Raw genomic sequence first — 115,343 nt, forward strand, 5'->3', positions numbered from 1 at the left:
CCGCGGTCGATCTTCCAGCCATTGGCATCGGCGTTTCTTGCGGCAAACTCGACGATGTTGGCGCTGACGAAATCATCGTCGTCGACGATCATGAAAAATCGGCTGTTCCGGGCAGAAAGCATAACCGTTAATATGCGGCCGCCCTTGTCGAGGCCGACGGCTTCATAGACCTGCCCGCGCCCAGCGTTATGCAGGTCGTATAGCTGGTTTGGAAGGTTCGCCCGGTTATACCGCGCGGTTTCCCTGGCCGGTCCGACCATCAGGCTGAACGCCGAGCCCGGCCTGGCGCTCGATGTTTCTCAACGTGATAACTTGGCGCAAGAAATCCCGTTTTGGCTGAGCGGGGCTTCCAAGCAGGACCGCTCCCTCCTCGACGTCGGAAATTACGCCCGCCTGTGCGCCGATCTGTACGGCGCGGCCGATGTTCAGGTGACCGGCAATTGCCGCTTGTCCGCCGATTTTCACGAAATCGCCCACGGTGGTGGAGCCAGCGATGCCCACCTGCGCAACGACGACGCATTGGCGGCCGAGAACAACGTTATGACCAATTTGAACGAGATTATCTATGCGAGTACCCGCCCCTATGACCGTGTCTCGCGCTGATCCGCGATCGATGGTGGTGTTTGCACCGACCTTGACATCATCTTCGATGACCACGAGCCCGAGCTGGGCCACGCCCAGAAAACCCTCTGCTGTCGCAGCAAAGCCGAAGCCTTCCTGGCCTATTCTGACGCCGGGAAAAAGCTCGACACGAGAGCCTATGATTGCATGGCTCACGGTAGTTTGAGCCCCAATCCTGCAATCTCGTCCGATGACGACGGCTCGACCAATCACAGATCCGGCGCCGATCACGCAGCCGGCGCCGATGACGACGCCGCTGCTGATGACGACATTCGGTCCCACCTCACAGGAGGGATCTATTGAAGCGCCTTCATCGATGATGGCGGATGGATGAACCCCTGGGGATACAAGCGATTCAGGATGAAAGAGTGCGCAAACACGCGCCCACGCAGCGTAAGGCTCAATAGTCACAATAGCCGCGGCAGAAGGCGGCAGATCGGATTGCAAATCCGGATGCACGATAATCGCGCCCGCCAGAGATTTGCCAAGGAAAGCCAGATAACGGCGGTTGTCCAGGAAGCTGATGTCGGAGGGACCAGCTGTCTGAAGAGTGGCCACACCGGTCAGCACGAGATCTTTTGAAATCGCCGAACCGCGCGCGCACGATACTACCGTCGCCAGATCGAAAGGCCCGCGTTTTTCAAAGAATCTCGAGTCAGCCATCATTATGATCTTTCCAGCAGGGTTAAAATATGCACCGGCATCAAAATCGATGCTGGTGTGAAGCCTCTACGTTTGAACTGCGGCTTTTCAATATTGAATCCTGTGACGAAATATTGCTCATGGACAGCGCATGCGAGAGAGCGCGAGCACAATGGGGCGGAGTCGCCTTAACAAACGTCACATTTCTTCCGGTGACATCGTCATCTTCAAAGGTATAAAATAGGGTTGAAGACTATCGATGGAGTCCACGGTGAACGTCTGCTCTTGCGAACACTCGTTCACGATTTCGATTTCACATTGCCTCCAAACCACCTGAACGAGCTGTCATCGACACGATATCATCAGCTTCGCTCGTTCGGTGGTGCCGGGTCTATCTCGACAGGATATGGGTGCAGTCGACGGGCACGGCGACAATCATGCTCGGCCTATGGGGCCCTGGCTCTACTTGTTCTTCAGAAGCCATATCTTGCCGGCCATGGTTATGGCGTACACGTCCTTTTCGGCATCGTCGTTAAAGTGGAGACGCTCAAGAAAGCCGGGCTCCCTCAACTCTTCCAATGTTTTGGCGCTTATGAATTTGATTTTCTGCGGTCGTTCTTTCCAACGATCGGTCTTTGCATATGTCACGGTTGGGTTCTGGTGCGTCCACTTCTTCGCAGACTGCGGATAAAGGTCTCCTTGCTGGGCAAGTTTCAACCCTGCGATCTGGGACGGTGTTAGTTCAATCATGGGTGCGAAATGTCTCCATCGCTATTACTCTCGGGCGCACTTACCACAAAAAAGTCGAGTGTTTCCCAAAAATGCGCGACCGGTGTTCGTATATCTGGTTGGTGCATAGTATCTCTGCGGAGCGACCAACTCAAGAAATGTCAGCTGTCGGTGCGCAATTGACCATATTCGTCGTGAATATGCGTCATTACCGATCGGCGTTTCGCAGGTCGCATGCGGTCCAAAACGATATTCGACTGTATGGGCCGATGGTTCAAGTTTCCTCAAGGCGAGAGCTTTGAACCGGACGAGGGTCGTGGCCTCGGATGGGCAAGCGCAGGATCATCATGACAGGGCAACTTCGTCGGGTAAACCGAACTGAGGCCGGTGCCCGGCGTCCAGCGCTGTAGGTGTCGTCTGCGGGAAATGTCGGGTAACGATCGGTTGCTTGTTTGGGTCAGCCATCACCGATGGGGGGCGCTGTGCCGGCCACCGCCGATTTCATCTCGCGATAGTGTTCCGTCAATCTCGCCAGGTCGAAGGCCCTGTTGAGTCCGCTTGCCTGCCCCACTCGGCATGCGTTCGAAGGCTGATAGCCATGTATGCCGCCTTTCCCGGAAAGGCCTTCCCTGGGGGAGTGGAGGAGAGAGCGACCCGATGCGCTAGACGTCCTCGCCAAGTTAACCGATAGACCGCCCGCCGACCCGCCGCAGCTGATGTCGGCGATCTGTCGCAGCGGATGACCACAGTGTCTTGCGCCGCACTAGCCTGATGAGCGCCGAGCGGCCTAGTCTTTCATCTTCATGGCGGCGCGCAGGGTATCGTTGATCCGGTCCTGCCAGCCAGCGCCGTCCGCCTGGAAATAAGCCAGGACTTCGCTGTCGAGCTTCAGGGAGACGAGCTCTTTGATATTCGGCAGCGGCCCCCGTTCGACCGCGGGAGCAGGCGCTTTTTTGACTGGCTTGAAGAGCGCCTCAGCCGCTTCGAGCGGATTGCCTGGCCGTCTTGGTGTACGCATGGATTCTACCTTGCTCTCTGGCGGCGGTCATTCGTGCCTGTCGCCATCGACCGACCTCTTGGTACGGCGAGTTGGATATTTCCTGGCCGACAGGTTTAGGAAACAATGCCGGCGAATTCTTTCATCGGTCAGCTGGTCAACTTTGGACCAATGTCGTTCTAGTGTTCGGGAAGCTCTTTGTGAAGTCCCTTGAATCGCATCGTTGAGATGAGGCGCTGGCAAACGATCTTGGCGTTGCTGTTTCGAAAGAACAATGCTCCGCCGGACGGCGGAGCAGAGATTGGGACAGTGAAACCTCGGCTTTTGACCGTGTCTTCCGGGAAGAAGCGACCGAGCGGGTTCCGGCAAAGGATTGCGGCAAGCCCGACTTTTCTACCTGTTGATCATCAATTCGTTCCCTTCGTTGTTATTGCCTGCGTTTGGCAGATTGGGCCGGTGCCGCATCGGGTTCGCCGAGCAAAGACTTGTCCGGATCGATAGCGGGAATGGCGGCGATGGGCGCTGCAGTAATTGCGATGACCGTGCTGTTCGTCGTAAACATTCTGCCTGCTTGTTTTTAGAGGAGGCACAGCATGGACCGATTCACCGGCGGTTGCCTGTGTGGCGACGTTCGAATTGTGGCGTCGGGACGCCCATACCGGGTCGGCGTCTGCCACTGTCTCGACTGCCGCAAGCATCACGGCGCCCTTTTTCACGCTTCCGCGATATTTCCTCAGGATTCGGTGACGATCGCAGGCGAAACACGCGACTACGCCGGGCGTTTTTTCTGTCCGCGCTGCGGCTCGCCCGTTTTCGCCCGCACTGCGGATGAAATCGAAGTGAACCTGGGATCCTTGGATGCCCCTGACCAGCTGAAACCAACCTACGAACTCTGGACCGTCCGTCGCGAATCCTGGTTGCCGCCGTTTCCGCTCACGAGACGATACGACCGCGATCGTGACGCCGCGAGTCGCTTCGAGGGGTAGGTCGCGCGACCGGTGCGAAGGCGCGGTTGCGAGGTGACAGAGATGCAGGCCTTGATCGACATCTCGAACCAGATGCTCGCGGACTTCGCCTTCGACATGGAAGGCGAAGTCCGCGGCGAGGCGACGAGCACAGGCCTGCCTCGGACGGCCTATGCCAGCGAGCATTTTGTCAGTCGCGGATTATAGCTGCGACGCGCTCACTCCTGTTAAGCGTATTAAACCGCAAAACCTTCGCGGACCATTTCCTCGCTTTTTGCCCGGAGCGCTTTCGCATGCTCGGAATCGAGCGCGTAGGATCTCACGCCTTCGCTCACCGGGTTGATCAGCCTCGCGGGCGTCGGCATCGGCACGCTCTATCGCCATTTCCCGTCCCGCGATGCCTCGATCGGTGATGTCTACCACAACGAGACCGAACAGCTCGCCAAAGCCGCATTTGAGTTGGCTGAAAGTCTTCCGCCGAAGGAGGCGCTGCGGCAATGGATGGCGGTATTCGTCGAATACATGGCGAGACTCTGGTGGCGCCGAGCAACCAGAGTGGACGTTATTCCTGCAGCTGACGACGGCCCGCTTCCAGCACCTTGCCAGGGTTCATCATGCCTGAGGGATCGAGACTGTGCTTGATCGCAAGCATGAGGTCCTGCTCGACCTCGCCGCGATATTTGAGCACCGCACCTGCCTTGAGCGTACCGAGCCCGTGTTCGGCTGAAACGGTTCCGCCGAAGCGCAGGGCGTTGTGGTTGATGATGCCGTGGATCTCATCCGATCTGGCCAGGAAATCCTCGGGCGAAACGTCCGCGGGCTGGATGATGCCGAAGTGGATGTTTCCGTCGCCGAGGTGGCCGAAAGCAATGATGCGGGCTCCCTTGACGGCCTCGGAAATCGCCGCAGAGCAGATCTCGAGGAAATCCGGTATCGACGAGATCGGAACAGCGATATCGCCCTGGATCGTCGGTCCCTCCATCATGTCGGCTTCGGCCAATCCTTCGCGCAGCGCCCAGAAACTTCTGCTTTGGCTGAGAGAAGCGGAAACGACGGCGTCGCTGACCAAGCCGGCCTCATAAGCCTCGGCAAGCACGGCCGTCATCCTTTCCTGGTGCGAGGCGGTTTCGTCGCTCGAGGAAAATTCGATCAGCACCTGCCATTCGCAAAGCCTTTCCAAGGGGAGCCGGCAGGCTGGGAAATGCTTGAGGACAAGTTCGAGGCCGGTTCCCGGCATGAGCTCGAAAGCGGTGACCTGCCCGCCGGTTCGCTGCTTGCAAAGCGCAAGCAAATCCAGCGCTGCCTTGACGGATGGCACGGCACACACCGCCGTCGCCACGGAGGCGGGCCTTGCAAAGAGTTTCAGCACGGCGCCCGTAATGATGCCGAGGGTGCCTTCGCTGCCGATGAACAGTTGCTTGAGATCATAGCCCATATTGTCCTTGCGAAGGCCGCGCATGCCGTTCCAGATGCGGCCATCCGCGAGAACCACTTCAAGCCCGAGAACCAGATCCCTTGTGTTTCCGTAGCGCAGGACATTGCTGCCGCCCGCATTGGAGGCGAGGTTGCCGCCGATCTGGCAATTCCCTTCGGAGGCAAGGCGCAGTGGGAAGAGACGTTCGTTTTTCTCTGCCTCCGCCTGGATCGAGGCGAGAAGGCATCCCGCATCGACAGTCATTGTATCGTTGACGGTGTCGACAGCCCGCACCTTGTTCATGCGGGCGAGATTGACCAGGATCTCGACACCCTTTCCACTCGGCACCGCGCCGCCAACCAGGGATGTATTTCCGCCTTGCGGCACGATCTTCAGCCCATATTCCCGGCAGATCGAGACGATAGCTGCGACTTCCTCCGTCCGTGCCGGCTTCAGCAGCAGGGGCGAACTGCCGCGCATCACGCCCGTCCAATCGACGACATGCGGTTCGAGAAGGCCGGGATGGGTGCTCCAACCGGAAGGCCCGACCGTCTCCTTCAGACGTTCAAGCGCTTCCGCAAGCCTGACAGGCGGTATCTGTTCTCCGGATACGCCCGCCTTCATGTCCCGCGTCATTGGAGAAAATCCTTTCATTTCCGGCGGGTGAGGTTCAGGCCCTCATCCTGTGGTTATCGGCCGCGCAGGGCGCGCGGGGCCGATGGGATGCGCTAAAGCTTCAGGGACGGGCTGAAGCGGATCAGGCTGAGGATTTCGAAGAGCATCTGTGCCGCAACATGGGCGGTGTTCGTTGTCGCGTCATATTGCGGCGCGACCTCCACCACATCGCCGCCGACGAAATCGATGCCCTTCAGTCCGTGGAGGATTGCCAGCACCTCGCGGCTGGTCAGGCCGCCGATTTCCGGCGTCCCTGTGCCGGGTGCGAAAGCCGGATCGAGACTGTCGACATCGAAGGAAAGATAGGTCGGGCCGTCTCCCACGACCGCGCGCGCTTTTTCGATGATGGCATCGATGCCCATCCGGCTAATGTCTTCGGCATGGATGACGGTCATTCCGGATTCGTAGGAGAACTCCCAGAGATACTCCGCCGCGCCACGGATACCGATCTGAATGGTGCGCGTGGGATCGAGAACTCCATCCAGCACCGCATTCCTGAACGGTCCGCCGTGATGGAACTTGGTGAGGTCATAGGCACCGCCCGTATCGCAATGCGCGTCGATATGGATCAGGCCGACAGGGCGCTCCTTGCCGACGGCCTTGAGGATCGGGTGCGTGATCGAATGATCGCCGCCGACCGCCAGCGGGATGACGCCGGCAGCAACGATCTGCCCGAAGCGACGTTCGATATCCTCATGGCTGAGCTCGAGGCGATAGCGGCTGCGGAATGGGACATCACCGATATCGGCGACCTTCGTTTCGAAGAGGGGCGCGCATTTCAGCACGTGATTGTAGGGTCCGACACGCTCGATGGCGCGCAGCGCCCGCGGCCCGAAACGAGAACCGGGGCGATTGGTGACACCGAGATCCATCGGAACCCCGATCAAGGCAATGTCGAGATCGCCGAAGTCTGGATTTTCGGCGTCAATCGGCCGGTAGGTGGCATCGAGGAGGGTCGGAATGCCGCTAAAGGGCGCAGCGCGAGTACCGCTTGCCGAAAAGATCTTGTTGGCCACGGCTTGGAATTCCGGATCATGGATGTTGCCACCATGCCCCTCGCCAAATTTTTCACGCAGCTGCTGCAGTTTTTCGTGGTCGAATGCCATGTCGTATCACCCCTCGTCTCAAACTGAAGAAGCTTTGCGCTCTTTTTCCAGCGTTTCAAAATGATCCGTGATCTGCGCTCCGGTCGCGATCCAGACGTCCTCCTTCGACTGCACGTGGCGCAGGAAGTCGCGCAATATGTGCCAGCGCATCGGCCGGCCGGAGACCTGCGGATGCAGGACAAGCGTCGTCACCCCGCCCCATGCATGGGTTGCCTCGAATTCCTCGATCCAGAGCGGGAGCACCGTGTCCCGCCCGAAAAGCGGCCGCGGACTGGTGCGGCTCGACATGCCGAAGTTCCAATCGTCAAAGGCGAAATTGACGGGGATCTCGACCAAGCCCGGCCGATCGCCTGCGGACCGATGCCGGTAGGGCAGGATGTCGTCGCGGAACGAGCTCGAATAGCGGATGCCGGATTTGGCAAGATAGGCCAGCAGTTCCGGGAAATTCTCGCCCGAAGGGGCACGGTAGCCGACAGGGCGGATGCCGAAAATCTTTTCCAGCGCCTCGAAGCCGCGATCGATCTCCTCGAACGTCTCGTCCAGTTTTTCGCGATCCGGCATCTTGTGCAGATAGCCGTGATGGCCGATCTCGTGTCCGGCTTTCAGAATGCCCTCGCAGAGCTCGGCATGGGCGAGCGCCGTCCATCCCGGCGTGAAGAAGGTCGCCTTCAGGGACAGTTCCTCCATCAGCTCAAGAATCTTGCCTATCCCGACGCGTGCATCATAGCCGCCGTGGGAGGTGGTGACCATGCGGTCGATATTGGACGGATTGTTGCCGATCCATGCGGTTTCCGCATCGACGTCAAAGCCGATGAACAGGGCGCTTCGGGCACCGTTCGGCCAGGTCATCGCCGGGGCCTTGTCAGCAGGGTTGAGCGGGCGCGGGGTCAGGTCATAGGTCACGGCTGTATCCTCAGCAAAAGACGGGGCGGTTGTCCGCGTTGCCCGCCAGCAGGGTTTCGAGCCTGCGGCAGTCATTCAGGTTTTCAAGGTCGGCGATCGCGGCCCAAAGCCGATCGGCCTGTTCCGGCTCCATGGCCATGGCCGTGAGCTCGCGAAACTTGGCGGCGACCGCGGCAGGCTGCATCGGTCTTTCGGCAGAGCCGGTGGCCCGCGGCACCATCCGCGAAGCGCTGGAACCATCTATGAAGATCAGCGTCACCACCGGTTCGTCGAGCGGCTGCATGCCATCATCCACAGTGAGGCGCACGCGATCCATGATGCTGCGGAGACGGGCGTCGGAGCGCCGCTCAGCCGAATAGGCCTGGAGCCCTGCCGTGTCGAAAACGCAGCGCGCGGCAAGGGCATAGGGCAGGCTCATCTGGGTCGGCGCCATCGCGCTGGTCTCCTTGGCACCGCACATGCCCATCAACATGGGACTTAATCGCAGCTCGATCGTCGTTATCTCGCTGGCCTGGCGGCCCGTTTCCTGCAAGAGGTCGTCCAGCGCATCCACGGCTGAGTGGGCACCGCGGCAGGAGGCGTAGGGTTTTAAAACAGCGCGTTTTACTTTCCAGCTTTCACCGAGCGCGTCGCTGAGCTTCTCCGCCTCGCAGGCCGATTTGTTGAAGGAGCGGAAAAAGCCGCCCCAGACGTCATCGAAGACCTTGGATGGTCCGGCAAAGCCCTCCGCGGCCAGCTGCGCGGCAAGCAGGCCGCCTTCGGCCGCACGGCCGGCATGAATTTTCTTGGCCTGCGAACCGTCGTGGATGAAAGCCCACAGACCGGACGAAAAGCTGGTCGCAAGGGTGATCGCATCGCGCGTGGTAGAGGCATCGAGGCCGCAGATATTGGCGACGGCTGCCGCCGCCGCAAGCGTGCCGCAGGTGCCGGTCGAGTGCCAGCCGAGGCTGTTGTGGCTGTCATATCCGCCGGCTGCTTCCAGAATCCGCCGACCGACATCGTAGCCGGCGACCACAGCCGCGATCAGTTCCTTGCCCGTTACGACGCGCGATTCTTCAGCAATGGCGGCCATGACGGCGGGCATGACGACGGCGCCCGAGTGATCGCATCCCCCGGCATCGTCAAGCTCAAAGGCATGCGCCGCAACACCGTTGATCAGAGCGGCGTCGCGGGCGGATACCCGGTCAGTGGTGCCCCAGAGCCTCGCATTTCCCTGCGTTCGGCCAAGACGCCTCGCGATCCGGAATTCGTTCGAGCGGCCGCCGGCGAGAGCGGCGGCAAATGTATCGGCAATATGGATTTTGGTCTTTTCGACGACATCGGCGGGAAGGGCCTCAAACCGGAGTGCCGAAATAAAGGATGCCAGTCTGTCGATCGGGGCGTCGCCAAGAACGCGGGACATGATTGTCTGCTCTCTCGTATTTGGGAATGATGGACCCGAATGAAGCTGCCTTCACCGGGTCATTGGTTTGCGGCCCCGGCGCTTTCACGCCGGAGCCGCGGACGCCAGGCGTCACTTTACGGCTTGAGCGTTGACGTAGATTCCGTCCAGCATCGCACCTTCGAGGCCGTATTTGGCGAAGATCGTCTTGTACTCGCCGCTGGCCATCAGCGCCTTCAGCGCGGCGGCATAGGCATCGCGGAGCTCGGTATCCTTCTTGGCAAAGCCGATGCCCTGATAGACGGCCGTAAAGGGCTCGCCGACAACGGTATAGGTGTCCTTCTCGAGGCTCAGCAGATAGGGAAGCGTTTCGGAACCCTGCACCGCGCCATCGACGCGACCTTGCTTCAGCTGGGCACGGGCGTCCGCCGAGCCTTCCGTACCGACAATCTTGACGGCCGGCAGTCCCTTGGCTTCGCAGTTGGCCGCACTCCACTTCGCCGTCTCATCCGGGAAGGAGGTGCGGCGGCTCATGCCGACGATCTTGCCGCAGAAGTCGGTCGGCTTCTTGAACTCGTCCTTGCGGGCAAAGGATGTGTAGAACTGCGCGCCGGATTTCATATAGTCGACGAAATCGAGCGTGTCGCGACGGGTGGGCAGGTCGCTCATGCCGCTATGGATGAGGTCGACGCGGCCGGTCGTCAGGGAAGAGACCATCTGTTCGAAGCCGATATCGGACCACTCCACCGTGGTGCCGAGTTGTTTGGCGAGCGCGAGGCCAAGATCGATGTCGAGGCCCATGAGTTTGTTGGTGGCCGGATCCTTGTATTCCATCGGCGGATAGTTCGCCTGGTTGGCGACGACGACCTTGCCGGCGGACTTGATTCTTTCCGGCAGGCCTTCGGCGTTGGCTGCGGTGGCAGCAACGCAAAGAGCTGCGAGCATGACGAGATGCCTGTTCATGTTGTTCCCCATTTTGACTCTGGTGCAAAGCCGGAGGGTTTCCTGTTCCGCCAGCTTCCTCTTCTCAACTGTGAACGGCTTTGATGAATTCCGCCGTTCTGGCGCTTTTCGGAGTGCTGAGAACCTCCGATGCCAAGCCTGTTTCGACCACTTTTCCCGCTTCCATAAAGGTGACGGTATTGGCCACATTGCGGGCAAAGCCCAATTCGTGGGTGACGACGATCATGGTCATTCCGGACGCTGCAAGATCCTTCATGACGTCGAGCACTTCCGAGACGAGTTCCGGGTCGAGCGCCGATGTGGGCTCGTCGAAGAGAATGAGATCCGGCTGCATGCCCATGGCGCGGGCGATGGCGACGCGCTGCTGCTGGCCGCCTGATAGTTCGGACGGATAATGGTTCGCCTTCTCGGCAAGACCGACGCGTTCCAGAAGGATGGAGGCTCGTTCGCGGGCCTGCTCCACGGACTGTCCGAGGACATGCACCGGTCCCTCGATGATGTTCTCGATCGCGGTCTTGTGCGGAAAGAGGTTGAAGCGCTGGAAGACCATGCCGATGCGACGGCGCTGACGGGAGATTTCCGCATCGCTGATCTGGTGCAGATTGTTGCCTTCGCGGCGATAGCCGATCAGCTCGTCATTGACCCAGATGGCGCCGCCATCCATCCGCTCCAAAAGGTTGATGCATCTCAGAAACGTGCTCTTGCCGGAGCCGGAGGGGCCGATGATACAGCTGACCTCGCCGCGCACGACCTCCATGCTGACTTTGTCGAGGGCGCAGAAGTCGCCGTAGTTCTTCGTGACGTCGACGGCCTTGACGAGAATATCCTGTTTCATGGTCGACCTCACATGGACGTTTTGATCGATTTCGAGCCGCGCCCGAAATAACGCTCGATATAGTGCTGGCCAACCGACAGGACGGAGACAACGGCGAGATACCAGAAGCTGGCAACGAGCAGCAGCTCGAGAACGCGGGTATTGGCAAAGTAGATGATCTGGGCGTTGTGGAGGATTTCGGAATACTGGATGACGCTTGCAAGCGATGTCAGCTTCACCATGCCGATCACTTCATTGCCGATCGGCGGGACCATCACGCGCATGGCCTGCGGCAGCACGATGCGGCGCAGCATCTTCATCTGCGTCATGCCGATGGTCCGGGCGGCCTCGTATTGGCCGCTATCGACTGAGAGCAGCCCGCTTCGGACGACCTCGGAGGTGTAGGCGCCCTGGGAAATGCCGAGGCCAAGCATGGCGGCGACGAAGGGCGTCATCACGTCAACGGTTCGGAATTCGATAAGGCCGTGGATGCCCATGGTCGGAAAGATCAGCGCCAGGTTGAACCACAGCATCAGCTGCAGCAGCGCCGGCGCGCCACGGAAGATCCAGACATAGCCGATGGCGATGTAGGAGAGCACCGGATTGCCGGAAATGCGCATGATAGCGATGAGGACGCCGAGCACGATGCCAACAGCCATGGCGGCTACGGTCATCAGCAGCGTATTCGTGAGACCGTCGAGAATGGCCGGCGCGAACAGAAACTCGCGAACGTAGCTCCATTCTATCTGGCCGACGCTGAAAGCACGCACCAGCCCCGCGAGCAGGACGAGGACGATGGCGGCGGCGACCATGCGGCCGATATGCCGCTTCGGCACCAGGCGCAGATGGGCGATCTCGTATTTGTCATCGGTGGGGGAAGGGCTGGCGCTTGCAACTGTCATCGGCTTCGAAGCTCCTGAGGGTCGTTCTCTCCATGCGTGGCTTTAGACACTCCGGCAAAGATGCGGCAGGCGGTGATTGCCGTTTTGAAGCGGGCAATCTGTTCGCGTACGCGAACCGGCGCAGTGGCGCCGTAACCGGTGCGGCTGGCAAGCGCCTTGTCGAGCGTGATGGCGGCAAGCATATCCTTGTTCAGCCGCGGATCGATCTTCGGCAGGTCGTCTTCGGTGAGCCCGGCAAGATCGTGGCCGCGTTCCTCGCAATAGCGAACGACCGCGCCGGTTATCTCATGCGCCTCGGCGAATGGCACGTTCTGGCCGACCAGCCAGTCGGCGACCTCGGTTGCGAGCGTGAAGCCCTTGGGAGCCTCCTCACGTAGCTTGTCGACATCGAATTCCAGTGTTGCCACCATGCCGGCAAAGGCTGGCAGGATCAGTTCGAGAACGTCGATCGTTTCGAACAGAGCGCGCTTGTCTTCGGCCAGGTCGCGATTATAGGCGAGCGGCATGGCCTTCATGGTGGCGAGGAAGCCCGTGATGTTGCCAATGAGAGTGCCGGACATGCCGCGCGTCAATTCGGCGATATCCGGGTTCTTCTTCTGCGGCATGATGGAGGAGCCGGTGGAATAGGAATCGTGCAGCCGCACCCAGCTGAACTGCTTGGAGCTCCAGATGCAGATTTCCTCCGCCAGCCGCGACAGGTCGACCGCGACCAGCGAGCAGATAAACAGAAACTCGGCGACATGGTCGCGGGCGGCGACGGCGTCGATCGAGTTTTCGCAGGCGGCCGAATAGCCGAGCTCAATGGCGGACAGGTCGGGACGGCAGGCGATGCCGGAGCCGGCAAGTGCCGCCGCGCCGAGCGGCGAGCGGTCGAAGCGACGGTCCCAATCTTCGAAGCGCTGCAGGTCGCGCAACAAGGACTGGGCGTGCGCCATCAGGTGGTGACCGAGGACGATCGGCTGGGCCGGCTGCAGATGGGTGAAGCCCGGCATGACAGTCTCGGCATGGTGCGAAGCCTGCTCAGTCAATGCTTCCTGGACCGAGATGATCTCCCGCGAGAGCTCGCGCGCCATGCGGCGCAGATAGAGGCGCGTGTTGTTGGCAGTCTGGTCGTTGCGGGACCGTCCGGCGCGAAGCTTCCCGCCGAGCGCGCCGAGGCGTGCCATCAGCAGGCGCTCCAGGAAGGTATGGACATCCTCGTCGCCCGCGATCGGTTGCTGATGACCGCCGGCGACATCCGTCTCGATGTCGTCAAGGGCAGCTCGGATCGCTGCGAATTCGCTTTCGTCGAGAACGCCGGCGCGCTTCAGTTCGGAAGCATGCGCGCGGGAGCCCGCGATATCCTCCCGGAAAAGGCGGAAATAGGACAGCGGCGCGCGTGACAGATTGGCCAAGGCCTCGGACGGTCCGGACTTGAAGCGCCCGCCCCATAGCTGCGTGGGCTCAGACATTGATGTCCCCTGTTTGTTTAAACTTTTGGCAATGCTCCTACGTGCTGATTTAATCGGCAAGCGAAGTTATTTCACTACGCTATGACAAAACCGACTAGCTCGAATTTCGTCAGTGGATTATTGAAATGGGCCGAGGAGATGTAGCCATGATCGGCGCTCCTGCGGAGAACTCATGGTATCGGGCCGACAGCACTTGCCTTCGATGACTGCCCTGCAGGTTCTGCTTGCCGTGGCGGAGAGGGGATCGACGAGTGCTGCCGCAGAGAGCACATCCCTGTCCCAGAGCGCCGTCAGCAAGCAGTTGCTCGCATTGGAGGACCTGATCGGCAGTCCGGTCTTCACTCGAACGCCGCGCGGCATGATCCCCACGGAGATCGGTCTGATTTACATCGAACACGCGCGCACCGCGCTGAAGGCGATGGAAGATGCGGCGTTGCGCGTGGCGCGTCTGAAGCCCGGCCCTGGTGTGCTGCGCCTGCAGGTTCTTCCGATTTTCGGCGATCGTTGGCTGCTGCCGCGTTTCGTTCAATTCGCTGAACAACATCCGGAAATAGACGTGCAGTTCACGACCTTCGTGTCACCCACGCAATCGGAGACGGCGGACGGCATATTCCGTTTTCTCATTACACCGAACAAGGGAGAGACTGCGCAATATCTGTTCGGGCACGAGGTTCTGATCGTCAGCGCGCCATCCTATTGGCAGAAGAATGGCATTCCGGGCACGATCGACGAACTGGCCGAGGGTGTCATGCTGGAACATCCGCAGACGCCGCTGCATTGGCAGCATTTCGCCGAAAGCCACGGAAAGCCCGATATCGCCGTCCATCACATCACGCGGTTCGGCTATTACACCATGGTGATCCGCGCGGCCCTTGCCGGACATGGGATGGCGTTGATACCGCGCGGCCTCATTCTCGATGAGTTGGAGACAGGTCGACTGATCAACCCCAATGGCTTCGGCTATCGAAGCGAATACGGATACTGGTTCGCGAAGCCGGAAGACATCTCCCCCGGCGCTTCGATGCGGACGTTTGAGGCATGGCTGATGGGGCAAGCCGAGAGCATGCGCGACTGAGACAGGGAGCAGCGTTGCAACAGGCTGGCGGTCAGATCGTCAGTTCTTCGAGCGCCTTTCCATCAAGGCGATAGAACAGCTTATCGGGTTTGCGCGTGCCGCCGAGCCCGTCGTAGAAATCGAGAAGCTTTGCGTTTTCAGGGTCGGCGGTCCAGTCGATGCGGGCAAGCCCCCGCTCTTGTGCCAGCTCGGCGAGCGCACGCATGAGGTCTCGGCCTAAGCCGCGGCTGCGTTGCGCGGCGCTTACGAAGAGTTCCTTCAGAAAGATGCCCGGTTTCAGGCCAGGTCCGGGATAGATCCCGGAGAAGGCGGCGAAGCCCAGGGTGGCGTCGTTCTCCTCCACGACCAGGATCTCGGCACCTTGTGGCATTGCCTTGAGCCCGGCAATGATTTCGGCCCGCGACGGACAGGGTACCTGATAATGCGCCTGCATTTCTTCCATGAGGGCAGCCAGCGCCGGCAGCGCTGGATCGTTCGTCAATAAAAGACGGATTTTGGTGGTCACGATTCGCTCCAAGCTAGGTTTCGGGTACCGGACAGACCGTGCGAGCGGAAAGCCTTCTTGTCGCCGAGCTTTAGGGGCCGGATGCCGAAGCCGTCAACATCTTCGATCTGGCAAAACAATCGCCGCCAATTCGCTGAGGAACGGTTTGCTCCGACAAATCGGTTGAGATCGTGACCGATATCGGTGTAGCAATCGGTCTCCAAGGAACCCATCGACATGCCATCCGCAATCCCCAATCCTTTCGTGACGCGGCTTTCGCCGCCGCCCATCCCCTCGGTTTTTGCATGGGCGCGCGACTATGCCGGCGCTCACGGTCCGCTGATCGATCTGTCGCAGGCCGTGCCTGGCTATCCCGCCCATCCCGAGATGCTGCGGCTCCTCGGTGAGGCGGCGGCATCGCAGGCCATGACGGGCTATGGGCCGATCGAGGGAGAAACGGTGCTGCGCGAAGCCTATGCGCGGCATGTGAGCGACATCTACGGCGCGTCGATCCAGGCTGCCAATATCCACATCACCTCCGGCTGCAATCAGGCCTTCATGTGTGCCGCCATCGCCCTTGCCGGTGCCGGTGATGCGATCGCACTCACAAATCCCTTCTATTTCAATCATGAGACGACCTTGTCCATGCTCGGCATCGAGCGCGTGCTTGTCGAGTGCGATGCGGCCGGCGGCTTCCTGCCGGATGTTGCCTCGGCCGAGCGGGCGCTTGCCGCCGGTGCCCGGGCGCTTGCGGTCGTCACGCCGAACAATCCGACCGGGGCCGTCTATCCGCCGTCATTGCTGCATGATCTTTTTACGCTTTGCCGGAAACATGGCGCCTGGCTCGTGCTTGATGAGACCTATCGAGACTTTCTTCCGGGCGATTATGGCCCGCCACATGCGCTGCTGTCGGAGCCGGGCTGGGAGGATACGCTCGTCCTGCTCTACAGTTTCTCGAAATCGTTCTGCATTCCCGGCCACAGGCTGGGGGCGGTGACGGCAGGGCCTAAGCTTTTGGGCGAGATCGCCAAGATCATGGACAATATGCAGATCTGCGCCCCGCGCTCCGCCCAGGTGGCCGTGGCTGCCGCCTTACCGGTGCTTGCGGATTGGCGGGCGGGAAACCGGCTGGAGATCGCGCGCCGGGCGGAGGCGCTGAAGGCCGTGGTGTCCGACCTGCCCGGTTGGGACATCGCCGCAATCGGCGCCTATTTCGCCTTCGTACGGCACCCCTTCGCTGACCAGTCTTCCGCTGAGGTGGCCGAGAGACTGGCAAAGCGGGCGGGTATCGTCAGCATACCCGGAAGCTATTTCGGCGTGGGACAGGAGCGCTATCTGCGTCTTGCCTTTGCCAATGCTGATGTCGCTTCGATCGGGCTGCTCGGGAGCCGGCTGCCGCTAGGCTGACGGGCTCTTCGCAAACCGGTTGGCCGGCATGGACAGCCCCAGGTTTTCACGAAGCGTCGAGCCTTCGTATTCTTCTCGGAACAGCCCGCGGCGGCGCAGCTCCGGCAGGACAAGCTTGACGAAATCGTCAAGGCTGGAGGGCAGGGTCGGGAACATCAGGATGAAGCCGTCCGCGGCGCGTGTCTCGAACCATTCCTCCATGAAGTCGGCAATCTGCGTCGGTGTGCCGGTAATGCCGTTGCCGGTATGCTTTTCCGCATAATGGCGGACAAGCTCGCCCACCGTGCGCCCGCTTTTGACGAAATCGACGAGCTCGTCGAACAGGGCGCGCGAGCCTTTCGGTGCCGCCGGAAGCCGGTCCATCGGGAAGGGTTGATCCAACGGCACGCCGTGCAGATCGGCCTCGAGGAATTCCGACAGCATCAGCCGGCCGACGTCCGGATGCATTTTGTCAATGAGATAATTGACCTTGGCTTCGGCTTCAGCCTGCGTTTCCCCGACATTGATGACCACGCCGGGCATGATCTTAAGGTCCTCCGGGTCGCGGCCATAGGCGGGCATCCGGCGTTTGACATTGGCATAGAAGTCGCGATTGCGGTCGATGTTGGAAGCAAGGCTGAAGACGATTTCGGCGGTGCGCGCCGCCATATCCATGCCGGGTTCCGATCCGCCGGCTTGTGCTATGACAGGCCGGCCCTGCGGCGTGCGGGCGATGTTGAGCGGCCCTCGCACCTGGAAATGCTTGCCCTTGTGGTTCAGCGTGTGATGCTTCGTCTTGTCGTAATAGACACCTGTTTCCCGGTCGAGAAGCAGGGCACCTTCCTCGAAACTATCCCACAGGCCGAACACCACATCGACGAATTCGTTGCCGCGCTCATAGCGCAGCGCGTGGGGATCCAGCCCTTCGCGGTTGAAATTATAGCCCGTCTCGTCGTGATCGGAGGTCACGACGTTCCAGCAGGCACGGCCGCCGCTCAAATGATCCACCGATGCGAAGAGGCGGGCGACGTTGTAGGGTTCGTAATAGCTCGTCGAGAGGGTGGCGACGAGGCCGAGATTTTTGGTGGTGACGGAGAGTGCTGCCAGGAGCGACACCGGCTCGAAACGGTTCATCTTGGTCGGGATGCGCGCGAGCGCATCCGGATCGCCGACGGCTGCGGCAGGCGAATCCGCCATGAACATGAAATCGAATTTGGCTTCTTCGGATCGTTTGGCGACGTCGAGGAGGTGGCTGAAATCATTGGCGCCGTGGACGTCACTGGCCGGATGAAGCCAGGAGGCCGGATGGAAGCCGAAGGTGTAGACAAAAGTGCCCAGCTTCATCTTGTCGGTGCGCGCCATGCCGTTCTCCTGATCGCCAAGCTTAAAGTCTGCGCAGATTATCGTCCTGCGATTTTTTTCATCAATATCGCGCCGCTGTCTTTCGTTTTAGTTTTTCTAAAAATCTACACCGGTGTGGACGGCGCGGATATGCGAGCCTGTTGACGCGAAATCGAAACAAGCCAGTCGCGAAATGCCGGGCCGAAGGGCTTCTGCAGCGCTGCCCTGTCCCAGGCGAGAAAATAGCTTTCGCGTAATGGGATGCGGATATCGACGGGAATGACGAGCGTCTGCGCTTCAAGCTCGTCTGCGATCATCGACATCTGAGCGAGGACGATGCCACGTTTGTTGACGGCCGCATCGATGGCGCTGCTCGATAGGGTAAAGGAAAGACCGGCGGTGGTCTCCTTGAGTGCCGCCCCTGTCTTCGCGGCGAATTCGCGCCAGCTCGGATAGGGCGTGAAATGGCGCTCCCATTCGACATGCAGGAGTGGGTATTCGAAAAGCCGCGCCGCGGAGGGCGCCTTGCCCTTGATCAGCGCCGGTGAGCAGGCCGGGACCACCCAATCGCGGAACAGCTCCGTATAGTGTTCGTGCTGCAGCACATCCGATCCATAACTGATGCGGAAATCGATGTCGTCGAAGCCCATGCGCGGTTCCTTGTCGCGGCCGACGATCCTGACATGGGCGTCCGGATGAAGGGCCTGCCAGTCGAAGATCCGGCGCCCGATCCACTTGTTGACGACGGAAGACAGGGCGCTGAGAACCAGGGCATTCTCATTGCGCGCCCGTTCCAGTATCTGCTCCGCAAGCGCGAATTGTTCGAAGCCCTTCGATATTTCCTGATGGTAGAGCCGCCCCCATGGGGTGAGCTCCACGGTACGGCCGTTACGCTCCAGCAGGGTCACTCCAAGAAAGCTCTCGATCTTGCGGATCTGCTGGCTGATCGCGCCGGGGGAAACCTTAAGCTCCAGGGCCGCGGCGCTCACGCCGCCGCAACGGCCGACGGCTTCGAAGGCCTGCAAGCCCTTGAGCGGAACTGTCCTGATAGCCTGTTTCTCGGTCAAGAGGCGCTTCTCCGCGGCAGTTGATCCCTGACGCCTCTCTCAGTCGGATGAAAGTCGCCGGCAAACTGGAAACGGTCGCCGGGATGAATGATCTCGACATAGGTGACCGTGCGGCTGTTCTGCCATGTCTGGCGGATGAGTGTAAGGCAGGCCTCGCCGCGCTCGGTCTCAAGCAGGCGTGCCGTGGCGGCATCGGCCGACACGGCGCGGATGACATGCCTCGCCTTCGACCAGGGTACCATGTTCAGCAGCCATTTGCCTGGAGGCACCGAGGCAAAGCCTTCGGTTCTGGCGGATGGCACCATGGCGAGCATGATGATGCGTCGTTCCAGCGCATTCGGCTTGCCGTCCACCGCATGCAGGCAGTGAAGCCGCAGGATTTCCGCTCCCGTCGGTTCGCCGAGCTGTGTTGCGGTGACAGCATCCAGCGTCTCGATTTTTCGCATCAGGATCCTGTAGCTGTGGTCATGCCCCGCCAACTCGGCTTCGGTTGAGATGTCCTGAATATCCATCACCGTTCGGTCGATCTGCCGCGCGGCGACGAAGGAACCGACCTTGCGGCGGCGTATGATCATGCCGCGCTCCGCCAAGGCCGACAGCGCCTTGTTCACGGTCATCCGAGAGCATTGATACTCTTGCACCAGTTCGTGTTCGAAGGGGATGCGATGACCGGGCGGCCAGGCGCCGCTCATGATCCTGGCTTCGATGTCTTCGAAAATTCTCCGATGAATTGAGACCAATGCTCACCTCGATCCAGCCATGACATTCAGTTGCTGCGAAAGCCGCTTTTGCTAGGTCCATTGCCGCTGTACGGCATAAATCTTGCGTCCAATGAGTTTAATGTTTGACAGTGTAGGCCAGCCTGTATCTATTTGTATAGACAAAAGCGGGTCATAGAAATCCGCTTGGCGGGACAACGCTTGGGGAACCTGGACCTTCCACCGGAAGGCCAAAAAACTGGAGAGAAAAACATGAGGATGAATTCGCTTCTGAAGGGGCTGGTCGGCGCCGCATTCTTGTTTGGCGCGACGATTTCCGCCCATGCGGCCGACACGCTTGCCGCCGTAAAGGCCGCCGGCACCTTGAAGGTCGGCACCGAGACGGCGTTCGCACCCTTCGATTTCATCGATGCAGGCGAACATGTCGGCCTGAACGTCGATCTCTTCGCTGAGATCGGCAAGGAACTCGGCGTGAAGATCGAATGGGTCACGCTGCCCTGGGATGGCGTCTTCCCGGCGCTCGAAGCCGGCAAGTTCGACGTCGTCGCAGGCCCGGCGACGATCACCAAGAAGCGCATGGAACGCTATCGCTTCACGCCGCCGCTCGCCGAGGCGACCATCGCAATCCTGAAAAAGGCTGGCGACAAGACGATCAACAAGCCGGAGGATATTGCCGGCAAGAAGATCGGCGTCGGCAAGGCGACCGCCCAGCTCGATCAGCTCAAGGAATTTTCCGAAACCCTGCCGACCAAGGTCGACATTCGCGAATATCCGGCCTTTACGGAGTCCTATGCAGACCTCGCGGCCGGCCGCATCGCCGGTGTCGCCAACTCGCTGCCGAATATCGCTTTCGTTGCCAAGCAGCGCGAAGGAACGTTCGAAGTCGTGCTGCCGCCCTTCGGCAAGAAATCCTATTTCGGCTTTATCGGCCTGAAGGATGCCGATCATGCGCCGCTGATGGATGCGATAGATGCTGCCATGCTGAAGATCAAGGCTGACGGCCGTATGGCGACGCTGCAGAAGAAGTGGTTCGGCGCGAGCTTCGACACCCCGGATTCCGTCAAGGACCCGGCATTCTGATCAGCCATCGGAAATCGGCCATGCCCGCGGCAATGTCGGGGCATGGCCGAGAAATGCGACCGCACCTTTCTGGCCGTCAAGCGGGCGAAATCTGAACCATGTCCATCAAGCTCTTCGAATTGCTCTTGCAGGCATCGATCTACACGGTGACGATTAGCGTCGTGTCGATCCTCATCGGCTTTGCGATCGCGATTCTTCTATCGGGAATGCTGCTGTCGGGGCGCGGTCTCTTTGTGCGACCTGCCCAGATTTTCATCAGCTTCTTTCGCGGCGTGCCACTGCTGGTGCAATTGCTGCTGATCTACAATCTGCTTCCGGGCATCGGCATCAATGTGCCGAGCATCGTCGCCGCGATCATCGGCCTGTCGCTCTGCACGGCAGCCTATCAGGCTGAGAATTTGCGCGGCGGCTTTGCCAGCGTGCCTCTCGGCCTTGTGGAGTCGGCGGAGATGGTCGGCCTGACGCCACGCCAGACCTTCCGCCGCATCAAGGTTCCGATCGCCCTGCGCCTCACATTTCCCGCTCTCGTCAACGAGGCGATTCTCATTCTGAAGGCATCGTCGTTGGTCTCAGTGGTCGGCATCGTCGAGCTGACCCGCATGGCACAGGATCTCGCCGGCAGCACCTTTCTGCCGCTGCAGCTCTTCGCATCCGCCGGCCTCATCTATCTCGTCATCAACTGGTTGGTGGCGCTTGCCGGCGGCCTGATCGAAAGCCGATTGCCCGGAGTGCCGCGATGACCTTCGACATCAATGTCATCATCGGACAGTGGCCGGCCATCGTCAGCGGCGCTGGCGTGACGATCATGATCTGGATACTGGGCACGATCGCCGCGGCCATCATCGGCTTCCTCATGGCAGTCGCCCGGCAATATGGCGGCATGTTGGTCGATAAGGCGCTGGGCGCTATCGTCGCTGTGCTGCGCGGCACGCCGTTTCTCATTCAGATCTTCCTGGTCTATTACGGCGGTCCCTTCGTCGGGCTTGATCTCGATCCCTTGCCTGCCGGATTGATCGGTATTTCGATCTATGGCGCGGCCTATTTCAGCGAAATCTTCCGCTCCGGCTTCCAGGCCGTGCCGAAGGGTCATATCGAGGCCGGCGAATGTGTCGGCCTGACGCGAGGGCAGATCGTCTGGCGCATTCTGTTGCCGGAAATGACGATGCTGGTGCTGCCGCCATCCGTGAACATGGTGGTCATCCTGATGAAGGAGACGGCGGTTCTATCCATCATTACGGTGCCGGAGCTGACTGCAACGTTGAGCGCGATCGGATCGCAGCAATATGCCTTCGTCGAAGCGCTTTCCGCGCTGGCGCTCTTCTATTGGGTGCTGGTCGAAGTCACCGGCTGGCTTGGCAATCTTGCCGAAACGAAACTTTCCAGATTCAGGTTTTTCAACGCATGAGCGTCCCCGCGATCGCAGTCAGCAATCTCGTCAAGACTTTCGGAGAGACCACGGTCCTTCATGGCATCGATCTTATCATCGAGCCGGGGCAGGTTTCCTGCCTCATCGGCCCATCCGGCTCTGGCAAGAGCACGCTTTTGCGCTGCATGGCTTTTCTGGAGGAGGCAACGCGCGGGACGATCGCCATCAACGGCGAGGTGCTCGGTTTCACCGAGGATTCGCAAGGACGGCGCGAGCGCATTTCGGCTGCCGCCAATCGTGCGATCCGCGCCCAGATCGGCATGGTGTTCCAGCAGTTCAATCTCTGGCCGCACATGACCGCGCTCGGCAATGTCAGCGAGGCGCTGAAGACGGTTCACAAGATGAGCCGGAAAGCGGCCGAGGATGCGGCGATGGCGCAACTCGTCAAGGTGGGTTTGGAAGCACGGGCAGGGCACTATCCCTCGCAGCTGTCGGGTGGACAGCAGCAGCGCGTGGCGATCGCCCGTGCCCTGGCGTTGAAGCCGAAGATCATGCTGTTCGACGAGCCGACCTCATCGCTCGATCCGGAGCTGACGGGCGAGGTCCTGAACGTCATGCGCGATCTGGCGGCCGAGGGCATGACCATGGTTGTCGTCTCGCACGAGATAGGTTTCGCGGCAACGGTCGGCCAGCAGATCATCTTCCTCGACCACGGCAAGGTATTGTTCACCGGGCCGCCGCAGGAAGTCTTCAAGAAGCCGAGAAATCCGCGTCTTGAACAGTTCCTCGATACCTATCTCGATCGTGGCGCCTCGATGCTGCTTTAATTTATCGGCGATCCCGCGGGCATCGGCCCAAATACGGAGCTAGGTTGCCTTATCAGGCAGTTCCGCGTGTCTTGGGATCACCACTCCAACTGTTCTCTCGCAAAGCTGATCAGGCTTTCGATATGAACCGCAACTGCAGACCGCGTTTGTTCAGCGTCCCCGCGTTCCAGCGCCTCGATGATGACGAGGTGCTCGGTTGAATCGGGCTTCAGCCGATCCTTCAGCCGGTCGATCTCGAACAGGCGTGTGGTGGCGCGCAGTTCGCGCAGTACTTTCGCCATGACCGCGTTGGCGCAGTGGTCGATGATCAGATTGTGCAGGTTGTCGTCGGAGACCCAGTGCGCATCGGTGTGATAGGCCGTTGCATCGAGAAGTTCATGGATCTCGCGCCTGACGGCGATCAACTGCCGGCGCGGAATATTGGGGATTGCCAGCACTGCGGCCTCGGGCTCGATCAGCAGGCGAAGCTTCAGGCTCTGTAGGTACTCTCCGATATCAACCCGGCGAACCACATAATTGCGGCCATCGCCTTTGCGCACCAATCCTTCGCCCTCGAGCCGCTGCAGGGCTTCCCGCAGAGGCGTCCGGGAAATGCCGAGGGCTTCGGCGAGCCTTGCTTCGACAATGACCTGCCCGCCTTTCAAGCGGCGATGGCGAATCATGTCGGACACGGCCTTGTAGGTCAGCGAGGCAAGATTGTGCTGCGTGCCCGCTGGCTGCATATCCGGCAAGATTGAAATATCTGTCACCTTTACCTCATTTCGCGTGTTGAGGGCGCGACCGTGCAACGACGCACTTTCTTCCAGTCGGCTGGTGTTACATATGATAGCCCAACTCGCAAACAACGAAAAAGGGGTCTCATGGACGATCGCTTGAACGACGCGGAAGATGAAAGCCTTGCGGAGGAGACCTATCGCCTGCTTCTAGCCGATATTCTTTCGGCCCGGCTCGCCGGCGGATCGGTGGTGCAGCAAAGGCGGCTTGCCACCAAGCACGCGGTATCGCGCTCGCCGATGCGGCACGCGCTCGGCCGCCTCGAGGGGGAGGGGCTGCTGGTCCGCAACGACAAGGGGGTGCTTTGCGTCCGGGTCATCACGCTGAAGGACTATCTCGACAGTCTGTCCATGCGAATGCTGCTGGAGCCGAGCGCGGCGGCGGCCGCCGCCCCTCATATGCCCGTGGAGGCGTTGACGTCGCTTTCCGCAATGCTCGATGCAATCGAAGCCGATCCGGACCCGGACCAGGAACTCGTCTGGCAGTTTGATGATGCTCTGCATATGTCCATCGCCAATGAGAGCGGCAATTCCTTCATGGCCGCCACGATCGGCGAGATGCGGCGCTATACAACGATCTTCGAAAGGCAGATGGCAGTGATCCGGGCAAAGCCCGGCATGGCCGAGCATCGGGCAATCCTCACGGCTTTGTCGGCGGGCGATCCCGAGGCGGCGCGGCAGGCAATGGCCCGTCATCTCGATGCGGTCCGACAAGGCGTTCTCACAAATTACTGACAGCTTTCGCGACAGCACTTGCATCGGCGGCTAAATTTTGTATAAAAGTGGGATCCCAGATGAATGCAACTTTGGGACACCAATAAAAACAACTCCAGAGGTCATCATGTTCCGAATTCAATTGTCCCGCGGCGTTCTTGCCGCCTCATTCCTAGCTCTGACGACATCGCTCGCTTTTGCCCAATCCTGCACGCCGAAGGTTGCAGCCGGCGAGTTGATCACGCCGGGCAAGCTCGTCATGTCGACCAATCCGACGCTGCCGCCCTTGCAGTTCATCGACTCCAGCGGCGACCTGAAGGGCATGCGCATCGAACTCGGCACCGAGATCGCCAAGCGCCTCTGCCTTCAGCCGGAATATATCCGCATCGAGTTCTCCGCGATGGTGCCTGGCCTGCAAGCCGGCCGCTGGGACATGATCAACACCGGCATCTTCTTCACCGAAGAGCGCGCCAAGATCATGCAGATGATCCCCTATGAAGACCAGGCGATCAGCGTGTCGATCGCGCCGAATTCCACCAAGAAGGTTGCCAGCAAGGACGACCTTGCCGGCATGACGATCGGCGTCGAAATCGGCGGCTTCGAGGAAACCAAGACGCGTTTGCTCGACAAGGAATTGCGCGATGCCGGCAAGCAGGGCTTGACGATCCAGACCTTCGACAATTTCGCGCTTGCTTATCAGGCTCTGCGTGCCGGGCAGGTCGACGGCGTCGTATCGATTGATGCCGTCGCCAAGGAATATGATGCGCGGGGCGACTTCAAGCGCGCTCTCAGCGGCCTCTATCCCGCGCCGGTCGCCGTCGCCTTCAAGAGCCCGGCCCTTGCCGATGCCGTATCGGCGACGCTCAAGGCAATGAAGGCCGACGGATCGTTGAAGGCGCTGTTCGACAAGTACGGATTGCCTATGGTGTCCGGTGATTATTCCGTGAAGGGCCCTGGCCGCTGATCGGCTTGATCGGTCCATCGGAATGGCGATGCGCGGGTCTGTCGCGCTCGCCTTGAGCAGAAAGCTACGTTCATGACGCTTTGGAGCTGGTCGGGTTTCTTCGGATACCTGTTTAATCCCTTCATTATCGGCGGGGTCTTCACGACCATATGGCTGACCGTCGTGTCGCTGACGGCGGGTCTTATCCTTGGATTTGCCCTTGCCCTGATGCGGCGATCACCCTTCCGGTCGGCCAAGATCCTCGCCAAGACCTATATCTGGCTGTTTCGCGGCACGCCGCTGCTCGTCCAGCTCATCGCAATCTACACGGCGCTGCCGCAGTTCGGCATTCGCTTCACCGTGGTGGAGGCGGCCTTGATCGGGCTTGCGCTCAACGAAGCCGCCTACCTTGCGGAAATCATCCGCGCCGGCATCGAGGCGGTTCCGGAAGGGCAGGCCCGGGCCGCGCGAGCACTCGGGATGACGGAACGGCAGATCATGCGCCACATCGTCATGCCGCAAGCCTTCAAGGTCATCATTCCGCCGCTTGGAAACTCCGTCAACGGCCTGCTGAAGACGACCTCCGTGACGTCGGTCATCTCCATGGAGGAGCTTCTGAGGCGAACCCAGGTTCTCATCCAGGAACGTTTCATGGTGCTGGAGCTCTTCGCGGTGGCGGCCATCTACTACCTCCTTCTGACCACGCTCTGGGATTTCTTCCAGAACCATATCGAGAAGCGTTTCGGTCAAGCCACCAACTCGCGGCTTTCCATCACTGAGAAGCGCTAGAACCAGGATATCTGACATGACTAGGAAGTTTCGCGGTGTCTATACCGTGATGATCACGCCGCTGGACGCGAATGGCGCCGTGGACCTTAAGGCGCTCGCCACCTTCACCGATTGGCAGGTGCGCGAGGGCATACATGGTCTCATCCCGCTCGGCTCGACCGGCGAGTTCCTGTCGCTGAGCGAAGAGGAACGCGACGGGGTCGCAAGGACGGTGATCGAAACCGTCGCCGGCCGCGTTCCGGTATTGATCGGGACCGGTGCGGAAGACACGCGCGAATGTGTTCGTCTGAGCCAAAAGGCGGAAACCATGGGCGCGGACGGCGTCATGATCATTCCGCCCTTCTATTCCACGCCGACGGATGACGAACTCGTTCATCACTACCGCACGGTTGCTTCTGCAATTTCCATTCCGATCATGGTCTACAACAACCCGGCGACAGCCAATGTCGATTTGAAGCCGGAGCTGGTGAAGCGCATAGCCGAGATTAGAGGTTGCGACTATATCAAGGAATCGACCCTCGAAGTAACGCGAGTGCGTGACATCATCCGTCTGGCGGGTGAGGATATGACCGTCTTCGGTGGTATCCTCGGTTTCGAATCCTTCGTGATGGGGGCTGAGGGCTGGGTGGCAGTTGCATCGAACGTCGCGCCGGGACCGATGGCTCGCATTTTCGAGCTCGTTGCGGATGAGAAGAAGATCGATGAGGCGCGCGCTCTTTACCTGAAGTGGCTGCCGATCATCCAAGCCGTGGGCGGGCAGGCCTATGTTGCGGGTTCGAAGTCGCTGCTGACGCATATGGGCTTTGCCGCCGGAACACCACGGCCGCCGCGCCTGCCTTTGCCGCCCGCACAGGATGAGGCCATGAAGAAGCTGGTTTCGGACTTCGGTCTGATATTTGGCGCCTGAGGATCGAGCAATGTCCGCCTCCCTTGCAATCTCGCAATCCGGATCGGAAACGCGCGTCGAGTTCTTCCTCGACGGCGCGGCTCTGTATGCCGAAAGCGGGATGACGATTGCCGCGGCAATCGAGGCGGGCGGGCGGCATGATTTTTCCCGCGGCCTCAAAGGCGAGGCGCGGGGTCTTTTCTGCGGCATGGGCGCGTGTCACGATTGCCTCGTCACTGTCGACGGCAAGGTCAGCCAGCGCGCCTGCATGACATCGGTCAAGGAAGGCATGCGGGTCGACCGGCCGTCCTCGAGGCCGGCGCTCGCGGCAGATGATTTTGCCGACCTCTGCGACGTGCCGGCGTCGATCGCCTGCACCGAGATGGATGTGTTGGTTATCGGCGCGGGACCGGCGGGCCTTGCCGTTGCCGAAGTCGCTTCAGTGGCCGGGGCGAGCGTGACGCTTGTCGACGAGCGCGCCATCGCCGGCGGGCAATATTTCAAGCAACCCTCGACATCGAAGGCGACATTGCGCCTTGCCGGCGACGAGCAGGCACGATCGGGAGCCGACCTGATCAATCGCGTGCAAGCTGCCGGCGTATCGACGCTGGCCAGTACGGTCGTCTGGGGTGCGGAGAATGACGAGAGCGGCGCAAGGATCGCCTGCTACGGTCCCCAAGGCGCTTTCTACTGCAAACCGCGAATGATCGTCATCGCGACGGGCGCCTACGAACGGCCGGCTGCCGTTCCCGGTTGGACACGGCCCGGCGTCATGACGGCAGGCGCAGCGCAGACGCTGCTCAGAAGCTATGGCACGGTGCCCGCCGGTCGGATCGTCATTGCCGGCAACGGGCCACTCAACATCCAGGTCGCCAACGAGATCCGCAAGGCGGGTGGCTCCGTGGTCGCTCTGGTGGAATCCGCTCCTGCGCCGTGGAAGCAGCCGCTGGCGGCGCTTAAGCTTCTTGCGGCTGACAGGGCGCTTGCACTGGGTGGTGTTCGGCAGCTAGCAGCCTTGCACGCCGCCGGCATTCCGATTCTGTGGGAAAGCAGCCTTGCGGCGATAGAGGGGACGGCCGGTGTCGAAGCGATCACCATCACTGGACCGAATGGTGAAGCGAGGCTTGAGGCAGATACCGTTCTCATCGGCGGCGATTTCGCTTCATCGAACGAGCTTTCCCGGCTGCTCGGTTGCGGCCATGAAGTCATCGATGGAAACCTTGCCGTCATCCGCAAGGACGATGGCGAGACGACGCTTCCGCATGTGCATGTGGTCGGGGAGGCCGCTCGTTTCGGCGGCGCGCATATCGCTCTGGCGCAAGGTCGGCTCGCCGGGATCGCCGTGGCGCGAAAGCTGGGTTTTGACGTCGCTGCCGATACCGAGGCTGAATGCAGGCTTGCGCGGCACAGGGCTTTTCAAGCCGCGCTCTGGACAGCTTTCAAACCGGCTCGTCCGGCGGCAGGCAATGCGCCGCCTGATCACACCGTCATCTGTCGCTGCGAAGGTGTGACCTATGGCACGCTGCGGGCGCTTGGCGAGCACAGCGCCAAGGATATTGCGACGCTGAAGCGGTTATCCCGTGCCGGGATGGGGCGCTGCCAGAGCCGCTATTGTGGGCACGCGATTGCCGTCGTCGCCGGAGAAACCCGCGCATCCGGCGAAACGCGCGGCTTTCTGGCGCCGCAAATGCCATTGCGGCCGGTGCCGCTCGCAGCACTCGCAGTTGAAAAGCCGGAATGGGGCGGCCATAAGCGGGCGCTGCTGCCGGAGAGACCTCCACTGGAAAGCCGCGAACCGCTGCCGTTGTCGCAAACGTCGACACTGGTGATCGGCGCGGGAATTGCCGGGCTGTCGACGGCCCTCTTTCTCGCCCGTGAAGGCGAGGAGGTCACGGTATTGGAGCGCGCCTTTCCGAACTCGCTGGCCTCGGGCGGCAATGCCGGCAGCCTTCATGCGCAGCTTCTGTCTTTCGATCACGGCGCTCGCGCCGAAGGCGGCGGTAGCGCGGCCGCGCAGACGCTGCCCTTGCAGCGCGATTCCATCGCCCTTTGGGCCGCCCTGCAGGATGAACTCGGTTGCGATTTCGAGATGAAGGTGACGGGCGGGTTGATGGTCGCCGAGTCCGAGGCGCATATGCGCTTCCTTGCCGAGAAAGTCGGTGTCGAGCAGCGGGCCGGCATTGATTGCCGGCTGATTGGCCAAGAAGAATTGCGGGCGCTGGAACCGGCCCTGTCGCCGGACTTTGTCGGCGCCGCCTATTGCGCGCAGGAAGGCAAGATCAATCCGCTGGTCGCCACACAGCACATCCTCGAAGCAGCGCGGGCGAAAGGTGCCCGCATCTTCGACCGATGTGAAGTCATCGGCATCGTGCCAAGTCCGGCCGGCTTCGATGTCGCCACGTCGCGCGGCGTCATCAGGGCAAAACGCATCGTCAATGCAGCCGGCGCCTTCTCGTCGCGCATCGGATCGATGCTTGGTCTCGATATTCCCGTCTTCGGCGCACCGCTGCAGATGGTGGTGACGGAGGCAGCAGCACCCCTGATCTCCTGCCTCGTCGCCCATGCCGATCGCCACCTGACCCTGAAGCAGGCGGCGAACGGCAACTTCATCATCGGCGGCGGCTGGACGGCCGGTCTCGATCCGGTGCATCAGCATCCAAGGCCGCTGCTTTCGAGCCTTGAGGGCAATCTTTGGGTTGCCCAGCATGTGGTCCCGGCGCTGCGCAAGCTTCATGTCATCCGCAGTTGGGCGGCGATGAACATCAATATCGACGGCGCGCCGATCCTCGGCGAGCATCCGTCGCGGCCCGGCTACTTCAGCGCTGTCACATCGAACGGCTACACGCTTGGCCCGATCGTCGGCCAGCTGACGGCACAGCTCGTCCTTGGCCGGGAGAGCGGCAGAGCGCTGCAACCGTTTTCCATCACTCGTTTCGCGAAAGGTTGCTCATGATCGAAATCAGTGGCGTCTCCAAATTCTACGGCAACTACGAAGTCCTGAAGAACTGCACCGTCAAGGTCGATCGTGGCGAGGTCGTCGTGGTTTGCGGCCCGTCCGGTTCCGGCAAGTCGACGCTGATCAAATGCGTGAACGGTCTGGAGCCTTTCCAGAAGGGCTCCATTCGCGTCCACGGGATCGAGGTGGGAGATCCGAAGACGGATCTGCCGAACCTGCGCACGCGCATCGGCATGGTCTTCCAGAATTTCGAGCTCTTCGCGCACCTGACCATCATCGACAATCTCATGCTGGCGCAGAAGATCGTGCTCGGGCGCAGCGAGACGATTGCGAAAACGAAAGCGATGCAGCTTCTCGATCGCGTCGAGCTTGCCGACCATGCCAATAAATATCCGAGCCAGCTTTCCGGCGGCCAGCAGCAGCGCGTGGCGATTGCGCGGGCGCTTGCCATGGATCCCCTGGCGATGCTCTTCGACGAGCCGACTTCGGCGCTCGATCCGGAGATGATCTCGGAAGTACTCGATGTCATGACCGGGCTTGCGAAAGACGGTATGACCATGATGGTCGTCACCCATGAAATGGGCTTTGCCCGCCGTGTCGCCACCCGCGTGATCTTCATCGACCAGGGCGAGATCGTCGAGGATCGCCCGAGCGAAGAATTCTTCGCCGGCAAGCACAATCCGAGAACCGAAGCTTTCCTCGGAAAGATCCTGCAGCACTGAGGAAGCAACCGCGTCCGATGCTTTCCGGGCCGATAAGCGACATTTCCAACTCAAAGAAAGAATTCCGATGAAATTGAAGATTACTGCCGGTCCTTTCGAATTCGATGCCGTGCTTGAAACCGCGAAAGCGCCCAAGACCTGCGAGGCCTTCCTCAAGCAGATGCCGTTCGAGGGCCAGATCGTCCATGTCCGCTGGTCGGGCGAGGGCGTCTGGATTCCTCTCGGCGATCTCGACTTCGGCGTTGGATACGAAAACCATACGAGCCATCCGGCACCGGGGCATATCATCCTCTATCCGGGCGGCATCAGCGAAACCGAAATCCTGCTTGCCTATGGCGGCGTCGATTTCTCGTCGAAAATGGGCCAGCTCGCCGGCAATCACTTCATCACGGTGACTTCCAACCTCGACAAGCTTGCTGAATTGGGTCGTCTGGTGCTTTGGGAAGGAGCGCAGCACATCAGGTTCGAACAAATTTCCGACTAGAGCAATACCAGGCCCCTAGGTCAGCGGAGGGATTAGGCCCAGACTCAAGCTTTCCTGGACGGAAAGAAGGCTCGGTCGGAACCGAGCCTTCCTCTCTTTTCTGATCGGAGGCCTATTTCAGATCAGATTGGATTAGAAACTGCGCTCAAAGCGGAGAATGCCGGCCCACTGGTCCTGATTGATCGAATCCCAGCTGGTGTAGGAGAGCTCCGGCTCGATGAGCAGGTTCCTGACCGGGTACCACTTGATGTTCGTGGTCGCTGCGAAGATCTTCGAGTCGGTGTAGGCGAGCTGGAGGTTCCACTTCAGCTTTTCGTTGATCGGAACGCCAACGCCGCCCCAAAGTGCCCAGTCGCCCCAGCCGCACAGCGCCGGACGACCAGCAGGGCAAGCGGTCCCGGTATTGGTGCCGGCATACTTGTTGAGCTTGTCGCCGTCGGTGTTCCAGCCACCCATCAAGAAGGCCGAGAAGACACCGAAGTCAGCATCGACACGAGCCTTGATGGCGCCTTCTTCGACGATCGAGTCGTAGCCGCCAACAACCTTGAAGCCCCATGCGCCAGACTTGAAGCCGGCACCGGCAACAACGTCGGGAGCGTAATGGTCGGAGCTGTCTTCGCCGTTAGCGCCGGTAGCAAACGGGCCAGAGTTGCTGTCTTCGACCGAGATCACGGCCGTGAAGCCGTTGCCTGCATCGTAGTTGTAGGTGATCTGGTTCAACTCGTACGGGCCGTCATAAACCACGTCGTCGTTGATGACGTCGCCGGCATAACCGGTGAAGACGTTGAACTGCGAGTCTTCCTTACCAACGGTGAAGCCACCGAGGCTGATGCTGGCATGCAGCAGGTTGGTGAACGTCGAGCCGCCGTCGTCCCAGTCCCAACGCAGCTCGGTGTTGGTCTTCAGCGGACCGTATTCGGTGTCCGTCGCGGTCTGCAGCTGCAGCTCAGCGCGGGTGTGCCAGAGCGTACCGAAACGGGCGTTCGGATCATACGCGCTGTACCACTGACCTTCGGTACGAACCTTGCCGCCAATCTTGAGGCAGGTTTCGGTGCCCGGGATGAAGAAGTAGCCGGCGCCGTAAGCATCGCAGATACGGACGTACTCAAGCTGCTCCGGCTCAGCAGCGACGACAGCGTCGGCCGCATGAGCGCCGGAAACTACTGCCAGTGAAGCAGCGGAGCCGAGAAGAAGGCTCTTGATATTCATTAGTTTCTCCAATCGCTTTGCCTGATCGGAACGACGCTGACGACCACCCGCTACGTTCATTGATCCGGCTGTTCCCCCTTGATTGGAAGCCGACGGCCCCCCGCGCATACGATAGAGAAGGAAATGCACGTGCCGAAATCCAATATTTCGGTCATGCTTTGTAATTTCTTCATATCAATAGGTAGTAGATGCGCAAATGCATCACGCAGAAACAAAATGTATAAACATAATATATGCTCGAATATTATAAGTATTAATAGAGAAATATTTGATAAATGTATGTAATCTGTGGATATACTACTATAAGCCTTAATTGGTATTCGCTCACCGTATTTCGTATGAATCAATCGCCCCTAAACCGTAACGTCAAATCGCATCAAGCATGCCGCAGAGCGACAGGGTTCAGCTTGGCGCGCGGCGAGCCTGGGAAGCGGGCGGGTTGGACGCCGAAGTCACCACAGCTTGTTCCATCATCGTCCCGCGAGCTTTCCCCCTGCAGGAAGCAACCACAGGGGGCGTGGCGCGGACGGATGTGAAGCGCCCCGACCGGACCGGGGCGCGGTGTTTCACTCTGCGAGCTCGAGCACGAGTTCGACTTCAACCGGCATGCCGAGGGGCAGGCTGGCCACTCCGAGGACGATCCGGCCCGACAGCATCTCCGTGCCGAAGACCTTGAGGAGGAGCTCGGATGCGCCATCGGCCACTTTCGGATGATCCCGGAAATCGCCTTCCGTCGCAATATAGACGCCGAGCTTGGCGATGCCTGCCACCTTGTCGAATGAACCAAGATATTCCTTGATGGCGGCAAGCGCGCTCAAGGTGGCGATCTCGGCCGCCTTGCGTCCGTCCTCTGCGGATAGTTCGCCGCCAACGCGTCCAACATATTGCGGCTTGCGGTCAACGACCGGGAGCATTCCGCTCAGGAATAGCAGCTTTCCAATCTTCACCGCCTCCACATAGGCGCCGAACGGCGTGGGAGGCGGAGGAAGCGCGATACCAAGATCCTTCAGCCGCTGTTCTGTGCCAGCGGCCGGCGCTTTGCCAGCGCTTACCATTTTCCCAAATGTGCGCCGCCGTCGACGTGCAGCACCTCCCCGGTTATACGCGGAGCCTCGGTCAGGAAGAGGACGGCGTCGGCGATCTCCTGGACGCTGGAAATGCTGTGCATCGGCGACAGCGTGTTAAGGAAATCCCTTGGATTGTCCTTGTGAAGCGGCGTGTCGACGACGCCGGGCGCTACCGTGTTCACACGAATTCCTTCCTTTGCGTATTCGAGGGCGATGTTCTTGGAGAGTGCCTCGATACCGCCCTTGGTGGCCATCGCGACGGAAGCGTTGACGCCGGCGATCGGGTGATCAACCAGAGGCGTGGTGATGCTGACGATACTGCCGCCGGTCTTCTGCATCAACATCTGGCGCACGACCAGTTGGGTCAGATGCAGAAAACCCTCCAGATTCGTCGAGGATAGTTTGCGGTAATCTTCCAGGGTGTAGTCGATGAACGGCTTGGTGAAGAAAATCCCGGCATTGTTGACCAGAGCGTCGATCGTCCCGAAGCGGGCGAGCGCGGTCTCGACGACGCGCTCGGCCGTGGCGGGATCGGCGATGTCGCCGTCGACGCGGGCCAGCCTGTCGGAGGCTTTGATCTCGTTGGTTTGACTGACGCGCCGCGATGTCGCGACAACATTATAGCCTCGGTCGAGGAAGGCATTGGCAAGGCCGGCACCAATGCCCTGCGAAGCACCGGTAATCACTACTGTTTTTTCTGTTTGCATTGTCGTTCTCCATTTCACGAAGTGACCTCACCGCCATGCATCGGCCCGGAGGGCCGGACCGATCGAGAGAGGATGAGGTGGTTGGTTTGCTCTCGTGGGAGAAATATGCCCACTTGGACTTTATACGATTAGATGGAAATATCTGGAATCAATTTTCCATATATGCAAAAATCAGAAGATGACTGATCTGAATGACATCGCTGTTTTCGTGAAAGTAGCGCAGCTCGAGAGCTTCAGCCGGGCCGCCCATGCGCTCGGCATGCCGGTCTCGACGGTGAGCCGCAGGGTAACAGCGCTCGAAGAGCAGCTGGGTGTGACGCTCCTCCAGCGCACGACACGCAAATTGAACCTCACCGCGCAGGGACGCGCCTATTTCAGTCAGTGCAGCGAGCCGCTCAACCACCTCTATGATGCCGAGCGGGTGCTCATTCACGCACAGAGAAAGCCGGAGGGACTGCTTCGGATTTCCGTGCCGGTGGTCCTGGGGCAGGAACCCTTCTACGATTTCATTTCTGCGTTTCTGAAAAACTATCCGCGCATCCAGGTCGATCTCTTCATCACCAATACGTTTCTCGATCTGATCGCCGAGAATGTCGATCTCGCCATCCGTTTCGGAGAATTGCAGGATTCGACGATCATAGCGCAGCGCGTCGGCAAGAGCGTCCGTTATGTGGTCGCGACGCCGACCTATCTGCAGGGTCGTGCCCTACCCACCAAACCCGAGGATTTGCGGGAGCATCAATGCGTCTTGTTGAATGGCCGCAACAATGAAACCGAATGGCATCTGGTCAACGGCCGAAAATCGGCGAAGGTGCAGGTTTCGGGACCGATCGCGAGCCGCGATTTCCAGTCGGTAAGCGCATTTACCTACAAGGGCCACGGCGTAGGCCTGTTGCCTTCGAATTATTGTGACGACCGGATCGAACGCGGCGAACTCATCCACCTCCTGCCGGATTGGTCCTCGCCCGAAATCTTCGTGCACGCGGTTTACCAGACGCGGCGCTTCCTGCCATCGAAGCTGCAAGTCTTTCTCGATGCGTTGAAGGCCTGGAAGAGCCCGCTCTGGATTCCGCTGCGGTGACCATGTTCCGATAGTCGGATTGATTGGCTCGAGCAGCAAGGCAGAGGATCGCTCAAGGGCCGCGCGCGCTCTCTTCTCCTGCAAAAAGCCTCAGCCAGGCTCCGGCATGGAACAGGCTCATCAGGAGATACATCGGCGCCATTCCGCCAAACAGCGAGCCGCCTTGCGCCGAGCAGATCATGTCGGCAGCGCCATCGCGGGCAGTCAGCAGCGCCATGGCGACGAAGGTTGGCGCGGCGGCCAGCTGAAGCCAGCGACCGATGCCCGCATATTGCAGCAGGCCGGCGGCACGCGCGCCGGCCCTTTCGTGGATTTCAGACAATCTGGACATCGGCTAGGCTCCATAGCGGTCGTGATGACGCCACCAGACACCGGTTTCGTTGCGGCCGAGCGGCGCCCGGTCGAGCCACTGATACATGCCCCAGAGGCCGTCTAGTCCGCGGGCATAGGACGAATAGGTGTGATAGATCTTGCCATCCTGCATCGCGAAGGCGCTGACACCCGGCCGGTCGCGCGTGTAAGTCGCGACATCCGTTCCTGTCATCGAGGCGATCTGCGCGACCGGGCCTTCGCTACCTCGCAACTCCCATTGCTGCACCGTCTTGCCCGCCAGCGGCTCGGGCATCGGCGGCTCGCGGCGGTAGTTGTATTCGATGTTGCCGTCACGCTGCTCCTCCGGCGTGAACCAGACGTTGAAATCGTGGTTGAAGTCGCTGTTGGCCGACGAGGCCCAGTCGAAGGTCCAGCCCATGCGGCGTTTGAATTCCTGCAGTTTCGCAAGCGGCGCCCGGGATACCGCGGAAAAGGCGACGTCATGGTTTTCAAGATGCACGGCAAAGCCGTTGAAGCCATCGGCGATCGACGAGCAGGATGGGCAGCCGGCCGTGTAGTCTGGTCCGAACATGAAGTGATAGACGAGAAGCTGGGAGCGCCCCTTGAAGAGCGCCGAGAGCGGAACCGTGCCATCCCCGGTTTCGAGCCGATAGTCCTTTTCCACCCTTACCCAGGGCAGCTGCTGGCGGCTCGCGGCAATTTCATCGCTGCGCCTCGTCAGCTCCTTTTCCTCTTCCAGCAGGGAAAGCCGCGCCGAAAGCCACTCCTTGCGCGTTCCTGTCCTGTGCATCGTCATGGTTGATCTCCTGTGTCTGCTAGGTTTGTCTATCCGGCGCGGCATCTTGCCGGCCGATGGGGAATAACTTACGGCTGGAAGCAGGACGGGTGGGAGTTACAAGTGTGACGGGATTTCGATGGACTCGCTGATCATCGCCGCCGCACAGGCGCTTGCGTCAGGCGATCCGCTGGGCGCGATGAAACGCGTGGCGCTGCGCGACGATGCACCGGCGCTGGCGCTTCGCGGCATTGCCATGGCGCAGCTCGGCGACCTAGTCCGCGCCAAGACGTTGCTGAAGAGCGCTGCGCGCGCCTTCGGCCCCCGCGAGGCGGTGGCCCGCGCCCGTTGCGTCGTAGCCGAGGCGGAGATTGCCCTCGTTTCGCGAGATCTCGGTTGGCCGGAAAAGACGCTGGAGACGGCGCGGGCCGTCCTCGACAAGCATGGCGACCGCATCAATGCCGCTCATGCCCGCAACCTGCAGATACGACGCCTGCTGCTTATCGGTCATCTCGACGAGGCCGAACGGATGCTCGCGAAACTTGATCCCTCGCCGCTACCGCCGGCCGCAAGGGCAAGCCATGAGCTTGCGGTTGCCGGTATCGCCATCCGCCGCCTTCGTACCGAGCAGGCCCGTGGTGCCCTGGCGCGAGCGGCGGAGGCAGCACGCAAGGCCGGCATTCCCGCGCTCACGATCGAAGTGCGCGACGCCGCGCGCGTTCTCGACGCACCGGCGGCCCGGCTGATCGTACACGGCAGGGAGCGCCTGCTTTCGCTCGGCGAGGTGGAGGCTCTGCTGTCCTCCGGAGCGCTGGTCGTCGACGCCTGCCGCAATGTCGTGCGCAGCGGCGGTGAAGTCGTGTCTTTGGCGAGTCGGCCGGTGCTGTTTACACTGGCGCGGGTGCTTGCCGAGGCTGCTCCCGCGGACGCGTCGCGCGCCGTGCTGCTTTCCCGCGCTTTCCACGCCCGCCATGCCGACGAATCCCACCGGGCACGGCTCAGGGTCGAGATCGGCAGGCTGCGCACTGCGTTGGAACCTTTTGCCGATATTGGCGCGACGACGCACGGCTTTGCGCTGACGCCGCATGGAAAACGCGATATCGTTGTGCTGGCGCCACCTGTCGAGGCGGAGCACGCCTCTCTGCTGGCGCTGCTCGCCGACGGCGAATCCTGGTCGAGTTCGGCGCTGGCGATCGCGCTGGCCACAAGTCCGCGCACGGTGCAGCGGGCGCTCGATGCACTGGCGGCCACCGGGCGGGTGCAAAGCATCGGCAATGGCCGCGCTTGTCGCTGGATGATGCCGCCGGTCGTCGGCTTCCCGACAACATTGTTACTCCCGGGACCACTGCCGAGCGACTAGGGTTGGAGCTGCCGAATTCAACAGATGCTGACCGGAGGATGGATACAATGAAAAAGTCTCAAGCTGAGGTCATTCGCGAATATGGCCCCTTCGAGAATGCGCCCCGCGTAAACGGCGTTACCTTCGACGGCCGGCATGTCTGGTTCGCCTCTGGCGAAAAGCTGCACGCCCTGGACCCAGAAAGCGGAGCGCAGGTGCGCTCGATCGACGTCGCCTCGCATGCGGGCACCGCTTTCGACGGGCGCTATCTCTACCAGATCGCCGAGGACCGGATTCACAAAATCGATCCCGAGAGCGGAAAGGTGCTCTCCACCATTCCCGCGCCCGGCAACGGCGGCGATTCGGGTCTCGCCTGGTGCGAGGGAAGCCTGTGGGTGGGCCAGCACCGCGGCCGCAAGATCCACGAAATCGACCCCGAAACCGGTGCTATCAGGCGCACCATCGAATCCAACCGTATCGTTACGGGTGTCACATGGGTCGATGGCGAGTTGTGGCACGGCACCTGGGACGGCGGCGAAAGCGACGTTCGCCGCATCGATCCGATGACGGGCGAAGTGCTGGAACGGCTGGAAATGCCTGAGGGCACCGGCGTCTCTGGCCTCGAATCCAACGGCGGCGACCTCTTTTTCGCCGGTGGCGGCGGCAGCGGTAAAGTGCGAGCGATCCGCCGCCCGCGTTGAGGGATATGCTGCGGCGTTTCTGCACATGCTTGCTTATTTGTATCGATGGCAAATTGGTCACGTTGGGCACACCGCTTCGTCTGCGTCTTTGAGCTGCCGTTAAGGGCGTCGATAGTCGTGGCGAACGCGCATCGCGCAGAGGCAACCCGCGCACGAAATGACAGTTGCAGAAATCGAACCAACACCTCGCCAATCCGCGCGCTCTTTCTTTCCCGTGCCGATCAGCTAACGAAGTCATTGTGTCTTCGTCAATCTGCGTGTCAGTGCGAGGGATCAAAGGGCGTTGCGATCGCAACCCGCGACTGCGCCACCTGGAAATCGGCCGGCAGCATCCGGTGATAGGCAAGCACGAGCTGGCAAGCGCTGCGCGCGTCGTGCCGCAGATCGTGATGAATCACGAAGGCAATGTCGCCAGCGGCCAGAAGCTTGATATTGTCTTGATCGAGATCGTGAGCCGCAAAGACCGTGCATTCGCGCCGGGCCTCGGTGAAGGCTTTCAATATGGCGCGATTGCCGCCGCCGATCGAGTAAACTGCGCGAATGTCCGGTTCCTGTTCCAGCGCATCGCGAACGAGCAGTTCTGTCGTGCGATCGACGCCGAAACCTTCGGAGATCCGCGCGACGGACAGCCAGGGAAATCGTTCGGCGAGCACATTGCGGAATCCCTGTTCGCGCTCGTCTTCGCCGGCAAAGAGCCTGCTCGACAGTGTCACCAGCACCCTGCCCGTCCGCCCTCCCGCCATGCGCCCGAGCAGATAGGCCGCCGTCGCACCCGCCACCCGGTTGTCCATGCCGACATAGCCAATCCGGGAGCTTGCCGGCAGATCGGTCACCAGCGTGACGACCGGAATTTTTGCCGCCATGAGCTGAGCAGCAAGCTCGGCAATCGCCGGCGTCGAAGCGGCCTTCAGGACGACACCATGGCTCCCGCGCCGGCGTATGGCGTGCAGGATGGACAGCAATTCCTGCTCGCTCATCGTCTCGGCGACGTGAAATCGTGCGGAAAACGAAGCGGGACGCATGCCGGGCAGCTCGGCCTCGAATGCTTCGCGTACCGCCGTGGAAAAGCGCTGAGGCGTGTCCATCACGACAACGATGACGAAGCGCCGCCCGGCGAGGCCCGATTGTAGATACTGCCGTTCCAGTTCGGAAATTGCCGCCGCGACCCGCGCTCGCGTGACGGCGCGAACGCCCGCTCGTTCATGCATCACCCGGTCGACGGTCGCCAGACTGAGGCCGGCCTGCAAGGCGATATCCTTCAGTGGAAAGCGTGATGTCACCGGTTTTCCCTTTGAGGTGTTTTTGAGGGCTTTTCTGCCTTTCTCATAGGCCGGGCGGATATTACGATCAATGCATAAGTCCAACACCACTTCGGGAGGAGATCACCATGGACACTCAGACGCTCGCCAGCCGGCGCAGCCGGAAAGTTTGGCTTTCGGCCGATTGCGGCAGCTTCGATCATTTCAGGACTTTGGTCGAAAAGACTGCTGACCCGGCAGACTGGCCCTTTGCCGACGGAATCGAGAAGAACATCCTCATCTATGATGGCGAGAAGGTCCGGAACGCCGCAGGAGATGAACATGATCGCCGCGTGCTGATGGCTGAATGGGTCGAAGCATTCACCTCCGGTCCCGGCATCATCGCCATCAAGAATGCCATGCCCGACGGTGCGGTTGTCGATCGTGCCACTGCCGTGTTCGATGCAATCGTCCGCGACGAGCGCGAGAAAGGCAAGGGCGCGGGCGACCACTTTGCCAAGCCCGGCGCCAATGACCGCATTTGGAACTCGCTTGAGAAGCACTGCCTGGCGGATCCGGAGAATTTCGCCCGCTACTATGCCTCCACCGCCGTCGCCATGGTATCGGAAGCCTGGCTGGGCGCCGGCTACCAGATGACCGCGCAGATGAACCGGGTCAATCCAGGCGGCACCGCGCAGAAGCCGCATCGCGACTACCACCTCGGCTTCATGACGCCCCAGCAGATGCAGGCCTATCCCGGACATATCCACGCCGTTTCGCCTCTGCTCACCCTGCAAGGAGCCGTCGCGCATTGCGACATGCCGCTCGAAAGCGGACCGACGCTGTTTCTGCCCTATTCTCAGACGTTCTTCGAAGGCTACATCGCCTTCGGCCGTCCGGAGTTCCAGGCGCACTTCGCGGAGCACCATGTGCAGCTGCCGCTGCAGAAGGGCGATGCCGTCTTCTTCAATCCAGCGGTCATGCATGGCGCCGGCAACAATGTCTCAAAGGACATCTACCGCATGGCAAATCTCCTGCAGGTGTCATCGGCATTCGGACGGGCAATGGAAAGCATCAATCGGAACCGGATGTCGGTCACAGTCTATCCTGCGTTGCTCGCCGCGCTTGAGGCAGGCGCGCTGAACCGCGCCGAGGCGGCCAATGTGATCGCATCGACGGCCGAAGGCTATGCCTTCCCCACCAATCTCGACGGCGATCCGCCGGTCGGAGGCCTTGCACCGAAAACGCAGGCTCAGATCATGGCCGAGGCGATCGACGCCAAGGTAGATGCTGGGCGCTTTGCGGAGCTGATCGCGGCTCACGCGGCACGCAGGGAGGCGTGAGGGTCCGATGAATCGTCTGGATGGAAAATTTGCCGTCGTCACCGGTGGCACGCAGGGGCTGGGTGCGGAAGTCGCACGTCTTTTTGCCGAGCGCGGCGCTGCGGGGATTACGATCTGCGGCCGCAGCACCGCCAAGGGCGAGGCCAAGGCACGGGAGATCGGTGACCGATATGGCACGCCGGTCGTCTTCGTCGCAGCCGATCTCGGCCGGGTTGAGGATTGCCGCAAGGTCATAGACACAGCGGCCGAGCGGTTCGGCCGGATCGACGCCCTGGTCAATGTTGCGGCGATTACCGATCGAGGCACTATTCTCGATACCGATCCGGAGCTGTTCGACCGGATCTTCGCAGTCAATGTGCGTGCGCCGTTCTTTCTGATGCAGGACGCGATCAAGAACATGATCGCCAATGGCATCGAGGGCACGATCGTCAACATCTCCTCGATGTCGTCGATGGCCGGGCAGCCCTTCATCAGCGCCTATTGCTCGTCCAAGGGTGCGCTCGACACGCTGACCCGCAACACTGCCTTCGCGCTGTTGAGAAACCGGATCAGGGTCAATGCGCTCAATATCGGCTGGATGGCAAGCGATGGTGAAGACCGCATCCAACGGGAGTATCATGGCGCCGACGACGACTGGTTGGCGAAGGCGGCTGCCAATCAACCATTCGGCCGGCTTGTCGAGCCGGCCGAGGTTGCTCGCGCCGTCGCCTATCTGTCTTCCGGGGAATCCGGTCTGATGACCGGCGCTACCATCAATCTGGATCAATCGATCTGGGGCGCCTATGAAGATACACCGCATCCGAGGGAGGCGATTTAAGGCAGGGCGGCTGGCGGGGGATGTTCCCGCACCGACGATGAGCAGCGGCGTCAATTGGCGCTGAGCCCGAGGCTTGCTTTGTACCGAACCCCCAGGAGGCGATCTACTTCGATACGCCTTCCATCCGATGTTCTGAAAAGGCGGGTTAGCGAAAACGAATTCGCCGCCCTCGACGCCTGTGAGAATCTTGATAAATATTCCCGCCGACTTCGAAGTACGGCGATTCACCACCTTCAGTTCCTGATTGAGCGCGGCAGCACGAAAGATCCGGTGGAACGATGGGAGGATATTGTCCCACATCCGGAGTAGTCTTGTGCATGGAAGCTTGCAGGTGTCCCCGGATATCCTTGTTAAGGCTTTGACACCATCTAATATGGAGGCGGAGGCGAATGCCGCAGCCTCCCGGAACTCTGAGAACGAAGGGCCCAGACGATGCAAAGAAACTACTACTCTTCCCTTGGCGGCCATCCGCCGCAAAGTGATCTCCTGACAGGAAGAGCTGTATTCACGGAGGCCTATGCGGTCATCCCAAAGGGGGTGATGCAGGACATCGTCACCAGCTTCCTGCCCTTCTGGAACGACACGCGCTGTTGGGTGATTGCCCGCCCGCTCTCCGGCTTCGCCGAAACCTTTTCCCAATATGTCATGGAAGTGGCGCCGGGCGGCGGTAGCGACCGCCCGGAGCAGGATCCTGAAGCCGAAGGCGTGCTCTTCGTCGTCGATGGCGAGGTTGAACTGACGCTGCCGGCCGGCAAGCACATTCTCCAGCCGGGCGGTTATGCCTTCCTGCCGCCGGGCCTGACGTGGTCGCTGCACAACCGCAGCACCGCCCATGCCCGCTTCCACTGGATCCGCAAGGCCTATGAGGCCGTCGAAGGGCTGGATCATCCCGAACTGCTTATCCTCGACGAGAAGGATATCACGCCGTCCACCATGCCCGGCACGGAAGGGCGCTGGGCGACGACCCGTTTCGTAGATCCTTCCGATCTCCGCCACGATATGCATGTAACGATCGTCACCCTCCAGCCCGGTGCCGTCATTCCCTTCGCGGAAACCCATGTCATGGAGCACGGCCTCTACGTGCTGGAAGGCAAGGCCGTCTATCGCCTGAACCAGGACTGGGTGGAAGTGGAAGCCGGCGACTTCATGTGGCTGCGCGCCTTCTGCCCGCAGGCTTGCTATGCCGGAGGCCCCGGCCCGTTCCGCTACCTGCTCTACAAGGACGTCAACCGCCACATGACGCTCCGCCCCTTCGGTTCGCGCCGTTAGGCTCGATGCTATCTTCAGCATCCCGCGCCCTTCCGGCGCGGGTTTTTGTTTGTTCAGCGGGTTGGCTGCATTGCCGAAATCTTCGCATTGCCGGCTGCCGGCTGTACCGCCGGTCCTTAGCCGGAGATGACGCTCCATTGAAACTTTGTTTGCCCCCATCATGCGGGGCGTTGTGTAACTATCCTGATCGCTTCGACTGGCCGGCCGTGCCTTGCGCTCGCTTCCAGCCTGGCGCGGGGAGGCAGTTCGAACGCCGTGTATGGTGGAGAGATCATGGATCTGCAAAAGATCAAAACGCTGATCGAATTCGTCGGTCGGTCGCGAATTTCCGAGCTGGTGGTGAGCCAGGACGGGACGACGGTGCGAATCTCGAACAGCATTTCCAGGCGGGCAGCCGCTGCGGACAATCCGGGTGTTGCGCGATAACAGCCTGTTCAGCCATCTGTCGTAACGGATGCCGTCTAGCCCGAAGGCGACAAGGCTGGCCAAACGGTGATCGCGCCTGTTTTCGGATTGCTGCATCGTTCGCCAAGCCCTGGTGCGCCGCCGTTCGTCGACGTGAAAGCGGGCTACATCGCGGCATACAAGGCCGGAAAGTCAGTGGTGGAAGTCAGCAATCTCGAAGCCGTTTTGAAGGCCAAGGGATTGGTGATCGAAAGTTGACAACGAAAGCGGCATAGGCTTCCGGCAGACGAGCCCGAGTAATCGTCTACGCTTACGATGATGCTCCGCATCGCCGATGCCGTTCTGATGAAAGTGCGCCTTCGCATAGATCCAGGCGCGCTTTCAGCCTCGCGCTTGAATATTCGGTAAGATCAAAGCGATATGGTCGTCACATCTTCTCGAATGAATTTCGCTCCCGGAAAGACGTCATGACCAATCGCCCGCTGGCCGTATTCGATATCGATGGCACTCTTTCCGACAGCGTCCCCCTTCACCAGACGGCGTTCCTCTCGGTCATGGAAGGCTTTTCCTTCCCTTCACTCAACCGGGATTGGGCGAGCTACACGCATCATACCGATACAGCCATCTTCGAAGAAGCGTGGTCCTCTGCTTACGGCAGGCGGCCATCGCTGGAGGAGCGCGCCCAGTTCCATATTCGGTTGGAAAGCGAATTCGAAGAGATTGGCCGGGGGCGGATCATTGCCGAAATTGCTGGTGCGGCCGCCTTTGTCGAACATCTGAGAAATGCGGGTTGGGCTGTTGCCTTCGCGACAGGTGGGCTGCGCAAAATGTCACGAAGAAAACTGACCGCGATCGGTGTCAAGTTTGCGGATGATTTGCTCGTGACCGCTTCCGAATATGTGACACGGGAAGAACTGGTCGTGCAGGCGATCGAAGCAGCTCGAATACATTACGCCTTCACCCCAGGCCGGGTTGTCTCGATCGGTGACGGAATTTGGGACCTGAAGACTGCCGCGGCCCTGGGGTTGCACTTCCTCGGCGTAGGAACAGGCTCAAAGGCGGAAATCCTCGCAAGCGCGGGCGCAACCGTGGTATCGGACTTTCGGGACAGAGCCGCAGCGACAGCCTCTTTGCAGCAATGTGGATTGGCGCAGTATTAAGGCCCCTTGGACGCGTCAGGCTCTCCCAAGGCGGCCCTCATAGGTCGTAACAATCATAAAGATCCGTCCGGAAGGGAAGCCGCAGGCTCTTGGTCGCGCCTGCTCGTCATTCATGCCGGTCGCTTTCGCGTGCGTTCAGCGCAGGCACGCCGAAAACAACCTAGACAAGTGTGATGTGATCGGGATCAAGGCCGTTTTGTTGATTCGTAGAACGTTCAGCAAAAATGCTATCATAACAGTACTTAAAACAAGCCACCCCATGAAGCGTTAAGTCATACTTTAAGGCGGCCCTGACCCACGTTGCTGCGGTGAAGCATAGAACTGCGGTGATCTGGAGCCACCCTTCAAGGATTCTACGTTTCTTGCTTTATTTATCTTGTGTAGTGAATATGGTAACCGACATATTGATTGCGTGGGAGCATTGATGGTGAAGTTCAACTTCGGTGAACCTCCGGCGGATGAAGCCGCTGCCGACATCTCGACCGAGTGCCAGCGCCAATTGCGGCCTCTCGTCGATAAAATTATCCAAGCAGCGGTTGCGGCCGGGTGGAATCAGAAAGATGTTCTTTTGGCCTTGGCGGACCTGGCATGGGATCTCTATGAGGACCGTCGCGGTGATCTGTAACCAGAGGCTCTTGCGGTGAGATAGGAAGCTCGATCTCAATCTGGAGAGCGATCGGCCGGCTGGCACCACGTCCAGGCACTATCGACGAAAGGTGCAAACAACCGATTCTTTCTTTTGCTTCACACACATTTCCGCCTTCACAATTAACTGTTCTGTCCTATCTAAACTCCGCGCGTTCAGCTGATTTTTGGCGGCGCTGTGCGGCAAGTGGGGTTGGGAAAAGAAGGGACGTCAAGCAACGCTTGGAGTCCTGCCTGCTGGTTCGTGCATAGATGATTTCGTTCGGGCGGGGCGATACAGAATGAGAGATACGCAAGAGCCTCGGGAGCGAGGCGCTTACGGTGATGTTGATCGTGGGCTGGCGGAACGATATGTCTTCGATATAATTCCGGAAAGCGCAGGTCCGAGAAAGGCCACCATGCGAGGGAGCGTGATACACTCCATTCGCAGCCCCGGATCGCAGAAGTTCCTGGCCAAGGAGCATTCTGTAGGAATTGTGCTGGCGCCCGCGCGCAAGTTGAGAGCCTCGCTCGGTAGCGACAAAATTACGGAGTACGATGCGCCGGTCGGCTGTATCGCCATTAATCCTGCGGGCGTCGATAGTAGCCTCTCCTGGTTGGCGACCAGAAAAAATCTCGTCGTAGCTATACCTCCCGAAGTGCTGTCCGAGTTAGCTCTTCATGAGTTCGATCTCGCCGATGTAGAGCTTGAGCCGCCTGCTTTCGGTACGGTCGATCTCTGGGCGCTCAATATAGCCCAGAGGGTCTCCGGCGAGCTGACTGAGAAAGCACGTCCGAATGAGCTCTATCTGGACTCGTTGGTGACGCTGTTCGGTATTCATCTGCTTCGCACTTATACAAGCCGCAAGAAGCAGTCTGCGTCACCCAAGGGCGGGCTCTCCGCCCATAGCGCTCGACGTGTTCAAGAATACCTCATGGAACATCTTACGCAAAAGGTACATATCGCCGAGCTCGCGTCGGTAGCGGGAATTTCACCGAATCACTTCATAGTGAGGTTCGCCAAGACGTTTGGAGTGCCGCCGCATCGCTACCTGATTAACCTGCGCTTGGATTTTGCGGAAAAACTGCTTGTCGATAGTGAGTTCGCGATTACCGAAGTCGCCTACATGGCCGGATTTTCGGATCAAAGCCATTTGGCCGCCACCATGAAGAAGTACAGGGGAAGAACGCCGACCGAGCTACGATTTTCAAGGTAATCGGTCCTGGCTCTGGTGGAATTCGCTATTTTGAGCAGGTCCGCTCATGGCTATATGGGCGCGACGCCATTCGTTCCGCCCGCGTCTACACTGAAAAATCATTCATCTGGTGGCGTGCTTGTGGTTCGTCGGCCGACGCTCGACACCGGTGCGCTATGGTCCAATGAAAAGCGGAGCAGGCCGAATTGAGTGTGGCAAAGCGGACACACTTACTGTTCGCCGAGTAAAGACCGGAATTTCTTATAAACAGTCCGTAGTTTTCTAAAATACCACCACCGCAAATATGGCCAAACTCGCTATGGTATTAATTCGGTGGGCTTATGGACATTCAATTCCCTGAATTTGAAATCTTTGCTCCGAAGATCGAGGTAGCCTGGACTGCCTTGCAAGATCGATATGCCAGCCGCCTGACCGGCGCGGAGGTCGATTATCTATTTGCCTGCCTCGTCTTCGGTTTGACCTCTCCGGCCTATGGGGAAGGGGAGCCGCTATTCCATTTCGATGTCTGCCGCGCCCTGGTGACGATGAAGCTCCCCCCTGATCGGGCCGAGGCTGCCTTGTATTCCGTTCCGGAGCTGACGCAGCCATGGGCCGATACTGTCCGTGAACAGCTCGAAAGTCAGGCCGCCAAAATGGGTCGCGCGCTTCTGCAAGCGCATAATTTCAACGACGATGCAGCCGCCGATGCGGGTTCACGCGTGCTTAGTCGTCCAGATAGCAGCGAGGAGAAAGCAGCATGAGCAAGTGCGTTGGGGAACATCTGCAGACCAAATCGCGTAACGGATTTGCACGAAGCTGGATTTCGGGCGGTGATGGCAATCGCATGGGTCGCCGCCGACTGATGGCGGTGCTGCGGATGGCATCTCGCGTGCTCGGCTTCAAGCGGAGCCGTCTGGGGCACGGGATGCTGGGTATTGGTGGAGCGGTGGCACTGGGTGCGATCGCATTCGGGGGCATTGCCACACCGGCTCTGGCGCAGTATGCCGCCGGCGGTGGAACCGCGACAGGCGGCAACTCCGTCGCCATCGGTAACAGTACCCAAGCGAATGGTGCGAACAGCGTGGCGTTGGGCACCTCTAATAGCGCAACGGGCGATGCTTCGATCGCCATCGGCTATTCGATGAGTGTCAATGGCCTCAATTCCATAGGCATAGGCGTCTTCGCGGGCGCGACCGGCGTCAACGCGCTCGCCATAGGCGGGAACGCCAAAGCTACTGCGGACGGAGCAAGCTCCATTGGCGTCAACTCGGTCGCAGCCGCTGGCGCGGCCGCCTTTGGCCTGAACGCGCGTGCCGACGGCACGAACTCGACGGCAATCGGCTATGTTACCCGGGCAACCGGGCTGCGCGCTACTGCGCTCGGGTTCGGGGCAACCGCGTCCGGACTGGATTCGATTGCCCAAGGTAATAGCGCTACCGCAAGCAACCAGAACTCCATAGCCATTGGCTTCGGAGCGACCGCGACTGCGATCAATGCCGTCAACCTTGGTAACCGAACTGTTGCGGGAATGGGCGCTCTTCAAGAGAGCTCCATCGCCATCGGCACGGATGTATTGGCCTCTCAAGTCGACGCCACCGCGATCGGCCGCCAAAGCCAGGCCACGGGCACGAGCGCCATTGCCCTCGGCAAGACAGCGGCCGCATCGGGAACCAACTCACTCGCCATCGGCCCGACCACCGTTGCGTCGGGAGCCTTCGGGGTTGCCTTGGGTAACCAGTCGCAGGCGCTCGCTGCCGGTGGGGCTGTCGCAATAGGTTCGGGCGCAATCGTTGCCGCCACCGGAACCTCGAGCGTCGCGCTCGGCAACAATGCAAATGCCGCAGGCGTTTCATCGGTTGCCGCGGGCGCTGGTGCCAGCGCGAGCGGAGATAATTCGACTGCCACAGGACCTACTGCTCTCGCCAGTGGCACGAACGCCTCCGCATACGGTTCTGGAACGAAGGCGACGGGCAACAATTCTCTCGCTGCCGGCGTCAGCGCCAACGCCGGTGGAATCGCCAGTACCGCACTCGGTATCGGCACCGTGGTTAGCGGCGACAACTCCGCAGCCGTGGGCTTCCAGGCCAGCGTAACGGGAGCGAATTCGTCCGCGATTGGTTCTGAAGCCAAGGCCGCTGGCAACCGTGCGTTCGCGGCGGGCCGTATCGCCAATGCCGGAGGGGATGACTCGACCGCCATTGGCACGTCGGCCGTCGCGACAGCAGCAGCTTCGACCGCGCTCGGTTCGGGCGCGGTGTCACAAGGCGTGAACGCGATCGCCATCGGCACCGCCGCCGGCTCGCTCAGCGACGATTCCGTTGCTATCGGCACGGGCGCGATCGCCGATGGCGGTCAGGCCGTCGCAATCGGCTACGGCAATTCCGCTTACGGCGACGGCGCGGTCGCGATCGGTGATCCAAGCTATGCCAGCGGCGCCGGCGCCTTCACCGGCGGCGCCAACAACATCGCCAACAGCGATGGAACGGCAAGTGCCAGCGCCGCCAACCAGGCGGCCGGCGCAGTCGCGATCGGTAACAACAACAAGGCGATCGGGCAGGGCTCCGTGGCGCTGGGCAATGGCTCCACCGCAGGCGCATCCGGTTTCGTCGGCAACATCGCATTGGGCAATGGCGCGACGGCGGCCGCGAGCTCCGGCGACGTGGCGCTCGGCTCGGGCTCGGTGACCGCGGTCGCGGTCGGTACGCCCAATGCAGTGATCAATGGCGTCACCTATTCGGGCTTCGCAGGTACCACGCCGGGCTCGACGATCAGCGTCGGCGCGGTCGGGGCGGAACGGACCATCACCAACGTCGCGGCCGGGCGGATCAACAACAGCTCGACCGATGCGATCAACGGCTCGCAGCTCTACAGCGTTGCCAATACGCTCTCGGGCCAGATCACCGCGAGTGCGACTCACGACTATAGCGTCAACAGCACGGCGCCGGGAACCGACACCAACTACAACAACGCCGGGGCCACCGGCGCCAACGCGCTTGCTGCTGGCGTCAGTGCGAGTGCCGCCGGCGCGAACGGTGTTGCGGTCGGCACCGGTGCCGCGGCACGGGCGTCATCCGACACGGCGCTCGGTTCGGGCGCGCTTGCCGCGTCGCTCAGCAATTCGCCGCAGACCGGGGCGGTTGCCATTGGTGCGGGGCAGGCCACGAATGATGGTGCCATCGCGATCGGCAACGCCTTTGGCGGCGGTCCGAAGGCATCCGGTCGTGATTCGATTGCTCTCGGCACCGCCGCGACCGCCGGCAACGCCGGCGATGTCGCGCTGGGTTCCGGCTCGGTGACCGCCGTAGCGGTCGGCACGGCCAGCACCGTGATCGGCACCACTACCTATAATTTCGCCGGTACGACACCCTCCTCGACAGTGAGTATCGGGGCGGTGGGCGCTGAGCGCACCATCACCAATGTTGCGGCGGGCCGCCTCAACAATGGTTCGACAGATGCGATCAACGGTTCGCAGCTCTTTGCCACCAACCAGCAGGTGACGCAGAACACAACCGACATTACGACCATCAACGGCAATCTGACCAATCTCGGCAATACGATCAACAATATCGCCGGTGACACATCGACGACCTATACGGATGCGAATGGTAAGGGCATCCGATATGTGCGCACCAATGACAGCACGCTTGCCGTCAGCGATTCCTCCGCTCAGGGCGTCGGCTCCACCGCGGTCGGATATAACGCTACCGCTGTAGCCGACAGTTCGCTCGCGCTTGGACGGGCCAGCCAGGCGACCATCGACGGTGGGGTCGCCCTCGGCTCCGGATCGATTTCCGATCGCACCCTGGCGCCGACCACTGGCCAGATCGCGGCCGGTCCCACGAACTTCATTCAATACAATACGACCGATAAAACACTTTTGGGCGCAGTATCGGTCGGCTCGAGCACGTCCTACAGGCAAATCATCAACGTCGCTGACGGCACCAACGCTCAGGATGCCGTCACGGTTCGACAGCTCCAAGGCGCCATCGCTTCGGTCGCAACGACGCCGAGCAAATACTTCCATGCGAACTCGGCCGCCGGCGATTCCCTCGCCGTCGGCGCCGAGTCGGTGGCGGTAGGCCCGACCACGGTGGTCAATGGGGACAACGGCATCGGTATCGGCAACGGTGCCATCGTTGATCAGGTGGCACCCGGCGGAACGGCAATCGGCCAGAACGCCCACGTCATGCTGGCTGACGGCGTGGCTCTCGGCACGAATTCGACCGCAGCGGGCATTCAATCGGTCGCGCTCGGCGCTGGTGCGCAAAGCAACAACATCAATAGCGTTGCGCTCGGCGCGCAATCGATAACCACCGTCGGCGCCGAGACGAACTACACGGCTTACGCTCTTGCGAGCCCGCAGACCTCGGTCGGCGAGGTATCGATCGGCTCGGCGGGAGCGGAGCGCAAGTTGACGAATCTTGCCGCCGGTTCGGCAAATACGGATGCGGTCAACGTCTCGCAGTTGCGAGGCGTCTCGCAGAATGTCGCCAATCTCTTCGGTGGCACCACAGTGGTCAATCCCGATGGCTCGATCACCGGTCCGACTTACAACGTCCAGGGCAACAGCTATTCGACCGTCTATGACGCCTTCGGCGCGGTCGACAGCACGCTGACCAACATCACCAATGGCGGCGGGATCAAGTATTTCCATGCCAATTCGACGCTGGCGGACTCTCAGGCCTCCGGCACTGATAGCGTCTCGATCGGCCCGGAAAGCGTCGCCAGCGGAACGAACAGCCTGGCGGCCGGACATGGAGCCACCGCCGTGGGACAGGGGGCTGTTGCCCTCGGCCAGGGCGCGCAGGCCAACAATGCCAGTGATGTGGCGTTGGGCTCCGGTTCCGTAACACAAGCGGCTGTCGGCACGTCCGGAACGACCATTCAAGGACAGCATTACGATTTTGCCGGGACCACGCCTGTCGGTACCGTCAGCGTTGGTGCTCAAGGCGCGGAGCGGACCATAACCAATGTCGCGGCAGGCCGCATTTCGGCTGACAGCACGGACGCCATAAACGGATCGCAGCTTTATGCCACCAATTCGGCGGTTGAAAGTCTGCAGACCGGTGTTGGAACTATCACCAAAAATGCCGTCACATATGACCTCAATCCCGACGGCAGCAAGAAGAACAGCATCACGCTGCAGGGTGGTGACGTGAATGCGCCGGTGGTCATCTCCAACGTCGGCAAGGGCGTCGCCCCCACGGATGCCGTGAATGTTGCCCAATTGGGCGATAGCGTCACTCAGGTCAAATCGTATGCGGACACCGCTGCCGCCAACACGTTGACTGCGGCCAACAACTATACGGACCAGAAATTCGGTCGGCTGAACCAGGAGCTTGGCGACGTACGCTCGGAGGCAAGGCAGGCGGCCGCGATAGGGCTTGCCGCGGCATCGCTTCGTTATGACGATCGTCCGGGCAAGGTAAGCGTGGCGGTCGGCGGCGGCCTGTGGCGGGGAGAAGGTGCCCTGGCCTTCGGCGCAGGCTACACCAGTGAAAACGGTCGAGTTCGAGGGAATTTGTCTGGTACGGCAGCCGGCGGGCAAGTCGGTATCGGCGCCGGTCTCAGCGTCACTTTGAATTGAGTCCCATATGGTCAAGGGAACGCTTTCCGGCGTTGTGGCTTTCGTCGCCTATCTGCTCCTGTTCGGTCCGCCCGCGGCCGGACAGGAGGCAGCCTCTTCCGACTATCGAATAAAGCCTTCCGAAGTCGTCGTGCCTCCGGAACTGAAGCTTGGTGACTATCAGAGGACCATTCGTCCGTTCGAAAACTGGACACTGATTTGCGACGAAAACCTGAAGATCCGCCAACGGGTTTGCAACGTTACCCAGATCATCGAGAACCAGGCAGGACAGGTTGCGTTCAGCTGGTCGCTTGCGGCCAACAAGACAGGCAATCCTTACATGATCTTGCGCACCGCCCCGGTTGCCGCGAGCAACGGCCTTGTCTCGCTGAGGTTCGAGGGACGCAAGGAACCGATACAAGTCCAACTCGAAGGATGCAACAAAGCGGTTTGCGTCGGCATGCTGCCGGTGGGGCCTGTACTGCGTGAACAGATTTCGAAAAACGCGGCGCCAATGATCTCCTATTTGACGACGGATGGGACGACGATCAGCGTGACCGCCACCCTCAAGGGCCTTTCCACAGCCGTTAAGGCGATAAATTGACGGATCCATATTCAATGAATCAGCAATCAATCCATGATCGAATAATGTCCCGAAACCAGAACGGCACTGAGAGCCAAAGCACGGTCAGCGACCAAGGGAAGCCGAGGCGCAACTGGCGGAAAGCAGTCATTTTCTCGCTGCTCGGAATTGCCGTTGTCGGTGCCGCCGCCGCCATCGTCATGCACTATGATGCGGTCGAGAACTTCATATCGCAGCCGGCTGTTGCGGCGACCAACGAAGTCAATCAAGCCCTGGCCGACACGCCGTTCCTGCAGCACGCCAAACAGGCGGGCTTGCAATCCTGCTCCACCGTCTTTCCCGCGCTCGGCGAATTGTTGACAAACGGCACCCAATACAATGTCCAGTCGGTCTGGAATAACGGGGCCGCCGACAAGCATGCGGTGCAGGCCCTCGTGGGCATGAACTATGCCACGCAGGGCTATAGCGGCCCGGCCGCGGGCATCGTCTTCGCCGCGCCGGTTGCATCCGGTTGCGAAGGCTCAATGGTCCGCGTGGCGCCGTTCACGGCCTCCTGCGCGGATATTTCGGCAAAGTTTTCCAACGGCAGCAAGCTCATCAACACTCTTGGACAGGTCGGCGTCTACGAACTTGGCAATAGCGGAGGCGACGCGATGCTCCTGCCGGCCGGAAACGGCTGCATCGTTATCTCCGTGGCGTCGGCCGCAGGGAAGCAAGGAGGTGCCAAATGAGATTCAGGTCCAGCATTGCGGCGATCGGCATGCTGCTCGCCTCCACAGGGCACCCGAGCGCGGCTGACCTCTCCACGGAGGCGGAGGTTCCCGTTCCGCCGCCCGAGCGCGGCATATGGGCCGCAATCGCCTACTCCACGCCAGACGAAAAGCACGGTTTCTTCTGGGGTGCCGACAAGCGACAGGAAGCCATGGATATCGCCCTCAAGCATTGCGAGCGGGACGGCGGTAGCAAGTGTGTCGTGGTCAGCGTGTTCCGCAATCACCGGCATTGGGATGACGACGACAACACTGGATTTCCGTATTATCACTGCGGCGTGCTCGCCATCGGCAAGCAGGAAAACAATCGCATCACGCCGTGGAGCGCAAATTCGGCACCGACGCGCCAAGAAGCCGAGGACCTTGCTCTCAAAGCATGCGGGCGCTCAGGGTCGCAATGCAAGGTTCGCGAGTGGGTGTGTACATGACCCGATCGTGACCAGGTGCGGCCACCGGGATGGAAGCCACGGAGGCCGTGCTTCGAGCGGTCGCGCGGACCTCAGCCCTTCGTCCTTCACCGCCCTATAGACCCAATCGAGGACGGTGTCCTCCTTGTAACAGAAAGACGTGCTCCCTTGCTCATCGCGACATCTACCCGACCCCACAGGACGATCGATAGCATGTCTCGTTCGGGGTTTGCCCTTCTTTGTTCGAGCCTCATATTCATGTTTGCTCCGGCAGCCTTTGCCCAGTCAGCTATGCCAAACGGCGCATCGACCGTGCAGGAGACCTACCAGGACTGGCGTGTTGCATGCAACCTGCGCGACAAGGCGCCGGCATGCGTGATTTCGCAGGATCAGACCCAGCAGAACGGTCAGAGGCTGCTTGCCGTCGAGATGCAGATGCGCCCCGATGGCAGTGCGATCGCAACGTTTCTCCTTCCGTTCGGCATCGTCCTCGACTCCGGCGTAACGCCGAATGTCGATGATCAGCCGCCTTTAAAGCCGATGCGTTTCCGCACCTGTTTGCCGACAGGATGCATTGCCTTGTTGGCGATCGATTCCGCGACACTTACAAAATTGCGGACGGGCTCGCGCCTAAACCTCAAGGTTACCGCCGATGCGGACAAGCCGCTGAGCTTTCAGGTGTCGCTACATGGGTTCTCGGCAGCCCTCGATCGCGTTGCCGCCTTGAGTCCCCGGTAGAAAATACCGGGGAGAGTCAAAGTTTAGCAGAGGTTTGATCCGTCTTGGAAGAATGCCATAAACTGCGGGATGCGACGGTCCATGGTATGAACCAAGGAGATCGGTCGGATATATAGCGTTCCTCTGACACGCTTCCTTAATGCGCAATCGTAAACAGCTCCATTGCATCGGCGAACCCTTTCAGCCGCTGCGGCCCGATCGGGACCGAGTCTCCAATGCGCGCTTTTTCGCGGAAGGAGAGAGACATCAAGAGCGCGTCGCCGCTTTCGCTGCAGATGCTTTGGATGCGGCTGACGACATTGACGTCGGGGCCGATCAGCGTGAAATCCAGCCGGTTGCCGGAGCCGACATTGCCGTAGCTGACTTCGCCGTAGTGCAGCGCGATGCCGACCTTGACGCGGATACCGTCATATTGGAAGTCGTCCACTTCATCGAGGATGGCTTTTGCGGCCACCAATGCGGCTTGGCAGGCTCCGAGCGGATCGATGCCCGGAAAGAAGGCGAGAACGGCATCGCCCATGAACTTCAGCACCTCGCCGCCTTCCCGGGTGATCGCGGGCACGACCTTGTCAAAATAAGCGTTCAGCAGTCCGAGGACGGTGCTGCCAGGGAGTTGATTGGACAATTCCGTGAAGCCGCGAAGGTCGCAGAGCAGAAGCGCTGCTTCCATGGATTCGATCTCGCCGCGGCGGATGTGTCCGGCAAGGATCCGGCTTGCCGTCATGGGGCCGATATAGGTGTCGAGCAGGCTAAGTTCGCACTGTCGCAGGACGCGCAGTTCGCTGGTGTTGCGCAGTGCCGGCAGGATGCGCTCGATCACCTGCTGTTCGGCAGATGTAAAGCCGCCGGGCCGCTTCGTGCCGAACGCCGCGCAGCTGATCGGCCCATCGGCGTTGCACAGCGGCGCTATCATCAGTTGTACCAGCCCGCGGCCGGAGAAGATGTCAATGTGCTGCCAGTGGCCATGCGGGCTCTCGCCTGGACCGACAATCAGTGGTTCGCGGGTCTCCAGCGCTTTCTGGAGCGGTGTATTGGCAAGCGCCAGGCGCATCCCGTGTTCGCGGTCGTGGATCTCGATCGGCTCGCCCGGTGCCCAGGCGATGGTGCGGCCGATGAATTCAGGGTGCAGCGTCATCAGGTGCAGTGTCAGTCGATCGACAGGAACGCCGAGCGCCTGCAAACGGCGTCCCAGCCCGGAGACGAGATCGGGCTCATCGAGAGCGTGGCACTCGTCGCCGGTCAGCCACTCGATGAGGCTCAGCGTCGCTGCGGTATTGGCGCCGGCGCGTGTGACCCTGGAATTTAGAATTGCGGTTTCGGGCATGTCTAGCAGCATGGTCATGACTATCTCCTCCTGTTTCAGGTGCGGCGCTCAGTGCGCGCCGGCACCGGAGAGGTGACCGGGTTTCTTGAGGAACAGGCTGGCAAGCAGGGCGACACCGAGTGCTACGCCGAGCAGGAAGAAAGTGTCGCTGAAGGCCATGATGTTGGCCTGTTTGCGCAGGCTGGAAGCGATAGCGACGACTGCCTTGTGGGTGGCAAGCGCCTGGTCGCTGATGCCATGGTTCATGAAATAGCCGGTGAGCCTGGCGACGCGGTCGCGGGTGGCGTCTTCGAAAACCGAGACCGAATTCGTCAGGATATTCGAGTGGAACTGCTCGCGTTTGGTCAGAAAGGTCTGCAGCGCCGCGATGCCGACTGCGCCGCCGAGATTGCGCATCATGTTGAAGAGCGCCGAGGCCGAGCCGGCATTCTCCTGTTCGATACCGGCGGTGGCGATCGCGGTGAGCGGGGTGAAGGCCAGCGCCTGGCCGACTGCGCGCACGATGTTCGGCCAGAAGAGCTGATCGCTGGCATAGTCGCCGGTCATGTAGACATTCATGAAGTTCGAAGCGGCAAAGAGCGCGAAGCCGACGAGGATCAACAGGCGGGCATCGAAGCGCTTCATCAGCCGCGGCACCAGCGGGATCAGGATCAACTGCGGAATGCCGGTCCAGGCAAGCACCATGCCGATCTGCTCGGAATTGTAGCCCTGGATGCGTGTGAGGTAGATCGGCAGGATGAAGACCGAACCATAAAGCGCGATGCCGAGCAGGAAATTGGCGACGATGCCGAAGCCGAAATTGCGACGTACCAGCAGGCGCAGATTGAGCAGCGGATGGGCGGCCCGGAGCTCGATGATGAGAAAGAGTGTCAGCGAGATAGCGGCGATGACGGACAGGCGCACGATGAACGGCGACCCAAACCAGTCGTCCTTGTTGCCTTCCTCAAGCACGGTCTGCAGCGCGGCAAGGCCGATCGCCATGGTGATGATACCCGGCCAATCGCCCTTGGCGAGCAGGGAAAGGTTCATCGGCGCACGGTCGAGCGACGCCCAGAGCATGCCGACCATCAGAACGCCGGGCACCAGATTGACGTAGAAGATATATTCCCAGCCCCAGTTTTCGGTGAGGTAGCCCCCGATAGTCGGGCCGATGGCCGGCGCGAAGGTCGCGGAAAGGGCGAAAAGGGCAAGGCCTATCGGCTGTTTGGGTTTCGGCAGCATCGTAATGATGATGGTGAACGCCATCGGGATCAGGACGCCGCCGGAGAAGCCTTGTATGGCACGCAGGACAATCATCTGCTGCAGATTTGCCGCAAAGGCGCAGGCGACCGAGAAGAGGAGGAAGAGGATGGCATTGGCCAGCAGATAGATGCGGACCGAAAAGACGCGGGCGAGCCAGGCACTGAGCGGAATGACGACGATCTCGGCGATCAGATAGGATGTCGAGATCCAGCCGCCATCATCCGTCCCAGCGCCGATAGCGCCCTGGATGTCGGCAAGCGAAGCATTGACGATCTGGATGTTCAGTACGGCCATGAAGGCGCCGAGCGTGGAGCCGATCACGGCGGTCCACATGCGCAGCGGGCTCATGGCGGGTCGGGCGACCGGGGCGGCTGCCGCGGCGGAATTGTTGTTTGCGGCGATCTGAAGAGTGGCCATGATGCTTCTCCTTCCGACTGATGCGGAAATAATCTCATGACGATGTTGAGATGATAATCGGCGAAGAATGGGAAGGATCATCCAGCGTGACTGGAAAATCCTTCGGCGTTGGCAGGCGCGGTTTGCGCGGCCTTGGTATCGATTTCCGGCTCGACCGACATGCCGGAGCGCAGCAGCCCTGCCGGGTGTTCGTCGTCGATGACGATCTTCACCGGGATGCGCTGGACGATCTTGGTGAAGTTGCCGGTGGCATTGTCCGGCGGCAGCAGCGAGAATTCCAGCCCGCTCGCCGGCGAGAGACTGTCGACGTGGCCCTTGATGGCGACGTCGGGGAAGCTGTCGACCTTGATCTCTACCGACTGGCCGGGACGCACATAGGTCAACTGCGTCTCCTTGAAATTGGCGATGACATAGACCGAATGCAGCGGGACGACCGCCATCAGCTGCGTGCCTGACGTGACGTACTGTCCCAGACGAATCGAGCGGGCGCCGACCGTGCCGTCGACGGCGGCGACAATGTTCGTATAGGAAAGGTTGAGCTCCGCCTGCTGGACCGCCGCGGCGGCGCGGTCGCGCTGGGCGGCGGCCTGGTCGCGCTGGGTCTGCAGTACCGGCACCTTGTTCTGAGCCGCAACCAGGGCGGCCTGATCACGCTCGACGGCGGCGGTAGCCTGGTCGCGGGTCGATTGCGTCTGTTCGACGCGCGATTGCGTGCCGGCGCCATTGCTGATCAGCCGGGCCGAGCGGGCGGCATCCGATTGCGCGAAATCGAGCGAGGCCTGCGAAGAGTCAACCGTCGCCTTCGCCTGGTTGATCAGCGATTGCTGCAGCGATATCTGCGCATCGATATTGGCGATCGCGGCCTCGGCGGCCTTGAGATCGGCCCTCGCCTGGGAAAGAGCGGCCTGGAAGTCACGGTCGTCGATGCGGGCAAGCACCTGGCCGGCCTTGACGGTGTCGTTGTCGTTGACGAGCACCTCCTTGATGTAGCCGGCGATCTTCGGGGCGATCGTGGTGTAATCGGCCTTCACATAGGCATCGTCGGTGGATTCGATGAAGCGGCCGACCGTCCAGTAGTGGTAGCCGAAGTCGGCACCGAAGGCGACGCCGGCCAGCAGTGCGGCGACAAGCACGCCGCGCTTGATGAGCTTGCGGCCGGTCTTGGGGGCCGTAGCAGCGGCAGAGGCGGGCGCCTCGGCAACCGGTGCATGCGGAGCCTCGGCGACGGGAGACTTTGCCACTTCGCCAGCCGGAGCGGCCTCGGCCTGGCTTGCGTTTCTGAACGCCTCGTTGCGGGGTAGTTCGACCATTGTCCTTCTCCTTCGATATCACGCCCCATTTGCATGGGGTCCTGTTTGATGCGATGAAGATGCGTCCGAACGGTCCTTCTGATAATCTCCTTAAATCTGGAAGGATCATCAACTCTCAGCGGATAATCCGAGGGCAATATGGATCGGCTGACCAGCCTCGCAGTCTTTGGCCGGGTGGTGGAATGCGGCGGTTTTTCCGCCGCCGCCCGCCGGCTCAACATGTCCGTCACCATGGTGGGCAACCATGTGCAATCGCTGGAGGATCGCCTCGGCGTGCGGCTTTTGAACCGCACCACGCGCAAGGTCAGCCTGACGGAAACCGGCAAATATTATTACGAACGCTCCTCGCAGATTCTCGCCGATCTCGAGGAGGCCGACCAGGCGGCCGGCGCGCTCGCCACCACGCCGCGCGGTACGTTGAAGATCCATTCCAGCACGGCGGTTGTCCGCTTCCTCTTACCTGTCGTCAGCGAATTCATGGCGCTCTACCCGCTGATCTCGCTCGATTTCAGTGTTAGCGAACGTATGGTCGACATGATCGAGGAGGGTTACGATCTTGCAATCCGCGCGGTGTCGCCGCCGGATTCCACGCTGGTCGTGCGCAAGCTCACGCCCTGGCGCCACATGCTCGTCTGCTCGCCGGCCTATCGCGATGCACATCCCATGCCGAAGACACCGGCCGAGATCGCGGAACACAACTGCTTGCAATACGCCTATTATCCCTATGGAGACGAATGGCGTTTCGAGGATGCCGACGGCAGGCAGCAAAGTGTCAAAGTTTCCGGCAATGTCGTCTCCAACAGCCCCGAGATGCTGCGCTATCTGCTGGCGAACGGCCAGGGGATCTTCCTTGCCCCGAGTTTCATCGTCTTCGAGGAGATCGCAGCAGGCCGGCTCGTTCGCATGTTGCCGGACTACCGCCCCGTGGAGTTCACCATCAATGCCATCTACCCCAACCGAAGCCATCTGCCGACCAAGGTGCGGCTGTTCATCGACCTCCTCGTGGAACGCTTTGCCGAGCACCGCAAATGGATGGCCTGAGCGGTGCGGCCTTCTGCCGCCGGCCGCAATCCTGCTTGCCGATAGGGCAGGAGAGGGGTGTATTCACCAGCGATGCCCATGATGACAGGAAGGGAATGAATGGTTAGCGAGCCCAAAGTGAGTGGCGTGAATTTATCGATTGATCACGCATTCTTCAAACTGTTGACGGAGAGCTTTCGCCGCATCGTTGGGGTTTCTCTGGTCAACGAGGAGCTTGGACCGGATTGGCTTTACCACGAGGCTCCTTTCGTGGTCGTGGCCCACAATACGGACGCCGATCCGCGCTTCATCTATGCCAACAAAGCCGGGCAAAATTGCTTTGAGTATCCATGGGACGAGTTTGTGACCCTGCCTTCACGTCTTTCGGCGGAGCTTCCCAATCGCGCGGAACGCCAGCGGTTGTTGGATGCGGTGACGCGCAATGGCTTTATTTCCGACTATCGTGGGCTGAGGATTGCGAAATCCGGGCGGCGTTTCTGGATCGAGGACGGTATTGTCTGGCAGCTCGTCGATCGTGATGGGATCAGGTGCGGACAGGCAGCGACGTTTTCCAGATGGAAGGACGCGTAGGCTTGCGCGGCGATAGCAATCGTCTCCCTATCGCCCCAAAAGCCGACAACGCCGATTGTAAAGGCTGAAAGCTGGAATTCTCCCAAGGTGAAGGATGAGGTAGCAGCCTTGTCCTAGGTGCTGTGCCCGCCTGGCTTTACGAACCGATGCCATCTTCGGTCATTAAAACAATGTGACATCGCCGTCGCTGTTCTTGTAATTGGGGGGCTTTAATAGTAATCGTCGCGGCATGGACAGAACCTACAGAATTGCACAGAGCGCAATACTGGTTTTTGTGCGGCTGGCGATCATCGTATCGCTGGCGGGATACACCATGTCCAGCGCCAACGCTGCAATGCACGGTTCGGCTTTTCCTGAAATCCAGAAGACCATGTCCGATGTGACACCGTCGAGCGACGGCCATCATATGGAGCATGCATCCGCTGACGACCATCGTCATGGTTCTGCCTCCTCGGATGATGAGGGCGCTGTGAAACTCGTCAAGAAGGAATGCTGCAAGGACTTCTGCGGCGGCTTCGCGATCATGTGCGACGAGCCCAGGCTCGGCGGCCCTGTCGTTTCCTTCATCCGCGAGTTCATGAACGACCAGCGCTCGTTTGGCGAACTGCCGACGCTTCACCGCCCCCCGACTATCTGAATAGCGAGACTGCCTGTCTTGGGCACCGCATCGGATCGTTATCGGCTTCGTTGAGCCGACGACCTTCCGGACACATACTCCTATTCGGAAAAGAACATGAGACCTACCATTCTGGTGGTGGCACTGCCGTTGATCGTCGGCGGCTGCTCATCCATGCCTCCCACTGACGTTCCCACGCCGGACGAAGACCTTTTCTCGACGGCACGGTCGATCCAATATCGCACTCCGCTCACCGGATATGTCGCACGCCAACCCGCCGATCCGAAACAGTGGAAAAGGCAAAACGAGTTGCAGTCTCCTTCAAAAGGAGATGCATCATGACGCTCAGCCTCAAGAACGCGGCCCTCCTCATGCTCCCGATTATTCTCGGCGGATGCATATCCACCGAATATGCAAAACGGGATGCGGGTTTCGAGACGGTCGCCAATATCGCAGGCGCCGCGACTGCCAAGCATGCCGTATGGATACAGAACAAGCTTCAGGCGCAGGCCGTTTCCGACGAGGTAAAGGGCTTGATCGGCAAGCGGCCCCTGGATGCCGAGACCGCCGTCCAGATCGCCCTGCTTAACAACAAGGGGCTGCAGGCAGCCTATGCGGATCTCGGCGACAGCGCCGCCGACGCCTGGCAATCGACCATGCTGATCAATCCCAAGGTCTCGATTGGAACCAGTGGTTTGGGAGCCCCGGAACTGGAGGCCTTCAAGACCATTGAAGGCATGATCGCCACGAACATTCTGGCTTTGGCTACCCATAAGAAGAATGTCGAGATTGCCGGCACTCGGTTCCGGCAGGCGAGGCTGGGAGCTGCAGTCGCGACCTTAAAACTGGCTGCAGATACCCGCCGCGCTTGGATCAACGCCGTCGCCGCGGCAGAGAATGTGGGGCAGCTCCAGCGTGCTCAGCTTGCCGCGGATGCGTCCTCCGAGCTGGCATCCAAGCTTGGCGAAACCGGCGCGATGACCAAGAGCTCGCAAGCCCGCGAGCATGTGTTCGCAGCGGAACTTGCGGGGCAGACGGCTCAGGCTCGACTGGCGGCCAGGCTGAGCAAGGAAGAGCTGACGCGGCTGATAGGGCTATGGGGCCCTTCGACCGACTATCAGATACCCAACAGGCTTCCTGCTCTTCCGACGACGCTGATCAAACGAGACACTATCGAAGCCGAAGCGCTTCAAAAACGCGTCGACCTTCAGATGGCAAAATGGGAGCTCGATGCCACCGCCAAATCCTACGGCCTGACGGAGGCCACCCGATATGTGACGGACCTCGAAATCCTGACCGGCTTCGAGACGGAACGGGCAATCGAGGACGGCAAGAAGAAGGTCGAGACAGCCGGCCAGGTCGAGCTGGACTTCGCGATACCGATCTTCGATACCGGCAAGGCCCGCTCGCGAAAAGCCGAGCTGGCCTACATGCGCGCCGCAAACCAGCTTGCGGAAAAGGCCGTCAACGTTCGCTCGGAAGCTCGGTCAGCCTATGAGGCCTATCGATCGAACTACGAGATTGCCAAGCACTATCGCAACAACGTCGTACCGCTCAGAACGAAGATCGAGGAAGAATCGCTCCTGACCTACAACGGGATGATCTCGAACACTTTCGAGCTGCTGACCGACACGCGCGACAAGATCAACTCCATCCTGCTCTCCGTCAACGCCAAGCGCGACTTCTGGCTGGCGGACACCAATCTCATGCCGGCGATTTATGGCGGCGGCTCCGGCGAGGCGGCCGGACCGGGCGAAACCGCGTCGACACCGAATGCCGGCAGCGCAGGACACTTGGGATCCCGAACATGTTCAACAGAAGACAGATCATCGGAGCAGGTGCCGCCCTGCTTTCAACCGCAGCATGGACGAAAACATCGGCAATGGGCCTGCCGGATGCCCCGACAATGGGGTCGGCCGAGATGCAGCCGCCCATCCGTCCCAACTCAGGCCCGGATTATCAGCCGGTCGTCACCTTGAACGGCTGGACGCTTCCTCACCGCATGAACAATGGCGTCAAGGAATTCCATCTGGTTGCCGAGCCGGTGGAACGCGAGATGGCGGACGGCATGACGGCCTATCTCTGGGGCTACAACGGTCAATCGCCAGGACCGACGATCGAGGCGGTCGAAGGTGACCGGGTTCGCATCTTCGTCACCAACAAGCTGCCGGAACACACGACCGTCCACTGGCACGGCATGATCCTGCCGTCCGGAATGGATGGCGTCGGCGGCCTCACGCAGCCCCACATCCCCGTCGGCAAGACATTCGTCTACGAGTTCGATCTCGTGAAGTCGGGGACGTTCATGTATCACCCGCATTCGGATGAGATGGTTCAGATGGCCATGGGCATGATGGGTTTCTTCGTCATCCACCCCAAGGACCCGAAGTTCATGCCGGTCGACCGCGACTTCGTGTTCCTGCTCAATGCCTACGACATCGATCCGGGTTCCTATGTACCTCGGGTCATGGAAATGACCGATTTCAACATGTGGTGCTGGAATAGCCGGGTCTTTCCCGGCATCAGCCCACTGGTGGTTTCCAAAAACGACCGTGTTCGCGTCCGCGTCGGCAATCTGACGATGACCAATCATCCGATCCACATGCACGGTTACGATTTCGAGGTCACCTGCACGGATGGCGGTTGGGTCAGGCCCGAGGCACGCTGGCCGGAGGTCAGCATCGACATCCCCGTCGGTGCGATGCGGGCCTACGAATTCGACGCCAAATATCTCGGCGACTGGGCGATCCATTGCCATAAATCGCATCACACGATGAATGCGATGGGCCACGACATCCCGACCTTCATCGGCGTCGACAAAAGGGGAGTGGCGGAGAAGATCCGCAAGCTCCAGCCCGAATATATGCCCATGGGCACCAAGGGCATGGCCGACATGGGTGCAATGGAAATGCCCATCCCTGAAAACACCATCCCCATGATGACCGGTTGGGGTCCGCACGGCCCCATCGAGATGGGCGGAATGTTCTCCGTCGTCAAGGTCCGCGAGGGCGTCTCCGCGGACGATTACTCCGATCCGGGCTGGTACGAAAACCCAGCCGGAACGCAGGCTTGGGAATGGACCGGCGAAGTGCCGGACGCGACCAAGATCAAAGACGCCAAAACGCAGATCACGCCCAAGCCCACAAAGGGCTGAGCGCTGCTATCTCCCATCGCACACATAAGGATCTACCCATGAAGAAATATGCATTCGCGCTCGTGTTCGCCACCCTGGCCGGCCATGCGGTCGCCTCTGGCAGTCACGCCGGCGGCCATGACGAAAAGATGGCCGTCGGCGAGGCCGGCGATAAGGCCAAGGCGACACAGACCATCCGCGTCACGATGAAAGAGACGGACGACGGCAGAATGATCTTCACCCCTGATGTCATCAAGGTGCGCAAGGATCAGACCGTCAGAATCTCGCTCAAGAATGCCGGAACCGTCGACCACGAGTTCGTGCTTGATCAGCAGGACAAGATTCTCGAGCACAAGGTGCAGATGGAGAAATTCCCGGAAATGGAACACGCCGACGCCAATTCGATCCGGCTCTCTCCCGGTCAATCCGGTGACATCATCTGGAAGTTTACGACGGATGGCCAGTTCAAGTTCGCTTGCCTCGTGCCGGGTCACTACGAGGCCGGCATGCATGGCGATGTCATGGTCGCGGCGAAATAACAATTGAACGGAGGAACGAAGATATGAGAATCGCAATCACGACCGCTATTGCCACCTTGCTCTTGCTGAGCGCAGCCTCTGGGACATTTGCTCAGGAATTCACCAAGGGCGTGGTCAACAAGGTCGATGCCAAGGCGAAGAAGGTTACCATCAAGCATGAGGATCTGAAGAACCTCGATATGCCGGCAATGACGATGGTCTTCCGCGTTGAAGACCCCGCGCTGCTGCAAAAGCTCAAGGAAGGTGCAGCCATCGAGTTCGTTGCCGAGCGCGTGAACGGCAAGCTCGTCGTCACTCAGGTTAAATGATCGAAGACGCCGCGCCTGGGTATCCCGGGCGCGGCAGACCGGTTCGTCAAAATTTGACATTCCAATGTGAGCTGTAATTTATTCGAGTATTATCCGGCCAATATTGGTTTCGCAGCAATAAACGGAGTGCTCCACGGTTCTCCATATGCTTTGTTGTCTGCAACTTTCTCGAACGACAATTGTGAGATCAACATGAAACATTCGATTGGCATGCTCGTCTTCGCGATATGTATTGCGCCTGCCGTTGCGGAGGCAGGGGCTCCCTCCGTTGCCGCAAGCTGTGAGTCACTTCAAACGGCCATTCGTCAGCGTGGAGCTGTGGTTATTCATTACTCATCTCCACGCGGCGTCCCATTGTTTGACAGATTTGTCGATGGCCCGGATCGCTGCCCAAGCAAGCTTACCGAGCGCCTTGCCCTGAACTCCGCTGGCGGACGCCCATGCCAGTTACAGGTTTGTGATCCGTCGAATGACCTGCGCCCCTAGGCGCAGAGTGTATTGCCTGCGAGTTGACGGCGAAGATTGACCGAAGATCGATCGCAGGTGAATTGGTGTGACTTCCGGAAACTCAGAAAGCGTGCGCCAAGGCAATCTCCAGGCCGGCTTGCCGGCTGTCATCCGATCAGGCCAATCAGCCTGTGTAGGATGCTGCGAATACAACTGAATTTTGAAAATTAGATACTATCGGCAGGTAAGATAATTATTTCTGCGCGAAATATAAACTTGCTTATTCTTGCATGACGAGCAAATATAGGGCGGATTTCGGCATTGCAGGAGAAGGGCAATGAATCGGATCTTCTCAATCAATCCCGAGGATGCGTGGCCGGACTTTCCGCCGAGATCTTACGCTCGCCTCGACCATCACGAGCCGGACGACTTAACGACGGCGCAAGAGGCCGTTTTCTCGTTTGACGCCGTCGATGCTGGCTGGTTCGGATTTCCGCTCAATGAACGGATGGATTTGGGAAAGCCCGTTGATACGCGCGACGAGATGCGCGATTTCTGGTCACAATTGTTTAAAGGTTACCTTGGCCCCCCTAAAGACCCCTTCGATGAAATGCCGATATACAACATCGAGGTAACGTCGAAGAAGGGTGATCGATATTGGGACGTCCTGATCGCTATCGGGGAAGAGGATTGGCTCGATATCGAGCTCGGTGACACAGGACGTTTTCCCGTCGATGTCTACGGATCTCTACTGGCAGCCCCAGTTATAGCGCACCTGCTCGCTTTGTTGCAGGTTACGGGCGATACGGCGGCGGCACTGTCGAATGCATTCGACGTGGATGCGTGGCCTGACGCTGCCGATGGGGACGTTGACGCTATTCTGTCCGGTGTCGGTACGATCGACATGCTTGCGATGTATGATATCGGGCAGGGCAGCGCTATCGGTCTGCTTGATAGTTCCGAGACCGCCCGGCTGTATTTCGACCTCGGCGCGGGCGCCTATGGCAATCGTCAAACACGACCAAGGCCGCTTCGGTTTTGCTGGCGCGGTTCTCCCTCGATTGTCCTGTCGCACTGGGATACCGATCATTGGGCCGGGGAAAACAGCGATCATGGAGCAAGGGCAAGAAAATGGCTTGCGCCGCGCCAATATAATCTGGGGCCGCGCCATCACGCATTTGCTCACCGCATCCTCAAGAATGGTGGCACGCTCCATATCTGGTCCGGAGCGCCGGGGAAGGTACGGTCGATCAGCAACGGCCCTGGGCAGACCCTATCGATCAAGCGCTGCAGCGGCACCACGCGAAACGGCAGCGGGATCGCCTGCTACCTTGACGACGATAACTATCAGGCCAGCTGGCTTTTGACGGGCGACGCAGGCTATAGCGAGATCGGCGCCGGCCCGGCTTTTACCTTGACGGCGCTGACGGTCCCTCATCATGGCGCCGATATGAGCCATAAGGGTGCGCCTCCCGCTGCGATGGCTCTGCATGCAAGGCTGTTCTACAGCTTTGGGCCGGACAACAAGCACGGAAAGACGTCGATCAGCCACCCGACGGCGGTCGCGGTCACCGCACACGACGGTGCCGGATGGAGACACGGAGCATGGTCGCTCACCACACCGGCGCAGGTCGTCGCGGGCGGCGATGTTCTGGCAACGGCGTCTCACTCGAACGGGGCGAATTTGGCAGTGCATCTTGAAAGCGCCGTCGCCGGCTGGACGGCTGCGCCGGCAGTACCATTGAGCACCGTACCATGTGTCTCGGCATGTGGCACAAAGCATGGCTGCACGAGCAACGTCATCCAGGCTTGATGATCGCCTTATATCACTTTGATCCTGTTTTCTGAGTGTTCACCGGTAGGTTTGGGAGGGGCGCTTGGCTTTTTTCGATGACAGCGAATTGAATGAGCTCAAGATCGAAAGGATGATCTTCCATCTGGTCGGGCCGAAGAACGGCCTGGTCAAACTGGAGGAAGTCAATCCCGGCGAGTTCGAGAGTTTCTTCATCGACCGCATCAGGTCTGTGAATGGTGGCTTACCCTATGCTTTTTCGGATGCATCTTCGACGCGCGATCGTCTTGGCCGCATCGCATCGAACGGCGGGCTCTTCCAGGAGGAAAGCGAAAAGCTGGCCGAGGATTTTCAAAGCCATCATGGCGGGACCGCGGCTGAAGGTGCGATTTTGCTATTTGTCCTGAAGGCAAAAGCAACGCGATCGTTCGCGCTTCTCAAATATGACGATGAAACAGTTGTCGCCTACGACCTGAAGGATGGCAGTGGCGGTCGAAAGACGGTCAGCCTTGAAGCCATTCAGCGAACTTTCGTCCAGAACAAGGCGGCGCTGCAAAAGGCGGCCCTCATCAAACTCACGGACAAGGGTGGCGAGCTAACGGTGCTGGACAGGCGCAACCAGCAAAAGGTCGCGCAATATTTCGAAGCCTTTCTTGGCGCGCGCCAGACGTTGAGCGATGCGGAGCTGACGAAGAAGCTCGTGGATGTGACGCGCAAGGTGATCGGCGATAATCCCGAGCTCGTTGATGGCGAGGTGGTCAAGGAATTGACCAAGCGGACCTACGACGCTGCTTCGGGTGGCGGCAGGATCGATAGCGAAGATCAGCGGTCGTTTCTCGAGACAGTCGTCGGGCACAAGCTTGCGGACGACAACACCTTGCTCGGCAAGTTCAACCGTGCCCTCAGCGTCGAGCGAATCTCAGGGGTACCGATGAAGCTTGTTCCCGATCAGGTGAAGGGACCAAAGACCCTGTACTACAAGACCGCAAACGGTATCGAGATCCGGGTTCCGAACGAATTCCGCGCGCTGATCGAAAAGACCGACGACGGCATGATTGTCATCCATGACAAGCTGGTGGTTGAAACCGATGACCCCAACTGAGATCCTCGATCTTATTCTTCGCACGCGTCCGACGAAGGAGGTCGAAGAGCACGCGGAGCTGATCACCATCAGGGCAAGACTTGATGATGCGGGTTTGCGTGCAGACTGGCAGAGGTTGCGCGCCAATATTCCTGCCTTTCTCAGCTCCGTCACCATCAGGCGAGAGGGGACGGACACCGCCCTCAATGACGACGAGGTGCCGCTTGCGAACACGGTTTTCGCCATTACGCTCAACAAGGCCATGGATGCCGCCGTTCTCCGGCTTTTCTACGGAAAATCCTTGATCAGCCCGGCAAAAAACCTGGATAGTTGCCTTCATGTGTGCGTTGCAGACCTGACCGCGGATCAGGCATTCACCTCCTATGGTGCGAGGTTTCAGCCTTGGACCGAGCAGCCTCCAATCCCATTCGATCAGGCGACGGAATTTCCCAATCCTCGAAGTATAAGTCATGATGCCAGCAGCGTAGGGCTCGTGCCCGGGGACATACGCCCGTGGCTGCTCCAGGATCATCCGCAGCAATCCTCGCCCACCTTCGCGGCCTGGCGCTTGTTGGCGGCTCCCCGACTGATGGCGGCGCTTTCAGACCAGGTTTACAAGGACGCTGCCAGCACGGTCTATCAGCTTTCCGGTCCGCCCAGTCGAAAGGTCAGCGCCTCCGCTGCCGAGTTGGTTGTGCTTTTTGAGCGGCTTAGTGACGGTGTGCTTTGGGTGTTTACAGGCGGTGAAAGGGACACGGAGACCCGTCACGTGCTGCTCGCGGCGGAGTGGGCGCGCAGCTATCGTCAAGGGGCACTCGCCGCATTCGGAGACGGGAGTCTTGAATCCGCGAAGGCAGCCTACGCGGCCTATGTAAAGGCCGGCAGCAAGGAAACGTTGAAGGCGCTTGCCGACTTGCGCAAGACAGTCGTGGACGAAGCGCAGAAAGCGACCCAGCGAGCGCAGGATATGACGGGCGCATTGTGGAAGGATCTAGCCGTTGCGACAACGCCCTTCGTGATCAAGATTCTCTCCGACGCCTCGAGGACGCCCAACACCTGGATTGCTGGCCTATTTGCCATTGGCGCCGCTGCGTTCCTGATCTTGTCGTTTCGCGTCCAGACATTCGTGAACGGCAGCTACTTCGCAGGCCAGGACAAGGCCCGTACAATATGGACCCTGCGATTGAACCAGGTGCTCACGGCCTCTGAAATCGAGGAGTTCAGCGAGACGCCGATCCAGAAGAGCGTGTCGGACTATAATCGGGTTCGGAAAATTGTCGGCACAGTCTGCGGCGCGCTTGTTGTCATCCTTATCATTTTCGGTGGTTTTCAGTTCTATACGGCGGCAACCATGAAGGCATCGCCGAGCGGCGGCGCAACGAATGCAAAGCAGGGCCAATCGCAGACCTCGACCGCAACCGGGTCGACGCAAACAGGTTCCGGCGCTGCCAACACGCCTGGAAGTCCTCAAAAGCCTGCGCCGGTTCCCAATGTGCCGGGAGCCACGCCACCATGAGCCGGAGCTTTGGTCCCTACGGGCGCGGCGACGTCCAAGGCAGCAAGTCAGTTGGCTGCTGCAAAGACTGCAGCCAGATGAAACTTTTGTTAAACCCAACAATTGTCATTGCTCTTGGTTGCAGAGCGAATATCGTAAATCCAGTCTAAGGTAGTGATGGAGGGTGACAGCAGCCAAGGAGGGATGAAATGGCGCCTGTCAAAATATTGATCATGCGGCATGCCGAAAAGCCCGGCGACCAGGCCGATCCAAATCTGGCGCCTGAAGGTCAGGATCGGGCTAAAGCCCTTGTCACCTGGTATCCTGAAACCTTTGGTCCCCCCGATTTCATATTCGCCGCAGCCATATCGAAACACAGCGAGCGACCCGTTCAGACGGTGCAGCCTCTCGCCGATGCCTTGGGCCGCGAATTGTACACACCTTATGCCGATGAGAACTATGCTGCCTTGGCCGAGGCGCTGCTTTCCGAGCGTAAATTTGACGGCGGCACGATCCTGATCTGTTGGCATCATGGTCATATTCCCGGATTGATGCAGGCGCTTGGCGCGCCCGAGGGAAGCTATCCCGATCCATGGGTGCCGACCGTGTTCAATCTGGTTCTTGTCGCTGATTTCCGCGATGGCGTGCCCACTGTCTCGGACGTGTCCGAACCATTCTAGTCTGATCTTAACAGGCCTTCGCAGCCTTCAGCAGCCGCGCATGTGAGACGAGCATCACCTTCTTTACAACGAAACGAGGGGATTGAGATGGCTTTTGCGAACACAGGTACCAACGGCAGCCTTGCGGTAAAGCTCTGGCGAGGCGAACGCATGTGTCTCATCGGGATGGACGTTACCGACCCCGAGGACGATTTCGTCGGCTTCGCGATCGAAGTGAAGAGTCCGGGTTCGGCCGATTATGCTGCCCTGAAGAACCGCTTGAATTTTGACTACAATACCCCTGGAGGGAAGGGCGTGGACGGCTTCCGCAATTTTCCGTCGACCTCTGCGCCCTTCCAGAAGTTCCGCTGGATCGATTTTCCCTATGATCCAACGGATGGCGACTATCTTTATAGGGTGACCAAGATGCACATGAACGCCGCCGGCGCATTGCGCAGTGGCGATCAGGTCGCCGACCTTCCGATCTCGCTCGACCACATGACGTACAGCGATTATCTCGACGTCGGTTTCACCCGCAACTTCGCCTCCTCGCAGGCCTATGCCGATAAATTCGGCAACAATCCGAATGTAATCCCGAGCGATCCTGATCAGGGCCTGACATTTACGAAGCTGCAGGGCGACGTCTACCAATGGCTCGGCTTCGAAGCCTATGACCTCATATTCGGTCTGTTGGACGAGGTGGTGAACGATCCCAATCTCGCCATCGATGTCTTCGCCTATGATTTCAACGAACGCGACATCGTTGCCAAACTTGAGAGTTGCGGTGCCCGGGTTCGCGCCATCATAGACGATTCGGGATCACACAAGCCAGCAGGCAGCGCTGAATCGCAGGCGGCTGCGCGCCTCGCCGCCTCGGCCGGGTCGAATGCCGTAAAACGGATGCATTTCAAGACCTTGCAGCACAACAAGGTTTTTGTCGTCCGGCGCGGCAGCCAACCCATCAAGGTGCTGTTCGGCTCCACCAATTTCAGTTACCGCGGTCTCTACATACAGGCAAACAATGCCCTCGTCTTTCATTCGAGCGACGCGGCCGAGCTGTTTGGCCGTGCTTTCGATCTGACCTTCCAGGGATTGGCGGCCTTCAGCCAGGACAGCATAAGCAGCAAGTGGAACCTCGTTCAGGCCGCCGGCATGCCTGCCGCGCATTTCTGCTTCTCGCCGCACAAGTCGAGCGATCTGTCGCTCAGTCCCGTGGGTGCGGCGATCGACCAGGCGTCGTCGTCGGTGTTCTATGCGATCGCCTTCCTCAATCAGATTCGCTCGGGCTCGGTGCGCCAGGCGGTCGATCGGCTGATGGGCAAGGACGTGTTCAGTTATGGCATTTCCGATAAGGAAGGGGGGCTCGAAATCCGCAAGCCCGACGGCACTGTCGGCCTGGTGGATTTCAGCTATCTCGCAAGCCACGCGCCGGAGCCCTTCAAGACCGAATGGGGTGGTGGAAACGGCATTCATCAGCATGACAAGTTCGTCGTGACGGATTTCAACCTGCCGACCGCCAAGGTGTTCACCGGATCGTCCAATCTGTCGCCGAGCGGCGAAACGGGCAATGGCGACAATCTTGTCATGATCGAGGATCAGCGGGTTGCGACATCCTACGCCATCGAGGCCCTGCGGATATTCGACCATCTGCATTTTCGTGCCGCAATGCAGGGTTCGGGCGCGCCCAACAGCTTGACGCTCGCGCGACCCCCGGCTGCCGGGCAAGATGCCTGGTTTCGTCGCTTCTACACGGCGGGTTCTCAAGCCGCAAAGGATCGTCTTCTCTTCTCGCATTGAAGACTTGATGATCCTGGTCGCGGCAATTGCCTGCCCCGACAACGAGGCGATGGTCCATGAACCTTATTGATGCGTTGCCCCTTTCCACCGAGGGGCGATTGCAAGTCTCGCCCCCTACGGGCGCACCTACCCGGTTAAGCAATCTCGGTGACGACGTATCGAACGAACTGGTCAGCTGGGGTTACGCGATGTGCGATCTAAGTGTTCGCGCAAAATACAAAGGGCCGGTATTGCGGAGTGTCCCCGCCTGGCCCTTCCCAAAGACGGCATAATTGTTTTCAAGAGCTTGGATGACCCATCGCCTGTGCATGGGTGCGTCCGACGACACTGCTGGGGGTGTAGTCTCGTCGGACGCGGCACTGGCCGGGTTGGGGGTGGCATCCGACCCGGTAGCGTTTATTCTACCATCTACTAGAAGTTTATTTAACCCACCCGAACGGGCAGTCATGAGGCCATCCTAGCCACCCATGGGCAGGATGCACCTGTCGTGTTGCGAGTAGAATAGCATCCAGTCGTTGTGTCCACGCTAATCAAACGCGCGCAGTCGTCGTAACACCCGCCTATTCGAAGAATGCATCGTCAAGGCAGTCCTATTTCTTGGCCAGTCATTCAAAAGCCACAAAACTGAAGAGGCTCGCAGAGGTGCAAACGGATCGAGTATGATCCCTGGCACCTGTTGCTCGGCATGTCTCTGAGACAGCATTTGCGCCCCAAAAGCTGCGCTTGCCGGGAACCTACCTATCCATAAGGACCTGAATGAGAAGGTTCGCCGCAACCAAAGCAAATCTGCGAGGTTCAATGCGATGTATTCCATCCAAGACCGTGTTCCAGTTTCCATTGTTATTGCGAACTACAATTACGCCCGCTTTCTCCGGCGCAGCATCGATAGTGCGCTGGAGCAGAATTACGACGATACGGAAGTCATTGTCGTCGATGATGCTTCAACGGACGACACGGCCGATGTCGTTGCGTCCTATGGCCCGCGAATCAAGACCCGTCTGCGGGAAGTGAACGGCGGGCATGCCGCTGCGTTCAACACCGGCTTTGCATCGAGCAGCGGCAAGATCGTGCTGTTTCTCGATGCCGATGATTATCTCTATCCAAACGCCATATCCGAGGTCGTCGACGCTTGGGAAGAGAAGACTGCCCAGATGCAGTTCAGGCTGCATATCGTCGATGAACATATGCACGTGAAGGATGTGTTTCCGCCTTCGGAGCTGCCGTTTGATTCCGGTGACGTCACCCCGAAGCTGCTGCGGAAGGGGCGCTATCAGACGACCGTCACGAGCGGTTTGGCGTTCAAGCGCTCGGTCCTGGACAGGATCATGCCGGTTCCGGAGCAGGATTTCAGGCAAGGGGCCGACGGGTATCTGGCAACCGTCGCGCCGCTGCATGGGGACGTCACATCGATCGACGACTGCCTTGGCGCCTACCGCATACATGGAGCCAATCATTCGGTCTTCGCCGAAAAGCTCGGCCAACGCGCGCGCTGGCGCATACAGCATGATTTTCATCGGCTGGAAGCCTTGTCGGATCAGGCAACGGAGATCGGCTTGGAGGTGCCGCCGGATATCGGGCTCCGCGATCCCGTTCATTTGGAAGAGCGTTTGGCATCCCTTTGCATCGATCGGGACCAGCACCCCATAACCGATGATTCCAGGTTCTCCTTGGCGACTGCCGGGGCGGTCGCAAGTCTGGAAATGAAGACATCCCTACGACGTCGTGCGATGCAGGCAGCCTGGTTTCTTTCAGCAGGCATCCTGCCTCGCCGCATGGCGAAAGCCGTTCTGTCCTGGAAGCTTGTCGCCTCGTCGAGACCTAAGTTCCTTTTGCGCCTTTCGAAAATCATCCGGTCTGCCATGGGATAGAGCGGCTTCAGGCCCTCAGACTTAGGAAATGGTCATTTTGGCGACCACGAAAATCCTCTCCGCTCTTCGGGCAACCCGCGAACTCCGGGGTCTATTGACATTGTTGAATCATACAGGCGTTGCCAGGCTGCAATCAGGGAGAGCTGAATGGGAAAAGGGACGCTTGATCTTCGCATCATCCGTTTGGAGGATGCGCCTCAGATACGACTGTTTGTGACGAAGAGGTTCACCTCTGTCGGCAACGACGAAAGTGGGGGGACTTTGGAATTGAGGGAAACTTACGGCCGTACTGCGGAAGCTACCTGTAAGGCGCCTCGAACGGCTGCGCTCTCGAAGCTTGGCTGTCCAGCTCCAGTCCAAAGCAACGAAGACCTCGAAGATTAAATAGAGTGGCCAATACGCAATCTTTCCCTAATGGAGAATATTGCCTGCGAATAATACAACCAAAGAAAAGCTTTTTGCAAATAACATATTGTGCTGATTGCATTGAATACATTATGATATTCTTAATTAGATTGGTTATCGTAAAGTAAAATTTAACTAAAAACTCATTATAAATCTTCAACGCGGTGCGCGTCTTATGGAGATGGATAATGAGAAAAGCCATACTTGCTGCTTTCGTGATGGCGATATCCGCCTCGACTGCAAGCGCACAGACGATCGGCGTGTCGATGTCCGGTCTGGATAAATTCAGAACCGCATTGCTCAACGGAGTCCTTTCGCAGGGAAAGACGATTCCTGGGCTGAAACTTGTCGTGCAGAACGCCAAGGGCGACAACGAGGCTCAGAAGGCGCAGATCCAGCAGTTCATAGCCGATAAGGTCGACGCCATCATCCTGGCCGTTTCCGATGGCGACCTCGGCCCGCAGATGACCAAGCTTGCCGCCGATGCCCATATTCCGCTGGTCTATATCAACAACGTCCCCTCGAACCTGTCGGATCTCCCGGAAAACCAGGTCGTGGTCGCGTCAAACGAAGCGGAATCGGGAACCATGCAGACGAAGGAAGTCTGCTCGCTCCTGAAAGGCAAGGGACGCGTCGTGGTGCTGATGGGCGAACCCTTCCACGCAGCCGCGCGGGCACGCACTCAGGACATCGACAATGTCATCGCCACGCCTGATTGCAGAGGTCTCCAGATCGTGGAGCGGCAGGCGGCCTATTGGTCGAGCGACTACGCCGATCAGCAAATGCAGGAATGGCTGTCGGCTGGCGTGAAGTTCGACGCTGTTATCGCCAATAACGACGAGATGGCGGTCGGCGCGATCCGTGCCATGAAGCGAAACGGCATGTCGATGAAGGACATCGTCGTCGCAGGCGTCGATGCGACCGATGATGCGCTGGCGGCGATGCAAGCGGGCGATCTGGATGTCACCATCCTTCAGAGTGCCTCCGGGCAGGGCGCTGCAGCGGTCGATGCTGCAATCAAGCTCATAAGCGGGCAAAAGGTGGCACGAGAAAACAACGTGCCCTTCGAACTCGTCACGCCCCAGAATATCGCCCAATACTTGCCGAAGACCCAGTGAGCAAACGAGGATTATGATGTTGCGCTTTTGGAATAAACTTGGCATCCGCGCGCAGATAACGGCCGGTTTCCTGCCGCTGATCCTGCTCATGAGCCTGCTCTCGGTCAGTGCGATTTCCGGCATGGACGGACTTTCGTCCATCTTCTCTTCCTACCGCAGCACTGCCGGCCAGAGCCTTGCTATTTCCGACTACAGCAATCAGTTGCACGAAATCCAGATGTCGGTGGAAGCTTTCCGATCCACCCCGACGCAGGATGTCGTGAGCCGGTTCCGTGCCGGGGTTAAGGCATTTGCCGCCGACGACCAGCGCTTTGCCGAAAACAACGCTCTGCAGACAGGAATGGCAAGCATCCGCCAGGATGTTGCGGCCTATGGCACGGCCTTCGAGCAGATCGTCTCCCTGCATGCAAGGCGCGAAGCCTTGATCTCCAAGGTTACCGAGTTCGGCCCCTGGACCAGTATCGCGCTCAATGACGTCATGCGCAGCGCATGGCGGCAGAACGACGTCGCTCTCCTGCATGCGACCGCCGCAACGCTCGAGGCCTTGAATCGCAGCCTCTATTTCTCGGAGCGCTTCATCTACTCCGGTGATCTAGCATCTTACGACATCGCGCAATCGGCGCTGAACGACGCGATGGCTTTGAACGACACCGCCGCCAAGGTGGCAAAGGGTGAACTGCAGCATAAGCGCGTTCTGGGTGCTGGTCAGTTGATGCAGAACTACACGAGCCGTCTTGGCGACGTGAGGGATATCTTGCTGCAGACCAACAAGATCCGTGCGAGCGAACTAGATGTTCTGGCACCGAAAATCGCAACGGGCTTCCAGAATCTGCAGGCCACGGTCATCGATGGACAGAAGACGCTCGATGGCTCGGTCGAGACGACGGTTGCCTCCGCCACGCGCTCGACACTCATGTTCAGCGGGCTGCTGATCGTGATTGGCCTCGTGCTCGCCTATTTCGTCGGTCAGCTGATTTCCTCGGCCGTGCGCAATATGGCGCAGACGATGGAGCGGCTTGCTCGCGGCGACGACACAATGGTGGTCGACGGTACCGAGCATCGTCATGAGCTCGGCGCCATGGCGCGCTCGCTGAAGGTCTTCCAGGAGACGGGACGCGGCAAGCTCATGGCGGAAGCCAATGCCGAACGGGCTCGCCTTGCGGCCGAAGAAGAGCGCCTGCGCCAGGAAGCCGAGCGGCTTGCCGATGCGCAGGTGATGGAGCACGCCTTCCAGCAGATCTCTCTGGGTCTCGATGCACTTTCGAAGGGCGACCTTACCGTGCGTGTCGGCGAGGTTGACGGTCGTTACGTCCGTATTCGGGATCACTTCAACAACTCGGTCTCCAGTCTGGAAGAGGCTCTCGATTCCGTCATCCGCGCAGTCGGCACGATCAAATCTGGCCTTTCGGAAATCTCGACGGCCTCCAACGATCTTGCCCGCCGCACGGAACAGCAAGCTGCCTCGCTTGAGGAAACGGTGGCTGCCCTCGGCGATGTGACGCGCGGCGTCAATGGCACGGCGGAGGGGGCAAGTCATGCTCAGAACGCGGTGGCGACCGCGCGCGCCAATGCCGAGAACGGCGGGGCGATCGTCGCCCGTGCGATCGCGGCTATGACGGAAATCCAGAGTTCATCGTCCAAGATCGGCAATATTATCGGCGTCATCGACGAGATCGCCTTCCAGACCAATCTTCTTGCCCTCAACGCGGGTGTGGAAGCCGCGCGAGCCGGCGAGGCGGGGAAGGGTTTTGCCGTTGTCGCCCAGGAGGTGCGTGAGCTCGCCCAGCGATCGGCCAGTGCCGCGAGAGAGATCAAAGCGTTGATCTCGACCTCTTCCGCGCAGGTCAAGGCAGGCGTGGAACTCGTCGGCGAATCCGGAACGTCGCTTGCGCAGATCGTCGAGCAAGTCAGCGCGATGAGCAGCACGGTTGCGGAAATCGCGGTTGCCGCGCGTGAACAGGCTGCCAGCCTGAGAGAGGTCTCGGCCGCCGGCGATCAGATGGACAAGGTCACTCAGCAGAATGCAGCCATGGTGGAGGAAACCACGGCGGCTGCCCAGAGCCTGACGCAGGAGACGGAAAACCTCGCGGACCTGGTGCAGCGGTTCAAGACACGCAGTGCCGCTGTCCCCGGGTCCCGTCTCTACGCATTGGCATCCTAACGTCGGCGCCAAGAGCCTTCGATCATGCGGCCGGGCTGAAACATGTTTCAGCCCGGCCGCATTCGTTCGTGCATCGAGGCGTGGTTGGCCGCCTCACGACCGCACGGGCGCCGAGGTTGCCGACGTCATCAAGTCCCCAAATGTCGATGCGATCCTGATCGCGACGCCGGCACCAAGCCATGCCGATCTCATAGAGGCAGCCGCGAGAGCCGGGCCGGCGATCGTTGACTAGCACCCGGCAACCCAGCCTCTTTGGGTGCGATTGCCCGCTCGACGATGTCACGATTGAGACAGGGGAAGCGTTCAATCGAGCTTCGCCAATTTGACGTTTGCGGTATGACTTTCGACCACAGGCCCTGTGCAGCTCACGATGAACGTGGGAAGTTTCCCGCCCGGTCTTGGGCGCTTGTTTGGTTTTGCATGGCCGGCCTATTTGTTTTTTCAGCGCTCACGATTAAAGCTTGGGCGGAGACGATCCATTCTGAGGGCATGACGGCCTTGGTCGATAATGAAACGATGCTACAGGTTGCGCAGTTGATGGAAGCTGCGGGGGTGCTGGTTGCGGTCTACGACCAGGATGACCGTGTTCGCTTTACCAACCGCGCGTTTCGCTCGGCGTGGTTCATAGAGGAGGATGAGTATCCGCTATGGCCAGAGCTCATGCGGCGCAACTTCCATGCTGGTCGCGGGACGATCATCAAGACCGACGATTTCGAGAGCTGGTTGCTGACAACGCTGGCCAGGCGCGGCAAGAGCGGGTTTCGGGCATTCGAGACGGATCTCCATGACGGCCGCTGGCTTTGGATGACGGAGACCATGCAGCCCAGCGGCTGGATGTTGTGTGTTGCAAGCGACATCACCTCCATCCGGTCCGATGAAAGAACACTCCGGCAAGATCGCGACTTCGCGCTCAAGGCTTCACAGACAGACGAATTGACAGGGATTCCCAGCCGGCGGTTCGTCATGTCCAAGCTTGACGAGCTGGTGCGCAGTCATGGCGGTGTTGCGGAGCCGGTTGGATGTCTTGCCGTGCTGGACCTCGACAATTTCAAATACATCAACGACCGCTTCGGCCACGCTTTTGGCGACTTGATCCTGAAGGATTTCGCCATCACGCTGCAAAGACTGGTCCGCAGGACGGATATTTTCGGGCGGGTCGGCGGCGAAGAGTTCGTTCTCATTCTTCCGAACACGACCCCGGACGAGGCGGAGGTGATCGTCCATCGTATGCTGCTCGCGGTGCGGCAGTCACGGCCGCTACCTGAGCACGCTGGTTTTCGCTATACGTTTTCCGCCGGTATTGCCTGTGCCGTGGGTGGCGACGATGTCGGTGAGCTCTACCGAAGAGCCGATCTCGCACTTTACGCCGCCAAAATGAAGGGGCGCGACCAGATCAGTATCGAACCGGATGCGCATCCTGCTCGGGCGGCGAGGCCATCGTAGTCGTTCGCCGGTGTGTGGAAAAATCCATCCGATTCATGGCTGTGATTTACGCCCAATCCGACGGAGATTCGTCCTTTGCCGCCGCGAAGGAAACGTACTCCCTGAAGCTCGAAGGCTTGGCGGACAGGTGCCGGCGCTTCGTTTCGATCCTTTGCAGTGGAAATTTCCATTCGGCGGATCGCCGGGAACGAGATGTCGGCTTTCCTTGCCAATTGTGACCTGGACCAAACCGGCATCGCGCGCAGCCCGGACCTGCGCAGGGTCGAGGCGCTCTTCTCCCATGCACTACATTGAGCTGATCCGAAAAGCGGACGTCGCCCTCAATGCCCGGAAGCGATCTGACAGACAGCAAATATGCTTCTATGATCCAGAGCAAGACCGCGTTGGCGCAACGAAAACCGCCCATGCGCTCTCCGCTTCAAAAAGAACTGTAAGAAGAGAAAATCGCAGAGGCTGACCTTTGTCACGGGCAAGCTCAAGTCTCCGCCGCAGTCGGGTGTCCATTTGAAATTCTTAGGCTGCATTCACCTGAATGCAGCATAGAATGAAACCGACAAGCGCCGGAATGTCATGAAATTGTAGCGCTGCGCTAGCGGGCCGGCGTCGACCTGCCCAGCGGCTCAAATCTTTTCAAGGCGCAAGATCCGGTGTTGGCGATGACGCATGCCTTGGCTGAGGCCGCTTCGTCTGTCGCCGTATCAAGTTCACGCCGACGATCGCTATCTTTGGCGATGCCACATGGTGGGCAGCAACCAAAGCTCGCCGGCGCGATCAAAGCGTTACTGCACGAGTTCCCGGATCTTGTAGGCAACTTCCGTGCGGTTCGTCGCATTGAGCTTCTTCATGATGTTGCGGATATGAACCTTCACGGTGCTCTCGCAGAGGTCCATTTCATAGGCAATGATCTTGTTTGCCTTGCCGCGCCTCAGCGCCTCGGCAACAACAACCTCGCGCGGTGTAAACAGACTGTCGAGGCAGCAATTCTTGCTCGCGGCGGGAGTAATCGACTCCTTGGCAGCCAGAATGCTGCTGGCGGGCACGAATACACCTCCCGCACGGGCAAGGGCCACGGCTTCCGCTGCGACCTTGACGTCGACACTGGTCGGAATATAGCCGCGGGCACCGCATTCCAGTGCTTGCAAAAGCTGTGCGAGCTCGTCGCTGTCGGCGCCGACGATCACGGGGCTGGCCTTGAATCTCTCCACCAAGGCGCAAATTTTCGTGCTGATTTCGGAGTCGGAAACTTTGCGTCCGCCAATCATGAAGAGAACGGCTGACGGTGCGACCTGCATGTCCCGTATCTGCCATTCCTCGAACGACGCTACGGTGACGATATTCATGCTGTCGTCATAGTCTGTGAGGCTTCTTGATAGGCACTCGCGGTCCAGAGCCCTGGAATCGATCAGAAGGATATAGTCCTCTGATTCTGCCGCGCCGGCGATGCCCGAGGCAACAAACGGCCTCAATGAATCCGGTGTTCGAACTGAAATGATGCGAGCTGCTGTTTCTGAAGCGAATTTCTCATTCGTTAATGACTGTCCGTTCATGGTCGATACCCCCAACCTTTAGTGTGACCCTTATTCTTCTTGTGACCGCCCGAATACTTCTATTCTTTGGATAGCAAAGCCCTTGTCTAAATTTCAGCATTGCTTCTTGCTTCATATTGCTCCCCTCGATCTAGGTTTATCTTATTACAAACTATTACTTTATATATTTTTGCGCGCATTAACATATGTTAATAAAAACTAGGAATATTGAGGTCACGAATTCTTACAACTCGAATACAACAATAATCTTGGCCGACTTGTTCACATCACATGCTTATCAAAATAGGACTCATCGAAATCGACGAGCTCCATGAGGCGTTGACGATCGAGAAACGCAACGACACCGTTGCGGAACGAAAGAAGGCCTGCCTCGCGCAGATCCCTGAGCACACGGTTTATATGTACGGTCGATAGACCGACGGCGTCGCCGATGTCGGCTTGCGTCAATGGGCAGTCGAAGCCGTCGGAATTCCGATGCTGCCGCGAGGCTCCAATCCGGGTCGCCAACTCGAGTAAAAGATAACCGGTTCTCTCCATTGCATCGCGCCGGCCGATATTGGCAAGCCCCTCGGACATACGGGCCTGGCGTCGCATTAATTCTGTGAGGACAACGCGATAGAAAGAGGCGGGCGCTTCGATCTTCGGAAGCGATGTGAAGTCCGGAAAGACTATGACGCTGACATTGGTGATCGCCTGTACCGTCTCGCGTGAGAGCACTGTCAGCGGGGTCGAAACCATGTCGCCGCGCAATACGAATTCGGTGACGATGCGCGTGCCATTCGGCATCATCTTGCTGGAGGCCGCCCATCCCTCCTGGATAAAGAGGAGGCGCGGCGCATCGCTCTCATAATCGCAGATGATGTTACCGGCAGCAAAGGTACGCGGAACGCCACCTAAACTCTGTATATGATCGATCGAGATCTGCGCTGCCATGATATCGGCCCCTCAAACCGAAAGCATATCCTGAACGTTCAAAAAGACCATTCGCAAATATAAATCTCGCTATCCGCGGCAATTTTATATCATATAAAATCAGATGTGTCTTTGATCGAAATCGATCTACAATCATGACCGCGCTGCACTATTATAAGTATATGAAATACACTTTCTGTAAAGAATAAAATAGGATGGTGAACTAGGAAAATCTGAGCGAAGAAACTCACATTAAAGTATTACATGTGGCTGCCTTGATTATACTTTGTGCATGGCCTGCAAGTCATCCCCGATCAGATGTCGGCGCATATTCATGATTCCGGCCTCGGCTTCGGCCACGGTGGTACGATGACGATTCGATTCGATTCCCTCGGACTCCGCGGCTTTCAACAACCAAGCGATATGAGGGGGGGACAATGCTGCGTTGCCGACGAAATATGCCTCTCGCCCGACCGAATTGAAGAAGCCTTCGACCTTCCCGTCCCAGCCCAATCCTACATGCGGAATCCTCAGAGCATAGGCGGCGATACAAGCATGCAGCCTGTGTGCCAGAATAACGTCGGTCGAATGAAGTATCCGGACCAAATCATCTGGAACCCGCGGGCGTTCAGCGAGATCCAATATTCCGGCTGCAATGACACGATGCATCGAGACTGAATTCCGAATCTGTTCGGCAAAGGCTTGATCTTCTTTGGCGCCGTTACAGAACAGGATCACCCGATAACCATCATCAAGAAGTAGTCCGATCAGATCCCGATAATCTCCAATGTTGCAGAATGGGATTTTCGACATGTTCCGGCTGGCGTGTCGCTGCAGGATCGTAGGATCCGTCACGCAGAGGCCGACCGTCGGTTGGAGCCCTTGCGATGGCATGCGACGTTCATGGCCGGAAAATGCCTGGACCAACAATCCCGGATCGCGAACAATCTTGGCGGCTGGCCCTTCAGGAAAATGCTCGCGCCAATTATCTTGGGCGAAGCCGTCACGCACGGAAAGATGGACGAGCGGAGCCTGCTTCAGTCGAGCGAAGAGATCATACGCTTTCTTCGACCAGCGCTCGCTGACGCCCACTGCGTAGATCGCCAGTGGCCGATTGTGGCGACAGACGCAGTCAAGGACCTGGCCGACTTTCAATGGAAAATTGAGATCGTCATCCTGGAACAGGTTACCGCCGCCGATCACCACCGCATCCGCCGCCGCAATCTTGGCGTCCCACTGGTCATGGAGTTTGCGCAACTTCCGCTCCAGCATGAAGCGAACCAACCGTTGCCGCGCGAAGACAGGTAGCCGCTGTAGCAGCTTGAGCGCATATCGGCGTTGCCCGCCGCGGCCTGTCCCGAAATCCTGTCGCCCCGCAAGATCGACGGTCTCGACTTCTATATGGTCCGCCCTGTTCCTCAACGCGGTCTCGACGCATTGCGCCAGAAGCCCGTCGCCCAGATTTTCGCTGTATTTGACGTTGAAGACGACAATCTTCATTGCAGTTCTCCGACAACACCGAACTGCGGCTTGCGCGCGATACTCATCTGGCTTGCCGTGGCTGTCAGGGCAGAAATACCGCCTGCAAGGATGTAGAACATCAATCCCAGATCATAGACCGTGCCGGAGGTTGCCGCCGAAATCAGGACGGTAATGAGCCCGGCTTTGGCTGCGCGCACAACTGCGGAAACCTTACGGGACGGCAAATGTCTGGATCGCGTGTCGGCCGCCATCAGCATGGCGACGAAGCTTGCAAACATCAGTGTGCCGATGACCCCGACATTGGATAGGAGCACGAGGCCGAAACTCGACGCCCGGGCGCTGCCGAGGCCGGCGCCGAAGCCACTCGTGTCGAGGAATGCCTGGTAGGCCATGGCGTTCCACATAAAGCGTTCGCGCCCGGACTGGCTGTCGGCCTTCGAGAAGAGCATCTCGTCGAGAAAATCATGCAGGTTGTGAGCAAGATCAGGCATGACGATCAAGACGAAAAATACGACGAGCGGCATCGCCGCCAGAATCGACACAATCATGACAGGTCGCCCCGCGCCCGGTTCGCGACGAGAAGCCAGAAAGGATTGCAGACAAAGGATCGGCAGCAAGACAGCGAGCCCAACCAGTGCTGTCGCCGACGTCGAAAGGATCAGCGCTGCAAGCAATAGCCCGGCGACAATGCCTGTCGTGGTGGAGCGGATACCGCTCAGCCACAGGCTGGTTGTCATAGCAAAGAGAACAAGCGTGAAGTCCGCAAAGGCGGAAGCTTCGGGAAACGTCCCTGAAATCCGCTTGAGGCCACCCTTCTCGGCGCCGGTCAACAGAGCGTAATTGGCCGTTCGGACGAAGCCGAGAAGAAAATCGGTGTGGGTGAAATGGGTGACGATATCGGCAAGCGCGAAGCCGAGGTTGACACTCGCCACAACCAAAATGCCGTTGATCAGGATTCCAGGGGTGCCGTTGCTTCGGAAGAAGGCAAAGGTCGCGGCGAAGCAGATGAGGCCCCCCACCGCATAGACGGACTGGGTAATATTGTTCGACGAGAATTTCAGCGGCACCAGCGCAATGAGATTACGTGCGCCGATTGACCGCTCGACCGACATGGTCTGCGTCACGCCCTGAAACAGGCGCGGAAAGAAAATGGCCGTTGCCAAGCCAAAGGCGGTCAGAAGCAGTAGGAGGAAGCCCGGACGCGGGGGTGCCAGGGCGGCAAGGAACGGCCCTTCTCCATGCGCCATGAACAACCGTGCCGTGAAAAATAACAGAAAGAGGCTCGGCACCAGAACCGATGCGCCGCCGAGGCCGGGCACGCTGAAGGCCGCGGCTGCGCCGAAGATCGTCGACAGTATCATGACAACGAACGACCACCGCACAGGTGCGGCCAGCATCGCAATGCCAACGATCAATGTCACAAGTCCCATTAAATTCATAGGTTGTAGCCCCGAGTTCCTGCCTCATTGTTGCCACAAGCTATCATGCCGGTATGCTGCTGTATTTCCGCCATGCCTAAGCCTTTTGGTGGACGCGCTAGCCGAAAAACGTTCTATGCCGGACGAGCTGCGCCGTTCATGCTGGCAACATGGATCACACCTCGCGCAGACATATCTGGCCATGCTCGAACGACCGCCGCACATTTCTCCGCGCCGGGCTCGTAGCGGCATTTGCCGCAATCGCAGGTATTCCGGCCGCACATGCCAGTGATACCGGAGATGGGCTCGACCTTGGCGCTATGGCGCTGACATTCGAGGACAATTTCGACAACCTGAGCGTTTCCGCTTGGGGGCCGGGCACTCGCTGGATTGCTCATACGCCCTGGAACGGCGACTTTGGCGGCGCGCGCTTCTCCGATCCGAACGGCGACTTTCCCTTCACGGTCGAAGACGGCATGTTGCGCATTACCGCGGCGCGTGATGGCAAGGGCGTCTGGCGCTCGGGCCTGCTTGCCTCCGTCGATAGCAAGGGCAATGGCTTTTCTCAGCAATATGGCTATTTCGAAATGCGTGCCCGCTTGCCCGACGGCCCGGGTGTGTGGCCAGCCTTCTGGTTGATCGGCAAGGATCGATCGAAATCCACCGCCGAAATCGATGTCATCGAATATTATGGCGACAAGCCGGGCGCTTACTCATCGACCGTTCACGTCTGGCACAAGGACGGCCGACACGATTCCGATTATGCCCGCATCAAGGTCTTTGGGGCGGCAAGCCCCTCGGAAATGCACAGCTATGGCGTGAAGATCGATTCCGACTTCATTCGCATGTATTTCGACGGCGCGCTGGTCTGGAAAACCAAGGTTCTGCCGGAACATCGCCAGCCCATGTATATTCTCGTCGATCTCGGCATTGTCGAGGGAGTGACGCGGATGGTCGCCTCCGATCCTTCCTTCATGTTCGTCGACTATGTCAGGGCCTACCAGTTCAAGTAGCTGTCGCCGCAACAATATCCCTCCCCAAACCGTCTCCTGGCCCGCGTGCGCTCCACGCCGCGGCAACCTCCACATCCCTGCCAGAAATCGGTGCGTTCCTCTTGCCGGCGCCGTCCATAATGCTTTCGGTCAGGTTGCAACTGCTCCTTCGATCTCTTTCGACGAAATGGCTACATCACCTAAGGCTTAAGACTTTTGTGGGTGGCAATGGTCATCCCAATGATCAACTGGTGATTTTCCGGCAGCGTGAAATTCTGCGGATGGCGATGAGGCACGCATGTCGTGCCAGCGCCGGCCGCAAGACAACCCGGAGGGTAGCAATGATCGATCGCGAGTCTCTTAAAAATGCAGATGGTGCTGCAAGTATGCATTACGATCGCAACCGCTGCCTTCACGACATGGTGCACGCCCAGGCAGAGGCCGCTCCACAGGCAACGGCCCTGGTTTTCGGCGACACAACGGTGAGCTACCGCGATCTCGATCGGCTTTCCGACGCGCTTGCGACGTATCTTATAAAGCTCGGCGTCCGGAAGGCAGATATCGTTGGCCTGTTCCTTCCACGCAGCCTCAACGCCATCATCTGCAAGCTGGCCATTCTCAAGGCCGGCGGCGCCTACCTGCCTCTCGATCCCGCCTTTCCAATCGAGCATCTCGACCATGTCATCGGCGAATGTCAGCCGAAGGTCATTTTTGCCGATGCAGCCCATGGCGAAACGCTCGGCTCGGTTCCCAGCATGGCCGCAAGGGTTATCGAGGCCGGCGCCATCATCGCGGAGATGGCAAATCGAGCCCATGCTCCCGCCCCAGCCGTCAAGGTCGGCGGCGACGATCTCGCCTATGTCATGTACACGTCCGGTTCGACCGGCAGGCCGAAAGGCACCATGATCTCCCACCGCAGCATTGCGCGGGTCGTGCTCGATCAGACCTATGTCGACTTTCGGCCTGAAGACGTCGTTCTTCACACCGCCACCATCGCCTTCGACGCCTCGACCTTCGAAATATGGGGAGCCCTGCTCAACGGCTGCGCCTTGGCAATCATGCCGGACACCAGCCTCTCCGTCGCCCGCCTGTGCGATTTCATGCGGACGACCGGTGTCAGCATCACCTTCCTGACGACCGGGCTGTTCAACGTGTTCGCCGATCACGCCCGCGGACCTCTGCCGAAGCTTCGCCATGTTCTGTTCGGCGGCGACGTTGGGTCGGCGGTTCATGCCCGGCGCTTTCTTGAGCGTCATCCCGGCTGCAAGCTCACCAATGCCTATGGCCCGACGGAGACGACCGTCTTTGCGACCGCGTTCCAGGTGCTTCCAAACTTCTCCGACAAAGAACTGCCGATCGGCAAGGCGATCGCGCACACCGGTATCGCCGTCCTCAACGAGGAATTGCGCGAGGTTGGCCGGGGAATCGAAGGTCAATTGGCGATATCGGGCGACGGCCTGGCGATCGGCTATTTCAAGCGGCCCGAATTGACGGCCGAGAAGTTCGTGACGATCGACACGAAAAACGGCAGGACCCGCTACTATCTGACCGGTGACATCGCCTTCCTGCAAGCCGACGGCACGGTTGCCTTCAAGGGTCGCCGGGACCGTCAAGTCAAGATCAATGGCAAGCGCATCGAACTGGATGAGATCGAGGCGGCGCTGAGACGCGATCCGCGTCTTGCCGACGGCATTGTTCTTTGTCATGAGCAGGGTCCAAATCTGAAACGGATCGTCGCCTATCTGTGCCCGAAAGAGGATCGCGCGGGCGCGGGTCCCGATCTGGGGCCGAGCGTCATGGCGGCGCTGCGCGCGGTACTTCCGGCCTATATGATCCCGAGCGCCGCCGTTATCGTCGATGCTTTGCCATTGACGCCCGCCGGCAAGGTCGATCGCTCCAAGCTTACTCCGCCGGCAATTGAACCCATCGCGACGCCCATGGGCGCAATTGCCAAAAGCCGGACGGAAGAGCTGCTGACGACGCTGTGGCAGGACGCATTGGGCCTCGGCGCAGTTGAAATCGACAGGAACTTCTTCGATCTCGGCGGAACCTCCCTTCAGCTCATGGAGATCCACGCCGGCCTGGAAACCGAGCTCGACCATCCCATCGACGTGGTCGCGCTGTTCCGCCATCCGACAATCCGGGAATTGGCGCGTCACCTCGACGGTAAGGCTCCGGACCCGATACGAGCAGCGGCGGCCGCTCAGCGCGCTGCACTTCAGCAAAAGGCAATATCCCAATTCCGCAGGAGCTCCTCATGAAGGCAAGTCACCATGGCCAGGGCGAAGAGCCTGATTTCTTGGATAGTGAGGATCTGGTCGGGCAGGGTTCCGGGCACATAGCCATTATCGGCATGTCCGGTCGCTTCCCAGGCGCGCCTTCGGTGGACGAGCTATGGCAATTGGTTTGCGAAGGGCGGGACGTCTTTTCGCGTTTTTCGCCGGACGAGATCGAAGACGCCTTCACGGACGAAGAGCGGTCGCAGCCGAACTATGTTGCGGCAAGACCTCATCTTCCTGACGTCGGGATGTTCGATGCGGAGTTCTTCGGCATGTTTCCGCGGGAGGCGGCGGTGACCGATCCGCAACATCGGGTCTTCCTGGAAATCTGCTGGGAGGCGCTTGAAAGCGGCGGATACGATGCGCAGCGCTACAACGGCATGATCGGCGTCTTTGCCGGATGCTCCATGCCGACTTATCTCATCAACAATGTTCTGCGTGACCGCGCCAAGGCGGAGGAATTCACCTCCAATTACCAGATCGGCTGCTTCCATGAGCTTGTCGGCGCTCTCAATGATACGCTGGCAACGCGCGTCGCCTATAAGCTCGATCTTCGCGGCCCTGCTTTCACGGTACAATCGGCTTGCTCGACCTCGCTTCTGGCCGTGTCGCAGGCCTGCCAGAATCTGCTCACCTATAGCTGTGACATGGCGCTGGCCGGTGGGGTGTCGATCACCATTCCGCAAAGGCGAGGCTATATGTACCAGGATGGCGGCATGGCCTCTCCGGATGGAACATGCCGACCTTTCGACGCGAACGCTGCCGGAACGGTGTTTGCAAGCGGCGCCGGCGTCGTTCTTTTGAAGCGTCAGGAAGATGCACTGCGCGACGGCGACCATATCTATGCGGTCATTCGCGGCTATGGCATCAACAATGACGGCAGCGACAAGGTCGGCTTCGTCGCGCCGAGCGCCGAGGGGCAGGCCGAGGCAATCGCCGCAGCACTCGCCAATGCTGCCGTGGAGCCGTCGACAATCGGCTATGTCGAATGTCACGGCACTGCGACACCGCTTGGCGACCCCATCGAGTTCAACGGGCTGAAGAGGGCTTTTGCACAGAATCCGCCGACGGCCGCAAGTTGTGCACTTGGCTCGATCAAGGGCAATATCGGACACATGGACGCCGCCGCTGGCGTCACCGGCCTGATCAAGGCGGCGCTGGTGCTGGGCTCCGCCAAGATCCCGCCGATGGCCAACTACAAGCAACCCAATCCGCACATCGATCTCGACCACAGCCCCTTCTACATCCCGACAGCAATGATCGACTGGCCACAGGGGCAAGGTCCCCGGCGGGCCGGCGTCAGCTCTTTCGGCGTGGGCGGCACGAATGTCCATGTTGTCCTAGAAGAGCCGCCGCGCAGGCGCCTTCAAGCCGAAGAGCTTGGAAGACGATATATTCTGCCGCTCTCGGCGCGCAGCAAGCCCGCCCTCGCGACGATGCGGGCCGCTCTTGGCGATCATCTCGCCAAGAACCCGAAAATTTCCGTGATGCAGCTTGCCCATACGCTTCAGGAAGGGCGCCGCGAGTTCAGCCATCGCCTCGCTATCTCTGCCAGCAGTGTCGAAGACGCCATCGGTCGGCTGACAACGGAGAACTATCAGTCTTTCATTGCAGCGGACGAACCGCCCGTCGCCTTTATGTTTCCAGGGCAGGGCGCACAATATGTCGGCATGGGCGCTGGCCTTTATAGGTCGGAACCCGAATTCACCCGCTGGATCGATCGTGGCGCCGAGCTTCTGAAGATGACGCTCGGGCTCGATCTGCGCGACTACATCTGCCATACCGGGCCGGTAACCCAGGCGATCACCGATGAGCAGCGCGAGACGCGCATCGCCCAACCCTGCCTCTATCTTGTCGAATATGCGCTGGCACGGCTGTGGCTCAGTCGTGGCGTGAAGCCCTATGCCATGATCGGCCATAGCGTCGGCGAATTTGTTGCCGCCACGCTTGCCAACGTCATCTCGTTCGAAGACGGCTTGCGGCTGGTCGCCAATCGTGGGCGCCTGATGCAGCATCAGCCGCAGGGAGCCATGGTTTCGGTTCGCGCGGATGTCGAAACGACCAGCTCATACTTGCGGGGCGAAGTCGAAATCGCCGCAATCAACGCGCCGAAACTCTGCGTCATCTCGGGGCCGTTTGCCGATATCGATAGGGTTTGCGGCGAACTCGAATCCGCCAATATCGCCTTCAGCCGCCTGCACACATCGCATGCCTTCCATTCCGCGATGATGAACGACGCCGCCGAGGCACTGCGTCAGGAAACGGAGAAGGTTACCTATGGCACTGCCACCATGCCCTTCATCTCCTGCGTCACCGGCGACTGGCAGACAGGGGAACTAGGAACCTCGCCCGACTACTGGGCCATGCATTGCCGCGACACTGTCCGCTTCGCCGATGGTCTGGCGACGCTATGCCGTGACCGCAAGCCAATCCTTCTTGAAGTTGGCCCGGGGCGCACGCTTTCCGTCTTTGCCGCGCAGACAATCGCGCGTGACGATCTGGCGGCGGTGGTGCAATCACTGCCTGAACACGACCGCGCTTCCGCTGCGGCCGAAACGCTCGCCGAAGCACATGGCAAGCTCTGGATGGCGGGTTGTTCGCTCGTCTGGCCAGCTCTCCCGATCGCCGCCAAACAGCGACTGGTCTTGCCAACCTATCCTTTCCAACGCCAGCGCCATTGGATCGACGCCCCCGCATCGGCACGACGGGCGTCGGCACAGCAGATCAGCGCCATGCCAGGCAATCCCACCATCACCATCCCCGTCGCCTCAGACGTCAACCTCGCCGAGGAGAACAAATCAATGAATGTCGCAGCACCAATCTCCGCTTCCCACCGCGTTCTCACATTGGAAACCAGCCTCTTGACCCTGCTCAGCGACATGTCGGGAGAGACGCTCGGTCCGGATGAGCGGGCGGTGACATTCCTGGAGCTCGGCTTCGATTCACTCTTCGTCGGACAATTCGCGCAACGAATCGAGAAAGACTACAAGATCAAAGTTTCTTTCCGGGAGTTGCTCAGCGCGATACCCTCGGTCGCGGATCTGGCGCTCTATCTTGACGAGCAGATGCCACCGGACGCGGTAAAGGTGCCCGAGCCGCCGATGGTCGCGACACCTGTCGCAGTTGCACCGGCATCGGCTGCACCAATGCCCGTACAACTGCCGATACCAACGACGATTGCCGCCGCTCCAATACAGGCGATGCCGGGTGCTGGGTCGGATCTTGCCACGGTAATGCAATCGCAGCTCCAGATGGCGCAGTCCCTGTTCGCGCAACAATTGCTGATGCTGCAATCCATGCAGGGCGGCTCTCAACCCGTTGCCGCCCCCGTGCCCGAGCCGGTAGCCGTAAGCCCACAGGCGGCACCGCCCGCACCCATGCCGGCACCCGCAGCTGCTGAGCGCGTCCCTGCCGTTACCGTCGAAAGCGATTTCGGCACCGAACGCATCAAGCTGTATCGCCCGAACGCAAAGAGCCTGGCACCGGAGATCTCCGCGACCAAACAGGCCTTCATTGCCGACCTGACGGCGGCCTATGAAACCAAGAACGCCAAGTCGAAGACCTTCACGCAGGAACATCGCAGCCACCTGGCCGATCCACGCTCGGCTTCGGGCTTCCGGGCGGACTGGAAGGAAATGGTGTTCCCGATCGTCTGCGAGCATTCGAAAGGCGCTTACATCTGGGACGTCGACGGCAATAAATATGTCGATCTGGTCAACGGCTTCGGGCAGACGGCCTTCGGTCACGCGCCCGATTTCGTGATCGATGCCATCAAGGATCAGGCTGACCGCGGCTTTGCCATCGGCCCACAGACGCCGCTGGCCGGCGAGGTGGCGAAGATGATCGCCGAGGTCACGGGCCATGAGCGCGTCACCTTCTGCAATACCGGTTCGGAGGCTGTCATGGCTGCCATGCGGCTTGCCCGCGCCGTCACCGGCCGCGACCGTGTCGTGGTCTTTGCCAACGATTATCACGGCCAGTTCGACGAAGTGCTGGTCAAGGGCCGCAACCGCTCCGACAAGCCGATTGCCTTGCCGGTCGCCTCCGGCATCCCGATGGCGTCCGTCTCCAATATGACAGTGCTGCGCTATGGCGCGCCGGAAAGCCTCGATTTCATCCGCGCCAATGCCGACGAGATTGCCGCCGTCATCATCGAGCCGATCCAGAGCCGCCATCCGGAATTGCAGCCACGGGAATTCGTCCTCGAGCTGCGCGATATCGCCACCAAATCCGAATTCGCCCTGGTCTTCGATGAAGTCGTCACCGGCTTCCGCGTCGATCCCGGCGGCATGCAGAAGATCTGGGGGATCAAGGGCGACATGGCGACCTATGGCAAGGTTGTCGGCGGCGGAATGCCGATCGGCGTGCTGGTCGGAAGCCCACGCTTCATGGATGCGCTCGATGGAGGCTACTGGGCTTATGGCGACGAGTCCGTCCCCATGACCGCTCCGACCTTCTTCGCCGGTACCTTCGTGCGTCATCCATTGACGCTCGCAGCCGCCCACGCCGTCCTGCATCACATCAAGGGCGAAGGATCAGCCCTTTACGGTCGGGTCGTCGAGCGGACGGAAGCCTTGGTGGCAGAGATCAGGGCCGATCTTGCCCGGCGCGGCATGGCCGATGTCGTTCATGGTTACAAGAGCTGGTTCGCGACCGACTTCTCCAGCCAGGATGCGCTCGGGGCGCTCTTTTATGCCCAGATGCGCCTCAATGGCGTCCACATTCAGGACGGCTATCCCTGCTTCCTGACAACGGCGCATAGCGAGGAAGATTTCCGCGCGATCGCCAAGGCTTTCCGCGACAGTCTCGATGCCATGCAAGCAGTCGGGATCTTCACGCCCATCCAAGATCACATCGCCCCTCCGGAGCAGATCCGGGCTGCGGTCCCGGCACCCGTCTCGCCACCTCAATCCGCGCCGCTGACGGAGGCGCAAACGGAGATTTGGCTGGCGGCCCAGGCAGGCGATGAGGCATCCTGTTCGTTCAATGAGTCCTTCTCATTGACGCTGGAAGGGGCTTTCGATGAGAACGCATTCCGCAAGGCCTTCGACACGGTCGTTGCCCGCCATGATGCGCTTCACATCCGCTTCGATCGGAGCGGCGAGCACTTTCAGTTCATCCCTGGTTTCAAGCTCGATCTGCCGTCTTTAGATGGTGTCGACCAGGCAGGCCTCGCTCAGATCCTCGATGATGAGGCTCATACACCCTTCGATCTGATCAACGGACCGCTGGCGCGCGCCTGCGTCGTCAAGCTTGCGGCCGATAAGCATGTGCTGGTCTTCACCGCCCATCACATCATCTGCGACGGCTGGTCGATCAACACTTTCGTCGATGAACTCTCAACCGCCTATGGCGCCTACCAGGCGGGCACCGCGCCGCAGTTCCAACCGGCTTTGTCCTTCGCCACCTACTCGACGGACCTCGCACCCAGACCGGAGAAATCACAGGTCACCGAACAATTCTGGCTCGATCAGTTCAAGACGGTTCCGGACTTGCCTGACCTGCCGCTCGACCGGCCTCGGCCGGAATATCGGAGTTTCGCTGGTGGAACCTGCACGGGCTACATCGACGCCGATGTCTACAAGGCTCTGAAGAAGAGAGGCGCGAAATCCGGGGCGACGCTGTTTTCCACGCTGCTCGCCACGCTGCAGGTGATGATCACGCGTCTGTCCGGTCAGGACGATATCGTGATCGCGATCCCCTCGGCCGGTCAGAGCCTGCTCGACGGGCAGATCCTTGTCGGCCATTGCGTCAATCTTCTGCCGCTGCGTCAGGCAGTGGCACAGGCAGAGCCCTTCCTGGCCCATCTGAAGGCAACGCAGCAGCTGGTTTTTCAGGCCTTCGAGCATCAGGACTACACCTACGGCACGCTGGTGCGCCGGCTGAACGTAAAACGCGACTCGCGGCGCCTGCCCCTCACCGAAATCCAGTTCAATCTGGAGCGCATCGCCGGTGGATCGGCCTTCGGCAACCTCAAGCCAACGATGGAGCCGAATGCCAAGGCGTTCTCCAACTTCGACCTGTTCTTCAACATGATCGAAGCTGCCGATCACATTCGTATCGATGTCGATTACAACGCCGACGTTTTCGACCGCACCACGGTTGAACGATGGATCGGCCATTTTTCGACGCTGGCTGCGGCTCTGGCAAAGGACATGGATCGGAAGATCTGCGAGCTGCCGTTGCTGTCGGCACAGGAGCAATCCTGGTTGATCGATGACCTCAACCATACGGCGGTGCCCTACGATCACGATCAGTTCATGTTCTCGCTCTTCGCCAGAAGGGCCGCCGAGAGCCCGAATGCCGTCGCCGTTCAACATGCTGGCCAGGCAATGACTTACGGAGAACTCGAGGCCCGCTCGAACCAGCTCGCCCTTTACCTGCAGATGGCAATTCCCGAGCCCGGCCGACGTGTTGCGCTTCTGGTCGAACGGTCGCTAAATATGATCGTCGCCCTTCTCGCCGTCATGAAGGCAGGGCATGTTTATGTGCCGATGGACCCGGGCCATCCCGAGGCGCGCCTGCGTCAGACGCTGGATGTCGCCCGCATCGGGGGCCTGATTTGCGACAGCGACGACATGGCTCGACTGGTCGCCGCCAACACCCCCGTCATCCGCCTTGACAAGGATGCCAAGGCGATCGGCTCGATGACCGGCGCGCCCTTGAAGACCTTATCCTTCGACACGTCGGGTCCGGCCTACGTCATCTTCACCTCCGGCTCCACCGGCATGCCGAAGGGGGTCGAGGTCTCTCACCGGGCGCTCACCAACTTCCTTCTCTCCATGGCAAAGGAACCCGGCTTCAGCGCCGAAGACACGCTCGTTGCGGTGACGACGATCTCCTTCGACATTGCTGGGTTGGAGCTCTACCTGCCGCTGATATCGGGCGGAAAGGTCGTCATCGCCGACCGCAACCAGGTTCAGGACGGCTTCGCACTTGTGAAGCTCATCGAGGAGCACGACGCCACGGTCTTGCAGGCGACGCCAACGCTTTGGCAGATGCTGGTGGAGGCCGGTCTCAAGGAGCGGAAGACGCTGAAAATGCTCTGCGGCGGGGAACCCTTGCCGCGGGAGTTGGCGAGATCGCTGTTGGCGATCGGAGGCCAGCTGTGGAACATGTATGGCCCGACGGAAACGACGATCTGGTCATCGTTGCAGCGCATCACGGATGCCGATCAGCCGATCACCATTGGCCACCCGATTGCCAACACGCAACTCTACATTCTCGATCGGAGCAATAGTGTTGCGCCGATTGGCGTCATCGGCGAGCTGCATATCGGCGGCGATGGATTGGCGGAAGGATATTTCGATCGCCTTGATCTTACCGAAAAGGCCTTCGTCCCGCATTGCTTTACCGTCGGCAAGCCGAAGCGGCTCTATAAGACCGGTGATGTCGGCCGGCGCCTTGCCGATGGATCCTTACAGCTGCTTGGCCGGCGCGACCAGCAGATCAAGCTGCGTGGCTTCCGCATCGAACTCGGCGATATAGAAGCCGTCGTCGCGAAAGCGGAAGGCGTGCGTCAATGCGCCGTCGTCCTGGCCGAAAATCAGAAAGGTGACCGCTCGCTCGTCTGCTACATCGTGCCGGCCGCCAACGGCAAGGATATCTCCTCCGCCGATATCGCCGCCCATGCGCAGTCCAGCCTCCCGGCTCATATGGTTCCGGCCTTCTGGGTGATGGAAAGCGAGCTGCCTCATACCGCCAACGGCAAGCTCGACCGCAAGACGCTGCAACAACGTGGGGTGCCGCAGCGTGAAGTGGCCCAGACCAAGGCCCCGCCAAAAACCGAGATGGAAGAGCGGCTGCTGACGATCTGGCAAGATGTGCTCGATCTCGGCGACATCGGTGTCGACGACAATCTCTACGCACTGGGCGCCGATTCACTTACCATCTTCCGCATCGCTGCCCGGATGCGCGACGATGGCCTGCCGCTGGAGGCAAAGCACTTGCTTCGCCATCCATCGATTGCGGCGCTGGCGGCCTTTGCCGGCAGCTTGGAAGAGGCTTCACCCGATCCTATTCAGCTCCACGTTCCATCCTTGCGAGATTTTCGTAACGGCGCACGCCGCGGCCTGGGGACAGCACTATGAGCATCTTTGACAACAGCCCCGACGGTTCGCGTACCGAACCGCAAATCATCGGCGAGTTTCCGTGCACGCAGACGCAATTGCGTTGCTGGATTATCGACCAGCTCAGCCCGGGCAATCCCGCACTCAATGTCGCGGTTCGCTGGGAAATCCGCGGCGCCTTCAAGGCGTCAACCCTCGAGGCGGCTTTCCGCAAGGTGGTTCAGCGCCATGAGATTCTCAGAACTCGCTTCGTCGAACGGAATGGCCATCCCTTCCAGCAGGCAGTCAGCGAGATCAATTTCAAGATGTCGGTGATCGATCTTCGAGGCATGGCGCCCGAGCAGCGCCAGGCAAGGATCCTGTCGATCGGCGAGGAGACGGCGCAAGCCCCGTTCGACCTGAGCACGCCCGGCTTGTTTCGCGTCACCTTGCTGATGGCCGAAAACGAGCGCGGTGTCTTGCTCATAACAGCTCATCAGAGCTGCTTCGACGGCTGGTCGATCCGCGTCCTCGGGCGGGAGGTTGGTGAAATCGCCGCGGCGATTGATGCCGGCAGGCAGCCGGTATTGCCCGAGCTGCCGTTGCAGTATGGCGACTACGCGCTCTGGCAGCAGGAGTACCTGCAAGGCTACGGCTTCGAGACGGAAAAAACGTTCTGGCGAGAGACGCTGAAGGATGCGCCCTATTTCGAGGTCGCTCCCGATCGCCCGCGCGGCGCCGTCAAGACCAGTCACGGCAATATCCTGTCGATCGCCCAGCCTCTCGCCTTCAGCGAGCGCATGGATGCCGCCGCCCGCGCACACCGTGTTTCGCAGTACAGTTACGGCGCGGCCATCGTCAGCGCCGTCCTCCATCGCCTGACGCTGGCCCCGACCGTCCTGTTCGGCTCGCAGGTCGCCGGCCGCGAGCACAGTGATCTGGAAGATCTGATCGGCGTCTTCATCAACAATCTGGTGCTGCGTTTCGATTTTGCTTCCGATGTTTCCTTCGCCGAGCATATCCACGCGGTCAGCGAAACGGTCGAAGGGGTTTTGAACCATCAGCGCATGCCGTTCAACAAGCTGGTCGAGCTGATCAACCCCGTTCGTGATCCCGCCCGCAATCCGCTGATCTCGGTGAATTTCAATCTGCAGAAAGCGTTTCTGGAGGATCGTCGCTATGGCGGCTTCGAGCTGATCAGCTCGGCCTCGCAATCGCCCGGCGTCATCTACGATCTCAGTTTCATCATGATCGGCCGACCGACCGGCTGGCGCATGTCGATCGAATACAATGCCGATCTCTTCGAGGTCGAGACGATAGAAAGCCTCTTACAGTTGTGGCGGCAAGCTTATGAAATTGCTCTCGAACACCCAGAGGCGCCGCTTTCTTCGCTCATTGCGCCTGAGCGGCAAACAGCGACCCACGTCAAGGATGCGTCGGTCGGCGGCTCCACCGCAAGCAGCCCGTCAACCGATACACAAATGGAAACGCTTGCTGCTCTCTGGAGAGACATCCTACAAGTTCAGCAGATACGACCGGAAGATGATTTCTTCGCGCTCGGCGGTCATTCGCTTCTGGCGCTACGGCTTCTTTCGGCAGTCCGAACTACGTTCAATGCTCCGGCGACACTGGAACTTCTATTCAAAAAGCCGACGTTTGCTGGCTTTGCTGCAGCGATCTTCGACCGCGGGGAAGCGCAGGCGTCCCGCGAAGAAGCCGCGAACCCGTGGGAGTTAGTCACCTGCAAGCAGGGTACCGGAACGGCGGCGGTTTATACGCTCAACCATCCGTTTCTCTATTACCGTTTGGCCAACGAATTGCCAGCTACGGTATCGGTCCACAACGTCAACATGTTTCATGCGGATCTCGAAAGCGGCCTGGCCGATCTCCCGATCGAAGATATCGCACGCCATGCGATAGACACCATGCAAATCGATGCGAGCGCCGGGCCCGTCGCGATCGTCGGCCTCTGCGTCAACGGCATCGTCGCGATGGAGGTAAGCCGGCAGTTACGCGAAAAGGGCATCGAGGTCGGCTTTACCGCAATGATCGATGCATGGGCGCCGGGCTATTTCGCCTCGCTGCCGAAACGGGAGCAGAAACGTTGGGGTCGGGAGCGGCGGAGCAAGCGCCTTGCCTATTTCACCAAGAAACTGCTGCTGGGACGCATTCGGCTGATCGACTATCTCAAGGAGTTCGAAATCTCTCTCGCTCTTCTGAGGCTGTTTGGCGTCAAGGCAGGTGAATATTCCCCTGAGGAGCAGGCCAACGACGCTGTCACCAAATTACTGGTGATAGCCGCACGCCGCTACAAACCGGCACAAGTCAGGGACCCCAGCGTGATCCTGTTGCGCAGCCGCGCCAACCATCCCCGGGCTCGCAAGTTGTTGTTTGGCTGGGGCGAGGCCGTCGCGGCAGACACCATGGTCGTCGATATCGATGGCTGGCACGAGGATTCGCTTACCAGCAACGGTATTCGCGATCTGGCATCGATCTTCTCTCAAAAGCTCATCGGCAAGTAGATGTCAGCAGTTTGGGCGGCAACGGGCGAGGCCACGCAAGGAAACACAATTATGAATGTGACCAAGCCGTTGAGGATTGGCGTTCTCATTGCGCACGGGCGCGCGTTCGAGAATTGGGAACTCATGGTTCTCGATCGGATCCTTGCCGATCCGCGTTTGGAACTCGCGGCGGTGCTCATCCATCATTGCGCGTTCAATGAGCACAAAACCTCACGACTATTGTCGTGGGGCGCGTGGCTGGAGGCGAAAGCCTTCGCCAGACAGCCAGCCTATGTCTCAAAGCACTTCGACACCAGCCGCCATTTCATAGATTGCTACGACGCCGTCGCCAATCAAGACGGCACCGGCGGCAACATGACGCCGGCATTCCTGCAGCGCCTGAACCTCGATCTCGTCATACGCACGACGCCGGAAGGCATGCCCGATGACGCGATCCGCCTGCTGCCGTTCGGCGAATGGGCCTTCAATTTTTCCGACCAGCGGTCCGTAGATACAGACTGGTTCGGCTATGCCGACATTCTCGCCAAAGCTCCGACAACCAACCTGCTGCTCTATGCGAAATACGGCAGCGAAGCCGCCAGGGTCGAGATCGCCAGAGCGGCATTCAACATCAAGCTCAGCGCCGCCAGGGGCAGTGCCGTCGTGCGCGAGCGAGGTGTAACGCTCCTGCTGCGTGAGCTCACGCGTCTGGCCGATACCCGTCAGTTCGACCTGCCTCGCGTCTACGGGCAGCCGGATGTTCCCGCCCCATCATTCAGCGATCTCCTTCGCTACGCCCGTATTTTGACAGGTTCGGTCTCAGCCAGAGCATTCAGAGCCATCAAGGCTCGACTTCGTTCCGATTCCGCCATCTGGACACTTTATACGGGTCGCGGGCACATCGGCGATTTCGATCCAAGCCAGGCGATCGAAATCCCTCCGTCCGAAAGCAGCATCAAGGCCGATCCGTTCCTGTTCCAGCATGAAGGCGAGTGCTATCTGTTCTACGAGGCCTACGCGCGCGGCGACCGCAAGGCGCATATCGCCGTCGGCCGCTTCAACGGTGATACAGTCGAACAGGTCGGCGTGGCGCTGGAGCGCCCGTATCATCTTTCCTATCCCTGCGTGTTCCGCGACGGTGATCAGATCTTCATGATACCGGAAACCCATCAGGCGCGGCGTCTCGAGGTTTGGCGCTGCAGCCAATTTCCCCTGAAATGGGAACTTCATGCTACCGCTCTCGAAGGACAATCGCCTGCCGATAGCGTCCTGACGCGGCACGACGGCAAATGGTGGCTGTTCACCAACCTTTCGGATTATCATGCCTATGAGGACCACTGCAGCGAGCTCTATGTGTTCGAGGTCGACGGTCCCGAACTGACGCGCATCGAACCGCATAAACACAATCCCGTCGTGATCGGCAGCACCGTGGCGCGGGGTGCCGGGCGCATCTTCGAACACGACGGCAGGCTCCTGCGGCCGTCGCAGCGCAATACAAACGGCGTTTACGGCTACGGGCTTAACATCATGGAAATTGAAGAGCTTACGCTCGACGATTATCGCGAGCGCTGCATTCGCACGATCACACCCGGATTCAAACCCGGATTGCGCGGCTGCCATCATTTCGATGCGACAAACGGCCGTTACATTCTGGACGCCAGATTAGGCACATAGAGCATTTCCAGAAAAAGTGTGAAGCGGTTTTCCGTGCGGAAATGCGCAAGAACAAAAGGATAGAGCGCTGCCGTGACCTTGTTTGGAACGGAAGCGCTGTAGCTACATGTCCGCGTCTCGATAACGCAGATGGACGGGATGCCCTTTTGTCGAGGCGACGACGGCACCGGCAAAATTGACCGGCGTCTCAAGCTCCAGGATGCTCCAGTTCGATGGCGCATCCGGATCGCCTTCCAGCCGCTCAAGTCTTGGCTCGCCGAACCCGTCGAACGTGACGTCGAAGCTGTCGAGCGGTAGCGACAATCCGCGTCCATGTGCCTTGACGAATGCCTCCTTGCGCGTCCAGCAGCGATAAAAGCCATCAAGGTAAGTTGCCGCCGGCAGGGCTCGCAGGGTCTGATATTCCTTACGCGAAAAGAAACGCCTTGCGATGTCCTCCTTCAGGAAGCGGATCTCCTCTATATCGACGCCAAGGTCATAGCAATCGGATATGGCAAGGACCGCAAGGTCGGCGCTGTGACTGAGATTGAAGTAGAAGGGCGGGGTACCGTCGATGGTAAGGTACGGCTTCCCATAATCGCCATAGGTGAAGCATATCGACTGTGGCGAGAGTCCGAGATATCGTCCCAGCACGGAACGCAGTTGCGCCCTTGCGGCGACGAAACGCCGCTTGTCGCGTTCACGGGCGAAGTGCATGGCTCTCGCGCATTCATCAACTGATAGCAGCACGGTGCAGGCGCCAAGTGCAGGCGGCGGCACGTCCAAGCTCCAGGTCCAGACGTCGATCGTATCGGGGCCAATGACTTCCATGCTAGGTCGTTGCGTAAAAGAGGCTGCCAGCGGTCGGTGGCGTCGATCTCGCCATGCGTCGCGCCATGTAGGCGACCAGGGTCACCGGGTAGTTCTCGCCAAGGCTGATGCGACAGGTGCGCTTCAAGATATCAAGCGTTTGCGCGCAGGACTCGGGCGTATATTCGATCCGGCGATCCGTCCAGAGAAAGGGATTCATCGCTGGGTGGCCGGTGCGCTGCTGCAAGACCGGCTGCCAGTTGGTGTAGACGTGACGGCTCGAATCATAGAGGCGATAGACGCCACGCTTGTTTTCCTCGGCAAATTGCTTGGCATCGTCAGACGTTTCGAAAATGACGTGCAGCCCGGCAGCGTTGCCGATGTCATTGTGCGGGCCAATGCGCAGCCGCTTGTTCTTCGAAAGAATTTCACTCATGACGTCGTAACGCTCGCGCATGCGCGCGATCATCGGGTCGAGCCGTTTCAATTGTACGTTCAACATGGCGCCCTGGATCTGGCTCGCCTTGAAATTCACGCCGAGCATGGGTGGCTCATTGGCATTGTCGAGATGGCCGCGAAACATCGAGCCGATGTCGTGATACATCCGCGCACGCGCAAACAAGCGCGTATCGTTCGTAACGACGGCGCCGCCCTCGCCACAATTTATATTCTTGAACTGATTGAAGCTGAACGCACCGAAATCGCCGATCGTGCCGACCCGCTTGGTCTTGTAGCGCAATCCCACAGCCTGACAGGCATCCTCGATAACAGCCAGATTGTGTTCTCGGGCAATGCGCATGATGGCGTCCATGTTGCAAACCATGTTCGACATATGGACCGGAATGATCGCGCGGGTCTGGGGTGTGATTTTTCGAAGGATGTCGGCGGGGTCCATGGTCAGCGTCTGGTCAACATCGACCAGGATCGGGACCGCGCCGGCCGCCAATGGGGCGGCGGCCGTTGCAATCCAGGTATAGGCCGGCACCAGCACTTCGTCGCCAGGGCCGACGCCTGCGGCGATCAGCGCCGAAATCAAGGCTCCCGTGCCGCTGCTCATCGTCAGCGCATGGCGCACGCCAAACTTGGCGCAGAAATCAGCTTCAAAGCGTCCGAGCGGGCCACCGGTCTCGTCGCTGTAACGCGCGAGCTTCCCGGAAGCAAATACCGGCGCAAGCGCCAACCATTCACGTAACCCCACTTTGGCCATAACTCTCACTCCCCAGGGAAATCGACATTTTCCTGAAGAGCCTAGCGCTTGTTCCCGCCGTTTTCAGCATGGCTTTCCGACTAAGAAGGGCGCGATGTTCGATGAATATACCTATCCGAAATCGGTAGTCGTCGTCGCCGCCTATGCCAATTGAACGATTATCCGGATCGCTGCGATGCTGGTAGAAAGTAAAATAACACGCGGGAATACACGGGAATACTATGATGGCGATCGTCGATCTCAGATCAATATTAGATAATATTCAGATGGCTGCGGATGTGGCTATCATCGGCGGTGGGCCGGCAGGTATCGCCATCGCTCGAGAGCTTGCCGACACACGGATTCGCGTCCTTGTCATCGAGAGCGGCGGTACCGACTACCAGGCAGAGACCCAGACATTGAGTGCGGTTGAGAATATCGGGGAACCTCGAGCCTCAAAAAGCGTCGAGCCGACGGGACGCGGCTATGCCGGCAACCTGGCATGGCTGAACGACGTAGCGGCCTTCGAGCTGCGCGACCGTATCCTGGGCGGCAGCAGCCATACCTGGATCGGCAAGTGCGCCGCCTTCGACGAGATCGACTTCGCCCACCGGCCCTGGCTCCCGCTTTCCGGTTGGCCGATTGCACGCTATCAACTGCTGACAGCCCTTGATCGGGCAGGGGAACTGCTCAACCTTGGCCCCAATTTCTATGATAAACGGCTCTTTGGCCTGCTCCATTCGCGCCCAAGCGAACTTGGCTTGGACGAACAGTTTCTGCGTCCCTTCTTCTGGCAATTCAGCCACACGTTGGATCGACACGGTGAGCCGACACGCTTCAACCGCCTTGCCTGCGACATCGCGGCGGCAAATGTAGATTTCTTGACGCACGCGACGGTGACGCAGATCAATCTCGACGATCAGGGCCTCAGGCCGACATCGCTGAGCGTGGAAAGCCTCGCCGGCAAAAAGGCGACCGTCCATGCGAACACGATCGTCCTTTGTGGCGGAGGTATCGAGAACGCGCGTCTGCTGCTGGCCTCAAATTCGGTGATGGGTGCAGGCATCGGCAATCAGCACGACGTTGTCGGCCGCTATCTTTGCGACCACCCGCGCACCTCGCTTTGCAGCTTCACCGGGCATGACATCGACGCCATCGCCGAGCATTTCAATTTCTACGGTCTGACGCATGAAGGCCGGACGCATTTCTATCTAAGGGGATTGTCCTTGAGCCCCGAAATGCAGGAGCGGGAGGGTCTTACCAATTGCGCTGCCTATCCCGTGCAGATCCACGCCGATCACGACCCCTGGGGGGCGCTCAAACGCTTGGCCCATGGTTCCAGCAGGGCATTCATGCAGGATCTTTTCGCGATCGGAACGTCTCCGGCCCTGATTACGTCCGGCCTTTACAACCGGCTGATCCGCAAGCGGGGTCTGCCGCATCGCTCCACAGAACTGCGTTTCGACGCGATGGCGGAACAACGGCTCGATCCTGAAAGCCGCGTTACGCTCTCGAAGCAACGGGATCGGCTTGGCCAGCCTTTGGCACGCGTCGATTGGAAGATCGGCTCCTGCGAAATCGAGAGCATCAAGCGGTTCGCCCAAATCATGGTGGACGAATTTGATCGCGTTGGTTTGCCGCGGCCGCAATTGGCGGACTGGATCGAAGCCGACGACAGTGGCGCTGCCGCCTTCATGGACATGGCCCATCCCTCATGCACGACCCGCATGGGTACCGATCCATTGACCAGCGTCGTCGATCCCAACGCCATGGTCCACGGCATCGACGGATTGTTTGTCGCCGGCAGTTCGGTGTTTCCCACACCCGGCCATGCCAATCCGACATTGATGCTGCTGACGCTGGCGATCCGGCTTGCCGATCATATCAAGCGCCGCCACGAGATCGAGCAGTCGCCTAAGGCGTCTATCCGCGACCGGCAGTTATCGACGCATCACACCTAGGGCTAGGGCGTGTACCCACAAATTCGGTTCATATCCGCTTCATTCCGAAAGCTACGCAATTGCTGCTTCGCAGCGGCATGTCGCGAAGTGCCGGAATGGCATATTCCGACGCCTAGACCACAGCCACGATAACGTGGGCCTGAATCTTGGCAGCAACCTCGCCGGGACCGTGTCTGGCTGCGATCGCGGATGCAGCGCAGTCGGTCGCAGCCTCCAGGCTTCCCGCTTCCCTGGCCTCGATTTCGTTGCGAAGAACAGTTCCCTGACAATAAGCAATGGCCGGAAGGCGGGGCGAGGATGCACGGCTTTGTTCGTCTCTCGTTTCGATCACCACACGGGAGAAACCCGCGTCCTCCAGCTCGCTGCGGATCAGTGCCGTATCGTGGTAGCCGTGCGGCGTGCGTGCCAGAAAGCGCGGCGGATCGTTCGGAAAAATCTTTGCGAGAGCATTCGTCACCTCATCCGCAAATACATTCTCCTCGATGCGATCCCACACGTTGAACAAAAAACGTCCTCCGGGCTTTAGAACCCGCCTTGCCTCCCGGTAGGCAGCCGAGCGGTCGGGGAAGAACATCGCGCCGAACTGACAACAAACGAGGTCGAAGACCGCATTTTCAAACGGCAGCGCCAGAGCGTCCGCTTGGCGCCATTTGATGCGGGTGTCGGGAGCTTGCTGCGAAGCGGCGTAGTCGAGCATCGGTTGATTGAGGTCGGTGACGATATAGCTTGCGCCGGCGGACAGTTTTGGCGCCAACGCGCGAGTGACAACCCCGGTGCCCGCGGCGATTTCCAAAACAGCGTTTGGCGAAAAGGACGCTGCTCGTTGTGCAAGATCCGCGGCGAACGGCTCGAAAATCAACGGCACCATATAACGGTCGTAATTTTCCGGAATCGAGCCAGCGAATACCTTGTCCGTTTCCAACATTGGCACCACCCTCCGTCCGTTTGGTAGCTCGTGAGATTAGCACATAATCGTCTGCTTTTGTCGGTTTCGACCGAGAGGCGTCAAACGGCATATGCGGCTATAGCTCCGCGAACACGGAAGCAAAATCAGGCTATCGGTGCTGTCATCATGGATGCGGTGGGTTGATGATAACGCCGGCGCGTTCGTCAGGCTCGTTTGTATCCGCCTATGGCTGCGCGTTGTGAGTCCGCGGCCTAGTCCAACCGAAAGTAGAAGCCGGCGCTTTCGCTGCGTCCCAGCTCCGGATGCGTGTCGATCACGTGCGACAGCGAGGGGATCGACCAGCGATCGACCAGCCGGTAGCCAAGCCGGGTTACATCATCGATAAAGGTAGCCTCGTCGCGCATATGATAAGGCACATGAGTCTTACCGATCCGCTCGAGCGTAACAACGGCTCCGCCCTTGCGAAGGGCAACCTTGTTGAGGATCAGGTGGGGCGGCAGACTTGGCAGGCGCTTCAGCAGATCGGATAGTGGCATATCAAGATATTGCATCAGCCCGGACCCTAGGAACAACGGCGTTGCGCCGGCGTCCTCGATCCGGTCGACAAAGGAAAGGCCGGTCAATCCGTCACGCTCGGCCAGGCTTCGGCCGGCTCGAACGATGGCTGCCAGATCGTAGACGATCCAGCGAAAGGAGCCATCCAGCGACAGCAACGGCCGAAAGGCGCGATATTTCGTTCCCATGTGCCCGCCGGCATCGATGAGACCATCCACTGTCGGCATCAGGCTCCGCATCCAGAACAGCACCGGATAGTCCCATGGCGCCACCTGGCACATTTTGGCAAAGGAGACGCTTGCGATTTCCTCGTGATCATAGCCGGCCATCGGCTGCCGGCGGGCGGCTGTCATGGCCGCCTCAAAGGTGCCGTAGGCGCCTGTAAATCGTCGTGGAAGAGGCGAAAGATAGTGTAGGCGCCCGACTACCGCCCGCAGGGGTGAAAACGCGTGTGCAGCCCTCTGTGCCGCGCCCTTGAGAATAGAACGTGTGTTGCCGGACACGGATAGGGTTGTCATCGTGATCTCCTCGTTACGGTTGGCTGGGCGACAGGATCGAAGCCGTGTCCCCGATCAGCTTCTTTAGAGCCGCAAGCACCAGGACGTAGATCGCTCCTCCGATCAGCACTTGCAGCATGAGCGTCAGGATCCGCCGCATGTTCCAGACTTCGGCGCAGCAGCCGAGCCCATAGACTGTTGCCGCCATCAGTAGGATCGCCACGGCGATGTAGCCGCTTTTGCGCATGACGCGCCCCCAGCCAAGGCCGCCGTAGTTTCGCTGCAGATGCATCGACGTCAGAAAGGAAATCAGGGCGGCGGCACATTGGCCCCAGGCGGCCGCTTCGACACCGAAGGGCGCCAGAAGCAAGATGAGGCCAACCGAGGCCGCGGCATTGAGCAGCATGGTCGGAGGCATGCGGCGGATATTGCCCGATAACGACAGGAGCGCCTCGGTGACGTATCCCGGCGTGAGCAGGACCTGCTTCATCGACAGGATCGTCACGAGAATTGCCGCCGGCGCCCATTTATCGCCAAGCACGATGTCGATCAGATTGGACGAGATGAGCGAGAGGCCGAGATAGATCGGCGCAGAAATCGCCATAAGGACCGTCATGAAAGCTGTTGCGGATGCGCCGATATCGCGCTTAGGCGTTCCGTTGGAATCCGGTATCATCGCGGAACGGCGAAACAGCGTCCAGGCAAGCATGCGCGCCGGCTCGCCTATGAGCTCGGAAAAGGCCGCAATGATGCGCTCGGCGACGCGGTAGTAGCCTGCCTCGGCAAGGCCTAGAAAACTGCCGATCGCCAGCGTGCCGGAATAGGAGCGTAGGAAGAGGATCAGCCGGTTCGACAGGATATGACCGGAGAATTCGAGAATCTCCCGCGCGAAAGGCCATGTCAGGTGGAGCTTTGGATACCATTTGAGCACAATGGCGGACGCGCCGAGGCAAACCAATTGCGCCGCAAGCCGGCCGGCTGCGAGCGAAAATACACTCCATCCCGCCCATAGGCCGAGCATGGTCACGCAAAGTCCGACCACTTCGCTCGCTATGCGGATGGCGGCCTGTTTGCGCAAAAGCCCTCGCGCAACCAATAGCCCGTCGTAGACGACATAGAGTGATGACGGCAGGAACCAGCAGCTGAAGAGAACAAGGAGAAATGCCTCGTCGGATCGTGGCAAAAGGAACCAGGCGAGAGCAGCAGCCGACAGGCCGGCAATCGTGACCAGCACGCCGGCGATGATCGATATCGTCCCGATCTGATCGAGTTCACGATCGGTGCAATCCCTCTTCATCACGAACTCGCCCCATCCGCCTTCCGCGATGACGACGAGCATGACCACGATGGCGGAACTGTAAGCGTAAAGACCGAATTCGGCCGATTCCAGCATGCGTGCGGCAACGAGGAAAACGAGCAGCTGCACGATCTGCGAGACGACCTTCGAGCCGAGCGTCGAAGCACCGTCCCCGACTATAGATGGCAGGCGGGAAAGAAGCCACCGCTGCACTCTGGTTCGGCTGGGAATTTTGGGATGCAACGGCAGGCCGTCCATCAGCGCACCGCCTGTCCCAAGTCGCGAAAGAACAATATGTCCCTCTCGACCCTTGGCCTCCCAATATTGGTACTATATTGAGTGAATATCGGTGGAATAATCCAGTTTTGCGTCAGAAAAAATTTGTAGGGTTCCCATTCAGGACATGATTCCATGCCATGGGGTGCTGCGTCTAAGAGGGAAAAGCCGAGACTATACGACTTTGTTTTATAGAAAATACCGCCTTGGGAGCCGCGACCGGATCGGGTTTGTCGGCCAGAGAGAATGGGCTTGTCGGTAACTATCATGAAACACCATGCAGAGCAGCGTATGAAAGACGACAACCAGGATCGCGATCGCATCATCGAAGGACGGGCACGCCCATCACATCGGAAATACGCGGTTCGTTGGATGATCGTGATATTCTGCCTGATCGTATGGATCGCCGTTGCCATGTTCTTCATTTGGTAAGACGTTCTTTTTCATTGCGGGCAAGCAGCACGACGCCGACGGTTCTGATGAGAATAGCCAGGTCGATGCGCAGCGAGCGGCTGTGGTAATAATCCACATCGAATTGCACGCGCTCTTCATAGGTTGTCTCCGCGCGGCGATTGACCTGCCAGAGGCCGGTTATGCCCGGTTGCAGTGCCAGATAGCAGTGGAGGTGCGCGCCATAGCGTTCGAGTTCCGAGGCCACGACTGGACGGGGTCCGACCAGGCTCATCTCGCCGCGCTGAACGTTCAATAGCTGCGGCAGCTCGTCCGCGCTGCTCATGCGCAAATATTTTCCAAGCCAGTGCACGCGCGGATCGTTCATCAGTTTCTGTGTCGAAAGCCATTCCTGTTTTCGCTGCGCATCTCGTTCGAGCAGTTCCGCCAGCCGCCGGTCGGCGTCCTTGCGCATGGTGCGGAATTTCAGACATTCAAATGGTCGGCCGTCACGGCCGATGCGGGTGTGGCGATAGATGATGGGACGGCCGTCAACCAGGAGCAATGCGACTGCAATGACGAGAAACGCCGGTGCAAGAAACAGCAATCCCGCGCCCGAAAGAATAAGGTCGACAAGGCGTTTCGAACGGCTGCGCCGTACTGTCCGTTTCAAATCGCGAAGCGATTGCTCGCCATGGGCAAAGCCATCAAAAGCCGATAGCATGTTTCAGACCCCTTACCACCTGCTGAATCCTTTTCTCAAAGCTGGCAGTTGCCATCGCCCTTTACAATTGACCCTACGGGCATTGACCTAGTCCCATTGGCGTAGAGCCGCGAACACAAGGCTGACCGCCAGCTTAGCTTGTCTCGTCGACAACCTGACGGGCGACCGGAAAATCACTGTGCGCGGGCACATTTTCGCCCGTCCTGGTGGTGTTTGCCCGCTTCAGGATGTGCTCGTAGAGGACGAGCAGCGCATCGCGCCATGATGCCGGCGTGTGCGCCAGCTCGCCGGACTGGCGGATGCAATTGACGCTCATCCAACGAAGCAGCATGTCGTCATTGGCCAGCCGACGCATCCCGCTCGCGAGCGTTTCCACCTTGCCGCTCTGAAAGGTCAGCCCGCATCCAAGCGCCTCGAGCTCGTCGCCCAGGAGCGCTGCATCGGGAAGGATGACGGGGATGCCGCTGGTCACGGCCTCCAGCGCGGCAAGCCCGAAAGGTTCCGGAACGCGCGAGGACACGACGAGCGCGCGCGCTTGAGCAATGATGTCCCGAATCTCATCCTTGGTTTTCCAGCCGTGAATGACGACTTCGGGATAGTCTTTTTCCAGACGCGCGCGGCCGGCACCGTCCCCGATGACGTGGAGTTTCACGCCGGCAAGCCGGGCTGCGATCGCAGCATCTTCAAATCCCTTTTCGGGCTCCAGCCGGCCGACAAAGAAGAAATCGCGTTTCTTCCAGGGATCCATGGGGTGTTTCAGAAACGGTTCGACGGGATTGCGGATTATTTCAATATTGGCTGTCCGCATCTGGCCGCGCTCGAAATAATCGAGCATGCGCTGGTGCACGACAACGATATTGGCGGGTATCTGCCGTGTGGGATAAAAATACTCCCGCAGCAGATGACGCGCCGACCGCCAGACTTTCTCATCGTATCCGCGCTTGTCGCAGTTCGTCGTCAGACATTGGACCGACATGGGCGTCAGCGGACAGACCTGATTCTTGCGATAGTTGGCAAATCCGCCATTCGGACAGGACAGGAAATAGTCATGGGCGTGCAGGATGACACGCTCGCGCACAGGCCACAGCGCTCGAAAGATCGAAGGCGACAGGATTTTCGTCCAGCCGTGCACATGGTAGATGGTGCCAGGTGTATCGATGCGGGCGATAAGGCCCTGGAGGGCGGCATAGGCATGCCGGCTGTACAGGCCGCTGACGAGGGCGTGCATACGTGCCTGTTGCGTCAGCGGCTGGGCGTCGAGATTGATGGTATCGGCCGCCGGCGGATCGGAGCCGGCGGCATCTCCGGCAAAATAGGTTACCGGTATCCCTGCGTCCTGCAGCAAACCAGCCGAAAGGATTGCAAGGTTCGATGCCCCCCCTATCCTGGCGGAGCGATCGTTAATGATGACGACGCGATCGAGATTGGCGGGGCGCACGGGGCTATTCCAGCATTTCGATGTTTTGTGGCGCCAGCCTGCCCTTCAGCAGGTCGTGGAAAGCCATGATGTTACCCTTGAGCCGTCCCTTACGGTCGACCCAGGGCTCCGGCCGCCAGGTTTTGAAGAGATTGGCGACCAGGTTGCGGCCGATCTGCGCCGTCGCGTGCGGCACGCTCATGGTACGCTTGCGCATCAGATAGAGGGGGTTGGCAATCTGAGAATAGCCAAGACGGACACCGGCCGACCGGCCGCTCTTGGTGCCGAGATGAACACCTTCGAGCTGCTTGGCACTGACCACCTGACCATAATGGGCGGCAAGCCGGCTGAAGTCGACGTCCTCGAGCCAGCCATAGGATGGCAGGTTCTCGTCAAAGCGCAGGCCGGTAGCGTTGATGATGGCCATCCGGATTGCCATGTTGCAACCATAGGCGTTGTAGACCGGCTGAACCTGCATCGTAGGCTCCGAGCGCCGTCGGCGCTTGGCTTCGACCAGCCGCAAGCCGTCCCGAACGGAAATGCCGGGGCCGGTGATACCGTCGGCCAATACTGTGCCCGTGCACATGACGACATCGGGCTGGAACTGAAACAGCCGCTCGGCTTCTTCGATATAGGTCGGCGTCATCAGGAAGTCGTCGTCGAGGAACAGGACGATATCCGCATCCCGAATATTGTCGAGGATGCGATTGCGTTGGCGGCAAAGGCCACGTTCGGAGATGAGCACCCGCACGGGGAAGTCGAGATTGCGAAGGCAGCTCGGATCGATATCCTCCGGCGACGAAAGGCAGACGACGACCTCATCCGGCTTGCGGCTCTGGTTGGCGATATGAGGAAGGATGGACGACAGGATGTCCCGCCGGCCGGTGCTGGCGATGCCGACGACGACCTTGAGAGGGCGACCCGCCGTATAACCCACGAGGCGTCTGGTGGAAAAGCGCGTCTCGCGGCCCCGTGACTTGCGCCACCAACGGCGACGTTCGCCATGTTGCCGCTTCTCGTAGCTGCGGTTGGCGATGATGCCGAGGATGTTGATCGACGTGGTGCCGAAGCTTGCGAGCGCATCAGACAGCCGCTCGACCGTCATCTTGTTGGTCTGCCCGACGACAACGACGATACCTTCGAGATAGGCGCAGATGACCCGCGTATCGGCGGAGTCCTCGAAGGCGGACATGTCGACGATGACGACCTTGTATCGCCGCCGCAACAGGTCGATCTCAGCCTTCAAGGCAGGCAGGTGCCCGTACCGCTGGAAGGAGGCGACCGACTTCTCCGTCTCGTCGACGGTGACGACAGGAACACCGCCGTGGGCCTGCGCGGAGGACCTCTCGGCCTCGGGCTCATGATCGGTCTTCGCGACCAGCATGCCGCTTTCATGCGCTACGGCATAGCGGCGCGGCACATCATTTACGCTCAGCACCTCCATCCCGAAATCCATGCCGGATTCCATCGCCACGCAACTCAGCCGCGCGTTGAGAAAATCGGCATCGATCAGCACCACGGAGGCGCCTTCGTGCTGATAGAGTTGCGCAAGATTGGTCGCGACCGTCGTCTTGCCTTCGCCGGTGCCGACCGAGGTGATGCCGATCACCATGGGCGCATTGGGCGGGAAGGAGGAATCGATCGAGTGCTTGACGCCACGCAACGCTTCGGAGAATTGCGAATAGGGCGTGTCGAGCACGGACCTCAGCGGCAACATGGTTCGCCGCCATGAAGAGCCTCCTGCCACTATATTGCCGGGCACGAAAGATGGGCTGGTATAGACGGGGACATGACCAAGCAAACTGAGCCCCAGCTCCCGCCGGAGCTTCTCGCTTGAACTGACGCGTCGATCCAGGCCATCCCGCAGGAGTGCCGCCATCAGGCCGGCCGTAAGGCCCAGCATGGCGGAGAAGGGGATTACAAAGGACGATTTCGGCCAGGCCTTGGTCAGCGGTGCGGCGGCGGCCGTCACAACTCGGACGTTGCCGAGCGGGAAGGATTCCTTCTGCATGGCGCCGATCAATTGCTGGAGAATGCTTTCATACATGCGGCGATATGTCGTTGCCCGGCTTTCCATTTCGGACAATTCCACGCGTGCGAGGTTCTTGTCCGTCCCGGTTTCCTTTAGCGAGGTCAATTCATCACCCAGAAGCCCTTCCCGGGTCTTGGCGACCTCAAGATTCGCGCTATAGACGGCTTGGATACGGGCAAATTCCTTGCGCATTTCGTTCTTCTGCCGGTCAATTTCCTGCTGCGCGGCGATAACGGCGGGATTGTCGGCGTCATATCGGCTGATAAGGTTGTTGAGCTTGGTGGTCGCCACACCGAGATCTTCCTGCAGCTTCTGGATGCGGGGATTGTTGATTGTCTCGTCGACGTCGCCCTCGACCTTGCCGCCCGCCAGCAGCTGGTTGAGCGTGGCAAGCTTGGCGGACTCAGCCGCCGTCTGCGCCTTCGCCGCGACTGCCTGGCTGCTGATCTCGGACAATTGTTGCTGATCGAGTGATGAAGAGTTGCTGATCTCCATAATGCCGTTCTTGGCGCGAAACTCTTCCACACTCATGGCCGCTTCGCGTGCCTGCCGACCGACCTCGATGAGCCGTGTTTCAAGCCATTTGGCACCACTTTGCGCCGCGGAGGCGCGTTCCGACAACCCCGTCTTGATATAGGCCTCGGCGATCGCGTTCGCCGCCAGCGCAGCCTTTTCCGGATCGATGGAACTATAGCCAATCTCAAGAATGTAGGATTGGCCGACCCGGGTGACGGAGACCCTTGAGAGAAAGGAGGCCATGGTGCGGCGCATCAAGTCATCGTCGCTCGGCACGGCCTTGACGCTGGCATCGCCGTGCTTGAAAAAGCTGATGAAGGCGCGCAGCTTGTCGTGGAAGGCCGCTTGCCACGACACGCCTCCGACGATCTCCGGATCCTCGCTGAGATTGAGTTTCTCGACCACGGCGCGCGCGGTCGCTTCGGACTTGACGATCTCGACTTGGCTGGCAATTTCGGCTGCCTCGATGATGACAGTGCCCGTGAACGCATCCTGGGACACGATACGCCCCTGGTCCGGGTCCATGACGACGCGCGTTGTTGCCAGATAGACCGGCTGTGTCGTGGCCATATAGAAGCCACCGATGCCGAGTCCCGCCGAGGTGAAAATGGCGAAGATCAACCAATGACGCTGCAGAAAGCGCCAGATATCGCGAAACGAGATGTATTCGCTGCCCCCCGAGCGCTTGGTATCCGATGGCGTACCGCGCAAGCCCTTACCGATCTCGTGAACTGCCATAATTGTTCCCCAACCTTAGTTTGATTGTCTTGATTGTCATTGGGATTGCGTAGGATCGACCGAGGACAGCACCGTACCGTCCAGGTTTCCGGAAATGTTGTAGCGAACGTCCAGAACGTCTTCGGGCTGCAATTCCGTCGTTTCCGACACTTGGGTAGCGGCGGCGTCGCCGCCGCCTCGCGTAATCCAATATTCGCGCGGCTGAAGATCGAGCGACTGGATGCTCTGGCTGCGGGAGAGCGATGCGCCGGCGATCTGGAGCAACTGCAGCGTCGTATTGCGCTTGAGTTTCGTGTCCTCGATATCTGTCTCGGTCGTCTGCAGTTGCTGCCCGGCTTCGGTCTTGCGCTGACCTTTGAGGTTCAGGGCGTCGCGTTCGGTTTCGCTCAGCTTCTGCTTGGCCTGCATCGACGCGACGACGAGGTCCAGCTTGCCGGCCTGCATCTCGGCAACGATCCGCTCCAGCGAGGTCTTGCGTGACGTCGTCAGGATCTTGGTGTCGACCAGCTTCGTAATATCGCTCAACTCGTCCTGGGCGATCTTCACCTGCTCGTCCTGCGAACTCATCTTCTCATCGAGAATGTTGATTTCGTTGTGCAGCAGCGTCTCGAGGTCCCCCGCGGATACGAGCTGCTGACGCAGGGCGTCGGCACGGGCATTGAACAGATCGATCTCGCTTATCATGATCTGCTTGATGACCGACCCGTCCGGTGCGGCCTTGATCTCCGGCGGGAATGTGATGGTCGGCTGATCGTTGAGTTCGGCCATCAGACGAGCGCGCCGGGCACTGAGCTGCTTCAATTGCAGCTCCATGCGATTGATCTCGCCGGCATAGCTGATCTGCTGCGCTTCGGAATAGTCGCCCGTCTGACTGGAATGGCGCTGGCTACCACCGGCCATGGCGATGGCCTGTTTGACTGTCAGGCCCGGACGGAACTCCAGTTCGCTTGGTTTTTCGACAGCACCGGAGACGTAGATCATCGGATATTTGACCACCTCGACCGAGGCGGTGGGCGCGACGGCAAGACCGGTGATCTGCTTCAGCTTGTCGCCGATGTCGGCGCTGACGATGCTGGTCGTCTTGTCGTTGACCTGCATTTCCCCGATCATCGGGATAGAGATCATACCGGATTGCGAAACGACATATTCGCCGTTCAGCGCCGTCCATTCCTTGTATTCGCCTGTCGCGGCGATCCATTCGACAATCGCCACCTTGATCCGCGTCTGCGGTCTGATGTGGTAGGCCGTGTCGGCCGCAGCGCTGGCTGTGTCGAGCAAACCTGCCCCGGAAAGCGCCAATGCCAACACCCATGGCACCAGGGCTCCAGAGGGCTTGCGGCCGAATCGGGGAGAGAAAACGGAAGTTGGAAGCATGGGCGAGATCTCGTTGTTATGTCGCTTGCGTCGCCACAAACCGGGACAAGCGCTATGCAACGAGATCATCAGCTGAACGCATAACGTGTAAATACCCCGCGGCAGCGCTTGGGCTAATCACTTCTGGCAGGACAAACAGGCGCCTCGAACATCCCTAGGCCGGCTTGCACATCCTTGCGTGCAGGCTTTCATCGTCAGTTAACTCTTTCGGCTGCCCACTTCGGCCATTTGGATGCGATGGCGGACCGATATGGGTTCTGTCGCAAAGGTTGCCGCCCGCACAATGTTGTTGCGACCCAAGGAGGGAAAAGAACAATGCGGGTAGCAATCGTTCATTATTGGCTTGTGTCGATGCGCGGCGGCGAAAAGGTGGTCGAAGCCCTCTGCGACATGTACCCGGATGCCGACATCTTCACCCTTGTCTACGATGAAAGTCGCGTCTCGGAGAAAATCCGCAAGCATAAGGTCACCACATCCTTCCTGCAGCGTATCCCGGGCGCCATCAAAGCATACCAATCGCTCCTACCGCTGATGCCTTTTGCGCTGGAGAGCTTCGATCTCA

94 protein-coding genes and 5 pseudogenes (1 of these 99 running past the window's edge) are annotated in these 115,343 nt (G+C 59.7%); 58 read left to right on the forward strand and 41 right to left on the reverse strand.

Features of this window, described 5'->3' with window-relative positions:
* The 5 genes and pseudogenes from FHT28_RS36410 to FHT28_RS36740 all read right to left on the reverse strand — a co-directional run.
* Positions 1 to 149 (reverse strand): annotated as a pseudogene (locus tag FHT28_RS36410) (galactosyl transferase); the annotation flags it as partial.
* 76 nt (positions 150 to 225) lie between these two features.
* Positions 226 to 1,287, reverse strand: a complete 1,062-nt coding sequence (gene lpxD, locus FHT28_RS28160) for a UDP-3-O-(3-hydroxymyristoyl)glucosamine N-acyltransferase (protein ID WP_168597997.1) — start codon at positions 1,285 to 1,287, stop codon at positions 226 to 228.
* Between the two features lie 438 nt (positions 1,288 to 1,725).
* Positions 1,726 to 2,013, reverse strand: a complete 288-nt coding sequence (locus FHT28_RS28165; RefSeq protein ID WP_168597998.1) for a hypothetical protein — start codon at positions 2,011 to 2,013, stop codon at positions 1,726 to 1,728.
* A 766-nt stretch (positions 2,014 to 2,779) separates the two neighbouring features.
* Positions 2,780 to 3,010: a BrnA antitoxin family protein gene (locus FHT28_RS28170; protein WP_168597999.1), complete on the reverse strand. Its 231-nt coding sequence runs from the start codon at positions 3,008 to 3,010 to the stop codon at positions 2,780 to 2,782.
* A 406-nt stretch (positions 3,011 to 3,416) separates the two neighbouring features.
* Positions 3,417 to 3,551 carry a hypothetical protein gene (locus tag FHT28_RS36740; protein WP_280518149.1) on the reverse strand — a complete coding sequence of 45 codons (135 nt, stop codon included), beginning with the start codon at positions 3,549 to 3,551 and terminating at the stop codon, positions 3,417 to 3,419.
* 31 nt (positions 3,552 to 3,582) lie between these two features.
* Here FHT28_RS36740 and FHT28_RS28175 point away from each other — a divergent pair, with 31 nt between their 5' ends.
* From FHT28_RS28175 to FHT28_RS36415, 3 genes and pseudogenes are all read left to right on the forward strand, one after another.
* The gene (locus FHT28_RS28175) at positions 3,583 to 3,975 is read left to right on the forward strand and encodes a GFA family protein (RefSeq protein WP_037197010.1); all 393 of its coding nucleotides are present in this window, start codon (positions 3,583 to 3,585) and stop codon (positions 3,973 to 3,975) included.
* Positions 3,976 to 4,017: 42 nt separating this feature from the next.
* Positions 4,018 to 4,161, forward strand: coding sequence for a hypothetical protein (locus tag FHT28_RS28180; protein ID WP_168597995.1), 144 nt, complete (start codon positions 4,018 to 4,020; stop codon positions 4,159 to 4,161).
* A gap of 141 nt (positions 4,162 to 4,302) precedes the next feature.
* Positions 4,303 to 4,479, forward strand: a pseudogene (locus FHT28_RS36415) (TetR family transcriptional regulator); the annotation flags it as partial.
* 37 nt (positions 4,480 to 4,516) lie between these two features.
* Here the strand turns inward: FHT28_RS36415 and FHT28_RS28185 are convergent.
* The 8 genes from FHT28_RS28185 to argH all read right to left on the reverse strand — a co-directional run bounded on the left by FHT28_RS28185 (position 4,517) and on the right by argH (position 13,563).
* Positions 4,517 to 6,004, reverse strand: a complete 1,488-nt coding sequence (locus tag FHT28_RS28185; RefSeq protein WP_246704969.1) for an FAD-binding oxidoreductase — start codon at positions 6,002 to 6,004, stop codon at positions 4,517 to 4,519.
* 92 nt (positions 6,005 to 6,096) lie between these two features.
* Entirely contained in the window at positions 6,097 to 7,149 is a 1,053-nt protein-coding gene (gene speB, locus FHT28_RS28190) for an agmatinase (protein ID WP_168598000.1), read from the reverse strand.
* Positions 7,150 to 7,167: 18 nt separating this feature from the next.
* Positions 7,168 to 8,052 (reverse strand): polysaccharide deacetylase, encoded by an 885-nt coding sequence (locus FHT28_RS28195; RefSeq protein ID WP_168598001.1) that lies wholly within the window; start codon positions 8,050 to 8,052, stop codon positions 7,168 to 7,170.
* 10 nt (positions 8,053 to 8,062) lie between these two features.
* A complete protein-coding gene (locus tag FHT28_RS28200) occupies positions 8,063 to 9,454 on the reverse strand; it encodes an MmgE/PrpD family protein (RefSeq protein ID WP_037197006.1) in 1,392 nt (463 codons plus the stop codon).
* A 111-nt stretch (positions 9,455 to 9,565) separates the two neighbouring features.
* Positions 9,566 to 10,396 carry an ABC transporter substrate-binding protein gene (locus FHT28_RS28205; RefSeq protein ID WP_047639143.1) on the reverse strand — a complete coding sequence of 277 codons (831 nt, stop codon included), beginning with the start codon at positions 10,394 to 10,396 and terminating at the stop codon, positions 9,566 to 9,568.
* 64 nt (positions 10,397 to 10,460) lie between these two features.
* Entirely contained in the window at positions 10,461 to 11,231 is a 771-nt protein-coding gene (locus tag FHT28_RS28210) for an amino acid ABC transporter ATP-binding protein (RefSeq protein ID WP_047639087.1), read from the reverse strand.
* 8 nt (positions 11,232 to 11,239) lie between these two features.
* Positions 11,240 to 12,112, reverse strand: a complete 873-nt coding sequence (locus tag FHT28_RS28215) for an amino acid ABC transporter permease (RefSeq protein WP_168598002.1) — start codon at positions 12,110 to 12,112, stop codon at positions 11,240 to 11,242.
* Entirely contained in the window at positions 12,109 to 13,563 is a 1,455-nt protein-coding gene (gene argH, locus FHT28_RS28220) for an argininosuccinate lyase (RefSeq protein ID WP_051963490.1), read from the reverse strand. The genes FHT28_RS28215 and argH overlap by 4 nt, the downstream gene beginning before the upstream one ends.
* Before the next feature lie 172 nt (positions 13,564 to 13,735).
* On the opposite strand from argH, the gene FHT28_RS28225 reads away from it, so the two are divergent.
* Complete coding sequence (locus FHT28_RS28225; protein WP_168598003.1) at positions 13,736 to 14,638, forward strand: LysR substrate-binding domain-containing protein; 903 nt, start codon at positions 13,736 to 13,738, stop codon at positions 14,636 to 14,638.
* A 31-nt stretch (positions 14,639 to 14,669) separates the two neighbouring features.
* Here the strand turns inward: FHT28_RS28225 and FHT28_RS28230 are convergent, their stop codons facing one another.
* Entirely contained in the window at positions 14,670 to 15,146 is a 477-nt protein-coding gene (locus FHT28_RS28230) for a GNAT family N-acetyltransferase (RefSeq protein WP_168598058.1), read from the reverse strand.
* Positions 15,147 to 15,359: 213 nt separating this feature from the next.
* Between FHT28_RS28230 and FHT28_RS28235 the strand changes: the two genes are divergently transcribed.
* Complete coding sequence (locus FHT28_RS28235; protein ID WP_168598004.1) at positions 15,360 to 16,529, forward strand: aminotransferase; 1,170 nt, start codon at positions 15,360 to 15,362, stop codon at positions 16,527 to 16,529.
* Here the strand turns inward: FHT28_RS28235 and FHT28_RS28240 are convergent.
* The 3 genes from FHT28_RS28240 to hutC form a co-directional block, all read right to left on the reverse strand.
* Positions 16,521 to 17,870 carry an LLM class flavin-dependent oxidoreductase gene (locus FHT28_RS28240; RefSeq protein ID WP_037196999.1) on the reverse strand — a complete coding sequence of 450 codons (1,350 nt, stop codon included), beginning with the start codon at positions 17,868 to 17,870 and terminating at the stop codon, positions 16,521 to 16,523. The two genes, FHT28_RS28235 and FHT28_RS28240, sit on opposite strands and share 9 nt — an antisense overlap.
* Positions 17,871 to 17,974: 104 nt before the next feature.
* Positions 17,975 to 18,916: a LysR family transcriptional regulator gene (locus tag FHT28_RS28245; protein ID WP_037196997.1), complete on the reverse strand. Its 942-nt coding sequence runs from the start codon at positions 18,914 to 18,916 to the stop codon at positions 17,975 to 17,977.
* Entirely contained in the window at positions 18,913 to 19,656 is a 744-nt protein-coding gene (gene hutC, locus FHT28_RS28250) for a histidine utilization repressor (RefSeq protein ID WP_037196996.1), read from the reverse strand. The genes FHT28_RS28245 and hutC overlap by 4 nt, the downstream gene beginning before the upstream one ends.
* Before the next feature lie 231 nt (positions 19,657 to 19,887).
* On the opposite strand from hutC, the gene FHT28_RS28255 reads away from it, so the two are divergent.
* The 4 genes from FHT28_RS28255 (at position 19,888) to FHT28_RS28270 (ending at position 22,908) form a co-directional block, all read left to right on the forward strand.
* Positions 19,888 to 20,715 carry a transporter substrate-binding domain-containing protein gene (locus FHT28_RS28255; protein WP_037196995.1) on the forward strand — a complete coding sequence of 276 codons (828 nt, stop codon included), beginning with the start codon at positions 19,888 to 19,890 and terminating at the stop codon, positions 20,713 to 20,715.
* Positions 20,716 to 20,813: 98 nt separating this feature from the next.
* Positions 20,814 to 21,455 carry an amino acid ABC transporter permease gene (locus tag FHT28_RS28260; RefSeq protein WP_037196994.1) on the forward strand — a complete coding sequence of 214 codons (642 nt, stop codon included), beginning with the start codon at positions 20,814 to 20,816 and terminating at the stop codon, positions 21,453 to 21,455.
* A complete protein-coding gene (locus FHT28_RS28265; protein WP_047552547.1) occupies positions 21,452 to 22,120 on the forward strand; it encodes an amino acid ABC transporter permease in 669 nt (222 codons plus the stop codon). The genes FHT28_RS28260 and FHT28_RS28265 overlap by 4 nt, the downstream gene beginning before the upstream one ends.
* The gene (locus FHT28_RS28270) at positions 22,117 to 22,908 is read left to right on the forward strand and encodes an amino acid ABC transporter ATP-binding protein (protein WP_047552543.1); all 792 of its coding nucleotides are present in this window, start codon (positions 22,117 to 22,119) and stop codon (positions 22,906 to 22,908) included. Before FHT28_RS28265 ends, FHT28_RS28270 begins: the two co-directional genes overlap by 4 nt.
* A gap of 77 nt (positions 22,909 to 22,985) precedes the next feature.
* Here the strand turns inward: FHT28_RS28270 and FHT28_RS28275 are convergent, their stop codons facing one another.
* Positions 22,986 to 23,630: a GntR family transcriptional regulator gene (locus tag FHT28_RS28275; RefSeq protein WP_168598059.1), complete on the reverse strand. Its 645-nt coding sequence runs from the start codon at positions 23,628 to 23,630 to the stop codon at positions 22,986 to 22,988.
* A gap of 138 nt (positions 23,631 to 23,768) precedes the next feature.
* Here FHT28_RS28275 and FHT28_RS28280 point away from each other — a divergent pair, with 138 nt between their 5' ends.
* The 7 genes from FHT28_RS28280 (at position 23,769) to FHT28_RS28310 (ending at position 31,175) form a co-directional block, all read left to right on the forward strand.
* Positions 23,769 to 24,416 carry a GntR family transcriptional regulator gene (locus tag FHT28_RS28280; RefSeq protein WP_037196991.1) on the forward strand — a complete coding sequence of 216 codons (648 nt, stop codon included), beginning with the start codon at positions 23,769 to 23,771 and terminating at the stop codon, positions 24,414 to 24,416.
* A 106-nt stretch (positions 24,417 to 24,522) separates the two neighbouring features.
* Positions 24,523 to 25,359, forward strand: coding sequence for an ABC transporter substrate-binding protein (locus FHT28_RS28285; RefSeq protein ID WP_168598005.1), 837 nt, complete (start codon positions 24,523 to 24,525; stop codon positions 25,357 to 25,359).
* Between the two features lie 72 nt (positions 25,360 to 25,431).
* Positions 25,432 to 26,127 (forward strand): amino acid ABC transporter permease, encoded by a 696-nt coding sequence (locus FHT28_RS28290; RefSeq protein WP_168598006.1) that lies wholly within the window; start codon positions 25,432 to 25,434, stop codon positions 26,125 to 26,127.
* Between the two features lie 16 nt (positions 26,128 to 26,143).
* Entirely contained in the window at positions 26,144 to 27,034 is an 891-nt protein-coding gene (gene dapA, locus FHT28_RS28295) for a 4-hydroxy-tetrahydrodipicolinate synthase (RefSeq protein WP_168598007.1), read from the forward strand.
* Between the two features lie 10 nt (positions 27,035 to 27,044).
* Positions 27,045 to 29,966, forward strand: coding sequence for an FAD-dependent oxidoreductase (locus FHT28_RS28300; RefSeq protein ID WP_168598008.1), 2,922 nt, complete (start codon positions 27,045 to 27,047; stop codon positions 29,964 to 29,966).
* Positions 29,963 to 30,691 carry an amino acid ABC transporter ATP-binding protein gene (locus FHT28_RS28305; protein WP_092577313.1) on the forward strand — a complete coding sequence of 243 codons (729 nt, stop codon included), beginning with the start codon at positions 29,963 to 29,965 and terminating at the stop codon, positions 30,689 to 30,691. Before FHT28_RS28300 ends, FHT28_RS28305 begins: the two co-directional genes overlap by 4 nt.
* Before the next feature lie 67 nt (positions 30,692 to 30,758).
* On the forward strand, positions 30,759 to 31,175 hold the full coding sequence (locus tag FHT28_RS28310; RefSeq protein WP_092577310.1) for a DUF3830 family protein: 417 nt from the start codon (positions 30,759 to 30,761) through the stop codon (positions 31,173 to 31,175).
* A gap of 132 nt (positions 31,176 to 31,307) precedes the next feature.
* Here the strand turns inward: FHT28_RS28310 and FHT28_RS28315 are convergent, their stop codons facing one another.
* The 3 genes from FHT28_RS28315 to FHT28_RS28325 all read right to left on the reverse strand — a co-directional run bounded on the left by FHT28_RS28315 (position 31,308) and on the right by FHT28_RS28325 (position 34,158).
* A complete protein-coding gene (locus tag FHT28_RS28315) occupies positions 31,308 to 32,384 on the reverse strand; it encodes a porin (RefSeq protein ID WP_168598009.1) in 1,077 nt (358 codons plus the stop codon).
* 566 nt (positions 32,385 to 32,950) lie between these two features.
* The gene (locus FHT28_RS28320; protein WP_168598010.1) at positions 32,951 to 33,439 is read right to left on the reverse strand and encodes a RidA family protein; all 489 of its coding nucleotides are present in this window, start codon (positions 33,437 to 33,439) and stop codon (positions 32,951 to 32,953) included.
* Positions 33,433 to 34,158, reverse strand: a complete 726-nt coding sequence (locus tag FHT28_RS28325) for an SDR family NAD(P)-dependent oxidoreductase (protein WP_168598011.1) — start codon at positions 34,156 to 34,158, stop codon at positions 33,433 to 33,435. Before FHT28_RS28325 ends, FHT28_RS28320 begins: the two co-directional genes overlap by 7 nt.
* Before the next feature lie 178 nt (positions 34,159 to 34,336).
* Between FHT28_RS28325 and FHT28_RS28330 the strand changes: the two genes are divergently transcribed.
* Positions 34,337 to 35,239 carry a LysR family transcriptional regulator gene (locus FHT28_RS28330; protein ID WP_168598012.1) on the forward strand — a complete coding sequence of 301 codons (903 nt, stop codon included), beginning with the start codon at positions 34,337 to 34,339 and terminating at the stop codon, positions 35,237 to 35,239.
* A 52-nt stretch (positions 35,240 to 35,291) separates the two neighbouring features.
* Here the strand turns inward: FHT28_RS28330 and FHT28_RS28335 are convergent, their stop codons facing one another.
* Both FHT28_RS28335 and FHT28_RS28340 read right to left on the reverse strand, forming a co-directional pair.
* Positions 35,292 to 35,570 (reverse strand): hypothetical protein, encoded by a 279-nt coding sequence (locus tag FHT28_RS28335; RefSeq protein WP_168598013.1) that lies wholly within the window; start codon positions 35,568 to 35,570, stop codon positions 35,292 to 35,294.
* 3 nt (positions 35,571 to 35,573) lie between these two features.
* Positions 35,574 to 36,368 (reverse strand): thioredoxin family protein, encoded by a 795-nt coding sequence (locus FHT28_RS28340; protein WP_168598014.1) that lies wholly within the window; start codon positions 36,366 to 36,368, stop codon positions 35,574 to 35,576.
* 118 nt (positions 36,369 to 36,486) lie between these two features.
* Between FHT28_RS28340 and FHT28_RS28345 the strand changes: the two genes are divergently transcribed.
* Together FHT28_RS28345 and FHT28_RS28350 are read left to right on the forward strand one after the other, a co-directional pair.
* On the forward strand, positions 36,487 to 37,707 hold the full coding sequence (locus FHT28_RS28345; protein ID WP_168598015.1) for a helix-turn-helix domain-containing protein: 1,221 nt from the start codon (positions 36,487 to 36,489) through the stop codon (positions 37,705 to 37,707).
* Positions 37,708 to 37,754: 47 nt separating this feature from the next.
* The gene (locus FHT28_RS28350; RefSeq protein WP_168598016.1) at positions 37,755 to 38,387 is read left to right on the forward strand and encodes a PQQ-binding-like beta-propeller repeat protein; all 633 of its coding nucleotides are present in this window, start codon (positions 37,755 to 37,757) and stop codon (positions 38,385 to 38,387) included.
* A gap of 260 nt (positions 38,388 to 38,647) precedes the next feature.
* Here FHT28_RS28350 and FHT28_RS28355 read toward each other — a convergent pair whose 3' ends face one another.
* Entirely contained in the window at positions 38,648 to 39,667 is a 1,020-nt protein-coding gene (locus FHT28_RS28355; RefSeq protein WP_168598017.1) for a substrate-binding domain-containing protein, read from the reverse strand.
* Between the two features lie 107 nt (positions 39,668 to 39,774).
* Between FHT28_RS28355 and FHT28_RS28360 the strand changes: the two genes are divergently transcribed.
* From FHT28_RS28360 to FHT28_RS28380, 5 genes and pseudogenes are all read left to right on the forward strand, one after another.
* The gene (locus FHT28_RS28360) at positions 39,775 to 40,968 is read left to right on the forward strand and encodes a phytanoyl-CoA dioxygenase family protein (RefSeq protein WP_168598018.1); all 1,194 of its coding nucleotides are present in this window, start codon (positions 39,775 to 39,777) and stop codon (positions 40,966 to 40,968) included.
* Positions 40,969 to 40,975: 7 nt separating this feature from the next.
* Complete coding sequence (locus tag FHT28_RS28365) at positions 40,976 to 41,785, forward strand: SDR family oxidoreductase (RefSeq protein WP_168598019.1); 810 nt, start codon at positions 40,976 to 40,978, stop codon at positions 41,783 to 41,785.
* Between the two features lie 432 nt (positions 41,786 to 42,217).
* Positions 42,218 to 43,054: a bifunctional allantoicase/(S)-ureidoglycine aminohydrolase gene (locus FHT28_RS28370; protein WP_168598020.1), complete on the forward strand. Its 837-nt coding sequence runs from the start codon at positions 42,218 to 42,220 to the stop codon at positions 43,052 to 43,054.
* 273 nt (positions 43,055 to 43,327) lie between these two features.
* The gene (locus tag FHT28_RS28375; protein ID WP_168597996.1) at positions 43,328 to 43,480 is read left to right on the forward strand and encodes a hypothetical protein; all 153 of its coding nucleotides are present in this window, start codon (positions 43,328 to 43,330) and stop codon (positions 43,478 to 43,480) included.
* A 129-nt stretch (positions 43,481 to 43,609) separates the two neighbouring features.
* Positions 43,610 to 43,717, forward strand: a pseudogene (locus tag FHT28_RS28380) (S-adenosylmethionine--2-demethylmenaquinone methyltransferase); the annotation flags it as partial.
* Between the two features lie 152 nt (positions 43,718 to 43,869).
* Here the strand turns inward: FHT28_RS28380 and FHT28_RS36910 are convergent.
* Entirely contained in the window at positions 43,870 to 43,992 is a 123-nt protein-coding gene (locus FHT28_RS36910; RefSeq protein WP_348645035.1) for a hypothetical protein, read from the reverse strand.
* On the opposite strand from FHT28_RS36910, the gene FHT28_RS28385 reads away from it, so the two are divergent.
* The 9 genes from FHT28_RS28385 (at position 43,957) to FHT28_RS28425 (ending at position 54,503) form a co-directional block, all read left to right on the forward strand.
* Positions 43,957 to 44,619: an HAD family hydrolase gene (locus FHT28_RS28385; protein ID WP_348645034.1), complete on the forward strand. Its 663-nt coding sequence runs from the start codon at positions 43,957 to 43,959 to the stop codon at positions 44,617 to 44,619. The two genes, FHT28_RS36910 and FHT28_RS28385, sit on opposite strands and share 36 nt — an antisense overlap.
* A gap of 424 nt (positions 44,620 to 45,043) precedes the next feature.
* Positions 45,044 to 45,244: a hypothetical protein gene (locus tag FHT28_RS28390; protein WP_168598022.1), complete on the forward strand. Its 201-nt coding sequence runs from the start codon at positions 45,044 to 45,046 to the stop codon at positions 45,242 to 45,244.
* Between the two features lie 301 nt (positions 45,245 to 45,545).
* On the forward strand, positions 45,546 to 46,460 hold the full coding sequence (locus FHT28_RS28395) for an AraC family transcriptional regulator (RefSeq protein ID WP_047552493.1): 915 nt from the start codon (positions 45,546 to 45,548) through the stop codon (positions 46,458 to 46,460).
* A 320-nt stretch (positions 46,461 to 46,780) separates the two neighbouring features.
* Complete coding sequence (locus tag FHT28_RS28400) at positions 46,781 to 47,200, forward strand: hypothetical protein (protein WP_168598023.1); 420 nt, start codon at positions 46,781 to 46,783, stop codon at positions 47,198 to 47,200.
* Positions 47,197 to 52,026, forward strand: coding sequence for a YadA-like family protein (locus FHT28_RS28405; protein WP_168598024.1), 4,830 nt, complete (start codon positions 47,197 to 47,199; stop codon positions 52,024 to 52,026). The genes FHT28_RS28400 and FHT28_RS28405 overlap by 4 nt, the downstream gene beginning before the upstream one ends.
* 7 nt (positions 52,027 to 52,033) lie before the next feature.
* A complete protein-coding gene (locus FHT28_RS28410) occupies positions 52,034 to 52,609 on the forward strand; it encodes an invasion associated locus B family protein (RefSeq protein WP_168598025.1) in 576 nt (191 codons plus the stop codon).
* Between the two features lie 14 nt (positions 52,610 to 52,623).
* Positions 52,624 to 53,319: a hypothetical protein gene (locus FHT28_RS28415; protein WP_168598026.1), complete on the forward strand. Its 696-nt coding sequence runs from the start codon at positions 52,624 to 52,626 to the stop codon at positions 53,317 to 53,319.
* Positions 53,316 to 53,786: a DUF4189 domain-containing protein gene (locus FHT28_RS28420; protein WP_047552477.1), complete on the forward strand. Its 471-nt coding sequence runs from the start codon at positions 53,316 to 53,318 to the stop codon at positions 53,784 to 53,786. The genes FHT28_RS28415 and FHT28_RS28420 overlap by 4 nt, the downstream gene beginning before the upstream one ends.
* A 237-nt stretch (positions 53,787 to 54,023) precedes the next feature.
* The gene (locus FHT28_RS28425; protein WP_246703160.1) at positions 54,024 to 54,503 is read left to right on the forward strand and encodes an invasion associated locus B family protein; all 480 of its coding nucleotides are present in this window, start codon (positions 54,024 to 54,026) and stop codon (positions 54,501 to 54,503) included.
* A gap of 136 nt (positions 54,504 to 54,639) precedes the next feature.
* Here the strand turns inward: FHT28_RS28425 and FHT28_RS28430 are convergent, their stop codons facing one another.
* The 3 genes from FHT28_RS28430 to FHT28_RS28440 all read right to left on the reverse strand — a co-directional run bounded on the left by FHT28_RS28430 (position 54,640) and on the right by FHT28_RS28440 (position 58,796).
* Positions 54,640 to 55,839 carry an adenylate/guanylate cyclase domain-containing protein gene (locus FHT28_RS28430; RefSeq protein ID WP_246704972.1) on the reverse strand — a complete coding sequence of 400 codons (1,200 nt, stop codon included), beginning with the start codon at positions 55,837 to 55,839 and terminating at the stop codon, positions 54,640 to 54,642.
* Between the two features lie 36 nt (positions 55,840 to 55,875).
* On the reverse strand, positions 55,876 to 57,486 hold the full coding sequence (locus FHT28_RS28435) for an MDR family MFS transporter (protein ID WP_168598029.1): 1,611 nt from the start codon (positions 57,484 to 57,486) through the stop codon (positions 55,876 to 55,878).
* Between the two features lie 77 nt (positions 57,487 to 57,563).
* Entirely contained in the window at positions 57,564 to 58,796 is a 1,233-nt protein-coding gene (locus FHT28_RS28440; RefSeq protein WP_168598030.1) for an HlyD family secretion protein, read from the reverse strand.
* 138 nt (positions 58,797 to 58,934) lie between these two features.
* On the opposite strand from FHT28_RS28440, the gene FHT28_RS28445 reads away from it, so the two are divergent.
* The 18 genes and pseudogenes from FHT28_RS28445 (at position 58,935) to FHT28_RS28530 (ending at position 79,269) form a co-directional block, all read left to right on the forward strand.
* On the forward strand, positions 58,935 to 59,837 hold the full coding sequence (locus FHT28_RS28445) for a LysR family transcriptional regulator (protein WP_037196961.1): 903 nt from the start codon (positions 58,935 to 58,937) through the stop codon (positions 59,835 to 59,837).
* Between the two features lie 99 nt (positions 59,838 to 59,936).
* Complete coding sequence (locus tag FHT28_RS28450) at positions 59,937 to 60,407, forward strand: MEKHLA domain-containing protein (RefSeq protein WP_113108752.1); 471 nt, start codon at positions 59,937 to 59,939, stop codon at positions 60,405 to 60,407.
* 229 nt (positions 60,408 to 60,636) lie between these two features.
* Entirely contained in the window at positions 60,637 to 61,044 is a 408-nt protein-coding gene (locus FHT28_RS28455; protein ID WP_168598031.1) for a hypothetical protein, read from the forward strand.
* A 96-nt stretch (positions 61,045 to 61,140) separates the two neighbouring features.
* Entirely contained in the window at positions 61,141 to 61,365 is a 225-nt protein-coding gene (locus FHT28_RS28460; RefSeq protein WP_168598032.1) for a hypothetical protein, read from the forward strand.
* Positions 61,362 to 62,768, forward strand: a pseudogene (locus tag FHT28_RS28465) (TolC family protein); the annotation flags it as partial. The gene FHT28_RS28460 and the pseudogene FHT28_RS28465, both read left to right, overlap by 4 nt.
* Positions 62,769 to 62,830: 62 nt before the next feature.
* Positions 62,831 to 64,177, forward strand: coding sequence for a copper oxidase (locus FHT28_RS28470; RefSeq protein ID WP_168598033.1), 1,347 nt, complete (start codon positions 62,831 to 62,833; stop codon positions 64,175 to 64,177).
* Positions 64,178 to 64,215: 38 nt separating this feature from the next.
* Complete coding sequence (locus FHT28_RS28475; protein ID WP_168598034.1) at positions 64,216 to 64,695, forward strand: plastocyanin/azurin family copper-binding protein; 480 nt, start codon at positions 64,216 to 64,218, stop codon at positions 64,693 to 64,695.
* A gap of 23 nt (positions 64,696 to 64,718) precedes the next feature.
* Positions 64,719 to 65,003, forward strand: a complete 285-nt coding sequence (locus tag FHT28_RS28480) for a copper-binding protein (protein ID WP_168598035.1) — start codon at positions 64,719 to 64,721, stop codon at positions 65,001 to 65,003.
* 784 nt (positions 65,004 to 65,787) lie between these two features.
* Positions 65,788 to 67,263 (forward strand): metallo-hydrolase/oxidoreductase, encoded by a 1,476-nt coding sequence (locus FHT28_RS28485; protein ID WP_168598036.1) that lies wholly within the window; start codon positions 65,788 to 65,790, stop codon positions 67,261 to 67,263.
* Positions 67,264 to 67,327: 64 nt separating this feature from the next.
* Positions 67,328 to 68,344 (forward strand): nucleoid-associated protein, encoded by a 1,017-nt coding sequence (locus FHT28_RS28490; RefSeq protein ID WP_168598037.1) that lies wholly within the window; start codon positions 67,328 to 67,330, stop codon positions 68,342 to 68,344.
* Positions 68,331 to 69,839 carry a hypothetical protein gene (locus FHT28_RS28495; protein ID WP_168598038.1) on the forward strand — a complete coding sequence of 503 codons (1,509 nt, stop codon included), beginning with the start codon at positions 68,331 to 68,333 and terminating at the stop codon, positions 69,837 to 69,839. The genes FHT28_RS28490 and FHT28_RS28495 overlap by 14 nt, the downstream gene beginning before the upstream one ends.
* A 188-nt stretch (positions 69,840 to 70,027) precedes the next feature.
* Positions 70,028 to 70,498, forward strand: a complete 471-nt coding sequence (locus tag FHT28_RS28500; protein ID WP_113108745.1) for a histidine phosphatase family protein — start codon at positions 70,028 to 70,030, stop codon at positions 70,496 to 70,498.
* Positions 70,499 to 70,585: 87 nt separating this feature from the next.
* Positions 70,586 to 72,274 carry a phospholipase D-like domain-containing protein gene (locus FHT28_RS28505; RefSeq protein WP_052224194.1) on the forward strand — a complete coding sequence of 563 codons (1,689 nt, stop codon included), beginning with the start codon at positions 70,586 to 70,588 and terminating at the stop codon, positions 72,272 to 72,274.
* Positions 72,275 to 73,077: 803 nt separating this feature from the next.
* Entirely contained in the window at positions 73,078 to 74,142 is a 1,065-nt protein-coding gene (locus tag FHT28_RS28510) for a glycosyltransferase family A protein (protein WP_037196950.1), read from the forward strand.
* 593 nt (positions 74,143 to 74,735) lie between these two features.
* Complete coding sequence (locus FHT28_RS28515; protein WP_168598039.1) at positions 74,736 to 75,665, forward strand: substrate-binding domain-containing protein; 930 nt, start codon at positions 74,736 to 74,738, stop codon at positions 75,663 to 75,665.
* A gap of 16 nt (positions 75,666 to 75,681) precedes the next feature.
* On the forward strand, positions 75,682 to 77,826 hold the full coding sequence (locus FHT28_RS28520) for a methyl-accepting chemotaxis protein (RefSeq protein ID WP_113108799.1): 2,145 nt from the start codon (positions 75,682 to 75,684) through the stop codon (positions 77,824 to 77,826).
* A 100-nt stretch (positions 77,827 to 77,926) separates the two neighbouring features.
* A pseudogene (locus tag FHT28_RS28525) lies at positions 77,927 to 78,052 on the forward strand (Gfo/Idh/MocA family oxidoreductase); the annotation flags it as partial.
* Positions 78,053 to 78,342: 290 nt separating this feature from the next.
* Positions 78,343 to 79,269 (forward strand): GGDEF domain-containing protein, encoded by a 927-nt coding sequence (locus FHT28_RS28530; protein ID WP_052224205.1) that lies wholly within the window; start codon positions 78,343 to 78,345, stop codon positions 79,267 to 79,269.
* Positions 79,270 to 80,048: 779 nt separating this feature from the next.
* On the opposite strand, the gene FHT28_RS28535 is transcribed toward FHT28_RS28530, so the two are convergent.
* The 4 genes from FHT28_RS28535 to FHT28_RS28550 all read right to left on the reverse strand — a co-directional run bounded on the left by FHT28_RS28535 (position 80,049) and on the right by FHT28_RS28550 (position 84,649).
* Positions 80,049 to 80,609 carry a response regulator transcription factor gene (locus tag FHT28_RS28535; RefSeq protein ID WP_348644921.1) on the reverse strand — a complete coding sequence of 187 codons (561 nt, stop codon included), beginning with the start codon at positions 80,607 to 80,609 and terminating at the stop codon, positions 80,049 to 80,051.
* 468 nt (positions 80,610 to 81,077) lie between these two features.
* Positions 81,078 to 81,749, reverse strand: coding sequence for a Crp/Fnr family transcriptional regulator (locus FHT28_RS28540; protein ID WP_051964317.1), 672 nt, complete (start codon positions 81,747 to 81,749; stop codon positions 81,078 to 81,080).
* Positions 81,750 to 82,007: 258 nt separating this feature from the next.
* Positions 82,008 to 83,228, reverse strand: coding sequence for a polysaccharide pyruvyl transferase family protein (locus FHT28_RS28545; RefSeq protein ID WP_168598040.1), 1,221 nt, complete (start codon positions 83,226 to 83,228; stop codon positions 82,008 to 82,010).
* Positions 83,225 to 84,649, reverse strand: a complete 1,425-nt coding sequence (locus FHT28_RS28550; protein WP_064745796.1) for an O-antigen ligase family protein — start codon at positions 84,647 to 84,649, stop codon at positions 83,225 to 83,227. The genes FHT28_RS28545 and FHT28_RS28550 overlap by 4 nt, the downstream gene beginning before the upstream one ends.
* Before the next feature lie 149 nt (positions 84,650 to 84,798).
* Between FHT28_RS28550 and FHT28_RS28555 the strand changes: the two genes are divergently transcribed.
* The 5 genes from FHT28_RS28555 (at position 84,799) to FHT28_RS28575 (ending at position 100,122) form a co-directional block, all read left to right on the forward strand.
* A complete protein-coding gene (locus FHT28_RS28555; protein ID WP_047639068.1) occupies positions 84,799 to 85,641 on the forward strand; it encodes a glycoside hydrolase family 16 protein in 843 nt (280 codons plus the stop codon).
* Positions 85,642 to 85,961: 320 nt separating this feature from the next.
* Complete coding sequence (locus FHT28_RS28560) at positions 85,962 to 87,881, forward strand: non-ribosomal peptide synthetase (protein WP_168598041.1); 1,920 nt, start codon at positions 85,962 to 85,964, stop codon at positions 87,879 to 87,881.
* Entirely contained in the window at positions 87,878 to 95,989 is an 8,112-nt protein-coding gene (locus FHT28_RS28565) for a non-ribosomal peptide synthetase/type I polyketide synthase (RefSeq protein ID WP_168598042.1), read from the forward strand. The genes FHT28_RS28560 and FHT28_RS28565 overlap by 4 nt, the downstream gene beginning before the upstream one ends.
* Complete coding sequence (locus FHT28_RS28570) at positions 95,986 to 98,469, forward strand: condensation domain-containing protein (RefSeq protein WP_168598043.1); 2,484 nt, start codon at positions 95,986 to 95,988, stop codon at positions 98,467 to 98,469. The genes FHT28_RS28565 and FHT28_RS28570 overlap by 4 nt, the downstream gene beginning before the upstream one ends.
* Positions 98,470 to 98,520: 51 nt before the next feature.
* Complete coding sequence (locus tag FHT28_RS28575; protein ID WP_113109015.1) at positions 98,521 to 100,122, forward strand: hypothetical protein; 1,602 nt, start codon at positions 98,521 to 98,523, stop codon at positions 100,120 to 100,122.
* 102 nt (positions 100,123 to 100,224) lie between these two features.
* On the opposite strand, the gene FHT28_RS28580 is transcribed toward FHT28_RS28575, so the two are convergent.
* Both FHT28_RS28580 and FHT28_RS28585 read right to left on the reverse strand, forming a co-directional pair.
* Complete coding sequence (locus FHT28_RS28580; protein ID WP_047639066.1) at positions 100,225 to 100,932, reverse strand: 4'-phosphopantetheinyl transferase superfamily protein; 708 nt, start codon at positions 100,930 to 100,932, stop codon at positions 100,225 to 100,227.
* Between the two features lies 1 nt (position 100,933).
* Positions 100,934 to 102,118, reverse strand: a complete 1,185-nt coding sequence (locus FHT28_RS28585) for a DegT/DnrJ/EryC1/StrS family aminotransferase (protein WP_037201170.1) — start codon at positions 102,116 to 102,118, stop codon at positions 100,934 to 100,936.
* A 266-nt stretch (positions 102,119 to 102,384) separates the two neighbouring features.
* On the opposite strand from FHT28_RS28585, the gene FHT28_RS28590 reads away from it, so the two are divergent.
* Entirely contained in the window at positions 102,385 to 104,058 is a 1,674-nt protein-coding gene (locus FHT28_RS28590) for a GMC family oxidoreductase (protein WP_234903923.1), read from the forward strand.
* A 112-nt stretch (positions 104,059 to 104,170) separates the two neighbouring features.
* Here FHT28_RS28590 and FHT28_RS28595 read toward each other — a convergent pair whose 3' ends face one another.
* The 7 genes from FHT28_RS28595 to FHT28_RS28625 all read right to left on the reverse strand — a co-directional run bounded on the left by FHT28_RS28595 (position 104,171) and on the right by FHT28_RS28625 (position 114,724).
* Positions 104,171 to 104,983 (reverse strand): methyltransferase domain-containing protein, encoded by an 813-nt coding sequence (locus tag FHT28_RS28595; protein ID WP_168598044.1) that lies wholly within the window; start codon positions 104,981 to 104,983, stop codon positions 104,171 to 104,173.
* A 233-nt stretch (positions 104,984 to 105,216) separates the two neighbouring features.
* The gene (locus FHT28_RS28600) at positions 105,217 to 106,038 is read right to left on the reverse strand and encodes a methyltransferase, TIGR04325 family (protein WP_168598045.1); all 822 of its coding nucleotides are present in this window, start codon (positions 106,036 to 106,038) and stop codon (positions 105,217 to 105,219) included.
* 13 nt (positions 106,039 to 106,051) lie between these two features.
* Positions 106,052 to 107,572 (reverse strand): oligosaccharide flippase family protein, encoded by a 1,521-nt coding sequence (locus tag FHT28_RS28605; protein ID WP_168598046.1) that lies wholly within the window; start codon positions 107,570 to 107,572, stop codon positions 106,052 to 106,054.
* Between the two features lie 439 nt (positions 107,573 to 108,011).
* Positions 108,012 to 108,704, reverse strand: a complete 693-nt coding sequence (locus tag FHT28_RS28610; protein WP_037191862.1) for a sugar transferase — start codon at positions 108,702 to 108,704, stop codon at positions 108,012 to 108,014.
* Positions 108,705 to 108,837: 133 nt separating this feature from the next.
* Positions 108,838 to 110,142 (reverse strand): glycosyltransferase family 4 protein, encoded by a 1,305-nt coding sequence (locus tag FHT28_RS36915; RefSeq protein WP_168598047.1) that lies wholly within the window; start codon positions 110,140 to 110,142, stop codon positions 108,838 to 108,840.
* Positions 110,143 to 110,146: 4 nt separating this feature from the next.
* Positions 110,147 to 113,407, reverse strand: coding sequence for a Wzz/FepE/Etk N-terminal domain-containing protein (locus FHT28_RS36425; RefSeq protein WP_113119422.1), 3,261 nt, complete (start codon positions 113,405 to 113,407; stop codon positions 110,147 to 110,149).
* 36 nt (positions 113,408 to 113,443) lie between these two features.
* Positions 113,444 to 114,724 (reverse strand): polysaccharide biosynthesis/export family protein, encoded by a 1,281-nt coding sequence (locus tag FHT28_RS28625; protein ID WP_348645032.1) that lies wholly within the window; start codon positions 114,722 to 114,724, stop codon positions 113,444 to 113,446.
* Positions 114,725 to 115,096: 372 nt separating this feature from the next.
* On the opposite strand from FHT28_RS28625, the gene FHT28_RS28630 reads away from it, so the two are divergent.
* Positions 115,097 to 115,343, forward strand: the 5' portion of a protein-coding gene (locus tag FHT28_RS28630) for a glycosyltransferase (protein WP_081999545.1). Its footprint extends 950 nt past the window's final position; the window shows 247 of its 1,197 coding nt (coding positions 1-247); its start codon is at positions 115,097 to 115,099; the stop codon falls past the right edge of the window.

This window comes from Rhizobium sp. SG570 (assembly GCF_012275345.1).
Classification (GTDB): Bacteria; Pseudomonadota; Alphaproteobacteria; order Rhizobiales; family Rhizobiaceae; genus Rhizobium; species Rhizobium lusitanum.

Excerpts from the sequence above, each read along its gene's own strand:
- FHT28_RS28435 (WP_168598029.1), bottom strand. The coding sequence starts at position 57,486 with ATGGCCACTCTTCAGATCGCCGCAAACAACAATTCCGCCGCGGCAGCC.
- FHT28_RS28530 (WP_052224205.1), top strand. The coding sequence starts at position 78,343 with ATGCTACAGGTTGCGCAGTTGATGGAAGCTGCGGGGGTGCTGGTTGCG.
- FHT28_RS28495 (WP_168598038.1), top strand. The coding sequence starts at position 68,331 with ATGACCCCAACTGAGATCCTCGATCTTATTCTTCGCACGCGTCCGACG.
- FHT28_RS28580 (WP_047639066.1), bottom strand. The coding sequence starts at position 100,932 with ATGGAAGTCATTGGCCCCGATACGATCGACGTCTGGACCTGGAGCTTG.
- FHT28_RS28450 (WP_113108752.1), top strand. The coding sequence starts at position 59,937 with ATGGTTAGCGAGCCCAAAGTGAGTGGCGTGAATTTATCGATTGATCAC.
- FHT28_RS28390 (WP_168598022.1), top strand. The coding sequence starts at position 45,044 with ATGGTGAAGTTCAACTTCGGTGAACCTCCGGCGGATGAAGCCGCTGCC.
- FHT28_RS28480 (WP_168598035.1), top strand. The coding sequence starts at position 64,719 with ATGAGAATCGCAATCACGACCGCTATTGCCACCTTGCTCTTGCTGAGC.
- FHT28_RS28535 (WP_348644921.1), bottom strand. The coding sequence starts at position 80,609 with ATGAATATCGTCACCGTAGCGTCGTTCGAGGAATGGCAGATACGGGAC.
- FHT28_RS28345 (WP_168598015.1), top strand. The coding sequence starts at position 36,487 with ATGGACTCGCTGATCATCGCCGCCGCACAGGCGCTTGCGTCAGGCGAT.
- FHT28_RS28510 (WP_037196950.1), top strand. The coding sequence starts at position 73,078 with ATGTATTCCATCCAAGACCGTGTTCCAGTTTCCATTGTTATTGCGAAC.
- FHT28_RS28395 (WP_047552493.1), top strand. The coding sequence starts at position 45,546 with ATGAGAGATACGCAAGAGCCTCGGGAGCGAGGCGCTTACGGTGATGTT.
- FHT28_RS28585 (WP_037201170.1), bottom strand. The coding sequence starts at position 102,118 with ATGGCCAAAGTGGGGTTACGTGAATGGTTGGCGCTTGCGCCGGTATTT.
- FHT28_RS28610 (WP_037191862.1), bottom strand. The coding sequence starts at position 108,704 with ATGCTATCGGCTTTTGATGGCTTTGCCCATGGCGAGCAATCGCTTCGC.
- FHT28_RS28570 (WP_168598043.1), top strand. The coding sequence starts at position 95,986 with ATGAGCATCTTTGACAACAGCCCCGACGGTTCGCGTACCGAACCGCAA.
- FHT28_RS28595 (WP_168598044.1), bottom strand. The coding sequence starts at position 104,983 with ATGTTGGAAACGGACAAGGTATTCGCTGGCTCGATTCCGGAAAATTAC.
- FHT28_RS28460 (WP_168598032.1), top strand. The coding sequence starts at position 61,141 with ATGAGACCTACCATTCTGGTGGTGGCACTGCCGTTGATCGTCGGCGGC.
- FHT28_RS28300 (WP_168598008.1), top strand. The coding sequence starts at position 27,045 with ATGTCCGCCTCCCTTGCAATCTCGCAATCCGGATCGGAAACGCGCGTC.
- FHT28_RS28605 (WP_168598046.1), bottom strand. The coding sequence starts at position 107,572 with ATGGACGGCCTGCCGTTGCATCCCAAAATTCCCAGCCGAACCAGAGTG.
- FHT28_RS28485 (WP_168598036.1), top strand. The coding sequence starts at position 65,788 with ATGAATCGGATCTTCTCAATCAATCCCGAGGATGCGTGGCCGGACTTT.
- FHT28_RS28330 (WP_168598012.1), top strand. The coding sequence starts at position 34,337 with ATGACTGATCTGAATGACATCGCTGTTTTCGTGAAAGTAGCGCAGCTC.
- FHT28_RS28410 (WP_168598025.1), top strand. The coding sequence starts at position 52,034 with ATGGTCAAGGGAACGCTTTCCGGCGTTGTGGCTTTCGTCGCCTATCTG.
- FHT28_RS28540 (WP_051964317.1), bottom strand. The coding sequence starts at position 81,749 with ATGGCAGCGCAGATCTCGATCGATCATATACAGAGTTTAGGTGGCGTT.
- FHT28_RS28280 (WP_037196991.1), top strand. The coding sequence starts at position 23,769 with ATGGACGATCGCTTGAACGACGCGGAAGATGAAAGCCTTGCGGAGGAG.
- FHT28_RS28550 (WP_064745796.1), bottom strand. The coding sequence starts at position 84,649 with ATGAATTTAATGGGACTTGTGACATTGATCGTTGGCATTGCGATGCTG.
- FHT28_RS28445 (WP_037196961.1), top strand. The coding sequence starts at position 58,935 with ATGGATCGGCTGACCAGCCTCGCAGTCTTTGGCCGGGTGGTGGAATGC.
- FHT28_RS28215 (WP_168598002.1), bottom strand. The coding sequence starts at position 12,112 with ATGACAGTTGCAAGCGCCAGCCCTTCCCCCACCGATGACAAATACGAG.
- FHT28_RS28165 (WP_168597998.1), bottom strand. The coding sequence starts at position 2,013 with ATGATTGAACTAACACCGTCCCAGATCGCAGGGTTGAAACTTGCCCAG.
- FHT28_RS28180 (WP_168597995.1), top strand. The coding sequence starts at position 4,018 with ATGCAGGCCTTGATCGACATCTCGAACCAGATGCTCGCGGACTTCGCC.
- FHT28_RS28325 (WP_168598011.1), bottom strand. The coding sequence starts at position 34,158 with ATGCAAACAGAAAAAACAGTAGTGATTACCGGTGCTTCGCAGGGCATT.
- FHT28_RS28175 (WP_037197010.1), top strand. The coding sequence starts at position 3,583 with ATGGACCGATTCACCGGCGGTTGCCTGTGTGGCGACGTTCGAATTGTG.
- FHT28_RS28360 (WP_168598018.1), top strand. The coding sequence starts at position 39,775 with ATGGACACTCAGACGCTCGCCAGCCGGCGCAGCCGGAAAGTTTGGCTT.
- FHT28_RS28470 (WP_168598033.1), top strand. The coding sequence starts at position 62,831 with ATGTTCAACAGAAGACAGATCATCGGAGCAGGTGCCGCCCTGCTTTCA.
- argH (WP_051963490.1), bottom strand. The coding sequence starts at position 13,563 with ATGTCTGAGCCCACGCAGCTATGGGGCGGGCGCTTCAAGTCCGGACCG.
- FHT28_RS28320 (WP_168598010.1), bottom strand. The coding sequence starts at position 33,439 with ATGGTAAGCGCTGGCAAAGCGCCGGCCGCTGGCACAGAACAGCGGCTG.
- FHT28_RS28565 (WP_168598042.1), top strand. The coding sequence starts at position 87,878 with ATGAAGGCAAGTCACCATGGCCAGGGCGAAGAGCCTGATTTCTTGGAT.
- FHT28_RS28210 (WP_047639087.1), bottom strand. The coding sequence starts at position 11,231 with ATGAAACAGGATATTCTCGTCAAGGCCGTCGACGTCACGAAGAACTAC.
- FHT28_RS28500 (WP_113108745.1), top strand. The coding sequence starts at position 70,028 with ATGGCGCCTGTCAAAATATTGATCATGCGGCATGCCGAAAAGCCCGGC.
- FHT28_RS28415 (WP_168598026.1), top strand. The coding sequence starts at position 52,624 with ATGAATCAGCAATCAATCCATGATCGAATAATGTCCCGAAACCAGAAC.
- FHT28_RS28455 (WP_168598031.1), top strand. The coding sequence starts at position 60,637 with ATGGACAGAACCTACAGAATTGCACAGAGCGCAATACTGGTTTTTGTG.
- FHT28_RS28375 (WP_168597996.1), top strand. The coding sequence starts at position 43,328 with ATGGATCTGCAAAAGATCAAAACGCTGATCGAATTCGTCGGTCGGTCG.
- FHT28_RS28310 (WP_092577310.1), top strand. The coding sequence starts at position 30,759 with ATGAAATTGAAGATTACTGCCGGTCCTTTCGAATTCGATGCCGTGCTT.
- lpxD (WP_168597997.1), bottom strand. The coding sequence starts at position 1,287 with ATGATGGCTGACTCGAGATTCTTTGAAAAACGCGGGCCTTTCGATCTG.
- FHT28_RS28185 (WP_246704969.1), bottom strand. The coding sequence starts at position 6,004 with ATGACGCGGGACATGAAGGCGGGCGTATCCGGAGAACAGATACCGCCT.
- FHT28_RS28305 (WP_092577313.1), top strand. The coding sequence starts at position 29,963 with ATGATCGAAATCAGTGGCGTCTCCAAATTCTACGGCAACTACGAAGTC.
- FHT28_RS28200 (WP_037197006.1), bottom strand. The coding sequence starts at position 9,454 with ATGTCCCGCGTTCTTGGCGACGCCCCGATCGACAGACTGGCATCCTTT.
- FHT28_RS28290 (WP_168598006.1), top strand. The coding sequence starts at position 25,432 with ATGACGCTTTGGAGCTGGTCGGGTTTCTTCGGATACCTGTTTAATCCC.
- FHT28_RS28515 (WP_168598039.1), top strand. The coding sequence starts at position 74,736 with ATGAGAAAAGCCATACTTGCTGCTTTCGTGATGGCGATATCCGCCTCG.
- FHT28_RS28440 (WP_168598030.1), bottom strand. The coding sequence starts at position 58,796 with ATGGTCGAACTACCCCGCAACGAGGCGTTCAGAAACGCAAGCCAGGCC.
- FHT28_RS28265 (WP_047552547.1), top strand. The coding sequence starts at position 21,452 with ATGACCTTCGACATCAATGTCATCATCGGACAGTGGCCGGCCATCGTC.
- FHT28_RS28225 (WP_168598003.1), top strand. The coding sequence starts at position 13,736 with ATGGTATCGGGCCGACAGCACTTGCCTTCGATGACTGCCCTGCAGGTT.
- dapA (WP_168598007.1), top strand. The coding sequence starts at position 26,144 with ATGACTAGGAAGTTTCGCGGTGTCTATACCGTGATGATCACGCCGCTG.
- FHT28_RS28340 (WP_168598014.1), bottom strand. The coding sequence starts at position 36,368 with ATGACGATGCACAGGACAGGAACGCGCAAGGAGTGGCTTTCGGCGCGG.
- FHT28_RS28400 (WP_168598023.1), top strand. The coding sequence starts at position 46,781 with ATGGACATTCAATTCCCTGAATTTGAAATCTTTGCTCCGAAGATCGAG.
- FHT28_RS28600 (WP_168598045.1), bottom strand. The coding sequence starts at position 106,038 with ATGACAACCCTATCCGTGTCCGGCAACACACGTTCTATTCTCAAGGGC.
- FHT28_RS28560 (WP_168598041.1), top strand. The coding sequence starts at position 85,962 with ATGATCGATCGCGAGTCTCTTAAAAATGCAGATGGTGCTGCAAGTATG.
- FHT28_RS28555 (WP_047639068.1), top strand. The coding sequence starts at position 84,799 with ATGGATCACACCTCGCGCAGACATATCTGGCCATGCTCGAACGACCGC.
- FHT28_RS28240 (WP_037196999.1), bottom strand. The coding sequence starts at position 17,870 with ATGGCGCGCACCGACAAGATGAAGCTGGGCACTTTTGTCTACACCTTC.
- FHT28_RS28170 (WP_168597999.1), bottom strand. The coding sequence starts at position 3,010 with ATGCGTACACCAAGACGGCCAGGCAATCCGCTCGAAGCGGCTGAGGCG.
- FHT28_RS28365 (WP_168598019.1), top strand. The coding sequence starts at position 40,976 with ATGAATCGTCTGGATGGAAAATTTGCCGTCGTCACCGGTGGCACGCAG.
- FHT28_RS28575 (WP_113109015.1), top strand. The coding sequence starts at position 98,521 with ATGAATGTGACCAAGCCGTTGAGGATTGGCGTTCTCATTGCGCACGGG.
- FHT28_RS28590 (WP_234903923.1), top strand. The coding sequence starts at position 102,385 with ATGGCTGCGGATGTGGCTATCATCGGCGGTGGGCCGGCAGGTATCGCC.
- FHT28_RS28315 (WP_168598009.1), bottom strand. The coding sequence starts at position 32,384 with ATGAATATCAAGAGCCTTCTTCTCGGCTCCGCTGCTTCACTGGCAGTA.
- FHT28_RS28205 (WP_047639143.1), bottom strand. The coding sequence starts at position 10,396 with ATGAACAGGCATCTCGTCATGCTCGCAGCTCTTTGCGTTGCTGCCACC.
- FHT28_RS28350 (WP_168598016.1), top strand. The coding sequence starts at position 37,755 with ATGAAAAAGTCTCAAGCTGAGGTCATTCGCGAATATGGCCCCTTCGAG.
- FHT28_RS28235 (WP_168598004.1), top strand. The coding sequence starts at position 15,360 with ATGCCATCCGCAATCCCCAATCCTTTCGTGACGCGGCTTTCGCCGCCG.
- FHT28_RS28270 (WP_047552543.1), top strand. The coding sequence starts at position 22,117 with ATGAGCGTCCCCGCGATCGCAGTCAGCAATCTCGTCAAGACTTTCGGA.
- speB (WP_168598000.1), bottom strand. The coding sequence starts at position 7,149 with ATGGCATTCGACCACGAAAAACTGCAGCAGCTGCGTGAAAAATTTGGC.
- FHT28_RS28520 (WP_113108799.1), top strand. The coding sequence starts at position 75,682 with ATGTTGCGCTTTTGGAATAAACTTGGCATCCGCGCGCAGATAACGGCC.
- FHT28_RS28255 (WP_037196995.1), top strand. The coding sequence starts at position 19,888 with ATGAGGATGAATTCGCTTCTGAAGGGGCTGGTCGGCGCCGCATTCTTG.
- FHT28_RS28430 (WP_246704972.1), bottom strand. The coding sequence starts at position 55,839 with ATGCTGCTAGACATGCCCGAAACCGCAATTCTAAATTCCAGGGTCACA.
- FHT28_RS28405 (WP_168598024.1), top strand. The coding sequence starts at position 47,197 with ATGAGCAAGTGCGTTGGGGAACATCTGCAGACCAAATCGCGTAACGGA.
- FHT28_RS28475 (WP_168598034.1), top strand. The coding sequence starts at position 64,216 with ATGAAGAAATATGCATTCGCGCTCGTGTTCGCCACCCTGGCCGGCCAT.
- FHT28_RS36740 (WP_280518149.1), bottom strand. The coding sequence starts at position 3,551 with ATGTTTACGACGAACAGCACGGTCATCGCAATTACTGCAGCGCCCATC.
- FHT28_RS28425 (WP_246703160.1), top strand. The coding sequence starts at position 54,024 with ATGTTTGCTCCGGCAGCCTTTGCCCAGTCAGCTATGCCAAACGGCGCA.
- FHT28_RS28545 (WP_168598040.1), bottom strand. The coding sequence starts at position 83,228 with ATGAAGATTGTCGTCTTCAACGTCAAATACAGCGAAAATCTGGGCGAC.
- FHT28_RS28335 (WP_168598013.1), bottom strand. The coding sequence starts at position 35,570 with ATGTCCAGATTGTCTGAAATCCACGAAAGGGCCGGCGCGCGTGCCGCC.
- FHT28_RS28420 (WP_047552477.1), top strand. The coding sequence starts at position 53,316 with ATGAGATTCAGGTCCAGCATTGCGGCGATCGGCATGCTGCTCGCCTCC.
- FHT28_RS28370 (WP_168598020.1), top strand. The coding sequence starts at position 42,218 with ATGCAAAGAAACTACTACTCTTCCCTTGGCGGCCATCCGCCGCAAAGT.
- FHT28_RS28275 (WP_168598059.1), bottom strand. The coding sequence starts at position 23,630 with ATGCAGCCAGCGGGCACGCAGCACAATCTTGCCTCGCTGACCTACAAG.
- FHT28_RS28260 (WP_037196994.1), top strand. The coding sequence starts at position 20,814 with ATGTCCATCAAGCTCTTCGAATTGCTCTTGCAGGCATCGATCTACACG.
- FHT28_RS28285 (WP_168598005.1), top strand. The coding sequence starts at position 24,523 with ATGTTCCGAATTCAATTGTCCCGCGGCGTTCTTGCCGCCTCATTCCTA.
- FHT28_RS28505 (WP_052224194.1), top strand. The coding sequence starts at position 70,586 with ATGGCTTTTGCGAACACAGGTACCAACGGCAGCCTTGCGGTAAAGCTC.
- FHT28_RS36425 (WP_113119422.1), bottom strand. The coding sequence starts at position 113,407 with ATGGCAGTTCACGAGATCGGTAAGGGCTTGCGCGGTACGCCATCGGAT.